The following is a 115,343-nucleotide window of genomic DNA, read 5'->3' on the forward strand; positions in this document are numbered from 1 at the left end:
CCTGGACCAGCTCTTCGCCGAGAAGGACGCCGAGACGACCACGGACGGGAGCGAGGAACAGGACGCTCCGGGGACGCCGATCGCCACGACGTCCGGCTCGCCGTCGCCGTCGGGTACGGGGTCGAGTACGACGTCGAATACGGCGTCGAATACGTCCTCCAGCAGCAGCACGAACACGCAGAGCACGACCACGACATCGAACCAGGGGCAAGGGCAGGGGCAGGGGCAGAATCAGGGGCAGGGCCAGAATCAGAGCCAGCGGACCGAGTCCGAGGCCTCGAACAAGACCGGGAACAACACGACCGGTCCCGTACAGCCGACGGGCCTCTCCACCGAGAGCGACACGCCCTCGGATACGAGCGGGAACGCGGACACGTCCACGGACACGTCCAAGACCGACGACGACACGAACGTCTCCGAGAAGCCACCCACCACCTCGGCCACGGACACGTCGTCGCCCTCGACCCCGCCGATCTCGCTCGTCTCCGAGACGCAGGCCGGGCCCGAGACGGTGAACCTCCCCGAGACGGGGCCCGAGACGGTCGTCACGGAGTCCGTCAACACGGAGTCCGTCGTCACGGAGTCGGTCAACACGGAGTCCGTGATCACGGAGTCCTTCGTCACCGAGACCGTCCTCACGGAGTCCCTCACCGAGACCGTCGTCAACGAGTCCGTCACCGAGACCGTCGTCACGGAAGGCGCACTGGCCCCCTCGCCCGACTCCCCCCTGTTCCCGCCGTCTCAGGCGGACGCGCCCCAGACGACGAACACCACGACCACGAACGACATCACCACCGCCGACATCACCACCACTGAGACCACCACCGACACCCTCACCCCCGCCTCCCCCGCGCAGCCCCCACCCCCGCCGCCGCCCCCGCCGCACCGCCACATCCGTGACTTCGGCGGGCCGAACCACACCGGGATCGGCGGAGTGCAGCTGTCCCCCTTCTCCGACACCGTGGTCACCGATCTGCACACCCAGGTGCTGGAGACCCTCGACATCCCGGAGAGCCGCCGCGGCGCGGTACGGGAGCAGTTGCGGAAGAGCCTCACCTCGCAGTCGCTCGTGGACAACCGGCACATGCTGATGAGCCCCGACGGCCACCGGGTGGCGGTGAACGACGGCGGGACCACGCGGACGCTCCAGCTGCGGCTGAGCCTCTCCGACCCCCGCGCCTCACTGATGTCCGACGTGCCGGGCGGGCTGCCGCCCCGTAACAACGAGCAGCGCCAGACGGCCACGTTCTCCCAGAGCCGGCAGTCCGGTACGTCCCGCTATCGCGGTATCTCCGTGCCCGTCTCGACCACGATCCCGGCCAAGCCCTCGGCCGTCGTCACCGGGTACCCCGTGGGCGGCACCCTGAGCCTCACCCGCCATCAGGTGACGACGAGCAGCACGCAGACGGTGAGCGTCAACAGCACGAGCCTGCACCGGAGTTCGGAGGCGACCCACCCGTACCACTACCAGGGTGTGTGGACGCTGAGGGAGTCGGACAGCGACAGCTGGTCCCACCCGGTGGACATGGGCACCGTCACGGCCTGGTTCCCCCACCACCTCGTCGCCGACCAGCCCGCCCCGGCGCGCGTCACTCCCTTCTGGCACGAGCAGAACACGCTGAACGACCACCTCGACGTGACGCCCGTGTGGGCGCTGGACTCGCTCTCCGACCCCGGCGGTCTGCTCCGCGGGGTGAAGGAGCGGTTCGACACCCGACTCGCCTCGCTGTCCCCGGAGTCGCTGACCGAGGTGGAGCAGTTCTTCGGGATCGAGCACCAGCTCGGCGCCCTGCCCCTCCACCGCGTCCGGGAGAGCGGCGACGCCTCCACCACCGGCACCCGCACCATCGACACCACCACCTCCGCCGGCACCTTCTCGCCGGTCCTGGTCGACACGGCGGGCAACGTGCTCGGCATGTTCCGGATCGTCGCCGACGTACGGCCTCCGGAGACGCGGGGGCGGGAGGTCTGGGTCTCCGACAGCTACAGCTTCGAGCGGTACGTGGAGCGCCAGACGAAGCAGGACACCCTGCGCAAGATCACGTCCGGTGCCGCCGTCGAGCTCTTCGGCGGTGTCGGCCTCAACTCCGACGCCACGCCGGAGAACAAGGCGCGCCGTGATCTCACCCCCGGCGGGCAGATCGTCTTCAAGGGCGGTCTGGGCTGGCAGAAGGACAACTCCCTGGGCACGGGTGCGGCGCACAGCACCAACCGCAACATGCGGGCGTCCGCGGCGCACGTCCTGTTCCCGGTCCAGGTGGTCCATCACGTGGAGTTCATCGCCGCGGACGGAAGCTCGGACGGGACCGTCGCCATGAACGCGGTGGACGGACGCCTGAGGGCCCTCGGCGAGCCCCCCGCCCCCGTCGGTGACGTGGCCCCGGAGAGCCTGCCCAACAACCTCAAGGAGCTGCGGGGCATCGGTTTCTCCGTCACACCGCTGCGCCTGCGCGGCGAGGGCCTGACGGCGGTGCTCGACCAGGCGCGGACCTGGCTCGGCGACAACGGCTTCCTCCCGAAGCCGGGGCTCACCACACCCGAGAACGCCCGCGCCCGCATGGACAACCTGCGCACCCTCCGCCTGCTCACGAGCGAGGCGGCGCTGCTGTCCTCCGTCGACGAACTGACGGACGGCGGGCTGCGACTGCCGTTCAACAGCGTCAGCGTCGACGGCCGGGTCCGGCAGGTCGATCTCGTCCTGCACCTGGAGCGGGCCGCCGACAGGCCCATCACCCACCACACCACCCTCTCGGACGTGTTCGTCTCCAACGGCGGCGGCCTCTCGGACACCAGCAGCAACCAGCGGACGAGCACGCTGTCCGGCAGTCTCGGGGTCAGCGGCGACCTGTCCGTGGGAATCCCCGCCCTCACGACCGCCGTCGGCGGGAAGGCGAGCCCGCAGATCGTCTGGACCGACAGCCCGACCACGGCGCTGGGCCACTCCCAGACCATCCGGACCGGCAACCACGACACGGAGGTCTTCCGCGTCCCGAGCCGGCTGAGGATGGAGTTCCTGGAGAACAACCAGGTGGTCGTGTCGTCACCCCAGCCTCCGCCCCTTGCACCGCCCCAGACGCAGGTCCAGACGCAGACGCAGGTCCAGCCCCAGACGCAGCCCCAGACGCACCCCCAGGTCCAGACCGAGACGCAGCCCCAGACCCACACCCAGGTCCAGACCCAGACCCAGACCCAGACCCAGACCACGGTCTCGATACCGCCCCAGACCCCCGCCGACCCCCTGGTGGATCTCGACCTCGCCGTTCCGCAGAGCCGGCTCGGGCGGCCGGACACCGTGCCGCCCGTCGGCGGGCCCCCGGTCGTACTCCCGGACGGCGCCCAGGTCGACGTACTCCTGGGCAGTGACGCCCTTCAGCGGGCACTGAACGAGTTCCTGGCCACCGACGGCCGCCCCGCCGATGATCCGAACCAGCTGTCGACGGCCCGCCCGCTGGGCCTCACGACCCAGCAGAGCGTGGGCCTGCCCCAGCACACGGGCGACCTCCGGCCCGCGCCGCCGTCCTCGCCGCTCGCCCGGCTCGCGGCGATGGCGACGACCACGCTCCGGCAGCTGGGTCTCACCGCGACCCCGGTCCCGCACGTCACCGCCCCCGCCACCGATCCGGCCCCGCCCGCCCCGTCCGTCTCCTCCGACCACAGCAGAAGCCTGAACCAGCAGATCAGCCCGTCCGCGCTGCTCGCCAGGGCCCACCAGATGAGCAAGGGCGTGTACGTGGTGGACGGCCTGTCCGTCCCCGGGGCGTTCATCGGCTCCGAAGCGGTCGTCGAAGTGCACATGGTGATCAGCAACCCCGTCAACCTGGGGGACGCCAAGCAGTTCGGCGAGACGGACCTCGCGGTCGGCGAGGGCGGCAGCAGGCAGAAGAGCACGGCGAAGCTGCCCTGGGAGCTGACCGCCGAGCTGGGCGGCAAGTTCGGTGCGAACCAGCCGCCCGAGGGCGGCGCGGCTCCGCTCCCCACCCCTCTGACCGGCGGTTTCGCGGTGAAGGGAGGCTACGGCCAGGGCACGGCCCGGACGACCACGGACACGTCCTCCGTACAGATCACCCGGGTCGCGGCCGAGAACAGCGCGCAGCACCGCATCCGGGCCGGCGTGGAGTTCCACGTGACCGTCCGCCGCGGCACGAACGGTGCCGGCCGCTTCGCCTCGGCCACCACGAACACGCTCCCGCCGATCCACGTCCCGGGGGGCATCGAGTTCATCGCCACCACCGAGCAGCTGCGCCGCGGCAACGGGGATCTGGCGCGTCTGGTCGGCCCGCCGACCACCCCTGTCGCGGCGCCGACCGTCCCGCTGCCCGCCCGTTTCGTACGGTACGGAGCGCTGGGCACGGACTCCGTACTCGCGGTGGTCCCGTTCACCCCCACCGCGCCGGCGACCACCCCGCCGACGGCGGGAGCGACACAGGCGACGAACGACGCCACGACCGCACCCGCGAACGACCAGGCGGTCACCCCGCCCAACACCACCACCACGACCACCACGACCACCACCGACCAGGCGATCACCGAGCCCGCCGCCACGCCGGACCCCGTCCCGCCCTCGACGTCCCGGGACGAGTACATCCGGCTCAACACCCTCCTGACCGAGCTGGTCGACCAGCACGCCCCCGGCGCCCTCGACCCCGGCGACTCCCGCCACGTCCCCGGACTCCAGCGCAAGATCGCCGAGTACACGACGACCGCCGCTCTCGCCGAACTCGTCGGCCGCGGCGCGAACCCGGGCACCCGGACGGGTACGGATGCGGAGGCGGAGGCGCGCCCCGGCTCGTCCTCACTGCCGCCGCTCCGCTTCCCGTACATGGGAGTGTTCGGGACCACCACGCTGACCCTCATCGTCCAGGGCCGGCCGAACCTGACCACCGCCGAGCTGGGCGCGACGCTCGGGCGTCCCGCCTCGTCGGCCACGGAGCTGGAGTTCTACTCCCAGCACCGTCCCCTGGACACCTCGGTGAGCACCGTCCGCACCACGAAGTGGTCCGCCGCCGTGGCCGGGAACCTGAGCGTCCCGACCCCGGGCACGCCCGTGAAGGCCTCGGTCACCCCCGGCGTCGCGGTCTCGCAGGCCACCACCGTCTCCTCGTCGACGGTCGCCGAGGACCGTGCCTGGCAGCGTACGAAGGGCGGCAACGAGTACGACCTGCCGTACCGCTTCACCGCCGTCCTCCAGGCCCCCGGCTTCGTGCCCGGCACGACCGTCACGCACGAGATCAGCGAGCCCGTCCACGCCACGGTCACCCTGCGGCTCGGTGGCGACCAGGCTCCCGCGAGCGATCAGCAGGTCGTGGACCAGCTTCCTCCGGAGGTCCACTCCTCCGAGCTGCCGCCGGCGATCCACGACCGGCTCTTCATCCAGCACCCGCCCCTGGGGTTCCAGGACACCACCGCCGTCACGGCCGTCACCAACGGCCCCCAGCTGCAACAGGCCGTCGACGAGGTCGCGCCCGGCCTGCTCGGCCCCGTCCGGCAGGACGGACCGGTCCCGGAGGCCCTCGCGACCCTCCTCACGGACGCCTTCCGCAAGGGCGTCTCCCGCATCGGCCCCACCGGAGCCGCCGCCACCCTCGGCGGTACGGTCACCGGCGGCCGGCAGCAGGTCGACGTCCGGCTCCGGATGAGCAATCCGCGCTTCGTCGACGACACCCGGGGCATGGTGATGGACCAGGCCCGTGTCACGGGCACGACCACCGCGACGTCCTCGTCGACCTCCCGTACCGTCTCCGCGCCGCTCGCCGTCTCCGGGCAGGCCAAACTGCGGAACCTCACGACCCCGGTCGACCTGGGCCTCGGCGTGACGGTGCCGACCGTGCACTACCAGTCGGTCCCCGGCGGGCAGGGCGGCGGAGTCGGTACGACGGCACGCCTCTGGACCAAGATCGGGACGGCCGGACTGCCGGGAGCGACCACCGGTCTGAAGACCCACGAGGTCGAGGTGGACACGCTCGTCACGGTGACCAACCCCGAGGGCGAGACCCGTCAGGTGACCGGTACGGCGATCGTCCGCGTACCCGAGCAGGCGCTGCTCGGACTCGGCATCCTGAACCAGGCCGACCTGACCGAAGGCGTCTGGGACATGTCCGCCCCCAACGACGAGCCGTTGATCACGCTGATCAGCGCATCGCTCCAGAATTCTGCGGTCGCCCCTCAGCTCTGGCTGCACCCGGACACGAGGCCGAACCCCGGGGAAACCCGCGCGGAGGCGAACGACCTGGCCCGGCGGATCGCCGTCGACCACCAGCGCACCGTGCACCTGGTCGTCCAGGAGGAGAACGGCCCGCAGGTGACGACGTACGACCCGGACGGCAACCGGGTGGTCCCGCCGGTGATCGCCCCGAACGAGCCGACGACGACCACGACCACGGTCCCGAACACGACCACGACCACGACCACGACCACGACCACCGATACGGCCCCGGCGACGACACCGCCCGTGAACACCTCCGCCGCCCCGACGGCCGAGAACACCACGGACACCGACGAGGCCGCCCCCCAGCCCCCTCCCCGCCAGAGGGGACAGCTGGTCGAGAACCCCGTACGCCTCGACGAGCTGCGTTCCTTCCACGGTACGAAGACCGCCGCGGTGCACACCGAGCGCTTCGACCCCAAGCTGCGCCAGCTCCAACCGCAGCCCGGCCGCCTCGACGGCTCCATGACGCTCATCCGCAACCATGTGCGCCGCGAGCAGCTCGCGGACGGCCGGACCGTGCGCCGCTTCTTCGTCACACTGCCCTTCAAGCTCACCGACGGCCTCACCGAGGCCGACCTCCGCGCCCACCAGGACCGGATGCAGAAGGTCCTGGACACCCACGTCAACCGCGGCTACCGACTGCCCGGTTCCGGCGACCAGTTGCACGTCACCGCCGAGTTCGTCCACACTCCCGCGCACGGCGAGGCCGTCACCCTCTCCCGTACGCAGTCACCGGGCCGTGCCGACCAACTCCACTGGGACGTACGGGACAACGACGCCACCGTCACCCATGAGCTGCTCCACTACCTGGGCCTGGCCGACGAGTACTCGGACGCCGGATCCCAGGACCCGCACCTCTTCCGCCGCGACGACCGGGCGAGCGGGGTACGGACCGAGGGCCTGATGGTCCGCACCCGCGAGGAGAACCTGCGGGAGCTGCCCGAGGACTACCTCGCGACGATCGAGCGGGTCAGCGACAACGCGGTCGTCCCGCTCCACACGACCACCGTCCCCACGCCCCGGGACGACAGCCGGCTCTCCCCCGACCAGCGGGTGGACGGGACGACGAACCAGGCCCCGGAGGACAGTACGGAGACGCCCGCCACGCAGCACACGGTGGACGAGTCCAAGGTCACGTACCTCAAGCAGCCGTACTACGCCTCCGGCGACCAGTTCGGCATCGCCGCCGCCCTCATCGCCGACGAGAACCTGCACGTGGTCCTCATCTACGGCAAGGAGGACGACACCACCCCGCTCACGCCCGAGGAGCAGGAGGAGGTCGGCAAGCAGAGGGCGACCGCGGAGAAGGTGAAGGCGTTCTACGACGCCTCGAACCTCAGGGGCCGTTCCGACGTCATGAGTGCCGCCGACGCGAAGACCCGGTTCGACAGCTTCATCAGGAACCAGAGTCTGACCGCCAGGACGAAGAAGGAACGCATTCTCGGCGTGGGCGATGCCACGCAGCGCATCGGCAGGTCCTTCAGCTCCGATCTCCGTACGAAGATCCTCAAGGCGTGGGACCTCACGCCGGAGAAGACACCGAACCCCGCCATCGAGAAGTGGCTCGCCGGGCACGACATCCGTCTGGACAAGGGGGACAAGGTCGCGGTCCTGTGGTCCCGCTTCAGCGGCAAGAAGGGCGAGGTGCACATCGAGCACGACACCAGCTATTTCGGTGTCGCGCAGATCATCGCGGGTCTCGGGGACATGAAGGCCGTCATCGTCGTGGGCGACTCCGGCTATCCGGCACCGGTGGAACGCGACGCTTCCGGCAAGCCCCTGCCGAAGCCGGTGGAACTCGACGAGTCCGGCCTGCCCAAGCCGAAGCCCCAGCCGAAGTACCAGGCGATAGCCGATTACTTCAACAAGGGTGAACTTCCGGGCCAGGACGGCACGGAGACGAACATCCGGGCCGAAGGGTTCACGGCCCAGGTCGCGGACCTCACGGAATTCTGGAACGACCCGAAGACGGCGGCGTGGAAGGGCAACACCCGTACGGGTCAGTTCCAGCTCTTCCATTACCTCCACCACCACGCCGAGACCCGCCACCTCGGTTTCCGCAGCGGAAACCTGGAGGCGATGGCGCTCATGGGCTTCAAGGTCCGCTACCTCGAAGAGCCCAACAGCGAGATGGGCGGCGACCGGATGACCGTCTGGCACGAGGTCCCGGGGCGGCCCACGCCGACATCGGTCGGCGGCGGTCTGCCGCCGGGTTACGAACGCCTCATCGTCACCCATTCCCCGACCCGCTCGGGCCAGTACCAGAAGGACCTGCCGCTGGACGTCCGGAAGGACGAGCAGAAGCACGCGGCATGGCACGAGGTCCCGCGGCACGAGGACCTGAAGAAGCTCACCGCGGAGGACGGCCGGGAGACCTCCCGGCCCAAGGGCTTCACCGACGAGGACCTGGCCAACATCGACGGGTACCTCCGGCACGGCGACCCCGGCCACGGCCTCAGCACCGAGCTGAGGAACGAGGTCACCGACATCGCCGACCGCGCGAAGCGGGCCCTGGACGAGATCAACCAGACGACGAAGGACCTCGCGTCCACCAACTCGAACATCGGCAAGAAGGGCCCGCTCCCTCAGCTCGTCAGGCGACGGGACGCCCTGACCACGACGCTGACCGAGGCGAACACGGCATTCGACACCGCCAGGCAGGACTTCGCCCGGCTCTTCGCCCAGGACTCCCCGCACGAGCCCCTCGCCGTCCTGCGGGCCCGCAACATCCACGCCCAGTACGTGGCCCACCTGCTCACACCTCCGACGGAACAGACGGAGGCCACGGGGCAGCCGGAGCAGCCGGAGCAGCCGGGGCGGTCAGAGCAGCCGGAGAGCTCGGAACACACCGAGTCCACGCAGCACACCGAGCCCACGGAACAGCCGAACGACGCCGACAACGCGAACGCCCGCCTGAGCCCGGACGAGCAGTTCCAGGGCGAGAGCAGCAAGGCCCCCAACACCCCGGCCACCCCACCCGCCCCACCGGCCACCACCATCTACGAGAACGGCCTCTTCACGGCTCTCACGACGAACATCGCCGCGAACGACCAGACGCTCACGCCCGACGCGTACCGTGCCCGCGTGAGCGAGAGCGTCGCGCGCGGGGACCGGATCTCCTACGTCGTGAACGCGATCGTCGATTATGGAACGATCACCAGTGGCACCCATCTCCGGGATTTCGTCGCCTCGGTGCACGAGAACCTCCCCGAGGACATGCGGAGCCGGGTCGCGATCGTCGTCGGAGTGAACGACCGGAGGTTCGACGGCGTCGATGCCGCCGAGATCGCGCGCATGAGGAGCACGATCGCCGAGCGTGTCGCGGCCATCCAGTCCCCGGTCGCACTCTCCGTGGTCGCCACGCCCCTGAGGCCGCGGGCGGAGAGTGCCGCCTTCCCCCACGGGGAGGCCCGTAACGCGACCCTGAGGAGCGCGGCCACCCGGGGCGCGATCGGCGGTCTGCTCGCGAACTCCACTCACCCGTATGTGTCGTTCATGGACTTCGACAACTATCCGCACACGACTCCCCGCGGCCGTCATGTCTTCGCCTACTTCGACGAACGGCTTGAGTTCCGGAATCCGGAGCCCCTCGACCAGCACGACGTCACCCCGCCCCTGCGTCCCTTGCTCATCGCCGGCGGATACCGCATTCCCGCCGAGGGAGACCCCCGCCGCGGCATTCTGGCCGCCGAGACGAGGAGCAGGTGGGAATCCCACAACAGAAAGGCCGAGGAGCAGGCGGCGCAGAAGTCGAAGGGCCGGAAGAAGAACGACCACCTCGGCCCGGTCCCGGCCGATGTCGATGCGACGGTGACCGCGTTCGAGGACGAAATCCAGCACGATATGCGGGTACGGGAAAGAATGGGCGACATGGCCACGTTCGTCCCCTATTCGCCCGAGCCGAATCTGTTCGTCGACGCCCTGGCGACACTGCTGATCCCCGAAGACGGCCGCCCCCGGGTGGAGTTCAGCGAACAGGGCCCGGAGTTCAACGGTCTCGCGGACAGTCTGATGAGCCTCGCGTCCTGGGAGATCACACAGGACGAGCGCGTCCCGCCGCCGGCATCTCCGCTTCCCCCGATGACCGCCGAGACGGCCGAGAAGGCCAGGGTCGCGGCCGAGGAACGCCTCGCGCTCGCCGCGGAGACCCTGCGCCCCGCCGTACGCGGAACGGCCTTCTTCACGGAGTACCAGCGGGCCGCCACCCAGACGGACCTGTCCCGCCTCTACTTCGGCATGCTCTCGTCCCGGCAGACCACCGCGGCCAAGAGCGGAATCACCGATCTGAGTCGGGTGCCCCGGCACGAACTCCGGGTACCCCAGAGCCACATCAACCCCACCCCGTACGGAAAGCTCTTCAACGAGACGGACAACAGGGCCAAGGGGGAGAAGTACGGGCACCTCGCTGACCTGCAGAACAACGGAAGCCTCCTCCACGCCGACTTCATGGCCACCGATCCGTGGGGAAGGGTTCCCCAGGACAGTCCCGTCCGCGACGCGAGGGCCCTCCTGAACTCCTTCACGTCGATGTCCCTCCTGAACAGGGTGTCGCACACGCCCGTCCCCGGCGGACCGGTCTTCGGCCTGCAGACGAACGACAACCAGACGTCCCTGCACGCCATGAACCTCCTGTACGCCACCGATCACGGCGTCATCCAGCGCACCTTCCACGAGATCGCGGAGACCTATCTCTCCCCGAGCGTCCATCCGGCCGGCCGCCAGCCGCTGACCGCCCGCCCGGGGTCGTTCTTCGCGGCACTCACCGAGGCGTTCACCGGGAGATCCACGTTCGATGCCCCGGCGACCCCGCCGAACCAGGTCCCGGTCGCCCCTCTTGTACGTCAGGTCCCGGTCGACCCTCTCGTACGGCAGATGCTCACCGTCCTCCACCGGAACAACCTCACCACCGCCGCTGCCCGGGAGCTCGTCGCGAACGCGGCGACGAACGGGCTGACCGTGACGAACCTCTCCACCCGCCTCTTCACCGGGCGCATCCACCCGATGTCCCACACCCTCGACGACTACCGGGGCACGACGCCCCCGGACCCCTTCGGCATCGACCCCTCCGCGCGGTTCCTGCTGGACCTCTACGCGGCCGGCTTCGGACTCACCCTGGAGGTCACGGCCCCCGACGGAACGCAGCGGCGTTTCGGCGAAGGCAACACCTCCGCCCCGCCCATTCAGGTCCGGTGGGTGGACGGCGAGGGCTGGCGCGGCGACGCGCTGCCGCCGGGCACACGCACCCTCGCCCCGCCGGCGCACGATCCGCACGCCCCCCTCAGCTCCTCGTCGCGCCCCCCTGCCCCGCCGACGGGCAACCAGACCCCGAGCACCCAGACGCCGAGGAACCAGGCCCCGAGGAACCAGGCCCCAAGCACTCAGACGCCGAGGAACCAGACTGCCCCGGGCAACCAGCCGCCGAAGAAGCAGACCCAGAGCGCGAACACCCCCCGGAACAACCCGCCCCGCACCACGCCGCCCCACACGGGCGGCAGCGGCAACCGTGGCGGTGGCAGCGGCAGTTCCAGCCTGGCCGACTCCGCCTTCAACCGGCTCTCCGGCAACGGCAGCAGCAACAATCGGCCGAACACCCCCAACAGGCGCCCGAACAACCCCAATAACCCCAACCCGAACCCCAACCCGAACAGGCCCAACAACTCCAACAGGCCCAACAACCCCGGTCAGTCCGACGGAGGGCGTTCCCGTCCGGGTAAGCCCTCATGATCGAATCGGGGCGACCGAACAGGGGAGGGCACGTGCGACAGGGTGACGACGACCGGGCGGAGAGAGCCTCGGACGGGGGCAGGTCCAGGCGGCTGCTACGGCGGTTCAGCCGCCACCGCGGCACCTCCGCACCGGCCGGTACGGCTCCGGCGACCGCCGCCGAAGCCGGCGCCCCGGTTCCGGCCGTGGCTCCGGCACCGCACACGGTCCGCGACGACTTCCCCCACCGCCACCTCCTGCGTTCCTCGGAGGCCCCGGACTCGCCCGTACGCGCCCTCGTGCAGGCGCTGCCCGCCGACCCCCGGCGGCCCGTCGTGGTGGTCGACGTACCGCAGTCCGCCGCGGGCAACCTCGGCGAGGAACTGGGTTCCCTGCTGGCCCGGTTGCGTGAGGACGAGCCGCTCTCTCTGCGTCTCGTGCTGTCCGGCGCCGCCGCCCCGGCCGGAGAGGACGGGCCGCTGGCCCAGCGCCTCGCCGATGCCTGGGACGTGACCCTGGAGGCCCCGGACGCCCCCGCCGTCCTCGCTCCCGGCGGCCTGCTCTACGTCACGGAACCCGCCACTCCCGGCGGCGGCTGGTGGCGCTTCGTACCGGGGGAGGCCCCCGAACCCCTCGGCACCCGGCTGCCCGCACCCCGCTGGCAGCGCGCCCTGACCCGGGTTCCGCTGGGCCCGGTCGGAGCCGGTGTCGTACGGGCCGTCCCGGCCGGGCTCGCGCTCGGCCCGGCGGACGCCGCCGCACCGCGCCCCGACGGACCGGCGTACGCCGTCGCCGTCGACCCCGAGCGGCCGGCCGTCCTGCTCGGTACCCCGCGCGCGGACCCGGTCGCGGCCGAGGACCTGGCGACGCTGCTCGCCTCGCTGCCCTCCGAGATCCGCCGCGCCCTGCGGCTCGTCCCGGCGGACGGGCGGGACGCGACCGCGCTGGCCGAGGAGGTGTGCGACCTCCTCGGCGCGGAACTGGAGGTGACCCTGGGCCTCCCGCTCACCGCCGAGACGGAGAGAACGGAAACGGAAGAGGGATCGGAAGCAGAAGCGGAGGGACAGGAGCCGGGTCGGACACCGGCCGAATCCGTACGACTGCTCTCCCCCGAGGGCGAGTTCACCTGGCCGGCACCGCTCGCCTCCCTCCTCTGCTCCCCGACCGGAGACGACGGCTCCCGCCCGTCGCCCCGCCCGACCGCCTGGAGCCTCCCGGCATCGGCGGGCACACCCGGCCCCGTACCGGCGACGCTCCAACTCCCCTCCGGCGGGTGGGCGGTGGCCGTGCGTTCGGGCCTCTGGATCGGTGCCACACACGTGCCGCCGTCCGCCGTACGGGACAGGGCGGGCGAACCGCGCGCCCTGCGGGTGGAGGTGGCGGCCGAATGCCTGGCCGAGGAACCGGTCCGCGAGGCGACCCTGCGGGACCTGTCGACCCTCCTCGCCACCCTCGGACCGGCGGCCCGCGCCCATGCCGAACTCGCCGTCTCCGAGGAGGCGGAACCGGAAGCGTCAGCGACCCTGCGCCGGTTCGCGGTCCGTATGGGCCTGCCCCTGGCGGCCACCCCCAGAACGACAACCGCTCCGAAAGCAGAACCGGAACCGGAACAAGAACCGGAAGCGGAACGGGATCCGGAACCCGTAGCCCCGGCGTCGGCCCCGACCCCGACCCCATCCCCATCCGCGTCCCCGGCGCGGCCCGCAGAACCCGAACCGACCCCCACGCCGCCCCCGCCGGCCCCGACCCCCTCTGCCCCGAAGCCCCCCACCCGGGCAACCCCCGCCCCGGCACTTCACCCTCCGGTGCCCCGTGCCCCGGTGCGCCGTGCTCCCGAAGGGTTCAGCGGGGAGGCGGACCGGCGGGCGTTCCGGGACCTGGCGGCGGCCGTCTGGGAGGAGCACAGCGGCCCCGTGGGGCAGGCGCTGATCAGGATGCCGGCGCTGCGCGGGTCGGGGGAGGACGCGGTGCGGGCCGACCTGATCGCCGTGAGGCTGTACCTCTCGTCGGCGCCCGAGGACCCGTTCGGTGCCCGCGCGCTCGCCGAGGGGGCGGAGGCGCTGCGCCCGTACGCGGCCTGCCTGGCCTCCGGGCTGCGGCGCCTGCCCGCGCTGCGGGGCACGCTGGTCCGCGCCGTGGCGGAGCCGTCCGTACCGGACGAGGTGGTGCCGGGTGCGGTGCTGGTATGCGACGCCCCGCTGGACGTGGTCCACCTGGAGACGCCGGACGCGCCCGTACCGCCCCTGACCCATGTCCGCTATGCCGTACGGCCGATGACCGCCCGGCGTACGGCGGTGCTGTCCCGTGACGGGAACGGCGCGCAGGCGCTCTTCGCCGCGGGGACGGCGTTCGCCGTCGTCGCCCGCCACGAGGCGGACGGCGAGCTGCCCGCCCGGGTGCTGCTCGCCGAACTCCCGGCGGACGCGGGCAGGTTCCGCGAGCCGTCCCCCGAAGCCCTGGAACGGCTGGACGCGGCGGCCCGCCGCTCCGGCACCGCGCCCTGGCCGGCCCGGTGCACCGGCCCGTTCCTCCACGTCCCGCAGGCGCTCTGAGTGGGTGCCCCGCAAGGCTCTTCCCCCGTCGAGAAAGGCAGACCAGCCATGGCCAGCAGAGACTCCACCCCAGCAGCGGAGAGCACCGGGGACTCTTCGGTGCGACGCGCGGCGGCGCTCGCCGTCCTGAGCGAGGAGCCGTCGTCCGGCCTGTTCCCGGCGACGCCGACGGCGACGGCGAGAGCGGTGTCCACCACGGCCACCACGGCAACGGCAACGGCAACGGCAACGGCAACGGCAACGGCGGAAGCCACCGCGACGGCACCCGCCCCGACCTCCGCGCCCAGCGCGCCGAAGGCGGAAGCGGAAGCAAAGCCAGAAGCAGAACCGGAACGGGAACCGGAACCCACCCCGGCACCCCCGGCAGCCACCGCCACCACCGCAGCCGCGACGACCGCCGCAACCGCCGCAGCCACGACCGCAACCTCCTCAGCCGCAGCCACGGCTGCCACCGCCACCACCGGAACCAGCACCGCTACGACCGCAACCGCCGCCACCCGGGCAACCCCCTCCACCCCGTCCTCCGGCACCGCCTCCGCCACTCCTCCCCTCGGCCGCCCCAACAAGCCGATGATCGCGGCTGCCGTCCTCGGCGGTCTGGTCCTGATCGGGGTGCCCTTCCTCGTCTCGGGCCCCGACGACGAGCCGCGCTCCTCGGCCGCCGGGGCACCTCCGGGCAGCTCGATGCACCCCGGGGGCCCCGGGCCCGGGATAGTCCCCAGCGAGCAGCAGCTCGCCGCTCCGGGCACGGACCGGGGCAAGGGCAAGAGCGGGGCGCCGGTGAAGGGTCCGGGGCCCGACGGCGGCACGGGCAAGGGGCTGGGCCCGATCGGCGGGATCCACGAGCCCGGCACGGGCGTGACGTACGGGACCGGCGGCTCGGGCACGTCCCAGGGCCCGCGGTCCCCGGGTACGGGCCGGCGGACGGCGCCTCCGGCCGCGGGCGGCGGCACCGGGGGGACCGCGCCCACCCAGGGCGGCGGCGGGACGAAGGCGACGACTCCGCCGGCGACGAAGGCGCCCCCGAAGAACCAGCCGGCGGCACCGCCGCCGGCGACGACCGCGCCCAAGCCGGTCACGTACGCGCATCTCATCGGCCTCGGCTGCGGGACACCGGGATTCGCGGTCGGGGACATGTACACCGACGGGAAGGAGGGCTGGCTGAAGAACTGGGGAAGCACGAAGTCCTACGGCTGCAACGGTCTCTTCTACAGCATGCCGATGTCGGGCAGCTCGCGCTCGGACGGCATCTGGGCGCAGTGGAAGTTCACGACCGGCTCGGTGACGAAGGGCACGTGCGCGGTGCAGGTGTTCATACCGAACGTGCGGGACATGGCGTACGTGGGCGGCACTCCGGCGCACTACACGGTCTACCGGGCCTTCACACAGAGCTCGACGAACACCATCGGGAGCTTCGAGATCAACCAGCCCTCGCACCTGGGCCAGTGGGTCTCGGCGGGCCGCTTCCCGGTCTCGAACAACAAGATCTCCGTCGTCCTGGACAACCGCGGCAGCGGAGCGGACAACCGCCACGCGGCAGCGGCCCAGGTCCGCGTCGACTGCACGGCCTCCTGACCGCCCCACCTACCCGCCCGGCCAGCGACCGCCCCCGCCGCTCCTCCACCCCGAGGAGCGGCGGGCCTCTGTGTACTACCTCACACCGAAGCCGCCTCCGAGCGCCCCACCCTGCCCCGGAAAACCGAAGAAGGCCGACACCGTCTTCACGGTGCCGACCTTCTCATCGGTACTACTGGAGCGATGCTCCTGGTGCGCGAGGGGGGAGTTGAACCCCCACGCCCTTTCGGGCACTGGAACCTGAATCCAGCGCGTCTGCCTATTCCGCCACCCGCGCATTGGGTGTGCTCCGGGCTCCCTCACCTTTTGGTGTGAGCGCCTGGCGACATCAGAAGATTAGCACGTCGCAGACCGTGGATTCACATCCGTTGTTTCGGCTCCGCTCGCGCAGAACAAGGTGAGGAGGGGGAGGGAGACGGACCTTCCCCGGAACCTCTCCGGACCGCCCGGACCGTCCCGGACCACACCCGACCGACCCCCGACCGATCCCGACCCACCCCCGACCGACTCCACGGACCCCACCTCTCTCCCGATCTCTCCAGCCGGGTGCGGGACACTGTCCACAGGCCACCTCTACGATCCGTGGGGAACGCCTGTGAGAGGTGACACTCGTCCACAGGGCAGAGAAGGGGAACCAGCCGATTTCCCGACGCGTGGATACGATCAGTAAGCAGTACCAGGACCACAACGACCGAGGAGGTGCCCCATGGGAGTCATGAAGCGTTTCGAGCAGCGTCTCGAAGGTCTGGTCAACGGCACCTTCGCCAAGGTCTTCAAGTCCGAGGTCCAGCCGGTCGAGATCGCCGGCGCGCTCCAGCGCGAGTGCGACAACAACGCGCAGATCTGGAACCGCGAGCGGACCGTCGTCCCGAACGACTTCATCGTCGAGCTGAGCGCACCGGACTACGAGCGCCTCAGCCCCTACTCGGGCCAGCTGGGCGACGAGCTCGCCGGCCTGGTCAGGGACTACGCGAAGCAGCAGCGGTACACCTTCATGGGCCCGATCAAGGTCCACCTGGAGAAGGCCGAGGACCTCGACACCGGCCTGTACCGCGTCCGCAGCCGCACGCTGGCGTCGAGTTCGTCACAGCCGCAGCCGCCCGCGGGCGGCCGGCAGCAGCCTGCCCAGCCCCACCAGCAGCAGGGCCCGGGACAGGGTCGCGGCGGTTACGGGTACCCCCCGGCCGGCGCCCCGCCCATGCCCGCGGCTCCGCCTCCCGGCGCCGCCGGCCACCGGCCGGCCGCAGGGGCCCCCGGCCCCGCCACACACGGCGGAGCGGGCACTCAGCCGCGCCGCTGGATCGAGATCAACGGCACCCGCCACCAGATCTCGCGCCCGACCCTGGTCCTCGGCCGCAGCACCGACGCGGACGTGAGGATCGACGATCCCGGCGTCTCCCGCCGGCACTGCGAGATCCGGACCGGAACGCCCTCGACGATCCAGGATCTGGGATCCACCAACGGCATCGTGGTGGACGGGCAGCACACCACCCGCGCTACGCTCCGCGACGGCTCGCGGATCGTCGTGGGCAGCACCACCATCGTTTACCGGCAAGCCGAAGGGTGAAGCGGGGGCAATGTCAGAGCTGACCCTGACGGTCATGCGGTTGGGTTTCCTGGCCGTTCTGTGGCTGTTCGTCATCGTGGCCGTCCAGGTCATCCGCAGCGACCTCTTCGGTACGCGGGTCACCCAGCGCGGTTCGCGGCGCCAGGAGGCGCGACCTCAGCAGCAGACGGCGCGGCAGACCACCGCGCCACCACAGCAGCGCGGCCAGCAGAGCGCGGGCGGCGGGCGGCAGCGCCGTGGCGCCCCGACCAAGCTGGTCGTCTCCGAGGGCACCCTCACCGGCACGACCGTCGCCCTCCAGGGGCAGACGATCACGCTGGGCCGGGCGCACGACTCGACGATCGTCCTCGACGACGACTACGCCTCCAGCAGGCACGCCAGGATCTACCCGGACCGGGACGGCCAGTGGATCGTCGAGGATCTCGGGTCCACCAACGGCACGTATCTCGACCGGACCCGCCTCACCACCGCGACACCGATTCCGCTGGGCGCGCCGATCCGCATCGGCAAGACCGTCATCGAGCTGCGGAAGTAGTGCTACATCATGAATAGGCACGAGCGGAGCGAGCGAGTCGGGACGGTCCCCGCGACAGGCCGTGCCGCGCTCCTGACCGGAGCGACTGAAGCGACCGGTGTGACCGGAGCGACCGGAGGGTGGGCAGTGTGGGTCGAGACCGGCCGTACCCCGATGCGGCGTCGACAGGGCAGGTGCGCATGACTCTGTCCCTGCGATTCGCCGCGGGCTCGCACAAGGGCATGATCCGCGAGGGCAACGAGGACTCGGGCTACGCCGGTCCCCGGCTGCTCGCCATCGCCGACGGCATGGGCGGCCAGGCCGCCGGTGAGGTCGCCTCCTCCGAGGTGATCTCCACCCTCGTCACGCTCGACGACGACGTCCCGGGCTCCGACATCCTCACCTCGCTCGGTACGGCGGTGCAGCGCGCCAACGACCAGCTCCGGATGATGGTCGAGGAGGACCCGCAGCTCGAAGGCATGGGCACCACGCTCACCGCCCTGCTGTGGACGGGCCAGCGGCTCGGTCTGGTGCACGTCGGGGACTCCCGCGCGTACCTGCTCCGTGACGGCGTCCTGACGCAGATCACACAGGACCACACCTGGGTGCAGCGCCTCGTCGACGAGGGCCGGATCACCGAGGAAGAGGCCACCACCCACCCGCAGCGTTCGCTCCTGATGCGCGCGCTCGGCAGCGGCGACCACGTCGAACCCGACCTCTCCATCCGCGAGGTCCGGGCCGGCGACCGCTATCTGATCTGCTCCGACGGACTGTCCGGCGTGGTCTCGCACCAGACGCTCGAGGACACCCTCGCCAGCTACCAGGGCCCGCAGGAGACCGTGCAGGAGCTGATCCAGCTCGCGCTGCGCGGCGGCGGCCCCGACAACATCACGGTGATCGTCGCCGACGTCCTCGACGTCGACGGCGGCGACACCCTCGCCGGCCACCTCAGCGACATCCCGGTCATCGTGGGCGCCGTCGCGGAGAACCAGGCCCAGCTGAACGACGGCGGGGCCATGCAGACCCCGGCCGGCCGCGCCTCCGGGCTCGGTCGTACGGCTCCGCACCAGCAGCCGCCCGCCGGGGGCTTCGGCCCGCCCGGCAGCGGTGACGGCCACGGCTACGGCGGCATGCCCCCGCAGGGCTCGTTCGAGTCCTACACGGACGACGACTTCGAGAAGCCGCGGACCGGCCGCAAGTGGCTCAAGCGCTCCTTCCTGCTCGTCCTCGTCCTCGCGGTCGCCGGCGGCGGGCTGTACGGCGGCTGGCGCTGGACGCAGAAGCAGTACTTCGTCGGCTCCAAGGACCAGCACGTGGCGCTCTACCAGGGCATCAGCCAGGACCTGGCGTGGATCTCGCTGTCGAAGGTCGAGAAGGACCACCCCGAGATCGAACTCAAGTACCTCCCCGCGTACCAGCGGAAGCAGGTCGAGGACACGATCACCGGCGGCAGCCTCGGAAAGGCCGAGACGAAGATCTCCGAGCTGGCCCTCCAGGCCTCGGCGTGCAAGAAGACCGAGCAGCGCCGTGCCGCCGCCGAGAAGGCCGCCGACCAGGCGAGCAAGCCGCCGGCCCAGAAGCCGGACGGCACCGCCACCCCTGACTCCAAGCCCACCACAGCCGCTCCGTCGCCGGGTCCCGCCCTCACCGCGGAGGAGCAGAAGCTGGCCTCGAACTGCGGCAAGCAGTAAGCACCCGTAGGGGGCCTTTCACCACCATGAGCGTTGTCACCAACACGACCACCATCGGCGCGATCGAGGCGCCGAGCCGCCGCAACACCGAGCTGGCGCTGCTCGCGTTCGCCGTCGTCATTCCGGTGTTCGCGTACCTCAACGTGGGCCTGGCGATCGACGGCAAGGTCCCGGCCGGCATGCTCGGGTACGGACTCGGCCTCGCCCTGCTCGCCGGTGTCGCCCACCTCGTGGTGCGCAAGTGGGCCCCGTACGCGGACCCGCTGCTGCTGCCCCTGGCGACCCTGCTCAACGGCATGGGCCTGGTGCTGATCTGGCGCCTTGACCAGTCGCCGCGGCTGATCGCGAAGTCCATCCGGGACTTCGGAAGTTTCAGCCCCGACGCCCCGAAGCAGATGCTGTACTCGGCGATCGGCATCGCCATGTTCGTGGGCGTGCTGCTGCTGCTGAAGGACCACCGCGTCCTCCAGCGCTACACGTACATCTCCATGGCCGCCGCCCTGGTCCTGCTGCTGCTGCCCCTGGTCCCCGGCCTCGGCACCCCCGTCTACGGCGCCAAGATCTGGATCAACGTCGCCGGTTTCTCCATCCAGCCCGGTGAGTTCGCGAAGATCGTGTTGGCGGTCTTCTTCTCCGGCTATCTGATGGTGAAACGGGATGCCCTGGCGCTGGCGAGCCGCCGGTTCATGGGGCTCTACCTGCCGCGTGGGCGTGACCTCGGCCCGATCCTGACGATCTGGGCGGTCAGCCTCCTCATCCTGGTCTTCGAGAACGACCTCGGTACCTCACTGCTGTTCTTCGGCATGTTCGTGATCATGCTGTACGTGGCGACCGAGCGGACCAGCTGGATCGTCATGGGTCTGCTGATGTCCGTCGCGGGCGCGGTGGGTGTGGCCTCCTTCGCGAGCCACGTCCAGGCCCGTGTGGACGCCTGGGCCGACCCGTTCGCCTGCGCGGACACGGTCCCGGCCTGTGACCAGATGACCCAGGTGCTGATGTCCTTCGGCTCTGGCGGCATCCTCGGCACCGGCCTCGGCCAGGGCAACTCCGACCTGATCGGCTTCGCCGCCAACTCCGACTTCATCTTCGCCACCGTCGGCGAGGAGCTCGGCCTCACCGGCGTGATGGTCTTCCTACTCCTCTACGGGCTGATCATCGAGCGCGGTGTCCGCACCTCCCTCGCCGCCCGTGACCCCTTCGGCAAGCTGCTCGCGATGGGCCTCTCCGGCGCCTTCGCGCTCCAGATCTTCGTCGTCGCCGGCGGTGTAATGGGTCTCATCCCGCTCACCGGTATGACCATGCCGTTCCTGGCGTACGGCGGTTCCTCCGTGATCGCCAACTGGGCCCTGGTCGGCATCCTGATCCGGATCAGCGACACCGCGCGCCGCCCCGCGCCCGCGCCCGCCCCGTCCCCCGACGCCGAGATGACCCAGGTGGTCCGTCCGTGAACAAGCCGCTGCGGCGGGTCGCGATCTTCTGCGGCCTGCTCGTCCTCGCCCTGCTCCTGCGCGACAACTGGCTCCAGTTCGTCCGCGCCGACGAGCTGAACGCCCACTCGCGCAACAAGCGGGTGCAGATCGAGCGGTACGCCAACGTCCGCGGCAACATCATCGTGGACGGCAAGCCCGTCACCGGCTCCGTCGACTCCCAGGACACGTTCTACAAGTACAAGCGCACTTACATCGACGGCCCCATGTGGGCCCCGGTCACCGGCTACGCCTCGCAGGCCTACGACGCCAACCAGATCGAGAAGATCGAGGACGGCATCCTCACCGGCAACGACGACCGGCTCTTCTTCGACCGCACCCTCGCCATGTTCACCGGTGAGAAGAAGAAGGGCGGCGACGTCGTCACCACCCTCAACGGGGCCGCGCAGAAGGCCGCCTTCGAGGGACTCGGCAGCAAGACCGGCGCCGTCGTCGCGATCGACCCGAAGACCGGCAAGATCCTCGCGATGGCCTCCACCCCCTCGTACGACCCCTCCTCCTTCGCCGGTTACTCCGGCAAGGACGAGAAGGCCTGGGTGGCCCTGGAGAACAACAAGAACAAGCCGAAGCTGAACCGCGCGATCCGCGAGATCTACCCGCCCGGTTCCGTCTTCAAGGTCGTCACGGCCGCCGCGGCCCTGGAGAGCGGCAAGGTCACCGACATCAACGCGGCGACCGACACCCCCGAGGGCTGGAAGATCCCGCTCTCCAGGGTGCCGATGGTCAACCACGCCAACGGCTGCGCCAACGCCAGCCTCACCAAGGCGCTGGAAGTCTCCTGCAACTCGGTGTTCGCAAAGCTCGGCGACGACGTCGGCCGCGACAAGATGGTGGAGACGGCCGAGAAGTTCGGTTTCAACGCCGAGCAGTTCACCCCGGTCCGCTCCGCGGCCTCGGTCTACGACAAGAAGTCCGACCGCGGCGGCAACGCGCTCTCGTCCATCGGCCAGTTCAACACCGCGACCACCCCGCTCCAGATGGCGATGGTCACGGCGGCGATCGCCAACGACGGCAAGCTCATGAAGCCGTACATGATCGACGAGCTGCGCGCGCCCAATGTCGACCTGATCAAGAAGACCGAGCCGGAGGAGATGAGCCGCCCGGTCTCGGAGAAGAACGCCCAGCTCCTCCAGCAGATGATGGAGAACGTCGTCTCCAAGGGCACCGGCGGCAAGGCCGAGCTGAACATGGACGGCGTGAAGGTCGGCGGCAAGACGGGTACGGCACAGCACGGCGAGAAGAACGCGAAGCGCCCGTACGCCTGGTTCATCTCGTACGCGAAGACCGCCGAGGGTTCCCCGGTGGCGGTCGCCGTCGTCGTGGAGGACTCGGCGGGCACGGACCGTGAGGACATCACCGGTGGCGGTCTCGCCGCCCCGATCGCCAAGGCCGTCATGAAGGCGGTACTGAAGACCCGCGGCTGACCTCGCCCATGTACCGGTCAGGTATCAGGTACCGGTCCCTGGCGGAACGTCTGCCCGGGGCCGGTACCGTATGCGCGAACAGCACACACCGCCGGACCACCCATGGGTGCGGTCGGGACAGACGGAGAGGGCTGGATTAGCTATGGAAGAGCCGCGTCGCCTCGGCGGCCGGTACGAGCTGGGCTCGGTGCTCGGCCGTGGTGGCATGGCCGAGGTCTACCTCGGACAGGACACCCGGCTCGGCCGCACCGTCGCCGTGAAGACGCTGCGGGTCGACCTGGCCCGCGATCCGTCCTTCCAGGCCCGGTTCCGCCGTGAGGCACAGTCCGCCGCCTCGCTGAACCACCCGGCGATCGTCGCGGTCTACGACACCGGTGAGGACTACGTCGACGGGGTCTCCATCCCGTACATCGTGATGGAGTACGTCGACGGGTCGACCCTGCGTGAGCTGCTGCACTCCGGGCGCAAGCTGCTGCCCGAGCGCACGCTCGAGATGACGGTCGGCATCCTCCAGGCGCTGGAGTACTCGCACCGCGCCGGCATCGTGCACCGTGACATCAAGCCGGCGAACGTCATGCTGACGCGCACCGGTCAGGTCAAGGTCATGGACTTCGGCATCGCCCGCGCCATGGGCGACTCCGGCATGACCATGACGCAGACCTCCGCGGTCATCGGCACGGCCCAGTACCTCTCCCCCGAGCAGGCCAAGGGCGAGCAGGTCGACGCCCGCTCCGACCTGTACTCCACGGGCTGCCTGCTGTACGAGCTGCTCACCGTCCGTCCGCCGTTCATCGGCGACTCCCCGGTCGCGGTCGCGTACCAGCACGTGCGCGAGGAGCCGCAGCCGCCGAGCAACTTCGACCCCGAGATCACTCCCGAGATGGACGCCATCGTCCTCAAGGCGCTGGTCAAGGACCCCGACTACCGCTACCAGTCCGCCGACGAGATGCGCGCGGACATCGAGGCCTGCCTCGACGGTCAGCCGGTCGCCGCCGCTGCCGCGATGGGCATGGGGATGGGCATGGCGGGCGCGCCCGCGTACGGCGGGGGCTACGGCTATCCGCCGGAGGACCAGCCGACGACGGCGCTGCGCCAGGCCGACCCGGGCGGCCAGACCACGATGCTGCCCCCGATCAACCACGACGACGGCGGCTACGGCTACGACGACCGCCCGGACCGGCGCCGCGGCGGCGGCCAGAAGAAGTCGAACACCTCGACGATCCTGCTGGTCGTCGCGGGCATCCTGGTGCTGGTCGGCGCGATCTTGATCGGCGTCTATGTGTTCCAGGAGAAGGACAGCCCCCGCAAGGTGCCCGTCCCGAACCTGGTCGGCCAGACCATGCAGGGGGCGACGGGGCTCGCCACCAACGCCGAGGTGAAGGTCCAGCAGGCCGGCACCGAGCGCTGCGACCAGCCCAAGGGCGCCATCTGCCGCCAGACCCCGGCCGCGGACGGCACCGCGACCATGGACCTCAACGGCACCGTCCAGGTGTTCCTCTCCGAGGGTGCGCCCCTCACCGAGGTGCCCGACGTGGTCGAGCAGTCCCAGGAGCGCGCCGAGGAGTCCCTCAAGAGCAAGGGCTTCAAGGTCAAGGTGGAGCAGGAGGAGTCCGGCGAGAACCCGGGTTCGGTCCTGCGTCAGAACCCCGACGGCGGCACCAAGGCGGAGAAGAACTCCGAGGTGACGATCACCGTCGCGAAGCAGAAGCAGAAGACCGTTCCCCCGGTGGTCGGCAACCAGCTGGCGCAGGCCGAGCAGCAGCTCAAGGAACTGGGCTTCGTCGTGATCACCGAGTACGTCGACAACGACCAGCCCAAGGACCAGGTCCTGGCGCAGACCCCGGACGGCAACGCGACGGCGGGCGAGGGCGCCGAGGTGAAGCTCCGGGTCTCCAAGGGTCCGCAGCAGCCCACGACGCAGCCGGTCCCGCCGATCACGGGCATGACCCTGGACGCGGCGCGTGCCGCGCTCGCCGCGATGGGCTACCAGCTCGGCAACGTGGACGGCCCCAACCGGGGTGACGCGAAGGTCACCGAGCAGGACGTGCCGCCGGGCACGCAGGGCCAGCCGAACCAGCCGGTCAACGTGAAGACGGAGAAGCAGGACGGCGGCGGCTGGTTCGGCTAGCCGAACGCCGTAGGCCGTACGCAAGGGGCGAGCCCCGGCACCCACCGGGTGCCGGGGCTCGCCCCTTGCTCACGTCCCAAGCCTTCGTCAGCGAAGCTCCGCCGGGGGCGTCCGCTCGCGGTCGACCTTCTCGGTGCGCTCCAGCTCGCCCCACACGATGTACCGGTAGTCGGAGGTGTACATGGGGGTGCAGGTGGTCAGCGTGATGTACCGGCCCGGCTTGTTCTTGCCGGACTCCTCGGGGACCGGCTGGAGGACGTCCACGTTGTACTTCGTGGTCTCCGGCAGGGTCTTGTAGACCTTGTAGACGTACCAGGTGTCCTTGGTCTCGAAGACGATCGGGTCACCGGTCTTCAACTTGTGGATGTTGTGGAACTTGGCGCCGTGGCCGTCCCGGTGGGCGGCCAGCGTGAAGTTGCCCTGCTTGTCCTGCGGGAGCGCGGACTTGATCGGGTCGGTGTAGTAGCCGGCGACACCGTGGTTGAGGACGTCGGTGCCGGTGCCCTGCTTCACCAGGACCTCGCCGTTCTTCATCGCCGGAACGTGGAGGAAGCCGATGCCGTCCTTCGTGTCGAGCGCCCCGGGGCTGTCGGCCCAGTGGTCGCGGACCTGGGCGCCGTCCTGGTCGGCGGCGCGGTCGGCGAGCACGTTGGTCCACCACAGCGAGTAGACGACGAAGAGGCCGAGCACCAGGCCCGCTGTGATGAGGAGTTCGCCGAGGAGACTGATCATCCCGGCGATCCGATTGCGCACGCGTGCCACTAGGTCGTCCCGTCGTCCCGTCCGGAGGTGTGGGGTCTCAGCCTACGAGCGCTTTCGGCTTTCCCTCGCTGCGCGGGCGTTCCTCGATCAGCTTGCCCCACACGATCATGCGGTAGGTGCTGGTGAACTCGGGTGTGCAGGTGGTCAGCGTGATGTACCGGCCGGGCCCGTCGAAGCCGGACTGCTTCGGCACGGGGTCGATCACGGAGACGTTCGAGGGCGAGGTCTGCGGCAGGATGCTCGCCATCTCGTAGGTGTAGTACGCGGTCTGCGTCTCGACGACGATCGGGTCGCCGGGCTTCAACTGGTTGATGTACCGGAACGGTTCGCCGTGGGTGTTGCGGTGGCCGGCGACGGCGAAGTTGCCCTTCTTGTCGGCGGGCATGGCGGTCTTGAGCTTGCCCTCGCCGTAGTGGCCGACCATGCCCTTGTCGAGGACCTGGCTTTTACTGATGCCCTCGGCGATGGGGACGACGACGTCCAGCTTGGGGATGTACATGATGGCGAAGCCCTGGCCGGGCTCGAAGGCGTCCGGCGCCGTGCCGGCGCCCTGGTCGCCCTTGGCCCAGGTGTCCTCGATCCGCGCCTTGGCGCGGTTGGTCTCCTGGCCGGCGAGGACGTTCGTCCACCACAGCTGGTAGGTGACGAAGAGCAGCATGACGACGCCGAAGGTGATGAAGAGTTCGCCGACGACCCGGCTGGCGACGACGCCGACGCTGTCCTTGGCGGCGCGGGCGGCGCGGCGGGCCTCGACGCGGGAGAGCGGGGCGGCGGGTACGGCGGGGGGCGTGCCGTCGGGGGAGCCGGTGGCGGGGCCTCTACGGCCTTTGGCACGGCCTCCCTTGGCGGCGCGGCGGCGTTCGGCACGGCCGGGTCCGGGAAGCGGCTCGGAGGAGGGCCCGGGAAGGGGCTCCACGGCCTCCAGGGGCATCGTCTCGCTCACGGAGGCCCGCGGGGACTCCTCCGCCTCGTACGGCTCGTACGGGGGCGCGTAGGGGCTTTCCTGGGCGACGGCCCCGTAGGACGGGGACTCACAGATCGACGGGGCGGGCGCGGGCGGCTCGTAGGCGTACGGCTCGGCCGGCGTCGCGTGGGGCTCCGCGGGGGCGTGCTGCGGTGCGTACGCCTCCGCGGGGGCGTGCTGCGGTGCGTACGCCTCCGCCGGCGCGTACTGCGGTGCGTACGGGTCCGCGGGCGCGTAGGGCTCCGCCGGTACGTACGGCTCGGCGGAGGCGTAAGGGTCGGCCGGTGCGTAGGGGTCCGCGGGTATCGGCTCGGGGCCCGGTTCGTTCGTCGGCCGGAACCACGGGGAGCCCGTCGTCACGCGACGGCCTTGCCCACCACCGGCGCGAGCCCCGCCGACCGTCCGACCGCCCCCTTGTCGCCGCACTGCTCAAGCCAGTTGGCGAGCATCAGGTGGCCGTGCTCGGTGAGGACGGACTCGGGGTGGAACTGCACGCCCTCGACCGGGAGTTCGCGGTGGCGGAGGCCCATGATGATGCCGTCCTCGGTCCGCGCGGTGACCTCGAGCTCGGCCGGCAGGGCGGCGGGCTCGGCGGCCAGCGAGTGGTAGCGGGTCGCGGTGAACGGCGAGGGCAGTCCGGCGAAGACGCCCAGGCCCTCGTGCGTGACCAGGGAGGTCTTGCCGTGCAGCAGCTCGGGCGCGCGGTCGACGACCCCGCCGTACGCGACGGCCATGGACTGCATGCCGAGGCAGACGCCGAAGACGGGCACGCCGGTGTCCGCGCAGTGCCGGACCATGTCGATGCAGACCCCGGCCTGTTCGGGCGCGCCGGGTCCGGGCGAGAGCAGGACGCCGTCGAAGCCGTCCTGGGCGTGGCTGAGCTCGACCTCGTCGTTGCGGCGGACCTCGCACTCGGCGCCGAGCTGGTAGAGGTACTGGACGAGGTTGAAGACGAAGCTGTCGTAGTTGTCGACGACGAGAATGCGCGCGCTCACTGGCCGTCCACCGTCACATCGTTGAACGGAAGCAGTGGCTCCGCCCAGGGGAACACGTACTGGAACAGGACGTAGACGATCGCGAGGACCAGCACGATCGAGAGCAGCGCCCGTACCCACGCGTTGCCCGGCAGATGCCGCCAGATCCAGCCGTACATGACGTCGACCGCCCCTTCCGTTCGTTACGACGACCAGAGTACGGGGCGAGGGGGCTCTGGGGGGTCAGCTGTCGAAAGCCTGTGGACGGCCGTCGGCGACCGGCCGGGTGGCGTCGAGGTGCGCCCAGACGACGAGCCGGTGGCTGCTGCCCCACTCGGGGTCACAGGTGGTGAGGGTGAGATAGCGGCCGGGCCCGTCGAAGCCCGACTTCCGGGGCAGCGGGTCGACGACCCCGACGTCGGTGGGGACGGTCCGGTAGGGGCCTCGGTCGATCCGGTACGTGAACCAGGTCGTCCCGTCGGTGAGGATCACCGCGTCGCCGGGGCGCAGCCGCGGGAAGTCCTTGAAGGGGTCCCCGTACGTGCGGCGGTGGCCGGCGACGGAGAAGTTGCCGGTGCCGCCGAGCCGGGTGGTGGCCGCGTAGTGCCCGAGGCCCTTCTTGAGGACGCCCGGCCCGGTGCCTTCGAGGACCGGCCACTTCCAGTCCTTGCCGAGCCGGGGGACGTACATGACGGCGATGCCCTTGCCGGGAGCGTAGCGACGCGCGCGCGTGGGGGCGGGTCCGGCGGTGGCGGGGACGTTCGTCCACTCCCGCTGGAGGGCGTCGATCTGGCCGGCGCTCGCGCTCTGGGCCTGGATCCCCGTCCAGTACAGGACGTACACGACGAAGAGGACGATCAGGGTGCCGACGGTGAGGCAGAGTTCACTGAAGGTCCGTACGACGAGCCGCAAGCGCCCCTCCCGGTGTCAGGTCACCGGTGGTCAGCTCACCGGCTTCGCCTGGTGGAGGTCCACTGTGCCCGAGTAGCCGGGAAGAGTCACCGTCTTGTGCTCGTCGACTTTCCAGCCGAGCCCGTAGGCCTTCACGTACAGCTGGTAGTTCTGGAGCGCCGGGGAGCCCGCGAGGGCCTTGTTCAGCTTCCCCCGGTCACCGACGGCGGTGATCTTGTACGGGGGCGAGTAGACGCGGCCCTGGAGGATCAGGGTGTTGCCGACGCAGCGGACGGCGCTGGTGGAGATGAGCCGCTGGTCCATGACGCGGATGCCCTCGGCGCCGCCCTGCCACAGGGCGTTGACGACGGCCTGCAGGTCCTGCTGGTGGATGACCAGGTCGTTGGCCTGCGGTTCGGGGTATCCGGGGGCGGCCTGGGCGTTCGGCGGGGCGTCGTTCAGAGTGACGGTGAGGCCGGATCCGGCGACCTCGCTGGTCCCGGCGGACGCTTCGAGCGCGGCGAGCTTCGCGTCCTCCGCGCGGGTGGAACCGTCGTCGCGGGCGGCGAGGGAGTCGACCTGGGAGCGGAGGGCGGCGGTGGTCTCGTCGAGGCCGGCGTTCTTGTGGCTGCGCTCCTCGATCAGGTCGGAGAGGCGCAGGAGCGAGGCGTCCGTGCGGATGTTGGTGCCCTTGGCGGTGTTGAAGCTCGTGACGAAGATCAGTCCGGCGAGGGCGAAAACGGCCAGCGTGAGGACCCGGACGGGGCGCCACCCGGTGGTGCGGCCCGGCCCTTCGGGAGTGCCGGCGGAATTGCTCAACGTACCCTGATCCCCTTCGGTGCCGTGGAACCACTACGCTAACGGACGCCTGGGGGACTCGGACGTCCTCCTTCGTCACATCCCGGCGCCAGCCACAGTTCCCTGCGCGGTCACGCAGCGCATCGACAGGAGAGTTCCTCGTGCCGAAGTCACGGATCCGCAAGAAGGCCGACTTCACGCCCCCGCCCGCGAAGCAGGCGACCAACATCAAGCTGACCAACCGCAGCTGGGTGGCGCCTGTGATGCTGGCGCTGTTCGCCATCGGTCTGGTGTGGATCGTGGTCTTCTACGTCACCGACGGTTCGATGCCGATCGAGTCGATCCGGAACTGGAACATCGTGGTGGGCTTCGGCTTCATCGCGGCCGGCTTCGGCGTCTCCACGCAGTGGAAGTAGCGGCGGTCTAGCCTCCTCGGGGGCTGCTCGTCAAGCTCTCCCCTGAACTTATCCACAGCGTTGTGCACAGCACTGGATAACTTACGAAGATCTGTGGATAACTCGCACCGCGTTGACGCCGGTATGACTGGAATCACCTCGGCATGAACGCCTCACACCCCTCGCCTCCCTGGAGAAATACCAGGTCAGAGGCGAGGGGCGTGATGTTTCCCCACCCGGCGGGGACAACCCGCCACACACTGTGGATAACTCTGGGGAAAGCTCCCAGAAAAGCTCGTCCACAGGCCTCTGCGCTCAGGTGAGCGCCGCCGTGCGGGCCACGACCATCCCCACGTCCACGAGCAGCAGCAGACCGACGGCCCCGTACTGCACGAGGTCCCGGCGGGCCCGGGGCGCGTGCACGAGCGCGTACGTCACCAGGACGCCCGCGACCAGACCGCCGACATGGGCCTCCCAGGAGATCCCCGGACGGGTGAATGTCATGAGCAGCGACAGGGCCACGAAGAGGATCACCGGCCGCATGTCGTGACGGCGTCGGCGGGCCAGCACCACCCAGGCCCCGACCAGTCCGTAGACGACGCCCGAGGCGCCCAGCGAGGGCTGGTTCGGCTCGGCCACGAGATAGACGAGCACGGATCCGGAGAGCCCGGAGAGCAGACAGAGGGCGGCGTACCGGATCCGCCCGAGCTCCGGTTCGACGATCCCGCCGATCACCCACAGGCCCAGCACGTTGAAGAGGATGTGCCAGACCTCCTGGTGGAGGACGGTCGCGGTCAGCAGCCGGTACCACTCGCCGTCCGCGACGCCGACGACCTCGCCGAGCGGCGGGCTGTAGGCGTACCCGATGAGCACCAGTTCGTCGACGAGCCGGTCGCCGACGATCAGCACCGCGAGGTAGACGGCGAGGTTGATCCCGATGAGGATCTTGGTGACGAAACGGCCGTCAGCCGTCACCCGGCCGCCGGCGAGCGTCCTCGGCTGGTTGGCGTCGGGGGCGTGGCCGGTCCCCGAGCCCTTGCGCACACAGTCGGGGCACTGGAAGCCGACGGAGGCGGAGACCATGCACCGGGTGCAGATCGGCTTGTCGCAGCGGGTGCAGCGGATGCCGGTCTCGGCCTCGGGGTGGCGGTAGCAGCGGGACGGACCGGACTGCGGGTCCGTGGAAGGTCGCGGGTCCATGGGAGGTTCCGGTTCCATCCGTCTCAGCGCTTCTCGATCACCACGGTGTCGACGACCACGTCCTGCACCGGCCGCTCGGTGTGCGGGTCGGTGGCGACGGCCGCGATGGCGTCGACGACCTTGCGGCTCTCCTTGTCCACGACCTCGCCGAAGATGGTGTGCTTGCGGTTCAGCCAGGTCGCGGGGGCGACGGTGACGAAGAACTGGGAGCCGTTGGTGCCCGGCCCGGCGTTGGCCATGGCGAGCAGATAGGGGCGGTCGAAGAACAGCTCCGGGTGGAACTCGTCGGCGAACGCGTAGCCGGGGTCGCCGGTGCCGTCCCCGAGAGGGTCGCCGCCCTGGATCATGAAGCCCTTGATGACCCGGTGGAAGACCGTGCCGTCGTACAGCGGGTCCGAGGAGACCTTGCCGGTCGCGGGGTGGGTCCACTCGCGCTCGCCGGCGGCGAGCTCGACGAGGTTCCGCACCGTCTTGGGGGCGTGGAACGGCATCAGCCGCACCTCGATGTCACCCAGGCTGGTCTTGAGGATCGCGTACAGCTGCTCGGCCACGGTCGCCTTCCGTCCACGTCATGTCGCGTCATGCCACGTCTGTCCCTGGCGTGTCCGATCCTCGCATGCCCCGGATGCCCGCCCCGCATGCCGGACTTCGCTCCGGCGGGCATGATTCCGAAAAGGATGGAAAGGTGAAAAACCGACATCGCCACCGAGGAGGAGGAATCCCGTGACCCGCTTGGACAGCGTGCGCGCCGCGACAGATTCGGCGAAGGAGAGCGTCCTGCACGCCGCGGACGTGGTGGCGCCGTACGCCGGCACGGCCAAGGACCAGGCCTCGCACTACGCGCACGAGGCGCGCGTGCTGATCGCGCCGAAGGTCTCGAAAGCCGCGCTGATGGCCCGGGAGCAGGCTCGTGCGCAGTACGACTCGTATGTCGCACCGCATGTTCCGCCGCGGGTCGACGCGGCCGCACACCGTGCGGCGGTCAAGACCCGCCGGGCCGCCCGTCAGGCGGCCGACTACACCGTTCCCCGGGTCGAGCAGGCGGTCGCCGCGACCGGGCCGGTCATCGAGGAGGCCGGGGCGCGATCCACCGCCGCCTGGGCCGCGCTGCGCGGTCAGGTGACACCGGAGGAGATCCAGAAGATCGTGAAGAGGCACGAGCGTCGGGCCAGGGCCGGACGCCTCGCCAAGGGCCTTTTGGTCCTGGGCATTCTCGCCGGCGGCGCGTTCGCCGCCTGGAAGTGGTGGGACAGTCAGGCCAATCCCGACTGGCTCGTCGAGCCGCCCGCTCCCACCGAGGTGGACGAGGAGACCGTCCCGCCGTCCGTCGACGACAGTGGCGCTTCCCTCGACCCGGAGGTGGAGGCCAAGAAGACCGAAGCCGAAGCCGCGGCCGAAGCGGCCGAACGCGACAAGCGCGGCTGACCGTTCCTACCGGGGTCCTGCTGGGGCTCTACGTGGTTCTGCCGGGGTGCGTGCCTGGGTCTTGCTGAGGCTCTGCGTGGTGCTGGCAGGTGCTGCCTGGGGCTCCACGAAGTCCGGTGTCCGGTGCGGGGAGACGCGTGTGTCCGTCTTCTCCCCGCGCTACGCCGCCGCGGCGAGCGCCAGCTCGGTCAGCGCGGCCGGCTCGTCGTGCTCGGCCACGGCGGTCACGCCGGCCGCGGAGCGGTTCCGGGCGGCGGGAGAGGAACCGTGGGCCTCGGCGGCGATGCGCTGCTTGATGGTCGGCGGCAGGGAGCGGTCCCCGGCGAGCGGCCACCGATGCGCCCGCTGTGCCGGTACGGAGGCGGGTGCGCGCTCCCCCACGACGGCGGCGGAAGCCACGGCGGACCCGGCGGCCGGCTCCTCCGGCTGCTGGACGGCGGGCTGCTGGGCCGCGGCGGCGGTGCCCGCCAGGCCGACGGAGGCGAGCAGGGCGAAGAGGACGGAGATGAAGGCGGTCCAGAACTGCTTGACCTTGGCGGTGGCCATGGCCCCTCACTTTCGTGACGTTCTCGGATGGTTCATTTCGGTTTGCGCGCTTTACGTACTTTCCTCATGATGTGGATGCGCGCCCGATTTCCCCGGAGCGCCGCCGTCGCTGCGCAGTTCTTCCGATGAACACCACCCGTCCGGCCCAGTGGGCCCCGGACGGACACCGCGTACGCCCGAAAGAGCCGGGCCCTGGTTGAAAGCGGTGGATCTCAGCCGGCCGCCAGGACCTCCACACCGCGCGCCGTGAGCTGTTCGACGACCGCGTGGGCGGGGTCCGCTTCGGTGATCAGTCCGCTGATCTCCTCCCAGGGCAGCACGCGGAACCGGGAGGCCGTGCCGATCTTCTCGGACGAGGCGAGGACGTACGTCTCCGCGGCCCGTGCCGCCAGGGCGCGCTTCATCGCGGCCTCCTCGGCGTCGCCGGTGGTCAGCCCCGCCTCGGGGTGGACGCCGGTGACGCCCAGGAAGCACAGGTCGGCCGAGACGTTCTGCGCGGCCTCCACCGCCGCCGCGCCGCAGGCGACCGCCGAGTGCTTGAAGAGGCGTCCGCCGAGCAGGAAGACCTCGGCCCGCGGATGGTCGAGCAGCGCGACCGCGACGGTAGGGCTGTGGGTGATCACGGTGCAGTCCAGGTCCGGCGCGAGGGCACGGGCCACCGCGAGCGCGGTGGTGCCGCCGTCCAGGATCACCGCGCCGCCCGGCCGGACGAGCGCGGCGGCCACCGCGGCGACCTTCTGCTTCCCGTCCGGGGCGACCGCTTTCCGGGTGTCGTAGTCCGCGAGCGCGGGGGAGACGGGCAGCGCCCCGCCGTACACCCGCTGACAGAGCCCCTCGGCCGCGAGGTCGCGCAGATCGCGCCGGACGCTGTCCTCGGAGATGCCCAGATCGGCGGCGACGTCCTTGGCGACGATCTTGCCCTCGCGGGCGAGAAGGGTCAGCAGGTGGTCGCGTCGTTCGGCAGCCAACATCCGCACTCTCTCCTGTTCTTGCACGTTTCTGCATGTATCGTAGCGCGCCATGACCGACAAGCCGATGCTCATCCTCATCGCCGGGCCCTACCGCTCCGGCACCGCAGGCGACCAGCAGGCCATGGCCGCGAACCTCGCCCGCCTCGAAGAGGCGGCCTGGCCGGTGTTCGCCGCCGGACACCTCCCCGTGATCGGGGAGTGGATCGCCCTGCCCGTCCTGCGCTCGGCCGGCGCCGGCCCCGCCGATCCCCTCGCGGACGAGGTCCTCTACCCGACCGCCGACCGCCTGCTCGCCCACTGCGACGCCGTGCTCCGGCTCCCCGGCGACTCCGCCGGCGCCGACCAGGACGTCGCCACCGCCCGCCGCCGCGGCCTGCCGGTCTTCCACCACGCGGACGAGATCCCGCGCCGCACCCCGCGGGAGACCGCGTGAACCCCCGCCCCGGCACCACCGACAGCCCCGGCAGCCCCGGCAGCCCCGGCACCCCCAACGTCTCCAGCCCCTCTGGCACCCCCGGCGTCGACACCCCCGACCACCGCGGCCGGACCGGCCTCGACCGCGCCGGCCGCGACCTGGACCGCAACCCCGGCGTCGTGGTCCGTGACGTCGAGCTCACCTCGCGGGGCTGGCACGTGCTGCGGCGCACCACCTTCGACTACCGGCGCCGCGACGGACGCTGGGAGACCCAGCAACGCGAGACGTACGACCGGGGCAACGGCGCCGTCGTCCTGCCGTACGACATCGCGCGCGGCGTCGTCCTGCTGACCCGCCAGTTCCGCTACCCGGCCTACGTCAACGACCACCCGGACGGCGTCCTCGTCGAGGCCGCCGCCGGACTGCTCGACGGCGACGACCCGGCCGCCGCCGTCCGCCGCGAGGCCGCCGAGGAACTGGGTGTCACGCTCGGCCCGCTCACCCACGTCCTCGACGCGTATATGAGCCCCGGCTCGGTCACCGAACGCCTGCACTTCTACGCGGCCCCCTACACGGCGGCGGACCGCACCGGGGACGGCGGCGGTCTCGAGGAGGAGGGCGAGGACATCGAGGTGCTGGAGCTGCCCTTCGCCGACGCCCTCGCGATGGTCCGCGACGGCCGCGTCACCGACGGCAAGACCGTCCTGCTCCTGCAGTGGGCCGCTCTGGACGGCCCCTTCGCCCCGCAGACGAAAACACCCCCTCCGACCGCGGTGACGCAGGTCGAAGGGGGTGTACGGGGTGGAGCCTAGGGGAGTCGAACCCCTGACATCTGCCATGCAAAGACAGCGCTCTACCAACTGAGCTAAGGCCCCGGAACGAGAACAGCGTACCGGGTCACCCCCCATGTCCGGCAAAAGGATTGGGACTCCCGGTCGGCAACCACTCTCCGTAAGATGCTGACCGAGGTTCGCAGTGGCGAACCTAAGGGATGGGGAGAAGTGATGGACGCAGCGCAGCAGGAAGCCACGGCTAGAGCCAGAGAGCTTCAGCGCAGTTGGTACGGGGAGCCGTTGGGGGCGCTCTTCCGTCGGCTGATCGACGATCTCGGGCTCAACCAGGCCAGGCTCGCGGCCGTGCTCGGGCTCTCCGCGCCCATGCTGTCCCAGCTGATGAGCGGCCAGCGGGCGAAGATCGGCAACCCCGCCGTCGTCCAGCGTGTCCAGGCCCTCCAGGAGCTCGCCGTCCAGGTCGCCGACGGCAGCGTCAGCGCCGCCGAGGCCGCCGACCGGATGGACGAGGTCAAGAAGTCGCAGGGCGGCTCCGTCCTCACCGGCACCGGTCAGACCACCACCGGCCCGGGCGCGCCGACCGTCCGCCGGGTGGTCCGCGAGATCCAGTCGCTGCTGCGCTCCGTAGCCGCGGCCGGCGACATCATCGACGCCGCCGACTCCCTCGCCCCGGCCCACCCGGAGCTGGCAGAGTTCCTCCGGGTGTACGGCGCGGGGCGCACGGCGGACGCGGTCGCCCACTACGAGTCGCACCAGAACTGACGCGGGCGGGCAGCCGGCCGGCACCGCCGAGAGACGAAGCAAACGGGGAGCGGGCGCAGCACGATGGGTGAGGTCTTCGCCGGGCGGTACGAGCTGGTCGACCCGATCGGACGGGGCGGGGCGGGCGCCGTGTGGCGCGCCTGGGACCACCGCCGCCGGCGCTATGTGGCGGCCAAGGTGCTTCTGCAGAGCGACGCCCACACGCTGCTCCGCTTCGTCCGCGAGCAGGCGATGCGGATCGACCATCCGCACGTCCTCGCCCCGGCCAGCTGGGCCGCCGACGACGACAAGGTCCTCTTCACCATGGACCTCGTCGCCGGCGGCTCCCTGGCCCATGTGATCGGCGACTACGGCCCGCTGCCGCCCCGCTTCGTCTGCGTCCTGCTCGACCAGCTGCTCTCCGGCCTCGCCACGGTGCACGCCGAGGGGGTCGTCCACCGGGACATCAAGCCCGCGAACATCCTCATGGACGTCACCGGCACGGGCCGGCCGCACCTGCGGCTCTCCGACTTCGGCATCTCCATGCGGAAGGGCGAGCCGCGCCTCACCGAGACCGACTACGTCGTGGGGACGCCCGGCTATTTCGCCCCCGAGCAACTCCTCGGCGCCGAGCCGGACTTCACCGCCGACCTGTTCGCCGTCGGCCTGGTCGCGCTCTATCTCCTCCAGGGCCGCAAGCCGGACTCGCAGGCCCTGGTCACCCACTTCGTCGAGTACGGCACCCCCAGCGCCCCCGAGGGCGTCCCGGAGCCCCTGTGGCAGGTGCTCGCGGGGCTGCTCCAGCCCGATCCGCAGGCCCGTTTCCGTACGGCCACGGGGGCGCGGAAGGCGCTGAGCGCGGCCGTCGAGATGCTGCCCGAGCCGGGCGCCGACGAGGAGCGTGAGGAACGGGTCGAGATCTTCGACCAGCTCGGCCCCCTGCCGACGGGCTTCGGCCCGGAGGGCCCCACGACCGCCACGTCCGCAGCAGCGGCCCCGGCCGCCACGTCCACCACGGCGGCCACCACCCCGCCGCCCCCGGCACCCCCCACGGACCTGCCGGGAACCACCGCCCCTGCGACCGGATCCACCGCCCCGACAGGCACCACGCCTCCCACGGCCCCCCTCCCCGCCCCGGCCCACCCGCCGATGCCCAGCCCCTCCGAGACGGGCAGCTTCCACCTGCCCCCGCCGGTCGCGCACCCGAACCCCGCCTTCGCGCAGACGCCCACCGTGGGAACCCCGTACGGACAGACCCCCGTTCACCCCTACGCCGCGCCGCCCGCGCCCTTCCCGGCGTACACCCCGCCCGCGCACCCGTCCCCGCAGGCCTCGTACGGCCCGTACGCCCCACACGCGCCACAGACCCCACAGGCCCCGCAGACCGCCCCCGTACGGCGACCGGGACCGCCCCCGAAGGTGACGGTCCCGGTGCTGCTGCTCGCGCTGGTCTGCTTCGCGGTCGGCTTCTGGGCCCTCTCCCAGACCTGAGCCGGGCCCGCGACAGGGACGCGGCTCCAGGGCGCCGCCTAGACCGCCCTCCGGCGCGCCGCCAGCGTCCATCCGCCGAGCCCGAGGAGCAGGGCCGTACCGCCGCCGATCCCGGCCACCGCGACCACCCGCATCGTGTCGCTCCGCTCCGCCGCCCGCTCCCCGCCGGCGCCGTTCGCCGCCGCCTCCTTGTCGTCGGCGGTCACGGCGAACTGCCCGGGGTCACCGTCGTAGCCGGGGCCGGGCTTCGCGGTCCCCCGTACGGAGACCCGCAGGGTCAGCGGCACCGTCCCGTCCCCGTACTCCTTGGCGATCGCCGGGCTGAGGGTGGCCGAGAGGTAGTACCAGCCGGCGAACCGCATACCGCTGGTGCCCTCGTCGTACGAGCCGCGGTTCTCGTGCGCCACCGGCCGCTGTGCGTCGAGGACCAGCGTCGACTGCTTCCCGTCGTAGCTGGCGGTCTTCTCGTCGACGTGTCCGAGCGCCGGGTTCTCCAGGGAGAGCACCAGGGCGTTGCCGATGTACTCGTCCCCGGCGGCGCTGCTGCCGAGTTCGGCGCTGGCGAAGAGCTGCTGCCCCCAGTCGACGGGCACCCGGTAGAAGAGCGTCTGCCCGGGCCGGATGTCGGACCGCCACTCGCCCTGCGTCAGCGAGGTGGCGTCGTGCACGCCGGCGCCGCCCTGGCGCGGCTTCGGGCCGCCGGCCGGGGGCCCGGGGGTGGCGGAGGGCCACACCTCCGGCAGCTCGGTCGGCCCGGCCTTCTTCAGGCCCGGCTCGGTGGTGTAGCGGATCTCCAGCTCCCAGTCGTCGGGGCTGGAGGTCGCCTTCGACTGCCGCTCGACGAGCACGTAGTACGCGCCCGCGTTCTGGCAGGTGGAGCTGTCGGCGTCGGCGATGCGCCGGGCGTACGCGGCGAGCGGCCGGGTGTACTCGGCCGAGGTGAAGTTCGTCCGCTGGTAGCCGCACTCGGTGCCCGAGCCGTCCTGCAGGCTGATCTTGACGCCGTCGCCGTACTCGACCCTGCCGCCGGTCTTCGGGACGGCGACCACGGAGACGTACGCGTTCCGCTTGTCGTCGAGGTCGACGCGGTAGTAGACCTTGCCGTCCTTCTTGAGCGTGTCGCGGTAGGTCTGACCGGTCTTCAGCTGCGCGGCGTCGGAGCTGGAGGCGGCTCCCGCGACCCGCTGCGCGCCGCTGTCGAAGGCGTACGGAGGAAGGGGAGCCGCCTCGGCCCGGAGCGGGGTCCCTGCGGCCCGGAGAGGGCTTCCCTCGGCCCGGAGAGGGGTTCCCGCCGCCCACGTCGGCCCCGTGCCGGCCGCCGCCCACACCGGCCCCGGCAGCGCCACCACCGCTCCCACCGCCGTGACTGCCGTGATCAGGGCCCCCGCCCTCCGGCCGAGGCCGGGCTGCGTCCTCACGCGCTTCTCCCCTTCACTTCACTTAAGCAAGTCGACAATTTGCTCAGGCAAAGCAAAGCCCCGGCCCGCTCACGCGCGGCCGGGGCTTCACCCACAGACGTTCTTCGTCTCACACACCCGAACCTGCGGGCACGGAGTCGGTCGCCTCCGTCCACAGATCCTGCTCGGCGCGATCCGCCTGGATCTGGCGGTACACGAGGAGCCCGCCGATGGCGGCCAGTGCGACCAGGAGAAGCTTCTTCACCGCGCGACCTCGTCTTTCGTTGACGTAGGAGACTTCTGACGCCCACTCTACACATCGACCGATACCGATCGGTGACCTGTACGGGGTTCAAACCTCCGGCCGTCCCCGAACAAACGAAACGACCCGGACGGAGGAACCGTCCGGGTCGATCGACACTGTGGGGCTAACAGGATTTGAACCTGTGGCCTCATCCTTATCAGGGATGCGCTCTAACCAACTGAGCTATAGCCCCGCCGCGCTCTGCGGAGTGTGTCCCGCGCGCTGACTCCTGAAGATTAGCGCACGTGGGGGCCAGTCCCAAAATCGGTTCTCGTCCGGCCCCCCACGCAGGTCACCCGCAGGTCACCCGACCGTCATTCGTCCTCGGCGAGCGTGAGTTCCACACCGCCGACGAAGCCGGCCGACAGGTTGTAGATGAACGCGCCCAGCGTCGCCAGCGCGGTCATCAGGACCACGTCGATCACGGCGATCACCGAGGTGAACATCAGCACCCGCGGCAGCGACAGGAACGACTGCAGATCGAAGCCGTTGGACTCGTTCGAGCCCGTGGCCTCGCTGATCGTGCCGCCGACCGTCGAGAAGACGCCCATGGCGTCCATGACCATCCACAGCACCGCCGCAGCGACGATCGTGCAGATGCCCAGTGCGATGGAGAGCAGGAAGCTCACCTTCATCACCGACCATGGATCGGCCTTGGCCACCCGCAGCCGCGCCTTGCGCGTACGGGGCGTCGTGCGTGCCCCCGTACGCGGCCGGCGCACGGCCCCGGTCTGGCCGCCGACCGTACCGCCGCCGGCCGGCGCCGCAGCGCCGTACGCCTGCGGCGGGTGGTACGGACCGCCCGGCTGCTGCGCACCCGCGCGTTCGCCGGGCAGCGGCCCGTTGTAGGTCTCGTACGGGGGCTGCTGCCCCCGAGTGTCCGTCACCGCAACCCCCTGGGAGTCCGTGGCGGGGCCACGGGCGCCGTTCGCTCCAGCACCAGCAGAAGCTCCGGCAGCCGCCGATCCGGCGCCCGTGGCTCCACTCACGCTCTTACTCCTCGTGCTCCCCGGCCGAGGGCTCCGTGCCCTCGACTGCCTCGGTCTCGACCACCACGGTCTCGACCACCGCGTTCCCGGACGCCTCCACGGCGCCCTCGGCGTCGATGACGTCGTCCGCTTCCTCGACGTCGTCCTCGCCACCGGCCTCTGCGTTCCGCGCGATGCCGACGACGGCATCCCGCTTGCCCAGGTTGATCAGCTGGACGCCCATCGTGTCACGGCCGGTCTCCCTGACTTCGTTGACTCGCGTACGAATCACACCACCGGACAGCGTGATGGCGAGGATCTCGTCCGTCTCCTCGACCACCAGCGCGCCCACGAGCGAGCCGCGGTCCTCCACGATCTTGGCGGCCTTGATACCCAGACCGCCACGACCCTGGACGCGGTACTCGTCGACGGGGGTGCGCTTCGCGTACCCGCCGTCGGTCGCGGTGAAGACGAACGTACCGGGCCGGACGACATTCATCGAGAGCAGCTCGTCGTCCTCGCGGAAACTCATCCCCTTGACGCCCGAAGTGGCACGTCCCATCGGACGCAGCGCGTCGTCCGTGGCGGTGAAGCGGATCGACTGCGCCTTCTTGCTGATGAGCAGCAGATCGTCCTCGGCGGAGACCAGTTCGGCGCCGATCAGCTCGTCGGCGACGCCTTCGGCGCCGTTGTCCGTCTCCCGGAGGTTGATCGCGATGACACCACCCGAACGCGGCGAGTCGTAGTCCTTCAGCGCGGTCTTCTTGACCAGACCGGCCTTGGTCGCGAGGACCAGGTACGGCGCGGCCTCGTAGTCGCGGATCGCCAGGATCTGGGCGATCTGCTCGTCCGGCTGGAAGGCCAGCAGGTTCGCGACGTGCTGGCCGCGCGCGTCCCGGCCGGCGTCGGGCAGCTCGTAGGCCTTCACGCGGTAGACCCGGCCCTTGTTCGTGAAGAACAGCAGCCAGTGGTGGGTCGTGGAGACGAAGAAGTGGTCGACGATGTCGTCCTGCTTCAGCTTCGTGCCGCGCACGCCCTTGCCGCCGCGCTTCTGCGAGCGGTAGTCCTCTGTCTTCGTCCGCTTCACGTAGCCACCGCGCGAGATGGTGACGACGATGTCCTCCTCGGCGATCAGGTCCTCGATGGACATGTCACCGTCGAAGGGCACCAGCTTGGAGCGGCGGTCGTCGCCGAACTTCTCGACGAGCGCGGCCAGCTCCTCGCTGACGATCGACCGCTGGCGCTCCGGGGAGGCCAGGATCGCGTTGTACTCGTTGATCTTCGCCTGGAGCTCGTCGTGCTCGGCGACGATCTTCTGGCGCTCCAGGGCGGCGAGCCGGCGGAGCTGCATCTCCAGGATGGCGTTCGCCTGGATCTCGTCGATCGAGAGCAGCTCCATCAGGCCGCCGCGGGCGACCTCGACCGTGTCGCTGCGCCGGATGAGGGCGATGACCTCGTCGATCGCGTCGAGGGCCTTGAGCAGACCGCGCAGGATGTGGGCGCGCTCCTCGGCCTTGCGCAGCCGGAACTTCGTCCGGCGGACGATGACCTCGATCTGGTGCGTCACCCAGTGGCGGATGAACGCGTCGAGCGAGAGGGTGCGCGGCACGCCGTCGACGAGCGCCAGCATGTTCGCGCCGAAGTTCGTCTGCAGGTCGGTGTGCTTGTACAGGTTGTTCAGGACGACCTTGGCGACGGCGTCGCGCTTGAGCACGATGACCAGGCGCTGGCCGGTCCGGGACGAGGTCTCGTCGCGGACGTCGGCGATGCCGCCGATCTTCCCGTCCTTGACCAGGTCGGCGATCTTCTGCGCGAGGTTGTCGGGGTTGGTCTGGTACGGCAGCTCCGTGACCACCAGGCACTGGCGGTTGTGGATCTCCTCGACCTCGACGACCGCGCGCATCGTGATCGAGCCACGGCCGGTGCGGTAGGCCTCCTCGATGCCCTTGCGGCCGACGACGAGCGCGCCGGTCGGGAAGTCGGGGCCCTTGATCCGCTCGATGAGCGCGTCGAGCAGCTCCTCGTGGCTGGCCTCGGGGTGCTCCAGGGCCCACTGGGCGCCTGCCGCGACCTCGCGGAGGTTGTGCGGCGGGATGTTGGTGGCCATACCGACGGCGATGCCGGCGGAGCCGTTGATCAGCAGGTTCGGGAACCGGGCCGGCAGGACCGTCGGCTCCTGGTTGCGGCCGTCGTAGTTGTCCTGGAAGTCGACGGTCTCCTCGTCGATGTCCCGGAGCATCTCCATCGACAGCGTCATGAGCTTGCACTCGGTGTACCGCATGGCGGCGGCCGGGTCGTTGCCAGGGGAACCGAAGTTGCCGTTGGAGTCGACGAGCGGCATGCGCATCGACCAGGGCTGGGCGAGGCGGACGAGCGCGTCGTAGATCGAGGAGTCGCCGTGCGGGTGGTACGTACCCATGACGTCACCGACGACACGGGCGCACTTGTAGAAGCCCTTCTCGGGCCGGTAGCCGCCGTCGTACATCGCGTACAGCACGCGGCGGTGCACGGGCTTGAGACCGTCCCGTACGTCGGGCAGCGCGCGGGAGACGATGACGGACATCGCGTAGTCGAGGTACGAGCGCTGCATCTCGGTCTCGAGCCCGACGGGCTCGATGCGCAGGACGGGCTCTTCTTCGGTGGTCCCGGTCGGGGTGTTTTCGTCGGCCATTGCTGGTCGTCAGTCCTTTCGTACGGTCAGCTGAGACCGACTCAGATGTCGAGGAAGCGAACGTCCTTGGCGTTCCGCTGGATGAACGAGCGGCGTGCCTCGACGTCCTCGCCCATCAGCACCGAGAACAGGTCGTCGGCCTGCGCGGCGTCGTCCAGGGTGACCTGGCCCAGCACGCGGTGCTCGATGTCCATGGTGGTGACGCGCAGCTCCTCGGCGTTCATCTCGCCGAGACCCTTGAAGCGCTGGATCGAGTCTTCCCTGATCCGCTTGCCGTTCTGCTTGCCCAGCTCGACGAGCGCGTCCCGCTCCCGGTCCGAGTACGCGTACTCGAAGTCGTCCCGGCCCCACTTGATCTTGTAGAGCGGCGGGCGGGAGAGGTAGACGTGACCGGCCTCGACCAGCGGGCGCATGAAGCGGAAGAGGAAGGTGAGCAGCAGGGTGTTGATGTGCTGACCGTCGACGTCGGCGTCCGCCATCAAGATGATCTTGTGATAGCGGAGCTTCTCGATGTCGAAGTCCTCGTGCACACCGGTGCCGAAGGCCGAGATCAGGGCCTGGACCTCGGTGTTCTGGAGGATCTTGTCGATCCGGGCCTTCTCGACGTTCAGGATCTTGCCGCGGATGGGCAGGATGGCCTGGTACATCGGGTTGCGGCCGGACTTGGCCGAGCCACCGGCGGAGTCACCCTCGACGATGAAGATCTCGCACTTGGCGGGGTCGTTCGACTGGCAGTCCGAGAGCTTGCCCGGCAGCGAGGCCGACTCCAGGAGGCCCTTGCGGCGGGTCAGGTCGCGCGCCTTGCGCGCGGCCACGCGCGCGGTGGCGGCCTGGATGCCCTTGCGGATGATGTCCGCGGCCTCGTTCGGGTTGCGGTCGAACCAGTCCGTCAGGTGCTCGTGGACGACCTTCTGCACGAAGGTCTTCGCCTCGGTGTTGCCGAGCTTCGTCTTGGTCTGGCCCTCGAACTGCGGCTCGCCGAGCTTGATCGAGATGATCGCGGTCAGACCCTCGCGGATGTCGTCGCCCGTGAGGTTGTCGTCCTTCTCGCGGAGCAGCTTCTTGTCGCGCGCGTACTTGTTGACCAGCGTGGTCAGCGCGGCGCGGAAGCCCTCCTCGTGGGTACCGCCCTCATGCGTGTGGATCGTGTTCGCGAAGGAGTACACGCCCTCGCTGTACGAGGAGTTCCACTGCATCGCGATCTCGACCGAGAGCAGACGCTCCTTGTCCTCGGCCTCGATGTCGATGATGGTCGGGTTGACCAGCTCGCCCTTGCGCGAGTTGAGGTACTTCACGAAGTCGACGATGCCGCCCTCGTAGTGGTACTTCACCGTGCGCGCGGTCGGCTCGGCGGCCGCCTCGGCGTCCGGGTCGTCGGCGCCGACGGTCGCCTTCGCGGACTCGCGCTCGTCGGTGAGCTCGATGGTCAGGCCCTTGTTGAGGAAGGCCATCTCCTGGAAGCGCCGCGAGAGCGTCTCGAAGGAGTACTCGGTGGTCTCGAAGATGTCCGGGTCGGACCAGAACGTGACCGAGGTGCCGGTCTCGTCGGTCGCCTCGTGCTGGGCGAGGGGCGCGGTCGGGACGCCCATCTTGTAGTCCTGCGTCCAGCGGTAGCCGTCCGTCCGGATCTCGACGGAGACCTTGGTGGACAGGGCGTTCACGACGGAGACGCCGACGCCGTGCAGACCGCCGGAGACGGCGTAGCCGCCGCCGCCGAACTTGCCGCCCGCGTGCAGCACGGTGAGCACGACCTCGACGGCCGGCTTGCCCTCGGAGGCCACGATGCCCACCGGGATGCCGCGGCCGTTGTCGACGACGCGGACGCCGCCGTCGGGGAGGATCGTCACGTCGATGGTGTCGGCATGGCCGGCCAGGGCTTCGTCGACCGAGTTGTCGACGACCTCCTGCACCATGTGGTGCAGGCCGCGCTCACCGGTCGAGCCGATGTACATGCCAGGGCGCTTGCGCACGGCATCCAGGCCTTCGAGGACCTGGATGTTGCTGGCGGTGTACTGGTTGTTCTCGTTGGGGTCGCCGGAATCGGCCACGAAGCGCCCTTTCTGGCACAGCACAGGCCGTTCTCCGGGCATACGGGAGCGGCTGCGTCGTTCGACATGTTCCGCAGGGTGGCGGGATTGTCTTCCAGTCTACCGGTAGCGCCGACAGTCATGGGGGTTTGCCGGTCCCTGAGTCCGCATGTGCCGCCCTGAGCGGGAGCAAGACGACTCCCCATATCCGGACAGGGTCTCCAGAGCCCCCTGACGGCCACCCAGCGCTTCGAGTCGTAGCGCGTTGTGGCAGCGCCGCCGCCGCGTTGCGGCCGGACTCGCCGCGACGCTGTGGGCAGCGCCGCCGCCACGTCGTGGGCAATCGTTCCGCGGGGCGTGGGGGTCCCCCGGCCGGAGTCTGGGGGAGGGTGGGCACGACACCACCTGCGCAGTGCCCTCTGCTTGGACCCGCACCCACAGGACCCGCTCCGAACGCCGGCGCCCTACCCGTACGTGTCCCCGGGCCCCACAGACCCCGGCGCCCGCAGCGGCCCATACCCCCGCCGCGGCGCCCCCGGACCCAACACCTTGATGACCCGCACGGTCCCGTGCCCAAGATCCTCGTTCAGCCGCGCGACCAGCCGCGGCGCGAGCAGCCGCAGCTGCGTCGCCCACGCCGTCGAGTCGCACTGAACCGTCAGTACCCGCGTATCCGGCTCGTCGTCGAACTTCACCGGCACGCAGTGCTTGGCCAGGTCCTCCCCGACGATCTGCGGCCACCGGCCCATCACCCCGCCGACGGCGGCCGGCGTCTCCCAGCCCCGCTCGGTGATCAGCCGGTTGATCGCCGCGCCGAGCGCCATGGGGTCGCGCCCGTCGGCGCGCGCGCCGGAGCGCAGGCCCCCTCCGCGCCGGGCCTGCTTCTTCTGCTGGGCGGCGGCCCCCTTGGCCTTGGCCTGTTCCTTGGCGGCGCGCAGCGCGACCCGCGCGAGATCGACCCCGGAGGGTTCGGGCACCGCGGCCTTTTCCACAGGCTGGGGACGGCTCTCCTCGCTCATACCCGCTCCACCGTCCCTCCGGCCACGACGTACCGCGTCCCCGCGAGGACCTCCGGCACGTCGTCGTCCACCGCGGCCGTGACCAGGACCTGCTCCCCGCCGGCCACCAGCTCCGCGAGCCGCTCGCGCCGCCGGGCGTCCAGCTCGGCGAAGACGTCGTCGAGGACGAGGACGGGCTCGTTGCCCTCGGACCGCAGCAGGTCGTACGAGGCGAGCCGCAGCGCCAGCGCGTACGACCAGGACTCGCCGTGGCTCGCGTACCCCTTGGCCGGCAGGTCGCCGAGCTTCAGCAGCAGCTCGTCGCGGTGCGGTCCGACGAGCGTGACACCCCGCTCGATCTCCTGTTTCCGCACCTCGGCGAGCGCGGCGAGCAGCTGTTCGGACAGCTCCTCGCGGGTGTGCCCGGCGCCGGGAGCGGAGGGCCGGTACTCCAGCAGAATCGGTCCGCCACCGGGCGCGAGCTGCTCGTACGCCTTGTCCGCGAGCGGCTGCAGTACGGAGATCAGGTCGAGCCGCTGGGCGAGCAGCTCGGCCCCGGCGTGGGCCAGGTGCTGGTCCCAGACGTCGAGGGTGGAGAGGTCCAGGCCGCGACCGCCGTGCCGCCGGGCCATCGCGGCCGACTTCAGGAGCGTGTTGCGTTGCTTGAGCACGCGCTCGTAGTCGGAGCGCACGCCCGCCATGCGCGGCGTGCGCGCCGTGATCAGCTCGTCGAGGAAGCGCCGGCGCTCGCCGGGGTCGCCCTTCACCAGGGCGAGGTCCTCGGGCGCGAACAGCACCGTCCGTACGATTCCCAGGACGTCACGCGGTCTGACCTGCGAGGACCTGTTGATACGGGCACGGTTGGCCCGGCCGGGATTGAGTTCCAGCTCGATCAGCTGGGAGCGCTCGCCCTGGGTGACGGCGGCGCGCACGACCGCGCGCTCCGCCCCCATCCGGACGAGCGGGGCGTCGGAGGCGACCCGGTGGCTGGAGAGGGTCGCGAGATAGCCGACCGCCTCGACCAGATTGGTCTTGCCCTGGCCGTTGGCGCCCACGAAAGCCGTGACGCCCGGGTCGAGCGGGACCTCGACCCGGGCGTACGAACGGAAGTCGGCCAGCGAGAGATGCGTGACGTGCATGGTGGTGCGCCGACCTTCTTCCCCCGGCTGCTGTGCACCGCTGGGCACACAGCCTGTGGATTACTTCTTCGTCTCGACCGCGTGGCCACCGAACTGGTTGCGCAGCGCGGCGATCATCTTCATCTGCGGGGAGTCGTCCTGCCGCGAGGCGAACCGCGCGAACAGCGACGCGGTGATCGCCGGCAGCGGTACGGCGTTGTCGATGGCGGCCTCGACGGTCCATCGGCCCTCGCCGGAGTCCGAGGCGTAGCCGCGGAGCTTGTCCAGGTGCTCGTCCTCGTCCAGCGCGTTCACCGCGAGGTCGAGCAGCCAGGAACGGATGACCGTACCCTCCTGCCAGGAGCGGAAGACCTCGCGCACATCGGTGACGGAGTCGACCTTCTCCAGGAGCTCCCAGCCCTCGGCGTAGGCCTGCATCATCGCGTACTCGATGCCGTTGTGGACCATCTTCGCGAAGTGGCCGGCGCCGACCTTGCCCGCGTGGACCGAGCCGAACTCGCCCTCGGGCTTGAGCGCGTCGAAGATCGGCTGGACCTTCGCCACGTCCTCGGCGGAGCCGCCGTACATCAGCGCGTAGCCGTTCTCCAGGCCCCAGACGCCGCCGGAGACGCCGCAGTCGACGAAGCCGATGCCCTTGGCCGCCAGCTCCTCGGCGTGCTTCTCGTCGTCCGTCCAGCGCGAGTTGCCGCCGTCCACGACGATGTCGCCGGGGGAGAGCAGCTCGGCCAGCTCGTCGATGGTGGACTGGGTCGCGGCACCGGCCGGGACCATCACCCACACGACGCGGGGCCCCTTGAGCTTGCCCACAAGCTCTTCGAGGCTGTGGACATCGGCGAGGTCCGGATTGCGGTCGTATCCGATGACGGTGTGGCCTGCGCGGCGGATGCGCTCGCGCATGTTGCCGCCCATCTTGCCGAGACCGACGAGACCGAGCTCCATCAGAGATTCCTTAAGCGTCGTGTGCGGTTTACCCGGGTCCGAGCCTACGCCGGGACCCGGGTGCACACCTGTGGGGTCAGCCGCTCAGGCGACGCCGCAGAAGAGCCGGATCAACCGGACAGCCGCACCGGCATGATCAGGTACTTGTAGGCCTCGTCCGCCTCGGCGTCCAGCGCGGGCTTGCCGCTCAGCAGCGCCGGCTTGGTAGAGGTCGTGAAGGAGAGCTGAGCGACCGGGGAGTCGATGGCGCTCAGGCCGTCGAGCAGGAAGGTCGGGTTGAAGGCGATCGAGATGTCGTCGCCCTCCAGCTGCGCGTCGACGCGCTCCACAGCCTGTGCGTCGTCGCTGGAGCCGGCCTCCAGGATCAGCACGCCCTGCTCGAAGCTCAGCCGGACCGGGGTGTTGCGCTCGGCCACCAGGGCCACGCGCTTGACGGCCTCGACGAACGGCGCGGTCTCGATCACCGCGACCGAGTTGAACTCGGTCGGGAAGAGCGTCCGGTACTTCGGCAGGTCGCCCTCGAGGAGGCGGGTGGTGGTGCGGCGGCCCGCGCCCTCGAAGCCGATGAGGCCCTCGCCCTTGCCGGAGCCGGAGAGCGCCAGGGTGACCGTGTCGCCGCTCGTGAGCGCCTTGGCGGTGTCCAGGAGGGTCTTCGCGGGCACCAGGGCGACCGCGGAGGCGTCCGGGGACTCCGGCTTCCACAGGAACTCGCGGACGGCGAAGCGGTAGCGGTCGGTGGAGGCCAGGGTGACGGTGTCGCCCTCGATCTCGATGCGCACACCGGTGAGGACGGGCAGCGTGTCGTCACGGCCGGCGGCGATGGCCACCTGCGCGGCGGCGGAGGCGAAGACCTCACCGGGGACGGTGCCGGTCGCGGTGGGCATCTCCGGCAGCGCCGGGTACTCCTCCACGGGCAGGGTGTGGAGGGTGAAGCGGGAGGAGCCGCAGACCACGGTCGCCCGTACACCGTCTGTGGAGATCTCCACGGGGCGGTTGGGGAGGGCGCGGCAGATGTCGGCGAGCAGTCGGCCGGAGACCAGGACGGTGCCGTCCTCCTCGACCTCGGCCTCGACGGAGACACGGGCCGAGACCTCGTAGTCGAAGCTCGAGAAGCTCAGCGCGCCGTCCTCGGCCTTCAGCAGAAGGCCTGCGAGAACGGGGGCCGGCGGACGGGCCGGGAGGCTGCGGGCCACCCAGGCCACCGCCTCGGCAAGTACGTCGCGCTCCACCCGGATCTTCACCGGAACCGCCTCCTGCTTGTTGCTGGCTCTTCGTCGACTGCGGGAACCAGTCTGACGTACGCCGCCGACACTCGGTGCTGCTCGGGGTCAAGTCGCGACGAGGGCGCGTCGGAGCTCCGGCGCCGAGTTGTGCACAGGCCCCACTTCGAAGCGGATTCCTAGCTAACTCTAAGTGGGAGTAGTAGTAGGGGCTGTGGAAACGGTGGATAACCCCGTTTTCGCAGGTCAGACCCAGTTTTTTGTCCACCGTGCCTGTGGGTGAAACCGGTGGACAACTCGGGGTCTCTGTGGACACCCGAAAGTTCTGCACACCCCATACACAGGCCATGGGGAGTTCTCCCCAGCGCTGTCCCCAGCTTTCCCCACGTTCCCCACAGCCCAAACGTCTCCCTTGGTGTGACCGCTTTCACTCGGCCCGGTGAGAGGGGGTGTTTTGTTGCCGAACAGTGGACAGGGGTGTGGAGAAGCTGTGGGCAACGTACCCGGCCCTGTGGGTTGCCGGTGGACAACCTTCGGCGCCCCCTGTGGACGAAAGTTTCATCCACAGCCTGTGGAAATCTTTTCTCAACAATTCCACAGGGGTCTGACCTGGAGTGATGGCCTGTCAGCAGGCAGGCCTGTGGACACAGTCCGGATAACTCGACAGTCCCCACCCTGTGGACGGGAGATCATCCCCCAATCTGTGGAGAACCCGCCACCGGAACGGCGTAATCGAACACCCGGGGCTGGTCCCCGACGCGCCGACGGCCCCCGGGAACGCCGAAGGGCGCCCCGGGAGGTGTCCCGGAGCGCCCTTCGGGGGTCGCTGAGGCGGTGCTGAGGTGGTGCCGAGGCGATGCCTGGACCGCGCGGGAGCCGTTCTGGAGCGGCGCCCGAGGCGGTGTCGGAGCCGCGCCCGAGGCGCGGTCCGTCAGCCGTTCTTGATGCGGTTGGTGAGTTCGGTGACCTGGTTGTAGATGGAGCGCCGCTCGGCCATCAGCGCGCGGATCTTCCGGTCCGCGTGCATCACCGTCGTATGGTCACGGCCGCCGAACTGCGCGCCGATCTTCGGCAGCGACAGATCCGTCAGCTCGCGGCACAGGTACATGGCGATCTGCCGGGCCGTCACCAGGACGCGGCTGCGCGACGATCCGCAGAGGTCCTCCACCGTCAGACCGAAGTAGTCCGCCGTGGCCGCCATGATCGCCGGTGCCGTGATCTCCGGCGAGGAGTCCTCGCCGCCCGGGATCAGGTCCTTGAGGACGATCTCGGTCAGCCCCAGGTCCACCGGCTGCCGGTTGAGGCTCGCGAAGGCCGTCACCCGGATCAGCGCGCCCTCCAGCTCACGGATGTTCCGCGAGATCCGCGAGGCGATGAACTCCAGGACCTCCGGCGGGGCGTTGAGCTGCTCCTGCACCGCCTTCTTGCGGAGGATCGCGATGCGCGTCTCCAGCTCGGGCGGCTGCACATCGGTGGTGAGACCCCACTCGAAGCGGTTGCGGAGCCGGTCCTCCAGGGTCACCAGCTGCTTGGGCGGCCGGTCCGAGGAGAGCACGATCTGCTTGTTCGCGTTGTGCAGGGTGTTGAAGGTGTGGAAGAACTCCTCCTGCGTCGACTCCTTGCTCGCGAGGAACTGGATGTCGTCGACGAGCAGGATGTCCACATCGCGGTAGCGCTTGCGGAAGGCGTCGCCCTTGCCGTCGCGGATCGAGTTGATGAACTCGTTCGTGAACTCCTCCGAGCTCACGTACCGCACGCGCGTCCCCGGGTAGAGGCTCCGCGCGTAGTGCCCGATCGCGTGCAGCAGGTGGGTCTTGCCGAGGCCCGACTCGCCGTAGATGAAGAGCGGGTTGTACGCCTTCGCCGGCGCCTCCGCGACCGCGACGGCGGCCGCGTGCGCGAAGCGGTTCGAGGAACCGATGACGAAGGTGTCGAAGAGGTACTTGGGGTTCAGCCTCGCGTGCTGCTCGCCGGGCGCGCCGGCACCCTGCCCGCCGGACGAGGAACCGTGACCGCCGCCCGGGCCGGGGACGGGACCGCCCGGCCGGGGACCGGGACGGGCGCCGTGGCTCTGCGGGTCGGGCAGTTCGGCGCGCTCGGGCCGCTGCGGCTCGTAGCCCCGGGGCGGCTCGTCGTAACGCGACTGCCGGGGCTGCTCCGGACCGGTGTACGGGGCCCGCTCCTGGTAGCCGCCGAGTCGCGGCTGCTGCCAGGACAGGTCCTCCTGGGTCCGCGGCCACGCGCCCGGGTCGGGGCGCTGCTGCGAGTAGTCCGGGTAGGCCGGGCGCGCGGTGGGCAGCCCGTCGTCGGGCATCGGCCGGTGCCCGTAGCCGCCGTCGTACTTGTCGTACTGATCGGACTGCCCGCGGTCGTCGTACCGGGACTGCTGGGGCTGCTGCACCGGGGGCGCGGGAGGCGTCGGCTCGCCGACGGAGTCGTCGACGGTGATCGCGATCCGGATCGGGCGGCCGCACTCACGGCTGAGGGTCTCGCTGATCAGCGGGGCGAGCCGGCCCTCGAGGACGCGCTTTCCCCACTCGTTGGGCACGGCGAGCAGCGCGGTGTCGGCGACCAGGGCGAGCGGCTGGCAGCGCTCGATCCACTGCTTGTCCTTGGGCTCGATCCCCTGCTGGCCCTCCGCGAGGAGTTGCTCCAGGACGCGTGGCCACACTGCGGCAAGATCGGCAGGTACGTCAGCCACAGGGCACGCTTTCTCGCAGGTCCCACGATGGTGTGGTTCTCGGGGGACGGTGGGTCGGTGTCCGTGAGGACGGGTCCGTGAGGACAGGAGAGGACAGAAGGGAAAAGAATGGAGTCCGTCCACGGTAGTCGTGGCGGCTGACGTGGTTCAAGTTGTTGTCCACAGCCTGTGCACAATGGGAGGTGGCGACAGGTCGGTTTGACCGGATGGCGTAGCCGCGCGTACCGTGACCAGGTCGAGTTGTCGATGGCTGCTGCCGCCTGCCTCCGATGGGCAAAGATCACGGTTTTGAACGTGTAGCGGTGCACTCGGGCGTATTGCGAGCTACTCGTGGGCGCACGGTGACAGCCAGGCGATGTCCCGCCATCTACGAATCATTTCTGGAGCCCCCGAGTGAGCAAGCGCACCTTCCAGCCGAACAACCGTCGTCGCGCCAAGACCCACGGCTTCCGCCTGCGGATGCGTACGCGTGCCGGCCGAGCCATCCTTGCGAACCGCCGTTCCAAGGGTCGCACTGAGCTGTCCGCCTGATCCGCTTAACAGGTCATGACGTGCTGCCTACCGAGAATCGGCTGAGGCGGCGCGAGGACTTCGCAATCGCAGTACGCCGAGGTCGCCGGGCCGGTCGCCCGCTCCTCGTCGTCCACCTACGCAGCGGTGCAACGGACCCGCACGCGCCTGGGGAGAGCGCTCCCCCGACGCGTGCGGGTTTCGTCGTGAGCAAAGCCGTGGGCGTTGCGGTCGTACGCAACCAGGTGAAGCGTCGCCTGCGCCATCTCGTGCGCGACCGCCTCACCGAGCTGCCCCCCGGTAGCCTGGTGGTCGTACGGGCGTTGCCCGGAGCCGGTGACGCCGACCACGCACAGCTGGCCCGAGACCTGGACGCCGCCCTCCAGCGGCTGCTGGGAGGGGGCGCGCGATGAAGTACCCGCTGCTGGCTCTCATCAAGCTGTACCAGTGGACGATCAGCCCTCTTCTGGGGCCCGTCTGCCGGTACTACCCGTCGTGTTCCCACTACGGATTCACGGCCATCGATCGGCATGGCGCCATCAAGGGCACGGCCCTGACCGCCTGGCGCATCCTGCGGTGCAATCCGTGGTCGCCCGGTGGTGTGGACCATGTCCCCGCGCGCAAGCGCCCCCGCTGGCACGAAATGCTGAGGAACGCGTTGCGTGGCGACAAGGGCGGGTCCACCGCCGAGACGAGCCCGGCCGCAGAGACCTCGCCCCAAGCTCAAGGAGCCTGATTAGTGGAAACGATTGCCAGTCTGTTCAGCTTCATCACCTGGCCCGTTTCCTGGGTCATCGTCCAGTTCCACTCGGTGTACGGGGCGATCTTCGGCCCTGACACGGGTTGGGCCTGGGGCTTGTCCATCGTGTCCCTCGTGGTCCTGATCCGCATCTGTCTGATCCCGCTGTTCGTCAAGCAGATCAAGTCGACGCGGAACATGCAGGCGCTCCAGCCGAAGATGAAGGCGATCCAGGAGCGCTACAAGAGCGACAAGCAGCGTCAGTCCGAAGAGATGATGAAGCTGTACAAGGAGACGGGTACCAACCCGCTCTCCTCGTGCCTTCCCATCCTGGCCCAGTCGCCGTTCTTCTTCGCGCTGTACCACGTGCTCTCCGCGATCGCCTCGGGCAAGGAGATCGGTGTCATCGACGGCCCGCTGCTCGCCAGCGCCCGTCAGGCCCACATCTTCGGCGCTCCGCTCGCCTCGAAGTTCACCGACACCGCCGCCGAGGTCGCGGCCCTCGACGCCTCGCTGACCTCGGTCCGCATCGTCACCGCGATCATGATCGTCATGATGTCGGCCTCGCAGTTCTTCACGCAGCGCCAGCTGATGATGAAGAACGTCGACCTCTCGGTGAAGACCCCGTACATGCAGCAGCAGAAGATGCTCATGTACATCTTCCCGGTGATCTTCGCCGTCATGGGCGTCAACTTCCCCGTCGGTGTCCTCGTCTACTGGCTGACCACCAACGTGTGGACCATGGGCCAGCAGATGTACGTGATCAACCAGAACCCGACCCCGGGCAGCAAGGCCCAGGACTCCTACCTCCAGCGCCTGCTGAAGAGCGTCTCGGAGCACGGTGAGGTCCGCGGTCGCCGCCGGAAGAACGTGGTCAAGGTGATCGTCGCCAAGGGCGGCGACCGCAACGAGAACGAGCGCCGCTTCTTCGTGGGCCTCTCCAAGGCCGGCTTCGCCGCCCAGGCGGACGGCACCGTGGTCAAGAGCGACACCGTCGTGGCCGACGCCGAGGGCGGTGCCGTCGCCAAGCGGCAGCAGCCCAAGCGCCAGACCAAGGCCCAGCGTCAGGCCGCCGCGGCCCAGCACCTGGTCAAGGACACCGAGGAATCCTCCGAGCCGGCCGCCGAAGAGGCGACCACCTCGCTCGAGAAGAAGCCCCAGGGTCAGGACAAGGCCGCCGCCGAGGACGAGCCCAAGGACGAGGCACAGGACAAGCCCGCGCGTCCGAGCCGTGCCAACTCCGGAGGCTCCCGTCAGGGCAAGTCCGGCCAGCGCAAGGGCCAGCAGCGGCCCAAGCACCCGTCCTCCAAGAAGTAAGCCGCCCCGAAGCAAGAAGGAGTCCGTCCGTGACGGAAGGCACCACCTCCGCCGCCGCCGAGGGTGGCGACACCCTGACCCGCCTCGAGCAGGAGGGTGAGATCGCGGCCGACTACCTCGAAGGTCTGCTCGACATCGCCGATCTCGACGGCGACATCGACATGGACGTCGAGGCGGACCGGGCCGCGGTCTCGATCATCAGCGACTCGGCTCGTGAGCTGCAGAAGCTCGTGGGCCGCGACGGTGAGGTCCTGGAGGCGCTCCAGGAGCTGACCCGGCTCGCCGTGCACCGGGAGACCGGTGACCGCAGCCGCCTGATGCTGGACATCGCCGGCTTCCGGGCCAAGAAGCGCACCGAGCTCGCCGAGCTGGGCGCCAAGGCCGCGAACGATGTGAAGACCAGCGGCCAGCCGGTCAAGCTGGACCCGATGACGCCGTTCGAGCGCAAGGTCGTGCATGACGCGATCGCCGCCGCCGGTCTGCGCAGCGAGTCCGAGGGCGAGGAGCCGCAGCGCTTCGTCGTCGTGCTCCCGGCCTGACCCCTCACGTAGTCTCGGCCCCGTCTGTTCGCAGGCGGGGCCGATCTTTGTCAGCCTGATAGTCAGCCACCACAGTGCGCTCGCACACGATGCGTGCGGTACGGAAGGACGGTTCCCGTGACGGAGGAAGCGGCGGAGCTCCCCGAGGCTCCGGAGCAGGCGCGGACAGTCTTCGGTGAGTACTTCCCGGAGGCCGTGCGCTACGCGGAGCTCCTCGCGGACGCGGGTGTGAAGCGCGGCCTGATCGGCCCGCGTGAGGTTCCGCGGCTGTGGGAGCGCCACCTGCTGAACTGCGCCGTTCTCTCGGAGGTCGTCCCCGAGGGCGTCACGGTCTGCGATGTGGGCTCGGGCGCCGGTCTTCCCGGTATCCCGCTGGCTCTGGTCCGGCCCGACCTGAAGATCACGCTCCTGGAGCCGCTCCTTCGCCGGACGAACTTCCTTCAGGAGGTCGTCGAGCTGCTGGGTCTCGACCATGTGACCGTGGTCAGGGGACGCGCCGAGGAGATGCTCGGCAAGATCACGCCCGTGCATGTGGTGACCGCTCGCGCGGTGGCTCCGCTGGACCGGCTGGCCGGCTGGGGTGTTCCCTTGCTGCGTCCGTACGGCGAGATGCTGGCGCTCAAGGGCGACACGGCGGAGGAGGAGATCAACGGTGCCCGCGCCGCGCTCTCCCGGCTCGGCGTGGTGGAGACCTCGGTGCTTCAGGTCGGCGAGGGGATCGTCGATCCGCTCTCCACCGTCGTGCGGGTGGAGGTCGGCGAGAGCCCCGGTGGTGTGCGGTTCGCGGCCAAGCGGGCCAAGGCCGCCCGGACGAGCAAGACCCGTCGGCGCCGCTGAGCGTCGCATACGCACCATTTCGGAGTGTCGAACGGTCCCGGCCGGGCAGCGGGGGCATGGTGTTTCACGTGAAACGTCGCTCACTGCTGCAGGGGATCATCAGCCGCGGTCGCGCGGCAGCCGTGCCCCGGGACCGTAGACCCCGCGTGAAACCACCCGCGAGGGTCATGGAGATGTCCACAGAGGTGGATTCACCCACAGAACCACCGACCTCGCTGGTTCGCGACCCCGAAAGCATGGCAGGCTCTCCTCATCGCGAGCCAGAAGCCGAGGAGAGTGAATCCTTGCGGTCCGACGCCAACATCGCGGGACCGATGACCGATCCGGTCCCCGGTCCCCGAACCGAATCGGTGGGGGAGGATGTTTCACGTGAAACACCGCCCCCGATGGACGACACCCCCATTGGTCGTGCTGCCCAGCTGGCAGTAGAGGCCCTGGGTCGTGCCGGTGAGGGACTTCCCCGCCCGGCCCGGACTCGCGTGATGGTGGTCGCCAATCAGAAGGGCGGCGTGGGCAAGACGACCACGACGGTCAACCTTGCCGCGTCCCTGGCACTGCACGGCGCCCGAGTGCTGGTCATCGACCTGGACCCGCAGGGCAATGCTTCCACGGCGCTCGGGATCGACCACCACGCCGAGGTCCCGTCGATCTACGACGTTCTCGTCGACAGCAGGCCGCTCTCCGAAGTGGTGCAGCCCGTCAAGGATGTCGAGGGTCTCTTCTGTGCCCCCGCCACCATCGATCTCGCCGGTGCGGAGATCGAACTGGTCTCGCTGGTGGCCCGTGAGAGCCGACTGCAGCGGGCGATCCAGGCTTACGAGCAGCCGCTCGACTACATCCTGATCGACTGCCCGCCCTCGCTCGGTCTCCTCACGGTCAACGCCATGGTGGCCGGAGCCGAGGTGCTGATCCCGATCCAGTGCGAGTACTACGCGCTGGAGGGGCTCGGACAGCTCCTGCGGAACGTCGACCTGGTGCGGGGGCACCTCAACCCCGCGCTGCATGTCTCGACGATCCTGCTCACCATGTACGACGGTCGGACGAGGCTCGCCTCGCAGGTCGCCGACGAGGTGCGCACCCACTTCGCCGAGGAGGTGCTGCGGACGAGCATCCCGAGGTCCGTCCGTATCTCGGAGGCGCCGAGCTACGGGCAGACGGTCCTCACCTACGACCCGGGCTCCAGCGGCGCCCTGTCGTACCTCGAAGCGGCTCGTGAGATCGCTCTGCGGGGGGTCGCCGTGCACTACGACCCGCAGCACGCCCAGCCAGGGCACCAGAACAACCAGCGCAGCATGTCGGAGGGGATCCAGTGAGCGAGCGACGTAGGGGACTGGGGCGTGGACTCGGTGCGCTGATTCCCGCTGCTCCCCAGGAACGTCAGACGCCGTCGGCCGGTGCGGGAACGGGTCAGGCTTCGCCCGGAACCGCCTCCGTCCTGACCTCGGGCCGTGGGGTGGCCGCCGCGAAGCTGGCTTCGCTGCCGCAGAGCGCAAGGTCCCCGGAGTCCACGCCTTCGTGGAACGAGCCCGAGACCCCGGCCCTGCCGGCGCCTCCGGCGGGGGCCTACTTCACCGAGCTTCCGCTCGACGCCATCGTTCCCAACCGGCACCAGCCGCGTGAGGTCTTCGACGAGGACGCCCTGGCGGAGCTCGTCGTCTCCATCAAGGAGGTCGGCCTCCTCCAGCCCGTGGTCGTGCGCAAGCTCGATGACGAGCGCTATGAACTGGTCATGGGCGAGCGTCGTCTGCGGGCGTCCAAGGAAGCGGGACTCGAGCGGATCCCCGCGATCGTCCGGGACACCGACGACGAGAAGATGCTCCTGGACGCGCTCCTGGAGAACCTCCACCGTGCCCAGCTGAACGCGATCGAAGAGGCGCACGCCTATGAGCAGCTGCTCAAGGACTTCGGCTGCACCCACGACCAGCTGGCCGAGCGGATCGGTCGCTCGCGCCCGCAGATCTCCAACACGCTCCGACTGCTGCGCCTCTCCGGGGCGGTGCAGCGCCGGGTCGCCGCCGGAGTGCTCTCCGCCGGCCACGCGCGGGCCCTGCTCGGCGTTGAGGACGCGGAGGCCCAGGACAAGCTGGCGTACCGGATCGTCTCCGAGGGCCTGTCGGTCCGTACCGTCGAGGAGATCGTGAGCCTCATGGGCTCCGAGGAGCCCGTCGGTGCGGTCAAGCCGAACAAGCCGCGAGCCGGTGCCCGCGTCGCGCCCGCCCTCACCGATCTCGCCTCCCGGCTCTCGGACCGCTTCGACACCCGAGTGAAGGTCGACCTGGGGCAGAAGAAGGGCAAGATCGTCGTCGAGTTCGCCTCGATGGAGGATCTGGAGCGCATCCTGTCGACCCTGGCTCCCGGAGAGGGACGGGTCATGGACCAGAAGAACAGCGAGAAGGGCGCGGAGGGCTGATCGCTCTCCCCGCGGTCTGAGGCCGCCGAGGGCGGGCCGCATACCGGTCTTCACCGGAACGCGGCCCGCCCTTTGCCTGTGAGCGGTGTCCTCCCGATCGGCCGCTCGATACGATTCCGAGAGGCGTATCCGTACTCGCTGGCGAGGGAAACGAGGAGCAGCCGTGGGGCGTCGGCTCGTACCGCTCACGCTGGACAACCTTCCGGACCTGCCCAAGCGATGTCGCTCCTGTGTGTTCTGGGAGCTCGATCCGGTCAGCGGCGAGGCGGCCGTGAGGGCGGGCCGGTCGGAGCCCGAGAAGGAGGCCTGGATCTCGGGCGTTCTCCTGGAGTGGGGTTCCTGCGGTCGGGTGGTCTACGTCGACGAGATACCGGTCGGCTATGTCCTCTACGCTCCCCCGGCCTATGTGCCGAGGGCGACCGCCTTCCCGACGAGCCCCGTGGCCGCCGACGCGGCGCAGCTGATGACCGCCTGGATCATGCCCGGGTACCAGGGACAGGGGCTGGGGCGGATGGTCGTGCAGACCGTGGCCAAGGATCTGCTGCAGCGGGGGTTCAAGGCCATCGAGGCGTTCGGTGACGCCCGATGGAAGGAGCCGGCCTGTGTGCTGCCGGCCGACCATCTGCTGGCGGTGGGCTTCAAGACCGTCCGGCCGCACCCTGCCTACCCGAGGCTGCGATTGGAGCTCAGGACGACGCTCTCCTGGAAGGAGGACGTCGAGATGGCGCTCGACCGGCTTCTCGGTGCCGTACAGAAGGAGCCGGCCCTGCGCCCGCTCTGACGCCGGGTACGAGAACGGCCCGCCCCCTGTCGGGGGCGGGCCGTTTCTGTTTCACGTGAAACGTCGCTCGTACATCATGTTTCACGTGAAACAGCGAGGCAGCATCAGGCCTTGGTCGGCTCGACGAAGTCCGCCAGGTCGCGGAGGATCGCGGCCTTCGGCTTGGCGCCGACGATGGTCTTCACGACCTCGCCGCCCTGGTAGACGTTGAGCGTCGGGATCGACATGACGCCGTACTTGGCAGCCGTGGCCGGGTTCTGGTCGATGTTGAGCTTCACGATCTCGATCTCGCCGTACTCGGCGGCGATGGCCTCCAGCGACGGGGCGATCTGACGGCACGGGCCGCACCACTCGGCCCAGAAGTCCACCAGGACGGGCTTGTCGCTCTTGAGGACGTCCTCGTCGAAGGAAGCGTCGGTTACAGACTTGAGGGCCACAGCGGCCTCCTTGATCTCGCGGGGTGTGGGGTGGGGAGAGTCGGGTCAGACCGCGGGGGTCTCGGCCAGCTTCTCGCTGTCGGCGAGGGCGGCCAGGAAGCGCTCGGCGTCCAGGGCGGCGGAGCAGCCGGTGCCGGCGGCCGTGATGGCCTGGCGGTAGGTGTGGTCGACGACATCGCCGGCGCCGAAGACACCGGTGAGGTTCGTGCGCGTCGACGGGGCGGAGACCTTGAGGTAGCCCTCCTCGTCGAGCTCCAGCTGACCCTTGAACAGCTCGGTCCGGGGGTCGTGGCCCACGGCGATGAAGAGGCCGGTGACGGCCAGCTCGCGGGTCTCACCGGTCTTCGTGTCGCGCAGGGTCAGGCTGCTGAGCTTCTGGTCGCCGTGGATCTCGGTGACCTCGCTGTCCCAGGCGAAGGAGATCTTCGGGTCGGCGAAGGCACGCTCCTGCATGGCCTTGGAGGCACGCAGGGTGTCGCGGCGGTGGACGATCGTCACGGACTTGGCGAAGCGGGAGAGGAAGGTGGCCTCTTCGATCGCGGTGTCGCCGCCGCCGACGACGGCGATGTCCTGGTCCTTGAAGAAGAAGCCGTCACAGGTGGCGCACCAGGAGACACCGCGGCCGGAGAGCGTGTCCTCGTTGGGGAGGCCGAGCTTGCGGTGCTGGGAGCCGGTGGTGACGATGACGGCCTTGGCGCGGTGCACGGTGCCGGCGGTGTCGGTGACGGTCTTGATGTCACCGGTCAGGTCCACGGCGATGACATCGTCCGGAATCAGCTCGGCGCCGAAGCGCTCGGCCTGGGCCCGCATGTTGTCCATCAGGTCCGGGCCCATGATGCCGTCACGGAAACCGGGAAAGTTCTCGACCTCGGTCGTGTTCATCAGTGCGCCACCGGCGGTGACGGCACCTTCGAAGACCAGGGGGTTCAGCGACGCTCGGGCGGTGTAGAGCGCAGCGGTGTAACCCGCGGGCCCGGAGCCGATAATGATCACGTTACGGACGTCGCTCACGGGTGTCTTCCTCGTCTCTGCAGACTGCCACTGCCTACGGGGGCGGTTGTCTCGGTCACTCTCACCCCACCCAACGGATACTAAGGGGCGTGCATTCCCGAGTCCGCCGCGCGGCACCGGGCCGGGCGGGAAGTGGGGTCAGGGACGGGCGTACGTCTGGCTGAAGAGGACGGTCGCGGCCGGGGTTCCGTTTCCTCCGGTGCGGTCGGCACACGAGGCGTCGAGAACGTAGGCCTGGACCCGGCTGCTGTCCGAGGGATCGGTCAGGACGAGCAGGTAGGCGGGTGTTCCCCGGTACTCGCCCCGCTCCTGTCCGAGCACCGCGTCGGAGCGGCCCGTGCCGGCCAGGACACAGCGGGGGATGACCGCGCCGTCCCTGTTCCGTCGGGGGGTCGCGCTGCCGGCTTCGGCGGACATCGACTCCGGCCCGATGCCCTGAGGTGTCATGGCGGCGCTGTCCTGATTCAGGAGGGCGTGCACCCGGTCCTCGACCGGCGTCCCCGAGAAGGGGGTCAGAGCCGCTCCTGCGGAGGTGTCGGACTTCCTGGCGCCCGTTGCCTGACCATCGGCGGTGACGTCGCCCGACTGGCTCAGATAGAGGCTCGTGCCGAGGATCACGGCGCCGAAGGCGGCACCGAGGGTGGAGAGCAGGGCGATCCGACGGCGGCGCGGCCGTCGGGCGCCGCCGGGCCCGGTCGACGCGGCGGGACGGCCTGCCGGGCGGTCGGCACGGGGGGAGGAGGGGGCGGGGACCCGCTCGGCCGGCGTGGGTGATGTTTCACGTGAAACGGGGGTGTCCTTCTCCGGCGTGCTGGTGCTGAGAAGCGCTTCGGCGGCGAGGGCGGCATCGATCCGGCCGGCGATCTCGGCAGGCATGCGGGGCGGACCCGGAAGGGTGCCCAGGAGGCCGCGGATCTCCTCCAGGGAGGTCCGGACGTCGGCGCAGAGGGAGCAGTCGTCCACATGACGGCGGACGGCTGCCGAGCGCGTCGGAGAGAGGAGCCCCTCGGTCAGATCGGAGATCTCAGAGACGTCCGGGTGCTGTGTGGTGTTGGCCTTGCCGGCCGTGGAAGTCACGTGCGCCCACCTCCGCCCTTCACAGCAGCTGGATCAGTCGGTCCGGTGTCCGTCGGCCCCGGCACCGGTGGGACGGATGTCCCCGGCGTCCGGTTCCTTCCCCCTTCGGGGGCCTCGTTACCCACCGTGTCGACGCGCAGATGAGTGACCATCGGAAGCAGGCGGGCCCGCCCGCGCGCGCAGCGGCTCTTCACGGTGCCGGTGGGAACGCCGAGGATGCGGGCAGCCTCCGCGACCGGGTATCCCTGCATGTCGACCAGGACGAGGGCGGCGCGCTGGTCGGCGGGGATCGTGGCGAGCGCGGCGAACAGCTGACGGTGGAGGTCCTGGCGCTCCACGGGTGCCTCGGCCGACTCATGGGGGTCGAGGAGCTGCTCGAAGCGGGTGTCGTCGTCGACGGGCGAGGTCCGGCGGGAGGCGGTCTTGCGTATGCGGTCCAGACAGGCGTTCACCGTGATGCGGTGGAGCCATGTCGTGACGGCCGACTGGCCGCGGAAGGTATGGGCGGCGCGGAAGGCCGAGATCAGGGCGTCCTGGACGGCGTCAGCGGCCTCCTCGCGGTCCCCCAGTGTCCGGAGGGCCACGGCCCAGAGCCGGTCGCGGTGGCGCCGTACGAGCTCACCGAAGGCTTCGGGGTCCCCGGCGACATGGCGGGCCAGGAGTTCGTCGTCCGCGGCGGTCCGGGGATCGTCAGCCGCAGGGGTCACGGTTCCCCTCCTCGCTCGGCAGCCGTGCAGGCATTCAATCCGGTCCGTGACCGGAAGTAAATGAGCGCCGAGCTGGGCTCGGCGCTCATCGTGGTGCACGGTCGGTGACTAGGGGGCGGTCCCCTGGAACGACACGTTCGTGATGGCCTGCTTGTAGCCCGCGCCGAAGTACTCGTCACGGTCGGAGTACGGCACGGAGGTCATCCAGAGCAGCACGTAGCGGGTCTTGACCGGTGTCTTGGTCTCCGGCTTCGCGGTCGAGTCCGAGGTCTCGACCGAGGCGATCTTCTTCATGGAGTCCGGCGTACCGGAGGGCGACAGCGAGTCCGCCGCATACAGCGTGACGGCGGTCTGCGGGCCGCCGAAACGCAGCGCTATCGAGGCGGACGAGACGTTCTGCTCGCTCCCGAGGTCGTAGACGATCCCGACACCCTGCTTGTACGGCGCCAGGACGGGGCCGCCGACGAAGGTCTTGGTACGCCAGTACGAGGAGCTGTCGCTGTCGTAGGTGTCGCCGACGCCGTCAGGGTTCTGCGGATTGCCGTCGGGGGCGAACTCCTCCGCGGAACGGATCACCAGCGGCTTGGGCGGCTCCGGCTTCTCGTCGTCGACCGTCGGGGCCGTGTTCGGCGTCTCGGTGACGTTGTCCTGGCCGAGGAGCCGGTCGGCGATCTGCCAGCTGCCGAGGCCCAGGGCGGCGATCAGCAGGGCCGAGACGGCCCACTTCAGCGCCCTGCCGGTACGGCTCTGCAGCGGGGGCGGCGGGACGATCACCGGCTGGGTGACCGCGGGACGCGGCTGGGGACGCCCGTAGGTGCCCTGCTGGTACGTCGTGCGCTGGTACTCGGGCGGTGCGGTGAACTCCGGCTCCGGCGGCCTCACACGGGGCATCGCCGCCACGGCCTTGGCCAGCTCGTCCGGGGTGGTGCAGGGCGGTTCCTGGCGCGAGGCGGTGGCCCCGTCGTTGGCCAGGGCGCGCATCGCGATCTCGGAGAGGCCCCGGTGGACGCCGGCCCGGACCTGGTCGGGCGGGAGCAGCCCGACGCCCTTGGGGAGCCCGGAGAGCCCGTACGCGTCGCTGTCGTACGGCCAGCGCTGGGTCAGCGCGGCGTACAGGAGTGCGCCGATGGCCTCGGTGTCGCTGCGCTGCGGACGTTCGGCGGTGATGCCGCGCAGGGCGGCGTTCACGGCCAGACCGCGGATCCGGTACTGGCCGGTGGAGCTGCGCAGGACCGCGCTCGGGGTGAGCCTGAGGTGGGCGAGGCCTTCCCGGTGCGCGGCGGCCATGGCCTGGGAGACCTGGCTGACGAGCTGGTAGGCGTCGTGGGGCTCCAGCGGACCGGCCGCGAGCAGCGCGGTCAGCTCGGTGGAGTCGGGCAGCCACTCGTGCACGACGTAGACGAGGTCGTTCTCCTCGACGGCGTCGAGGACCTGGACGAACCGGGGGTCGCCGAGGAGCGCCGAGGAGCGGGCCGCGGCCAGGACCGACCGGGCCCTGGGGTGGTCGGCGGGCAGCAGATGGACTCCGACCGCGCGCCGCAGTTTCTCGTCGACCGCACGCCAGCTGCTGAAGCCGTCCAGACGGGTGACGCACTCCTCCAGCCGGTAGCGTCTGGCCAGTTTGTGTCCGCTGTGCAGCTCGGGAGCCGTGAGGGAGGGCTGTTCGCCGCTCTGTCGATCGACCGCCTTCGTCTCTGTGGCCTCGGCGGTCTTCTCCGCCGTCTTCTGCTTGTCCGCCACCCCGTCGGTCGCGGCCGTGTCCGCCTTGGCGGTCAGCGGGTCGTCACCGCTGTTGTCGGCCACGTCGACGGCAGCCGTGCTACGTTCCGCCACCGTCGTTCCTGCCTCCCCATCCGTTGCACCGCATCCAACAGCCAAGCCAATTGTGCCCACAGTCGGCCGCAATGCACGACACGCGGCTCCCCCCGATGGTTGTGCGGGGCCGCGGGATCAGCGTCCCAGTCGTCCGCGCACCATGCCGACCAGGGTGTTCAGTTCCGTGATCCGCATGCGCTTGGCGGCGACGAAGAAGACACCGAGAAGTACCACTCCGCCGATGAGCAGGGCAACGAGCGAGCCCAGCGCACCGTCGCCCAGGAGCTTCAGCAGACCGAAGCCGACACCGCCCGCGATGATCGCGGCCGGCACGGAGGCCATGCAGAGGCGTGCGTAGGTCCGCAGCACCTGGGTGCCGTCCAGGTCGCCGCCCAGCCGGCTGCGGAGGCGGCGCCAGGCGATACCGACGCCGACGGCGTAGGCGAGCCCGTACGAGGCGGCCATGCCGACGACGGCCCACTGGGCGGGCAGGACGACGTAACAGACGGCCGAGGCCGCAGCGTTGACGGCGGCCACGATGACCGTGTTGTAGAAGGGCGTCCGGGTGTCCTCGTAGGCGTAGAAGCCGCGGAGCACGACGTACTGGACGGAGTAGGGGATCAGGCCGAGGCCGAAGGCCATCAGGATGAAGCCCATGCCCTGGGCGGCCTCGACGCCGCTGGAGGCGTACAGCAGGGTGCACATCGGGACGCCGAGCGCCAGGAAGGCGAAGGAGACGGGGACGATCGCGACGGCCGAGTTCCGCAGACCCTGCGAGATGTCGTCGCGGACGGCGCCGGGGTCGTCGTCGTGGGCGGCGCGGGAGATGCGGGGCAGCAGCGCGGCCATGACGGAGACCGTGATGATGGCCTGCGGCATGCCCCAGATCAGCTGGGCGTTCGAGTAGGCGAGGAAGCCGGCACCGTTCTTCCCGGACTCCTCACCGGCGGCCGTGGCGAGCTGGGTGACGACGAGGACGCCCGCCTGGTTCGCGAGGACGAAGAGCACGGTCCACTTGGCGAGCTTGACGGTCTTGCCGAGCCCGTGGCCCTTCCAGTCGAAGCGCGGCCGGAACCGGAAGCCGGTCTCACGGAGGTACGGGATCATCGCCAGGGCCTGGACGACGAGTCCGAGGAGGGTACCGACACCCAGCAGGCGGATGCCGTCGTCCGGGATGGTCCGCACACCCATGTGGGACTCGGCGGAGGTGCCGTAGACCCAGATGAACAGGCCGAAGGTGACGATCATGACGATGTTGTTGAGGACCGGCGTCCACATCATCGCGCCGAACTTGCCGCGGGCGTTGAGGATCTGGCCCATCACCACGTGCACACCCATGAAGAAGATCGTGGGCAGGCAGTACCGGGCGAAGGTCACGGCCACGCTGTTGGCCGCGGCGTCGTCGGCGATGGTGTTCGACATCAGCCGGATGAGCAGCGGTGCCGCGAAGACGGCGAGCGCCACGATCAGGCCCAGCGCCACCATGACCAGGGTGAGCAGACGGTTGGCGTAGGCTTCGCCGCCGTCCTCGTCGTTCTTCATCGAGCGGACGAGCTGCGGTACGAAGACCGAGTTGAGACCGCCGCCGACGGTGAGGATGTAGATCATCGTCGGCAGCGTGTAGGCGATGGTGAAGGTGTCGCCGAGCAGGGCCGCGCCGAGCGCGCCGGTGATCACCAGGCTGCGGACGAAGCCGGTGAGCCGGGAGACCAGGGTGCCGGCCGCCATCACCGCGCTCGACTTCAGCAGTCCGGAGGCCCGTCCGGACTTCTTGGGGGCGGGGGCGGGCATGGGGTCCGGCTCCGGCGCGGGCGGGGGCACCTGGCCGGGCGTCTGCTGGTCCCGGTAGAGGTGCGCGAAGGCGTCCGGTTCGGGAGCCTCCTCGCCGGCCCGGGTCACCAGGTCGTCGACGCCGGTGAACTGGACCGTGCGCGCGTCGTCGCCGTACGGCAGGTGCCGTGAGGTGCCATCGGGCTCCGGCGCCGGGGTCTGAGCCCACACCCGGGGGTCGGGTGCGTGCTGGGGCGCGACCGGCTGCTGGTAGAGCGGCTGGGGCTCCTGATAGGTGCCCGGCGGGGGCGGCGGGTGCGCGGCGCGGTCGTAGAGCGCCTCGGTCACCGGGTCCTGTGCGGACAGGTCCTGGGCCCGGTACGGGTCATGGGCGAGGGCGTCCTGGACGTAGGGGTCCTGGGCGTACGCGTTCGGGTCGTACTGGTTCTGGGCGTACGGGTTCTGCGCGTAGGCGTCCTGCGCGTAAGGGTTCTGTTCCTGCGGGGCCGGCACCGGAGGGTGGCCGGGACCGGAGGGGGCCGCGGGCGTCCCACCGGACGGCGCGGTGCCGCCCGCGCCCTGGCCGCGGTCACCGTCGTACGGCGCGTTCATGGTTACCCCACCTCATCGTCCCCGGCCGACCGGCCACGACATCGCTCAACGGTCCACTTTCTCACCCGGGCCCGACCGGTCGCCGCTTTCGGACCCGGTGTCCGGTGTCGGGTCACTCGGCTGCTCGGGTTCACCCCTGTCGGCCTCGTCCGTCACCGCCTCGGGATCCGTCCCGTCGTCAGTACCGGCGTCCGTGTCCTCCGCGGGGGCGTCGGCCTCCGGGTCCGCTGCCGCCTCCGCCGCTTCGGCCTCGGCGTTCCGGGCGGCCACCCGCTTGCGCTGGCTGTACATCCGTACGCCGGCCAGGACCAGGAGCAGCACTCCACCGGCGATCACGAGCATCACCGTGGCGGTGATCTCGGAGACCTTTACGGTGAACGTCATCGGCTGCCCGTACGGCGTGCCGTCCTCGGTGTAGAGCTGGGCGGTCATCGGCACCTGGCCGTTGACGCTGGCGGACGCGTTGAACTTCACGGACTGGCTGTGCCCGCCGTTGATCTTCACGGGGAGCTCGGCGTCCCGGTCGCCGTTCACCTGGAGCCGGTTCTTGTTGCCGGAGGTGAGCCGCAGCACGAGATGGACGTCCTGCAGCAGCTTGTTCTGGACGGTCACGGGGATCGTCGCACTGCGGCCGGAGAGCGTGAGATCGGACTTGTCGACCAGCTGGACCCCCTCGGTGAGGGTCTGCAGATACTCCAGGACGTTGATCCGGTAGAGCGCGGCTGCTCGGGCCTGCCCCCGCCACGAGGTCGACATCTCGCGGTTGATCGCGTTGCCGAACGGCGTCACGACACGGTCCTGCTGGGACAGGATCACCTTGAAGTCGTTCAGCTCGTCGCGGGTGGTCTTCATGTCGCGGAAGGCCTGGACGGGCAGTTCCCGGTCGCGCAGCTTCTTCGGATACCGGGAGCTGCTGGGCACCGTGGTGGAGGCGTCCGGGTCGGGCTTGGCCGCGGCGGCGGCGAGGAGGTCGCTCGGCTGGGTCCAGCGACGCCCGGAGAGACCCTTGAGGGCGGTCGCCATCGTCTGCGCCTGGGCGACGGTCGGCATCCGCTGCGGGGCGACCACGATGCTGCGCTGGTCCTCCGGCTGCTCCATGGTGATCGCCAGCGACTGGGCGAGGAACTTCTGAACCGCGAGCGTGGAGTTCTCCGTGCGGATCATGTCCCCCTCGAAGGCGGTGGACAGGAGCGCGTCGCTGACCACGGCCGTGGTGCTTCCGTTGCCGAAGGGGCGGGCCGCCGTCGGGGTGTAGGAGAGGTCGTCGCGGACGCTGTCGCTGCGGGCGATCACCTTGTCGGCGCCCGCGGAGGTCGCCACGGCCACGATGGAGGGGTCGACGGCTCCGTCGGCGGGCCATGCGAAGTCGGTGGCGGCCTGGGTGTGCAGGACGGTCTCGACCGTCATCCCGGCGAGGGCGGTCGCCGACTGGAGGTGTCCGAGGGAACCGGGGACGTCCTTGCCCCGGTGGGCCAGGGAGGCGAGGTCGGGGTCCGCGAAGGGGAGGGCGACGACCTTGTGCCCCTGAACCGCCTTCTCCAGCGCGTCCAGCCACCGCTCGGCGACGGCCTGGTTCTTGCCCGGGACGTGCAGAGTGCCGTCCTTGACGCGGTAGCCGTTCGCCATGGCGTCGACGGAGGCCAGCAGGTCCGGGTCGACCACCCAGGTGACCGGGAGGTCCCCTCCCAGCGAGACCAGCTGGTCGAGGCGTCCGCCCGGCTTCAGCTCGGCCGCCAGGACGTCGTCCTCGAAGACGGGGGTCTGCTGATCGTCCGTGGCCGTCTCGGCGGAGACATGGGCGGAGGAGATCAGCGGCCAGAGGTAGGTGAGCTGGGTCTTCTTCTCGGTGGCCTCGGGCTGGTACGGCAGGAACGTCCGCTCGATGCCGAGCACCCTGTCGTCACGCCGGTCCGAGGTCTGCCCGGTGAGGGAGACCCCCAGCTGGTACACACCGGCGTCGTCGAGTCCGAGATCGGAGACCGGGACGGAGAACGAGAAGTCCGCGCTGAGGCCGGCGCCCAGCCGGGGGATCTTGACGGTGGGGGCGTCGTCGAGGGGGGCGGGGTCGCTGTCGCTCCGGTAGCCCGTGCGGCCCGTCACCTGCTCGATCTCGCTGCGGCTCGTCATCCGGGGCCCGACGCGCAGATCCACGGTCGCGTCGGTAACGGTCTTCTTGCTCCGATTGGTGACCGTCCCGGTGACGGTGACCGTGTCTCCCTCGGTGGGCGCGGTCGGGGTCAGCGTGTCGAGCGACACATCGACCGTCTTCGAGACGGCGCTGCCCTCGGCGGCGGAGGCCGGGGAGGCGCCCGCAGGTGCCTGGAGCAGTCCCGCGAGGAGCGGCGCCCCGACGGCGACGGTGATCGTGCGCCGCAGCCATCGGCGGGCAGGTGAGGGACCGGTTCCCTGGATGTCTGCCGCCTCGGCCACGCGTTCGCCCGTCCTCGTCGTTGTCTCTGATGCCAGTGGTGGAGTGGTTCCCGGTTGCTGTGTCCAGGCATGGTAACGAGGCATGCTGGGAGCAAGTGCCGGGGACTGCTCCAGGCGATCTTCCACGGGGTCCGGGCCGGCCGGTCCTACCCCGGTGCCCGCCGGAAAACGAGGACGTCGCCGCGAGCCGGGGCACGTACCCTTTTCTGTTGTGCCGAACGCCAACGAAGACACCCCGACTGCACTGAGCCAGGTGCAACGCCGCGCGGTCAGTGAACTGCTGCGCGTGTCCCCCGTCGCCGACGACCTCGCCCGCCGATTCCAGGAGGCCGGGTTCAGCCTCGCGCTGGTCGGTGGCTCGGTACGCGACGCCCTGCTCGGCCGGCTCGGCAACGACCTGGACTTCACCACCGACGCCCGCCCCGAGGACGTACTGAAGATCGTCCGTCCGTGGGCCGACGCCGTGTGGGAGGTCGGCATCGCCTTCGGAACGGTCGGCTGCCAGAAGGACGCCCGCGTCGGAGACGTCGACCAGCGCTTCCAGGTCGAGGTCACCACGTACCGCTCGGAGGCGTACGACCGGACCTCGCGCAAGCCCGAGGTCTCCTACGGAGATTCCATCGACCAGGACCTCGTCCGCCGTGACTTCACCGTCAACGCGATGGCCGTGGCCCTTCCGGAGAAGGAGTTCGTCGACCCGTACGGCGGTCTGGAGGATCTCGCCTCCAGGGTGCTCCGTACGCCCGGGACGCCCGAGGAGTCCTTCTCCGACGACCCGCTGCGGATGATGAGGGCCGCGAGGTTCGCCGCGCAGCTGGACTTCGAGGTCGCTCCCGAGGTCGTCGCCGCGATGAACGAGATGTCCGGCCGGATCGAGATCGTATCCGCCGAGCGTGTCCGTGACGAGCTCAACAAGCTGCTGCTCTCCGCCCACCCGCGCAAGGGCCTCGGGCTGCTCGTCGAGACCGGACTCGCCGAGCACGTCATCCCCGAGTTGCCTGCGCTGCGCCTTGAGAGCGACGAGCACCACCGTCACAAGGATGTCTACGAGCACTCGCTGACCGTGCTCGACCAGGCGATCGACCTGGAGGAGGACGGGCCGGACCTGGTCCTTCGCCTTGCCGCGCTGCTCCATGACATCGGCAAGCCGCGGACCCGTCGCTTCGAGAAGGACGGCCGGGTCTCCTTCCACCACCACGAAGTGGTGGGCGCGAAGATGACCAAGAAGCGGATGACCGCGCTCAAGTACTCCAACGAGATGATCAAGGATGTCTCGCGCCTCGTGGAGCTGCACCTCCGCTTCCACGGCTACGGGACCGGCGAGTGGACCGACTCGGCCGTGCGGCGTTACGTCCGCGACGCCGGACCGATGCTCTCGCGCCTCCACAAGCTGACCCGGTCCGACTGCACCACGCGCAACAAGCGCAAGGCGACCGCGCTCTCCCGCGCTTACGACGGCCTGGAGGACCGCATCGGCCAGCTCCAGGAGCAGGAGGAGCTGGACGCGATCCGGCCCGACCTCGATGGCAACCAGATCCAGGAGATCCTGGGGATCGGCCCCGGGCCGGCCATCGGTCAGGCCTACAAGTTCCTGCTGGAGCTCCGGCTGGAGAACGGCCCGATGGAGCACGCGCAGGCCGTTGTCGCGCTCAAGGAGTGGTGGGCCGAGCAGAGCTGAGCCGGCTTGCGCCGAGCCGGCGGCCGGCGCGGCGCTGTTTCACGTGAAACGCGGTGTTTCACGTGAAACACCGGCGCCTGCGAGATGGCCCGAGGGGTGGTGTTTCACGTGAAACATCACCCCTCCGTGCGTTCGCCGCGCCGCAGGGTCAGGGCGATCCCGGCGTAGATCACGGCCACGAGCACGATCAGCAGGGTGGACCGGCCGTCGGGTGGCAGCATCAGGGCCGCCACGCCCGCCGCGCTCACGAAGGCGACGTTGAACAGCACGTCGTAGAGGGCGAAGACCCGTCCTCGGTAGGCGTCGTCCACCGAGGTCTGCACCACCGTGTCCGTCGCGATCTTCCCTCCCTGGGTGATGAGCCCGAGGACGAAGGCGGCGACGAGGAACGGCGTAGGTGCGAAGGTCAGCCCGAGCGCCGGTTCCAGCACGGCGGCCGTCGCGGCGCACACGGTCATCCACCCGAAGGGACCGAGCCGCCCCACGGCCCAGGGGGAGACGACGGCGGCGGCGAAGAACCCGGCTCCCGACGCGGCCACGGCGAGTCCCAGCAGCCCGAGCCCCTCGGACTCCGTGGAGCTCCAGGCGTAGCGGCAGAGCATGAGCACGGTGACGAACAGAGCGCCGTAGCAGAAGCGCATGAGGGTCACGGCGGCGAGAGCGCGGGCTGCGGGGCGCCGTTCGGAGAGATGCCGCAGTCCGGCGGCGAGCCCACGGGCCGTCGAGGCCAGGGCCGAGGTGAGGGGCCCCGGCTCGGGGTCCGGATCGGGCCCGAGGAGCTCCCGGGGCATCCGGAGCGAGGCGAGGGCGGCGGCCAGATAGAGCAGGGCGCCGGAGGCCACCACGGCCGCGTTGGAGTTGTCGGCGAGCAGTTGGATGCCGAAGGCGAGACCGCCGCCCAGGGTCGCGGCGAGGGTGCCGGCGGTGGGGGAGAGCGAGTTCGCCACGACGAGCCGCTCCTCGTCCACGACCCGTGGGAGCGAGGCGGAGAGTCCCGCGAGGACGAAGCGGTTGACGGCCGTGACGGAGAGCGCGGAGGCGTAGAAGAGCCAGTCGGGGACGGAGGCGAGGACGAGCACGGCGGTCCCGCAGGCCAGCAGGGCGCGCAGGAGATTGCCGTACAGGAAGACCTGGCGGCGCTGCCAGCGGTCGAGGAGCACTCCGGCGAAGGGCCCGACGAGCGAGTACGGGAGCAGCAGGATCGCCATCGCGGAGGCGATCGCCGCGGCGGAGGTCTGTTTCTCGGGGGAGAAGACGACGTACGTGGCAAGGGCCACCTGGTAGACGCCGTCGGCGCACTGGGAGAGCAGTCGGACGGCGAGCAGGCGGCGGAAGTTCGTCAGGCGCAGGAGTACGCGCAGATCACGTACGACGGACATGGCAGCAAGACTCACACACGAAGAGGGTCCCCGGGCGGTAAGCCCGGGGACCCTCGATCGACAAGCGTGGGCGCCTTAGCGCTCGACCTCACCCTTGATGAACTTCTCGACGTTGGCCAGGGCCTCGTCGTCGAAGTACTGCACCGGCGGGCTCTTCATGAAGTAGCTCGACGCGGAGAGGATGGGGCCACCGATGCCGCGGTCCTTGGCGATCTTCGCGGCGCGCAGGGCGTCGATGATGACACCCGCCGAGTTCGGGGAGTCCCACACCTCGAGCTTGTACTCGAGGTTCAGCGGAACGTCGCCGAAGGCGCGGCCCTCAAGGCGCACGTAGGCCCACTTGCGGTCGTCCAGCCAGGCCACGTAGTCCGACGGACCGATGTGGACGTTCTTCTCGCCCATCTCACGGTCGGGGATCTGCGAGGTGACGGCCTGGGTCTTGGAGATCTTCTTGGACTCCAGGCGGTCGCGCTCCAGCATGTTCTTGAAGTCCATGTTGCCGCCGACGTTGAGCTGCATGGTGCGCTCAAGACGGACACCGCGGTCCTCGAACAGCTTGGCCATCACGCGGTGCGTGATGGTCGCGCCGACCTGCGACTTGATGTCGTCGCCGACGATCGGGACGCCCGCCTCGGTGAACTTGTCGGCCCACTCCTTGGTGCCGGCGATGAAGACCGGAAGGGCGTTGACGAAGGCGACCTTGGCGTCGATGGCGCACTGCGCGTAGAACTTCGCAGCGGCCTCGGAACCCACCGGCAGGTAGCAGATGAGGACGTCGACCTGGCGGTCCTTGAGGATCTGGACGATGTCGACCGGCGCCTCGGCGGACTCCTCGATGGTCAGGCGGTAGTACTTGCCGAGACCGTCGAGCGTGTGACCGCGCTGGACCGTGACGCCCTTGTTCGGGACGTCGCAGATCTTGATGGTGTTGTTCTCGCTGGCGCCGATGGCGTCGGAGAGGTCGAGGCCGACCTTCTTCGCGTCGACGTCGAAGGCGGCCACGAACTCGATGTCACGGACGTGGTAGTCGCCGAACTGGACGTGCATCAGGCCGGGCACCTTGGCCGCCGGGTCGGCGTCCTTGTAGTACTCGACGCCCTGCACCAGCGAGGCGGCGCAGTTGCCCACGCCGACGATGGCTACGCGAACCGAACCCATTCCGGTTGCTCCCTGTGTGTCGTGGAAGCCCTGCTGTGCGCAGGGTTTCACTTGTTGGTGTCGTCGGACGGATCCGGCCGGGTACTGCCCCCGTGCCGGGGCAGGCCGCCCGTTTCTCCAGAATCGTTGTCGTGCAGAGCCGCGGCGTCGGGGCCGGATCGCTGATCCCGCCCCGCTCGCTCGCTCTCGATGAGCTCGTTCAGCCAGCGCACTTCGCGCTCCACGGATTCCATGCCGTGGCGCTGCAGCTCAAGCGTGTAGTCGTCGAGGCGCTCGCGGGTCCGGGCCAGAGAGGCGCGCATCTTCTCCAGACGCTCCTCCAGCCGGCTGCGGCGGCCCTCCAGGACGCGCATCCGCACCTCGCGCTCGGTCTGCCCGAAGAAGGCGAAGCGTGCGGCGAAGTGCTCGTCCTCCCAGGCGTCCGGGCCGGTGTGGGACAGGAGTTCCTCGAACTGATCCTTACCTGCCGGGGTCAACCGGTAGACGATCTTCGCTCGGCGCCCTGCGAGTGAGGCGGCGAGGGCCTCCTCGGGGGCACTGCCCGGTTCCTCGATCAACCAGCCGTTGGCGACCAGCGTCTTGAGGCAGGGGTACAGCGTCCCGTAGCTGAAGGCCCGGAAGACGCCCAGCGAGGTGTTGAGGCGCTTCCGCAGCTCGTACCCGTGCATCGGGGCCTCGCGCAGCAGGCCGAGAACGGCGAACTCGAGGATGCCGGAGCGTCTGCTCATTCGTCGCCTCCTCCTCCGCTTTCGGGACCCTTATGCCGTGCTGATGTATCGACTCGATACATCAGCACGATAGAACGGGCTGTCAGTCCCGACAAGTGGGACCGCCGTGACCGGCGTCACATCGTGAATTCACAGCGTTCGACTTGCCTGATTTGGGGTGAACTCCGGCCCAAGGTGGGTTTTGGCCGTGCGTAGTCTGTGCGGCATGCAGACCACCGGGAACCGAGAGATGCCGCGGGGCGTCAGTGCTGCGGGTGACCGGCTGCGGTACGGAGGGGCCTCCGATGGGGTTCCGGCCGTGCGCATTTCGGGGGGACCGGAACTCAACTGCCGCTTCCAGGCGTACGCGCCTGCCCGAGGAGTAGTCGTTCGATGAGCGAGCATCGTCGCAAAATGCCGCCGCAGCAGCCGCCGACGGGCGGTCGCGCGGAGGCACGGCGCGCTGCCCAGCAGCCGGTGGGCCGCAGGTCGGCCCCGGCCCATGACGTCGGTATGGGGGCCCCTTCGGCCTCGTACGGACCTTCCTCCCCCGCCGGGGAGGAGCCGCGCCCCTATGGGGGCCGCGCGGAGGCCCGCAGGGCCGCCCAGCGCGGCAGCCGCCGAAAGGGGGCTGACGCGGGCCCCGGGGGTCCCGGTGGCCCCGGAGGCGGACGCCGAGGTGGCGGCGGCGGAGGCGGCCGTGGCAGTGGTCCGGGGCGGGGCTCCGGCGGTCGTCCGCCGGGCAAGAAGCGGATGATCGACTACCCGCGTTACGGCAAGCACGGCTGGCGTCGCTGGATGCCGTCGTGGAAGCTCGTGACGGGTACGTTCCTGGTCTTCGTCGGGATCCTGATGGGCGGCGCGGTCTTCGCGTACTCCAACGTGGTCGTCCCGAAGGAGGACGCGACCGCGGTCTCGCAGAACAACATCTACTACTGGGCCGACGGCTCGCGCATGGTCGCGACCGGCAGTGGCACCAACCGCCAGATCGTCGGCATCGAGCAGATCCCGAAGGTCATGCAGGAGGCCGTGGTCTCGGCGGAGAACAAGACGTTCTGGGACGACTCGGGCATCGACCCGATGGGCATCGGCCGCGCCGTGTGGAACATGGCCAAGGGCGGCGAGACCCAGGGTGGTTCGACCATCACCCAGCAGTACGTGAAGAACAACCGGCTCAACGACCAGTCGCAGACCGTGACCCGGAAGGTGAAGGAACTCTTCATCTCCATGAAGGTCGGCAACGAGTACGAGAAGTCGACGATCATGGCCGGCTACCTGAACACCGCGTACTACGGGCGCGGTGCCTACGGGATCCAGGCCGCCGCGCGCGCGTACTTCGACAAGGACGCCAGGTACCTCAACGCCAGTGAGTCGGCGCTGCTCGCCGCGGTGCTGAAGGGCGCGACGTACTACGACCCGGGCGGCTACCCGGAGATCGACCCCGAGGCCACGCCCGAGAAGAACCTCGACCGCGCCACCAAGCGGTGGAAGTGGATCCTCGACGAGATGGTCAACGACAAGAAGATCACCGCCGAGGAGCGCGCCAAGTACACGACCTTCCCGAAGGTCCAGAAGCGCAAGCAGGACGCCCAGCTGACCGGCCAGATCGGCTATCTCGTCAGCACGGCCAAGGCGAACTTCATCAACAAGAACACCGACGGCATCGGTGCGAAGGAACTCGAGCGCGGTGGCTTCGAGATCCACACCACCTTCCAGAAGCCGAAGGTGCAGGCGCTGGAGAAGTCGGTCAACAAGATCCTCAAGGAGTACATCGACCCGAAGAAGCGGCCGAAGGAGGACACCAACGTCCAGTTCGGCGGTGCCTCGGTGAACGCGCAGACGGGCGCGATCGTCGCGATCTACGGCGGTGTCGACGCCACCAAGCACTTCACCAACAACGCCGACCCGACCGGTGCCCAGGTCGGCTCGACCTTCAAGCCCTTCGTCCTGGCCGCCGCCATGAAGTACGGCGTGCGGGACAGCAAGTTGGGGCCGGAGCAGGGCGAGTCCTCCCGCACGATCGTCGACCCGGACAAGAGCCGCTACTCCGGCAAGGACGGGCTGAAGATCCGCAGGTACGACGGCGAGATCTGGGAGAACGAGAAGGGCGAGGAGTGGCGCCAGACCAATGACGACGGCGCGAGCTACGGGAACATGACGCTCCGCGAGGCCATGATCCGCTCGGCGAACTCGCCGTTCGTGCAGCTGGGCATGGACATCGGCATCGACAAGGTCCGTGAGGCCGCCGTCTCCGCCGGTCTGCGCAAGGAGTCGCTCGTCCAGGGCGAGGTGCCCTCGTTCTCGCTCGGTATCTCCAGCCCGAGCGCGATCCGGATGGCGGGCGCGTACGCGACCTTCGCCAACAACGGTGAGCAGAACGAGCCGTTCTCGGTGACCAAGGTGGTCAAGGGCGGCAAGACGATCTACAAGCACGAGGCGGCGGGCAAGTCGGCCTTCTCGCCGGCCATCGCCAGCAACGTCACGGACGTCCTCCGCGACGTCGTGGAGAACCCGAAGGGAACCGGTCGCAAGGCCGCCATCCCGGGCCGTGACGTGGCCGGCAAGACCGGTACGACCGACGGCAACAAGTCGGCCTGGTTCGTGGGCTACACCGCGCAGCTGTCGACCGCCATCGACATGTACCGGTTCGACGACGACGAGACGAAGAAGAACCGCGAGTTCCAGGAGATGTACGGCACGGGTGCCCAGCCGCGCATCCACGGTTCCTCGTTCCCGTCGCGGATCTGGAAGGACTACATGACGACTGCCGTGGAAGGCATGCCGCTCGTGGAGTTCCCCAAGCCGCTCGACCTGGAGAACGCCGAGCCCGTCTTCGGTGGCGGCGCCACCAGCCCGACCCCGAGCCCGACGGCCACGCCGACTCCCACCGCGACCACGACGCCGCCGACGACTCCCCCGGCCACCGCGACGACCACTCCCCCGGCCTCGCGGACGCCGAAGCCGGGCAAGACGACCTGCGACATCTGGGACTGGAACTGCAACAACCCCGGCAACCCCGGCGGCAACACGGGGCAGCCCACCACCACGCCACCCGCGACCGACACACCGACGCCGACCGATACACCGACGGACGGCAACCCCGGAGGCGGGAACGGCAAACCCGGAGGCGGCGGGGCCTGGATTCCCTGATCCAGCCCGCCCGCGCACACCCCTGAGGGCCGCCGCGGCCGCTCCGTACCTTCCGTACGGAGCCGGCAGCGGCGGCCCTCGCCGTTTTCCCGGAGACGTACGGCAGGATGTCCCCCATGCCGAGCCTCCAGAAGACGAGCGCGCCGCAGGACCGGCCACAGGGCCGCTCGCAGACGGTCATCCCCACCCACCGGGACAAGGTGGCCGCCGCGGGCAGCGAACTGATCGGCGGGCCCTACGGCCGCCGGGCGTCGTTCGGCACCGGGCAGCTGACGCCGGTGCGGGTGATCGCCCTCGTGGCCATCGGCATGTTCGCCCTCGGGATGGTGCAGAAACTGCCCTGCTACAACTGGGCGTGGTTCGAGGGCATCACCTCCCAGTACACCCACGCCTGTTACTCGGACATCCCGCACCTCTACGAGGGCCGCGGCTTCGCGGCGGGCCTCGTGCCGTACTTCGACCGGCTGGGCGGCGACATACCGTTCCTGGAGTACCCCGTCCTCACCGGCCTCTTCATGGAGGTCGCGGCCTGGCTGACGCCGGGCGGCGGGGCCATGCGGGATCAGGAGCAGGCGTTCTGGCTGGCCAACGCGGGCATGCTGATGGCCTGCGCGGCCGTTCTCGCGGTCTGTGTGGCCCGTACGCACCGGCTGCGCCCGTGGGACGGGCTGCTCGTCGCCCTGGCGCCCTCGATCGCGCTCACGGCCACGATCAACTGGGACATACTGGCCGTCGCGCTGACCGCCGCCGCCATCCTGATGTGGTCGAGGGAACGGCCGCTGGCCTTCGGTGTCCTGCTGGGACTTGCCACCGCCGCCAAGTTCTACCCGATCCTGCTCCTCTGCCCGCTGCTGATGCTCTGCTGGCGGGCGGGGAAGTGGCGGGAGTTCGGGACCGCGGTGCTCGGCACGGCCGGCGCCTGGCTGGTGGTCAACCTGCCCGTGATGCTGATGGCCCCCGAGGGCTGGAAGCAGTTCTATCTCTTCAGCCGGGACCGGAACGTCGACTTCGGCTCGGTCTGGCTGCTGGTGAGCCAGCGGACGGGCGACGCGATCCCGCCGGACCGGGCCAACCTGTACGCGCTGCTGCTGATGCTGGTGGCCGTGGCGGGCCTCGCCTACCTGGCGTTCACGGCGCCCCGCAGGCCCCGCTTCGTCCAGCTGGCCTTCCTGATCGTCGCCGCGTTCGTCCTGACCAACAAGGTCTACTCACCGCAGTACGTCCTGTGGCTGGTCCCGCTGGCGGCGCTCGCCCGGCCGCGCTGGCGCGACTTCCTGGTCTGGCAGACGTGCGAGGTCATGTACTTCGTGGGCATCTGGATGTACCTGGCGTTCACGAACAGCGGCGCCGCCAAGCAGGGCCTGCCGGTGGACGGCTATCAGTTCGCGATCGTCCTGCACCTGCTCGGCACGCTGTACCTGTGCGTGATGGTCGTACGCGACATCCTGACGCCCGAGACGGACCCGGTCCGGCAGGACGGCGCCGATGACCCCTCGGGGGGCGTCCTGGACGGCGCGGAGGACGTGTTCGCCGCCGGCCGGGCAGCCCGTCCGGCCCGGCCCGCGGCCCCCGCCGAGGACGAGGGCCTGCTGGTGGAATGGGGAACCCCCGGGGAACGGATTCCCCGGGGGTGAGCGGTGCCGGGCGGCTCAGCGCTCGACGAGCCGGTCGAACTGCGTCGTGGTGTGGCGCAGATGCGCCACGAGCTCGTCGCCGACCCGCGGCTCCTGGGCGTCGGCCGGCACGAACAGGATCGACACCTGCATGTGCGGCGGCTCGGCGAACCAGCGCTGCTTCCCGGCCCAGACGAACGGCGACAGGTTCCGGTTGACGGTGGCGAGCCCCGCCCGTGCGACGCCCTTGGCGCGCGGCATGACGCCGTGCATCGCCTTGGGGGCCTCCAGGCCCACGCCGTGCGAGGTGCCGCCGGCGACGACGACCAGCCAGCCGTCCGACGCGGCCTTCTGCTGGCGGTAGCCGAACCGGTCGCCCTTGGCGACCCGGGTCACGTCGAGGACCGCGCCCCGGTACTCGGTGGCCTCGTGGTCGCCCAGCCACAGCCGGGTGCCGATCCGGGCCCGGAAGCGGGTCTGCGGGAACTGCTGCTGGAGCCGGGCCTGCTCCTGGGCCCGCAGATGGCTCACGAACATGGTGTGCAGCGGCAGCCGGGCGGCCCGCAGCCGGTCCATCCAGCCGATGACCTCCTCGACGGCGTCGGTGCCGTCCGGGCGGTCCAGCGGGAGGTGCAGCGCGAAGCCCTCCAGGCGTACGTCCTCGATGGCGGCGTGGAGCTGCTGGAGCTCCTCCTCGCGGACGCCGTGCCGCTTCATCGAGCTCATGCACTCGATGACGACCCGGGCGCCCACCAGGGCGTGGACGCCGTCCACCGACGACACGGAGCGGATCACCCGGTCGGGCAGCGGAACCGGTTCCTCACCGCGGCGGAAGGGGGTGAGGACCAGCAGGTCGCCGCCGAACCAGTCCTTGATCCGCGCGGCCTCGTACGTGGTGCCCACGGCGAGCATGTCGGCGCCGAACCGGGCAGCCTCGTCCGCGAGGCGTTCATGGCCGAAGCCGTACCCGTTGCCCTTGCAGACCGGGATCACACCGGGGAACTGGTCGATGACGGTCTTCTGGTGCGCGCGCCAGCGAGCGGTGTCGACGTAGAGGGAGAGCGCCATGGCCGGCCCGGAACCTTTCTGATGGCAGCGGTGTGTCAAAGGTATGTACGAGACTACGGAAACGTCAGCGGTACGCCATGGGGCGGCGGCGCGACGTCGTGGATCAGCGGCGCGACATGTAGATGTCCAGCGCCTTGTGCAGCAGCTTGTTCAGCGGGAAGTCCCACTCGCCGACGTACTCGACGGCCTCGCCGCCGGTGCCCACCTTGAACTGGATGAGCCCGAAGAGGTGGTCGGTCTCGTCGAGCGAGTCGGAGATGCCGCGCAGGTCGTAGACGGTCGCGCCCATCGCGTACGCGTCGCGCAGCATCCGCCACTGCATCGCGTTCGAGGGCCGGACCTCACGGCCGATGTTGTCGGAGGCGCCGTAGGAGTACCAGACGTGCCCGCCGACGACGAGCATCGTCGCCGCGGAGAGGTTCACGCCGTTGTGACGCGCGAAGTACAGCCGCATGCGGTTGGGGTCCTCGGAGTTGAGGACGGTCCACATGCGCTGGAAGTACGAGAGCGGGCGCGGCCGGAAGTGGTCACGGACGGCCGTGATCTCGTACAGCCGCTGCCACTCGGCCAGGTCCTCGTAGCCGCCCTGGACGACCTCGACACCGGCCTTCTCGGCCTTCTTGATGTTTCGGCGCCACAGCTGGTTGAAGCCCTTGAGGACGTCGTCGAGCGAACGGTTCGCCAGCGGCACCTGGAAGACGTAGCGGGGCTGTACGTCACCGAAGCCGGCGCCGCCGTCCTCGGCCTGCTGCCAGCCCATCTTCCGCAGCCGGTCGGCCACTTCGAAGGCGCGCGGCTCGATGTAGGTGGCCTCGACGTCCTTGAGGCGCTTGACGTCGGGGTCCTGGATGCCGGACTTGATGGCGGCCGAGTCCCAGCGGCGGATGACGACCGGCGGGCCCATCTTCACCGAGAAGGCGCCCTGCTGCTTGAGGTGCGCCAGCATCGGCTGCAGCCAGTCGTCGAGATTGGGCGCGTGCCAGTTGATGACCGGGCCCTCGGGCAGATAGGCGAGGTAGCGCTTGATCTTCGGGAGCTGGCGGTAGAGCACCAGACCGACACCGACGAGCTCGCCGGCCCTGTCGAACCAGCCGAGGTTCTCCGAGCGCCACTCCGTCTTCACATCAGCCCACGCCGGGACCTGGCAGTGGCTCGCCGCGGGCTGGCTCTGGATGAAACCCAGATGCTGCTCGCGGCTGATGGTCCTCAGGGTCAGGCTCATGCGGGGCGCTCCTCGGCAGGTGTGTCCCCATCGGTCAGGGGCTCCGGCTCTCGCGCCGAAGCCTACTGTGACCGGGGAGCGCCCCGAATGGGCACGTACGCCCTGACGTGCCGCCCGGCTCAGCTGATGACACCGCCGAAGAGCCCGCCGTGCGCCATGCCGAGGTAGAAGCCGAACGCCGAGGCGCCGAGTCCGAGGATCAGCAGGAAGCGCTCGCGTGTCGTCACGGAGATGAACTGTCCGTAGGCACCGGTCAGGATGCCGATGAGGCCCGTCCAGGAACTCAGCAGGTGCAGGTTGTGGAACTGCGCGGTGACGAAGGCGATCACACCGAGGACCAGGGTCACTCCGACCAGGGCGTCCTGGATGGGGTGCGGTTTGCCGTCGGTGGCGAAGAGGGAGTGGCCGGGGTCGGGTCGCATTGCCTGTGCCATGGGGCACCTCCTGGCGTAGCTGCCGGAAGGCGGCGCATCGTAGCGCCGCCGACATCCGTTGTGTACAGATTGCGTCCCCTCACCGGAGAATTTCAACCGCAGGCCGATGTGCAGGTACTCTGTACGGTCTGCACCGGTGTCTGCCCTGGTCCGTACTGGATCCCGGCGGTGTCCCTCGTTCACCGAGGGGGACTGTCCGCGGTGGCGGCTACCGTTGCTAACGCATCACGACCCTCCTGCCACGGAACGACCGTGGCCGCTGAGTCCAAAGGAGGTGGGTTCCACATGCGTCACTACGAAGTGATGGTCATCCTCGACCCCGATCTCGAGGAGCGCGCTGTCTCCCCGCTGATCGAGAACTTCCTTTCCGTCGTCCGTGAGGGCAACGGAAAGGTCGAGAAGGTCGACACCTGGGGCCGTCGTCGTCTCGCCTACGAGATCAAGAAGAAGCCCGAGGGCATCTACTCGGTCATCGACCTGCAGGCCGAGCCTGCGGTCGTCAAGGAGCTCGACCGACAGCTCAACCTGAACGAGTCGGTCCTCCGGACCAAGGTCCTCCGTCCCGAGACCCACTGAGCTTCTAGCTCAGTGGTCATCGGGTTCGAGTAGCAGCAAAGCAGCCAGAAGCAATCCCGCCGAGAGGTACCCCCATGGCAGGCGAGACCGTCATCACGGTCGTCGGCAATCTTGTCGACGACCCCGAGCTGCGCTTCACCCCGTCCGGTGCGGCGGTCGCGAAGTTCCGTATCGCGTCCACCCCCCGCACCTTCGACCGTCAGACCAATGAGTGGAAGGACGGCGAAAGCCTCTTCCTCACCTGCTCGGTCTGGCGTCAGGCGGCGGAGAACGTCGCCGAGTCGCTTCAGCGAGGCATGCGCGTCGTCGTGCAGGGCCGGCTGAAGCAGCGGTCCTACGAGGACCGTGAGGGCGTCAAGCGCACGGTCTACGAGCTGGACGTCGAGGAAGTCGGCCCCAGCCTCAAGAACGCCACGGCCAAGGTCACCAAGACCACCGGTCGAGGCGGCCAGGGCGGCTACGGCGGCGGTGGCGGCGGCCAGCAGGCCGGCGGCGGTGGCAGCTGGGGTGGAAACTCCGGCGGTGGCCAGCAGGGTGGTGGCGGTGCTCCCGCCGACGACCCGTGGGCGACCGGCGGTTCCTCCTCCGGCGGCGGCCAGCAGCAGGGCGGCGGAGGCGGCTGGGGTGGAAACTCCAGCGGCGGCGGCTACTCGGACGAGCCCCCCTTCTAGGGCGCGAGCCCTCGAAGCAGCTCGTATCCCCACTTCTTGATCACACAGGAGAAACACCATGGCGAAGCCGCCTGTGCGCAAGCCTAAGAAGAAGGTCTGCGCGTTCTGCAAGGACAAGACCGTGTACGTGGACTACAAGGACACGAACATGCTGCGGAAGTTCATTTCCGACCGCGGCAAGATCCGTGCCCGCCGCGTGACCGGCAACTGCACGCAGCACCAGCGTGACGTCGCCACGGCCGTCAAGAACAGCCGTGAGATGGCGCTGCTGCCCTACACGTCCACCGCGCGATAAGGAAAGGGTGACCGACCAATGAAGATCATCCTGACCCACGAGGTTTCTGGCCTCGGTGCCGCTGGCGACGTCGTCGACGTCAAGGACGGCTACGCTCGCAACTACCTGGTCCCGCGTGGTTTCGCGATCCGCTGGACCAAGGGTGGCGAGAAGGACGTGGCGCAGATCCGCCGCGCCCGCAAGATCCACGAGATCGCGACCATCGAGCAGGCCAACGAGATCAAGGCCCAGCTCGAGGGTACGAAGGTGCGCCTGGCCGTTCGCTCCGGCGACGCCGGCCGTCTCTTCGGCTCCGTGACTCCGGCCGACATCGCCTCGGCGATCAAGTCCGCGGGTGGCCCCGACGTCGACAAGCGTCGCGTCGAGCTCGGTTCGCCGATCAAGACCCTTGGCTCGCACCAGGTCTCCGTGCGTCTGCACGCCGACGTGGCCGCGAAGCTCGGCGTCGAGATCGTCGCCGCGTAACGCTGCCCCTGGCAGTCTGCGCTCAGCAGTGAGGAAGGGCCGCACCCCTCGGGGTGCGGCCCTTCCGCTGTTGTCCGCCCTGTCCCGGGCGGCGCTGTTTCACGTGAAACGCCCTGTTTCACGTGAAACAGTCAGCAGGTGGCGCCCGTGACGATCCAGCGGCCGGAGCGGGAGCGCAGCCAGAGAGTGGCCATCCGGACCGTCATCATCAGCGTCATCGCCCACCAGAGCGCGGTCAGCCCGCCGCCGAGCACCGGGACCAGGAGGGCGACCGGAGCGAACACCGCCAGGGTCAGCAGCATCGCCCAGGCCAGGTACGGGCCGTCGCCCGCACCCATCAGGACGCCGTCGAGGACGAAGACGACCCCGGAGATCGGCTGCGAGACCGCGACCACGAGCAGGGCCGGGAGCAGGGTGTCCTGAACGGTGGTGTCGCCGGTGAAGAGTGGGACGAACAACGGACGGGCGACGATGAGCAGTGCGCCGAGCACCACTCCCGAGATCACGCCCCACTGGACCATCCGGCGGCAGACCTGGCGCGCGCCGTCGGCGTCGTCGGCGCCGAGGTACCGCCCGATGATGGCCTGGCCCGCGATGGCGATCGCGTCGAGGGCGAAGGCCATCAGGCTCCACAGGGACAGGATGATCTGGTGGGCCGCGACCTCCGTGTCACCCATCCGGGCAGCGACGGCCGTGGCGATCATCAGGACCGCGCGGAGCGAGAGCGTACGGACGAGGAGCGGGACACCGGCCTGCGCGGAGGCGCGGATGCCGGCCAGGTCGGGGCGGAGCGAGGCTCCGTGGCGCCGGGCACCGCGTACGACCACGACGAGGTAGGCGGCGGCCATGCCGTACTGGGCGATGACCGTGCCCCAGGCGGAGCCGGCGATGCCGAGGCCCGCCCCGTAGACGAGTCCGATGTTGAGGGCGCCGTTGGCCGCGAAGCCGGCGATGGCCACGTAGAGCGGTGTACGGGTGTTCTGGAGGCCGCGCAGGACGCCGGTGGCGGCCAGGACCACCAGCATCGCGGGGATGCCGAGGCTGGAGATCCGGAGGTAGGCGACCGCATGGGGGGAAGCGGTGTCGGATGCCCCGAAGAGGTCGACCAGCCAGGGCGAGGTCGGCAGGGTCAGTGCGACGACGGCGGCGCCGAGGAGGAGCGCGAGCCAGATGCCGTCCATGCCCTGTCGGATGGCTGCGGGGAGATCGCCCGCGCCGACGCGCCGGGAGACGGCGGCGGTGGTGGCGTAGGCGAGGAAGACGAAGACGCTCACGGCGGTGGACAACAGGGCGGCGGCGATCGCGAGACCCGCGAGTTGCGGCGTGCCGAGGTGGCCGACGATGGCACTGTCGACCATGAGGAAGAGAGGCTCGGCGACGAGAGCACCGAACGCCGGCAGGGCGAGGGAGACGATCTCGCGGTCGTGCTGTCGGCGGGTGGCCTTGGAGGTCGCGGGGGCCTGGGTCATGGGGTCAATCTAATCTTCCACAGGTAAGAGATGCAATGCATGTGCAGCCCTTACTTGTGGAGGGTAAGGGGCTTCGGGTGTGGGCCGTTTGTTCTGATCTTGGGCCAGGGTGAAAAGTTTTTCTCCCCCACAGCCCGTGGATGGGAAAACTGCAGGTCAGGCCGGTGGGGGTGAGGGGTCTATGAGTTTGTCCACATGGCTGTCCCCCGCTCCGTGCACAGGTTCCGGCAAGTTCTCCACAGCATTGGGGCCTTCACCCACAGGGCCTGTGGATAACCAGATTGGCTGACGCCCCTCGCGGGCCTACCGTGGTCCGGCGCCCAACGCGCCAGAAGCGGTCGCGAAGCCACTCGTTGATCAAGGCGTGGCGTAAGAAAGAGTGGCACGGCGAGGTCCGCTGAGCGGACGGGAAGAGGTGCTTGGTGAGCGTTCCCGAGCCGATGGACGACCCCTGGGCCGATGGCGGTCCCAGCGACCGGCTGCCCACTCGTACCCGAGGTGAAGGGCGCGGCCGTGGCCGCGGGCGCGACGACCAGCACGAGCGGGGCGGAGACGGTCCCTGGGACGGCGGGCTCTCCGGCTTCGAGCGGGTCCCTCCGCAGGACCTGGACGCCGAGCAGTCCGTACTCGGCGGCATGCTGCTCTCCAAGGACGCCATCGCGGACGTCGTGGAGATCATCAAGGGCAACGACTTCTACAAGCCCGCGCACGAGACCGTCTACGCCGCGATCCTCGACCTCTATGCCAAGGGCGAGCCGGCCGACCCGATCACGGTCGGCGCCGAGCTCACCAAGCGCGGCGAGATCTCCCGTGTCGGCGGTGCCTCGTACCTCCATACGCTGGTCCAGTCGGTGCCGACCGCGGCCAACGCCTCGTACTACGCGGAGATCGTCCACGAGCGGGCCGTGCTGCGGCGCCTCGTGGAGGCCGGCACCAAGATCACGCAGATGGGATACGCGGCCGACGGAGACGTCGACGAGATCGTGAACTCGGCGCAGGCCGAGATCTACGCGGTCACCGAGCAGCGCACCACCGAGGACTATCTGCCGCTCGGCGACATCATGGAGGGGGCGCTCGACGAGATCGAGGCGATCGGCTCCCGCAGCGGTGAGATGACCGGTGTGCCCACCGGCTTCACCGACCTCGACTCCCTCACCAACGGTCTCCACCCCGGCCAGATGATCATCATCGCGGCCCGTCCCGCCATGGGTAAGTCGACGCTGGCCCTGGACTTCGCACGGGCGGCGTCCATCAAGCACAACCTGCCCAGCGTCATCTTCTCCCTCGAGATGGGCCGCAACGAGATCGCGATGCGCCTGCTCTCGGCCGAGGCGAGGGTCGCGCTGCACCACATGCGTTCCGGCACGATGACCGACGAGGACTGGACCCGCCTCGCCCGCCGGATGCCGGACGTCTCCCAGGCCCCGCTCTACATCGACGACTCCCCGAACCTGTCGATGATGGAGATCCGTGCGAAGTGCCGCCGGCTCAAGCAGCGCAACGGCCTCAAGCTCGTGATCATCGACTATCTGCAGCTGATGCAGTCGGGTGGCTCGAAGCGGCAGGAGAGCCGCCAGCAAGAGGTCTCCGACATGTCGCGAAACCTGAAGCTCCTCGCCAAGGAGCTGGAACTGCCGGTCATCGCGCTCTCCCAGCTGAACCGTGGTCCCGAACAGCGCACCGACAAGAAGCCGATGGTCTCCGACCTGCGTGAGTCCGGCTCGATCGAGCAGGACGCGGACATGGTCATCCTGCTGCACCGCGAGGACGCGTACGAGAAGGAGTCACCCCGCGCGGGCGAGGCCGACATCATCGTCGGCAAGCACCGAAACGGCCCGACGGCCACGATCACCGTCGCCTTCCAGGGCCACTACTCCCGCTTCGTGGACATGGCCCAGACCTGACGCGCGCGTGTGAGGCAGCGGGAAGCTGCTCAGCGTCTCGGCTCGTACCTGGTCAGGACCACGCCGCCGGCGAGCGTGCGCGTCTCCAGCAGGTTGAGGTTCACCCAGCTGTCCAGCGCGGTGAAGAACGGCGTGCCGCCGCCGACCAGGACCGGATGGGTGGCGATCACGTACTCGTCGATCAGCCCGGCGCGCATGGCCGCCCCGGCGAGCGTTGCGCCGCCGATGCTCATGGGGCCGCCGTCCTCGGCCTTGAGTCGGGTGATCTCGGCGATCGCGTCGCCGGTGACCAGGCGGGCGTTCCAGTCGACCTTGTCGAGCGTCGAGGAGAACACCACCTTGGGCGTGTCCCGCCAGTTCCGCGCGAACTCGATCTCCGCCGGGGTGGCGTCGGGCTGCTGGTCGCCGGTCGGCCAGTAGGAGCTCATCGTCTCCCACAGCTTGCGCCCGTACAGCGACAGGCCACTGGCCTTGTCGTGGTTCAGCCACCACTGGAACAGCTCGTCGCTCGGCGGTCCGCTCCAGCCGATGTCGTCGCCGGCCGCGGCGATGTAGCCGTCCAGGGTCAGGTTCATGCCGTAGATCAGTTTCCGCATGGCCCAGCTTTCCGTCCGTGGGTGTCCGCCGTAGAGACCAGCGTGGCGCGCGAAACTCATCGGCGCGCGATCTGGGCTCGCCGGTGAGATCGGCGTGTCGCGAGCGGCGAGACCTACGGGGCTCGTAGCGGTCTGCTGCCTCACTCGGTCCGGTGGGGCTTCCCGTGGGAAGTTTTGGGTGGGGGATCGCGTTGGATGTGGTTCATGACTGCATCTTTTGACGGGCTGTTGCCGGGTACCGAGCGGGCGTTGGCTCATCGGGTTGCTGTTGCTCAGGCCGAGGGACGGGCGCCTTCGTTCGTGGGGGCCGTTGTTCGCGACGGGGCGATGGTGTGGAGCGGGGCGCGTAGCTGTGTGGACGGGCATGCGCCCGATGCCGATACGCAGTTCAGGATCGGGTCCATCACCAAGGCGTTCACCGCCGTGCTGGTGATGCGCCTGCGGGACGAAGGTCTGCTCGGGCTCGACGATCCACTGGAGCGGCACCTCAAGGGCACCGGCGTCGGCGAGGTGACGATCGCCCAACTCCTCGGCCACAGCGGTGGTCTCGCGGCCGAGACGCCCGGCGCGTGGTGGGAGCGCTCCTCCGCCGAGCTGCGGCCGGAGCTCTCCGACGTACTGGGGGAGCGTCCCTTCCTGCGGACGCCGGGGCGGAGCCATCACTACTCCAACCCCGGCTACACGCTGCTCGGTTCGCTGATCGAGGCCGCGCGCGGGGTGTCGTGGGAGGAGGCTCTGCGGAGCGAGATCCTGGAGCCGCTGGGGATGGGCCGGACGACCGCTCAGCCGGTCGCCCCGCACGCCGGCGGCTGGGCGGTGCACCCCTGGGCCGATGTGATGCTTCCCGAGCCCTCGGAGGATCTGGGGCTGATGGCCCCGGCTGGGCAGCTCTGGTCGACGGCGGAGGATCTCGGGCGGTTCGCCGCGTTCCTGGCGGCGGGTGACGAGCGGGTGCTCGCGCTGGCCTCCGTCGAGGAGATGCGTGTTCCGGCGGCCCCGGACGGCGAGGGCGAATGGGAGGGGAGCTACGGGCTCGGCCTCCAGCTGGTGCGCAGGGGCGGCCGGACCCTGATCGGTCACACGGGTTCGCTCCCGGGCTTCGTCGCCGCCCTGTGGGTGAGCGTCGAGGACGGTCTGGCTGCGGTCGCCCTCTCCAACGCCACCTCGGGGCCGCTGACGGGGGTCGTGGCCGCCGATCTCGTGGGGATCGTGGCGGAGGCAGAGCCGAGGCTCCCGGAGCCCTGGCGACCGCTTCCGGAGGTCGAGGTCGACGAGGAGCTGCTGTCCTTGGCGGGGCCCTGGTACTGGGGCACGTACGCCTACGGGCTCCGGATCGGTGCCGAGCGGGGCGTGGTGCTCGAACCCCTGCGGGGCGCCGGGCGGCGGGCCCGATTCCGGGCACTGCCCGAGGGCGGCTGGGTCGGGCTGAACGGCTACTACGAGGGGGAGACGCTCCGGGCCGTACGGCGTGCCGACGGCAGCGTGAGCCATCTCGACCTGGGCTCGTTCGTGTTCACCAGGGAGCCGTACGCACCCGCGGACGCGGTGCCGGGCGGCGTGGACGAAGCCGGCTGGCGCGGGCTCTGAGCCTGTTGGGTGGGTGTTTCACGTGAAACACCCACCCAGCGGAGCGGTGTCTCAGAGGCTCTTCTTGAAGCCCACATGGGAGGCCTCGAAGCCGAGGCGCTCGTAGAACCGGTGGGCATCCGTGCGGCTGGCGTCCGAGGTCAGCTGGACGAGCCGGCACCCCTGGCGCTCGGATTCCTCGACGGCCCACTCGATGAGCCGGGTCCCGAGGCCGCTGCCGCGCTCGTCGGCGTGGATGCGGACGCCCTCGATGATCGAGCGGGTGGTGCCCCGGCGGGAGAGGCCCGGGATCACGGTCAGCTGGAGGGTGCCGACGACCCGGCCCTCGCGGGCGGCCACGACGAGGTGCTGGTGGGGGTCGTTCGCGAGACGGTCGAAGGCCGTGAGGTACGGCGCGAGGTCGTCCGGGGATTCGCGCTGCGCGCCCAGGGGGTCGTCGGCGAGCATCGTGACGATGGCTGCGAGGTCCTCCGCGGTGGCGGGGCGTATCTCAAGATCACTCATGCCCCGCAGCGTACGCGCGGCCGGTGGCCGTCACACGGTGACGGGCTCGCCCTCCACGACGCGGACCAGCGGGGCCAGCTCCGGGTTCTTCGCGGCCTCGTCGAGGGCTTCGCGCAGCGCGCTGTCATTGGTGGGGCGGGCCTCGGCCAGGAGCTTCAGGCCGGCCTCGGTGACATCCGTGTAGATGCCGCGCCGGTCGGTGTCGCAGAGGTACCGGGTGAGCAGGCCCCGGTCTTCGAGCCGGGTGACGAGCCGGGTGGTGGCGCTCTGGCTGAGCACGACCGCGTCGGCGACCTGCTTCATCTGGAGGTGACCGCCCGGTCCGCTGTGCTGGCGGCTGAGGACGTCGAGGAGCGAGTACTCCCGCACGCTCAGACCGTGCCCGGTCTCCAGGGCGCGTTCGAGGTGCGCCTCGATCCTGCCGTGCAGCAGGCTGAGGGCGCACCAGCGCTGGGAGAGCGCGGTGAGTGCGGGGTCCGTCGCGGTCATGGTCTCTCCTCGGTCTCCCGTCGGCGCCGGAGTGGCTTCCTGGCCCAGGATAGACGATCTGGCGCAATAATGCGCGTCTGCAAGTAATTGTTCAGTGGAGGTGCTGCTCCGGCGCCGCCCCGGGTCAGCCGGCCGCGACCGTCAGCGGTGCGAAGCGGCGGACCCAGTCGCCCGGGAGGTCCGGGAGGGAGCGGATCATCACCGAGTTGAAGACGATCGACTCGACGCCGTTCTCCTTCAGCCAGCTCAGCAGCTCCGTGTGGCGCACGTCGATGTCCGTACGCAGCGGTCGGTCGCTCGCGGTCGCCAGCGAGGCGATCAGCGCCTGCGCGGTGGCCGGGTCGCGGGCGATCAGGGGCCCGATGACGTGGGTGTCCATGTTGGGCCAGGCCGCCGCGAAGCCGGTGATCTCGCCGTTCTCCTCCGCCACCCGCAGGTGGTCCGCGAACGCGGGGAGCCGGGTGATGACATGGGTGCGGTCGAGGCCGAAGACCTCGTGGTCGAGGCGCAGGATCGCCTGGATGTCCTCCGCCGTCGCCGCGCGGACCGGAACGGCCGGTGCGGGCGTGGCGAAGGTGAACCGGCCGCGCACCATCTCCGCCCGGCCGATCTGGGAGAAGCCGAGCTGTTCGTAGAGCGGCTGCCCGTTCGGCGTGGCGTGCAGGGTGAGCGGGGTGTCCCCGGCTTCCGCCAGGACGTGCTGCATGAGCCGGCGTCCCAGCCCTTGGCGTGCGTGGCGTTCGGCGACGAGCACCATGCCGATCGCCGCGAGGTCGGGGCCGTACGACGTGACGATGCAGGAGGCGGCCAGTCCCTGGCCGTCCGGGTCGTCGATGCCGTACCCGGTCCCCGCGGTGAGCAACAGTCCCCACTTGTGCTCCTCGCGCAGCCAGCCCCGGTTCTCGGAGAGGTCGGAGCAGGCGAGGAGGTCGTCCGAGGTGAGGCGCCGGACGGGGAGGTGCACGAGCGAAGAGGGGGAAGTCGGCATGGTTGCAGGCTGTCCGACGCGGTGATCATCCGTCCACCGCTTTACCGGATCTGGCCGATACCGGAGGGGCGTTGATTCCGCCCCATGGCATGGAGACGATGTTTCACGTGAAACCTCGAACGCGACGACTCCACCTCTTCGACCTCGACGGCACCCTGATCCGAGGATCGGCGGCCGCCGTGGAGATCTCCCGGCAGCTGGGTCTCGTCGATGAGATCGCCGCCCTGGAGGAGGGCTTCCTGCGCGGGCTCACCCCGGACGAGTTCGCCGTCCGGGCTCGCGCGCTCTGGGCGGAGCTCACCGTGGAGCAGGTCGCGGCGGCCTTCGAAGGGGCGCCGTGGCTGACCGGCATCCGTGAGGTCTGGGCCGATATCCGGGAGCGGGGCGACCGCTGTGCGGTCATCTCCCTCTCGCCCCACTTCTTCGTCGAGCGGCTGCTCGACTGGGGCGCGGACGCGGCGCACGGCTCGCGTTGGCCGGCCGTCCCCTTCACCGAGAAGATCCACCGCCCCTCCATCCTCGATGCGAGGGCGAAGGTGCGGATCGCGCGCGGGCTCTGCGAGGAGTACGGGGTCGACCCGGTCGACTGCGTCGCCTACGGGGACTCGATGTCCGACGCGGAACTCTTCGCGATCGTGCCGGAGACCGTGGCCGTGAACGCGGACCACCATCTCGCCGGGCTCTCCCTGCACAGCTACACCGGGGGCGATCTGCGCGAGGCCTACGCCCTCGTCCAAAACCGCGCAGCTTAACCAGAATCCCTGCCGTTTGGCCCGAGAACGCCGCTTTCCGTCCGAACCGGGGGCCGGAGGCCCCATGCTGCGACCACGGAAGTCGGCCAGCGCGAGGGCGAGGCACATGATGGACGCTCCGACCACCACGAGGGCAGCGGGGGCCGCGGACGGCCGCGAGCCCGGGTCGACGCACACGTACGAGCCTGGGGTGCCGGACGGGCAGACGACCCCGACGGACTGGCCGGCGTCCCCGGAGACCACGAACGAACCCCGGATATCCGGGGCGGCGCCCGCCACGACCGGTGGAGCGCCCGCCATCACCGGGCCGGCGTCCGCCACCACCAGCGCGGCGTCCGCCACCACCGCTGGACCGTCAGCCGATGCCGTGCTCGTCCGACGGACCCTGGAGGAGATCGCGCCGGTCGCCGACCGGGTGACCTCGTACTTCTACGCCCTGCTCTTCATCCGGAACCCCGAGCTGCGCGAGATGTTCCCCGTCGCCATGGACACCCAGCGGGACCGGCTTCTGAGTGCCCTCCTGACGGCGGCGGAGCATCTGGACGACGCCCCGGTGCTCGCCGCGTACCTGGAGAACCTCGGCCGGGGGCACCGTAAGTACGGCACCCGCTCCACCCACTACCCGGCCGTCGGCGAGGCCCTCATCGGGGCGCTCGTCCGCTACGCGTCGACGACCTGGGACCAGGAGACCGAGGCGGCCTGGGTGCGGACGTACACGAAGATCTCGCAGATCATGATCGACGCGGCGGCGGAGGACGAGCGGTCGGCGCCCGCCTGGTGGCACGCCGAGGTCGTCTCCCACGACCTGCGCACCTCCGACGTCGCCGTCGTCACGCTCCGCACCGACCAGCCGTATCCCTTCCTCGCGGGGCAGTACACGACGCTGGAGACCCCGTGGTGGCCGCGGATCTGGCGGCACTACTCCTTCGCCTCGGCGCCCCGGCCCGACGGGCTGCTCTCCCTCCATGTGAAGGCGGTTCCGGCCGGGTGGGTGTCCAACGCGCTGGTCCACCGAGCACGTCCGGGTGACGTGCTGCGGCTGGGCCCGCCGGCCGGCTCCATGACGGTCGACCACGCCACGGACACCGGGCTGCTCTGCGTGGGCGGCGGCACCGGGATAGCGCCGATCAAGGCGCTGGTCGAGGACGTCGCCGAGCACGGGGACCGGCGCCCCGTCGACGTGTTCTACGGGGCGCGCAGCGGCCATGACCTCTACGACATGGACACCATGCTGCGGCTGCAGAGGACCTTCCCGTGGCTCTCGGTCCATCCGGTCACCGAGGAGCAGGGCCGGCTTCCGGAGGCGGTGTGCAGCCTGGGCCCCTGGGACGAACGCGACGCCTATCTGTCGGGGCCGCTCGGCATGGTCCGCCGTGGTGTGGACGCGCTGCGGGGAGCGGGGGTCCCCGTGGAGCGCATCCGGCACGACTTCCTCGCGGAGCTCACCCCGGCCGATCAGCCCAGGTCGGGGGCGTGCATCGCCCGGACGCCCTCGATGTTGCCGTCGAGGTAGTGGCGCAGGGAGAGGGGGACGAGGTGCACGGCCGCGATACCGATCCGGCTGAACGGGATCCGGACGATCTCGTACTCGCCGACCGGTTCCTCCATCTCGGGTCCGTGGCGCAGCGAGGTGTCCATGGAGTCGAGCCGGCACACGAAGAAGTGCTGGACCTTCACCCCGGAGACCCCGCCGTCGACGATGTGCTCGACGGTGTCGACGAAGCAGGGCACCACATCGGTGATCTTGGCGCCGAGCTCCTCGTGCACCTCGCGGTGCAGGGCCTCGACGACGGTGCTGTCGGAGGGTTCCACGCCGCCGCCGGGCGTGAGCCAGTAGGGATCCATCCCCGGCTTGGTGCGTTTGATGAGGACGAGGTCGTCGCCGTCGAGGAGGATGGCGCGTGCGGTGCGCTTGATCACGGGCCGTTCGTTCATGGGAAGAAAATGGCCCGTTCAGGGTGTCCTGAAACTCACCAGTCCCCGGCGGCCCGCAGGAGGCGCTCATGAGCCTTCGCGAGGAGCGACAGCGCGAGCGTCCCCGTCCGCGCGACCAGGAAGTACGTCCGCAGCGGAGGGACCGGAGGGTCGAGCAGCGCCACGAGCCGCCCCTGTGCCAGGGCCTCCTCGCAGAGGTAACGGGGCAGCACGGCGAGCCCGGCGCCCGAGGCGGCGGACTCGCGTACGGCCCGCAGGTCAGGAGCTATGACGGTGGCGGACACCGCCGGCTTGGTCTCGAAGACGCTCGCCCAGTAGCGGGCGACGAACGGCAGCGACTCGTGCACCTCGACCACCGGAAGCTGTTCGAGGACCACCGCGCCCTTGTCGAGGAGCACGTCGGGGGTGAGGCGGGCCGCCCAGCGGGGGGCGGCGACCAGGACGTACTCCTCGTCGCAGAGCGGGGTGGCGACGAGCAGACCGCCGCGCGGGCGGGCGGTGGCGACGGCCAGGTCGTGGTGGCCGGCGGCGAGACCGTCGAGGATCTCCGCCGTGTTCCCGAGGAAGGACGCCCGTACGGCGAGACCCTGCTCGACCAGCGGGGTCAGGGCGGGCAGCACGCGGAGCGCGGTGAACTCCGGAGGCCCGGCGACGTGGAGGGTACGGACGCCGCTCTCCCCGTCGAGGCCGGTGTCGGCGATCTCGACGAGGGCGTCCAGGTGGGGAGCGGCCCGATGGGCGAGCTCGTCGCCGACGGTGGTCGGTGTGACCCCGCGGGCCTGTCTGAGGAAGAGCGGCCGGCCGAGCTGCCGTTCCAGGGTCCTGATCTGGCTGGTGACGGCCGGCTGGGAGAGCCCGAGGAGCGCGGCGGCGCGGGTGAAGGAGCCGGCCCGGTGCACCGTGACGAACGTGCGCAGCAGGGCCAGATCCATGTCCGCCCCCTCCCGGCCGTGCGGCCGTTCGACTCAGGCGGTCGGCTGACTGCGCCTCAGGACCGTCCAACTATAAATAAGTCGATAGGTCTCTGTCGCTACCGTGATTGGACACTGACGCACAGTCAACTAGCCTTGCTCAGGCGGTCTCCGCGCGTGGGAACGAGGGCGTTCCGAGCCACGAGGGGGGAGGCTCGGAGCGCCCCGTTCCGTGCGCCCGACGGGCGGCGGGGTGCCGTCTCAGGCGGCTCCCCCGGCCTCGTCGAGCGCCCCCAGCACATCGGCGATCAGGTCCTCAGGGTCCTCGGCGCCCACCGAGAAGCGGATGAAACCCTCCGCGACCGCGTCACCGCCCCAGCGCCCGCGCCGCTCCGCCGTGGAACGCACACCGCCGAAACTGGTGGCCTCGTCCACGAGCCGCAGCGCGTCGAGGAACCGCTCCGCCCGCTCACGGCCGGCCAGTTCGAAGGAGACCACCGGCCCGAAGCGCCGCATCTGCCGGGCGGCCACCGCGTGCGAGGGATCGTCGGGCAGTCCCGGGTATCGCAGCCCGGTCACGTCCGCGCGCCCGGCGAGCGTCCGCGCGAGCGCGAGCGCCGTGGAGCACTGCCGGTCGATCCGCAGCTGGAGCGTGGCGAGCGAACGGTGCGCGAGCCAGGCCTCCATGGGTCCGGGGATGGCGCCGACGACCTTGCGCCACCGCCGTACCTCCGCCGCGCGCTCGGGATCACGGCAGCTGACGTGACCGAGCAGGATGTCCCCGTGCCCGGTCATGCCCTTGGTGTCGCTGGCGACGGAGAAGTCCGCGCCCAGATCGAGCGGTCGCTGTCCGAGCGGGGTGGCGAGGGTGTTGTCGACGGCCACGAGCGCCCCCGCGGCACGGGCCTCGGCCACCAGCCGGCGGATGTCGCAGACGTCGAGCCCGGGGTTGGACGGGGTCTCGATCCACAGCAGCTTGGCCCCGGCGAGCACGGCGAGCTGGCCGTCGCCACCGGTCGGCGCGGTGCGGACCCCGATGCCGTACGCCCGCAGTTGCTCGTGCAGCAGCGACAGGGCCTGGTAGCCGTCGGAGGGCAGTACCACCGCGTCGCCCGCCCTCAGCTGGGAGAAGAGGACGGCGGAGATCGCGGCCATGCCGGAGGCGAAGACCAGCGTCTCGACGCCCTGCTCCCCCGGCGCCTCCAGCTCGCCGATCGCCCGCTCCAGGTGGGTCCAGGTCGGGTTCTCGTCGCGGCCGTAGGTGTACGGCCCGGTCGGCTCGCCCGGCAGGTGGAAGTGCGCGGCGAAGACCGGCCCCGGCAGGGTCGGCTCGTACTTCACCGGCTCGGGAAGTCCGGCCCGCACGGCACGCGTGCCGTCGCCGATGTCCATGTCGCTCACGGTGTCCGGTCCTCCAGTTCCAGGCGTACGGCCGCGAGCAGTCCTCCGCTCGCGGCTTCCACCATGTCGAGGCACTCCTCGAAGCCCCGGCGGTCCCCGTAGTACGGGTCCGGGACGTCGAGCGCGTCCCCGGCGGCGGGGTCGTAGGAGCGCAGCAGTCGTATCCGCGCCGCTTCCTCGGGGGTGCGGGCGAGCGCGCGGAGTTCCCGCAGGTGCCCTTCGTCCAGCGCGATCACCAGGTCCAGGTCCGGGAACCAGGAGGCCCGGAACCGGCGTGCGGTGTGCGCGGAGGTATAGCCGTTCTCGTCGAGGACGGAGACGGTACGGGGGTCGGCGGCGTCGCCCTCGTGCCAGCCGCCGGTGCCGGCGCTGTCGACCTCCACCACATCGCCGAGGCCGGCGTCCTCCACATGTCTGCGGAACACGTGCTCGGCCATCGGCGAGCGGCAGATGTTGCCCGTGCAGACGAAACAGACGCGATAGGTCACCGGCCGCACTCAGTCACTGTCGGGGAGCACGACGTTCAGTGCCCAGGACACCACGGAGATGATCAGGCCGCCGAGGACGGCGGTCCAGAAGCCCTCCACGTGGAAGCTGAGGTTGAACTGCTCGGCCAGCCACGAGGTGAGCAACAGCATCAGGGCGTTGACCACCAGGGTGATCAGGCCGAGGGTCAGAATGAAGAGAGGAAGTGTCAGAAGCTTGACGACCGGCTTGACCAGGACGTTCACGAGCCCGAAGACCAGGGCGACGAGAATGAGGGTCAGGGCCTTCTTGCCGGTGCTTTCACCGGTCAGAGTGATGTCCTCGAGGAGCCAGATGGCGACCCCGAGGGCGCCCGCGTTGGCGAGAGTCTTGACTAGAAAATTCATCATGTGTCTGATCGTGACAGACACGATCGGGCCGACGGCAGGGGCTGACAGGCGATGAAGGCATTCCGACTGGACGAACTGGAAGCGGAACGTGCCGCGAACCAGGGCGCGTACCTCCAGTTCCTGCGTGAGCGGAACATGTCGGTGGGCCTGTACGCGCTGGACGCCGGGGAGCTCGACCCGCAGCAGCCGCACCGCCAGGACGAGGTGTACTTCGTGGTGAGCGGCCGGGCGGCGATCACAGTGGGGACGGAGACGACGCAGGTGGCGCGGGGCAGCGTGGTCTATGTGCCGGCGGGGGAGGAGCACAGATTCCACCACATCAGCGAGGACCTGCGGGTGATGGTGGTCTTCTCGCCGCCGGAGGCGTGAGGCTCCGGGGAGGTCCACGAATCCTGACGCCCCGGGCGGGCCCCTGAGGCCCGATGCTCCGGGAGGTCCTGAGCCCCTAGGGGTCGGATCAGGGGAGAGCGGGGGCCGCAGGGCCCCCATGGGTCACGTCCGGACCCTAGGCTTGGAGGTGTTCGACGCGGAGTGCGTGGAACGGATCTTCGAGAGCGAGGCAGGACGATGGCCGTACAGCAGATTCTCGCGGGGCTGCCCTGGTGGGTGAAGTGGGTCGCCATACCGGCCCTCGCCCTGCTCGTCTTCGGCGGACTGATCACCAGCGTCCTGGCTTTCGTGGTCGGGCTGCTCTTCAAGGTGCTGCTGTTCGTGGCCCTCGTCGCCGGACTGGTCTACGTCGTAAGGAAGTTCAGCTCCTCGGACCACTCGCGAGAGGACTGGTAGCACAAGCTACTGATCGGTATGAAGCCGACGGAGGGGATTAGCCCGGCCGGGGGAACGCGCTGGTCGAATCAGAGCATCGGCCCAGGGGCTGCCACTAGAGTGGAATCTCTCCGCCGTGTTGGGGACTACAGACGTAGACCTCCCTACTGACCAGCGGTTTCCCAGGCCCGGCGGGCGCGCGGGGGCGGCCCCCGCGGGCGGGTGCGATGCATCCGTCGTCACGCCTGGGGGTGACCTTTGGCCACGGCTACGCAGACGGCTGCGCCAACCCTGATCGGCTCGGTGCAGCGTGCGCTGAGACTTCTGGAGGCCGTGGCCTCCCATCCGGAAGGCGCCCCGGCCAAACAGCTCGCCCGTGAGACGGGCCTTCCGCTGCCCACCACGTACCACCTGCTCCGCACCCTGACGCACGAGGGCTATCTGCGCCGCGAGAAGGGCGTGTTCGTGCTGGGTGAGGCCGCCGTCCGACTGGCCGGCGGCGAAGCTGTGCAGAATCGTCGCATCAAGATCGAAGACTCCCTTGCCCGTTGGCGGGACGAGATCGGTGTGCCGGTCTACTTCGCCCTCTACCGCGAGGGCGAGATCGAGCTCGTCGCCGTCGCCGACACCCCTTCCGCCCCCGCAGTGGAGGAATGGGCCGACTTCCGCGAGACCGGGCACGCCCATGCGATCGGGCAATGTCTGCTGAGTCAACTCGATCTGAAATCTCGTCAAGACCACCTCGACCGGCATCCGGTCGAAGCCATCACCCCGTATACGGTGCGTAACCGCCATGTCCTTTTGGATCGTTTGGGCGGTTTGGGGCGAATGGAGCCCCTGGTGGAGCGTCAGGAATATGCGCTCGGCACGGTCTGCGCCGCGATCCCCATCACCGCGGGCTCCGTGGCGGCCGCAATGGCGATTTCCCTCCCTCTTCACCAGGAAGAACGGTTGCTCCCAGCAGTTGAGCGGCTACGTACGGAGATCGGAAGGCTCTTCGGGTCGTTCGCGTTCTCTATCAGTATCTGAAAAATCACTCCTTGTGATCTGCTAGCGCTTACAGCACGATTGCGTCAAGAGGGCCACGGGGGATCATTCCTGGCCGTTTCGGTCACAGCTTTCAGCAGCTGTGTTTACACAACTGCTTCATCTACTGCGGGGTACATGATGCGAGAGTCGGTTCAGGCCGAGGTCCTGATGAGCTTCCTCGTCTCCGAGGAGCTCTCCTTCAAGATCCCTGTCGAGCTGCGATATGAGACCCGGGATCCCTACGCGGTGCGGATGACCTTCCACCTCCCCGGGGACGCGCCGGTGACCTGGGCGTTCGGCAGGGAACTGCTGCTCGACGGGATCAACAGGCCGAGCGGGGACGGCGATGTGCACATCGCCCCGACGGAGCCCGAGGGGCTCTCGGACGTCTCCATCCGGCTCCAGGTCGGCGGCGACCGCGCCCTGTTCCGGGCCAGCGCACCGCCGCTCGTCGCCTTCCTCGACCGAACGGACAAGCTCGTTCCGCTCGGTCAGGAACGGACACTCGGCGACTTCGAAGATCACCTGGAGGCTGCGCTGGGCCGGATTCTGGCCGAGGAGAACGCCGGGCCGGCCGCCTGACGCCGCCCGTCCCGGCTGCGTGCCCCGGCCGCCTGACGCTGCCGACCCGGCGGCTCGTCACTTGGCGCGACGGCGACGTCCGCCCCGTACCCCGGCAGGCCTGGGGCCTCCCGGTCGGCCGATCGTTCCCGCACGGCCGCCCGCTCCCGGGTCGGCCCCGGGGGCCGTCCGGTCGGCGGAGACGACCAGGGCCGCGAGCACCGTGGTGACCGGTACGGAGGCGACCAGACCGATCGACCCGACGAGCGTCCGGACGATCTCCTCGGCGACCAACTCGCTGTTGGCCACCGTCCCCGTGCTGCTCTGCGCGATCGAGAAGAGCAGCAGCAGCGGGAGGGCGGCGCCCGCGTACGCCAGCACGAGCGTGTTCACGACCGAGGCGATGTGGTCGCGGCCGATCCGGATACCGGCCCGGTACAGGGCGCGCGGCCCCATGGCCGGATCGGCCTGGTGCAGCTCCCAGACCGCCGAGGTCTGGGTGACCGTCACGTCGTCGAGCACACCGAGCGAACCGATGATGATGCCGGCGAGCAGCAGGCCGGACATGTCGATCTCCGGGTACAGGCCGTGGATCAGGCCGGTGTAGTCGTCGGTGTTGCCGGTGAGCGAGGCCCAGCCGATGAAGAGTGAGCCGAGCAGACCGATGAGCAGCAGGGAGATCAGCGTGCCCAGCACCGCGACCGAGGTGCGGGCCGAGGGGCCGTGGCACATGTAGAGCGCGATCAGCATGATCGCGCTCGACCCGACCACCGCCACGACCAGCGGATTCGATCCCTCCAGGATCGCCGGCAGGATGAAGAACGTCAGGATCAGGAAGCTCACGACGAGCGCGACGAGCGCCATCACGCCACGCATCCGGCCGACGAGCACCACCGCGAGGGCGAAGATGCCGGCGAGGATGGCCATCGGGACCTTGCGGTTCACGTCCGTCACCGAGAACTGCAGGTCGCGGGGGGCGTCGGGGGCGTACGCCACCACCACGCCCTGCCCCTCGTGCAGTTGGCGCGTCGCGTCGGGCCGGATGATCTCGGTGAACTTCCGGCCCTTCTCAGGGCCGGTGGTGACCTCGATCGTCGCTTTCTCGCACTGGTCCTGCCGGGCGTCGGCCGCCTTGCGTCCCTCCGGGGCCGAGGTGTCCCCGGTCGGGCCCTGCCCGGCGTTCACGGAGGCGCAGTCGACCTGTTCCACGGAGACGACCTCGCCCTGTTCCGTCTGCCGGTCGAAGCCGACGCCGGTGCGTTCGTGGGCCGGGGCGCCGCCGGGCCACAGGACCGCGAGCCCGACCACGACGGCCGTCGCGAACGGGATGAGGATCGCGGCGATGACCCTGCGCAGATGACGGGAGACGGGGGCGGCGGGGCCGTGGCTGTGGCTGTGTCCGTGCCCGTGGGAGGGACCGCCGCCGTGGCCGCCGCCAGGGCCGGGACCGTGGCCCCCGCCGTGGCCGGGACCCTGGTCCGGACCGTGGTGGTGGCCGTGCGGCTCGGGAGTCTGCTGGGGGAGAGTCACCGACCGATCATCGCAAGAACGTCGGGGGCCCACTGTTCAGCACGCCAGGGATGCCGCTAGCGTGGTGGCACCTTTGCACACGCGGGAGCTCGGAGCACCGGGCTGAGAGGGCGCTGATCACCGTACGCGCGTACTGATGTACGTACGGGAGGAGGCTGCGCCGACCGCCGAACCTGTTACCGGGTAATGCCGGCGTAGGGAGATCGGTCTCATGACCATTCAGGATGCACGCACGCCTGCCTCCGGCCAGAACGTGGCCGACGAGCGGGAACGCACGCCGGGCTGGCACAAGGGGTATGTCCAGGGCTCGCGCCCGGACCTGCGGGTGCCGGTCCGTCAGGTGCACCTCACCAACGGCAAGGACGTCACGCTGTACGACACGTCCGGCCCTTACACCGACCCCACGGTCGACACCGACGTCCGGCGGGGCCTTCCGCCGCTGCGCGAGAACTGGATCATCGCGCGCGGCGACACCGAGGAGTACGCGGGCCGACCGGCCCGCCCCGAGGACGACGGCATCAAGCACACCTCGCCGCGCGGTGGCGGGCTGAAGAACCTCGACGCGGTCTTCCCCGGCCGCCCGCGCCTGCCCCGCCGGGGCCGCGACGGAGGGGCCGTGACCCAGCTCGCGTACGCCCGCCGGGGCGAGATCACCCCGGAGATGGAGTACGTGGCGATCCGGGAGAACGTCTCCCCCGAGGTCGTACGGGAGGAGATCGCGGCCGGGCGTGCCGTGCTCCCGGCGAACGTCAACCACCCGGAGATCGAGCCGATGATCATCGGCAAGCGGTTCCTGGTGAAGGTCAACGCCAACATCGGCAACTCCGCCGTCACCTCCTCCATCGAGGAGGAGGTGGAGAAGATGACCTGGGCGACCAAGTGGGGCGCCGACACGGTCATGGACCTGTCCACCGGCCGCAACATCCACACCACCCGCGAGTGGGTCCTGCGCAACTCCCCCGTCCCGATCGGCACCGTGCCGCTCTACCAGGCCCTGGAGAAGGTCGACGGCCGGGCCGAGGACCTGACCTGGGAGATCTACAAGGACACGGTCATCGAGCAGGCCGAGCAGGGCGTGGACTACATGACCGTGCACGCCGGCGTACTCCTGCCGTACGTGCCGCTCACCGCGCGCCGCAAGACCGGCATCGTCTCGCGCGGCGGCTCGATCATGGCCGCCTGGTGCCTCGCGCACCACAAGGAGAACTTCCTCTACACGAACTTCGAGGAGCTCTGCGAGATCCTGGCGGCGTACGACGTCACGTACTCGCTCGGCGACGGCCTGCGGCCCGGGTCGATCGCGGACGCCAACGACGAGGCGCAGTTCGCGGAGCTGCGCACCCTCGGCGAGCTGAACACGATCGCCAAGCGCCACAACGTGCAGACGATGATCGAGGGCCCCGGGCACGTCCCGATGCACAAGATCAAGGAGAACATCGACCTCCAGCAGGAGATCTGCGAGGAGGCGCCGTTCTACACGCTCGGCCCGCTGACCACGGACGTGGCGCCCGCGTACGACCACATCACCTCGGGCATCGGCGCGGCGATGATCGCCTGGTGGGGCACGGCGATGCTCTGCTACGTCACGCCCAAGGAGCACCTGGGCCTGCCGAACAAGGACGACGTGAAGACCGGCGTCATCACGTACAAGATCGCGGCGCACGCGGCGGACCTCGCCAAGGGGCACCCGGGCGCGCAGGAGTGGGACGACGCGCTGTCGGACGCGCGCTTCGAGTTCCGCTGGGAGGACCAGTTCAACCTGGCGCTCGACCCGGACACGGCCCGCGAGTTCCACGACGAGACCCTGCCGGCGGAGCCCGCGAAGACCGCGCACTTCTGTTCCATGTGCGGTCCGAAGTTCTGCTCGATGAAGATCTCGCAGGACATCCGGCGGGAGCACGGCGGTGATCTGAAGGCGGACGAGATCGCGGCGGGCATGGCCGCGAAGTCGGCCGAGTTCGCGGCGACGGGCAATCGGGTGTACCTGCCGCTGGCGGAGTGACCGGGGGCACCCGGTAGCGCCGGCCCGCGACCCTGGGGGTGTCGTGGGCCGGTGCGGGTCAGGGGTCCGGTGGGGACGTGGCGGCGAGGACGTCGTGGAGGAAGGGCAGGATGCCGCGCTCCAGGAGGGCCAGGCGCCAGGCCTCGCGGGCGCGGGACAGCTCGTCGTCCGGGGCCGCCCCGAGCGGGCCGCCCACCTCCGTCGGGCTGTTGCGCAGGGCCGTCACGAGGAGTCCGGCGGCTGCGAAGAGCAGCCCGGCGGCGGCCACCACGCCGAAGACCAGGCCCGCCGTGAGCAGGGTCGCGCCGAAGACCACGGTGGGGGCGAGGGCGTGCAGGACCGCGCCGACCAGCAGGAATATGACGGCGGCGGCGCCCGCGAGGACGGGTACCAGGACGGTGAGGACCGCGATGACGCCCGCGCCGGGGCCCGGCGGGTCGGAGGGCGTCGGCGTACGGGTCCCGAGGGCCGCGCGATGCTGTTCGCGGACCTTCACGTAGTGGTCGTACTCGCTCGCCGCCGCGCTGGTGACGAGGGTGGTCGCGTTCAGCGTGAGGGCACGCAATTGCGCCAGGCTGAGCCGGGTTCCGGCCCCGGCGAGATCCGGACGTGCGTGGGCGGTGCTCAGTGCGTCGTCGAGGACCCGCTCGTACTCGGCGCGGTCCTCGGTCAGCAGGTGCGGAGCCACGTTCATGTGCATCCCCCGATGCTCCGTAGGCCCGGATCAGCCGTGGGAAACGGTCGGTTGGGCGGAAACGGAGGAGAGCCTGCTACGGATGGACCCGATGGTATTGCGGTGATGCCACAGGCTGACAGGGTGTTTCCGGAATTCGACTTCCCCGGATGCGCAGGGTTATGCCTCAGCCGTTCAGCGGGAGTTGGACGACCAGCAGCTTTCCGGCCATGGTCACTCCGCCGTCCATGGCGATCGCCAGACCGTCCGCGTACACGTGCGGTCCGTCGACGACCGGGCCCGCGTCGCTCTCGCCGTCCTCCGTACCGACCTGGCCGAGGAGGTACGGGATCGGGCTGTGGCCGTGGACGATCCGGTGGCCGCCGTAGGTGGAGAGCAGCTCCTGAACGGCCTGCGGGCCGCCCTCGTCGCGGAAGGCGAAGCGCTTGGTGAACTTCCGGAAGACGTCCCAGACCTCGTCGGCGTCGTTCCGGTTGAGGATCTCGTGGACCGTGTCGTTGACGTCCTCGATGGTCTGGCCGTACTCGAGGTACGCGGTGGTGTCGGAGTGCAGGAGGAGGTGGTCGTCCTCGCTCACCACGGCGTCGAGCCGGGACATCCACTGGAGGTGGACGTCCTGGAGCCGGTCCATGTCGTGCTTCTGTCCGCCGTTGAGCAGCCAGGCGGCCTGGAAGGTGGCGGTGCCCGCGCCGGAGTTCACCGGGGTGTCGCCGAAGCGCTTGGCGCCGATGAGCAGCAGCTCGTGGTTGCCCATGAGGGCCTTGCAGTAGCCGCCGGCGGCGGCGGCCTCGGCGGAGAGGCGCATGACCAGGTCGATGACGCCGATGCCGTCGGGGCCGCGGTCGGTGAAGTCGCCGAGGAACCAGAGGCGGGCGTTACCGGCGGACCAGTTGCCGTTCTCGTCGATGAGGCCCTGGGCGTGGAGGGCGGAGACGAGTTCGTCGAGGTAGCCGTGGACGTCGCCGACGACGAAGAGCGGGCCGGGTCCCTCGCCGTTCCCGGGGGCGGGCTCGGTGGCGGGGGCGGGCTCGGGGGTGACCGGGACCTGGACGGTGTCGCCGCGGTTGATGATCGGGAGGTCGCGCTCGGTCGGGGTGTACCCCTCGGGGAGGTCGCCCTCCGGGAAGGGGTTGCCGGGGTGACCGGTGGCGACGGAGACGATGGAGGAGCCTGCCGCGACGGCGTACGCGGGCGTGGTGCGGCGCCCGAGGAGCAGGGTCGGCTCGGCGGGCAGCGGCGCGGTGGGGGCGGGCGCGGGTGCGGTCGGGGGTGCCGACACAGGCATCGGCGCGGTCGCCGGAGGACTCGCGGGTGCGGGTGCCGCTGCGGTCGCGGGAGGGCTCGCCGCTGCGGTCGCGTACGCCGCGGCGGGGTGCGGCTGCGCCGGGTGCGGGGCGTGCTCGGGGTGCGGCGGGTGTGCGGCGGGTGGGGTCTCGGCCGGTGGCGGGACCGGCAGTGGCTCCGTGGACGTCGGATCGGTGGCGTGGCCCTGTACGGGCACACGGGCGTACGGCGGTACACGGAAGTCACGCAATGTCGCCGTGCGCGCCACGGGCTCCTGCCCGGCCCCCTGAGTCATGGACCCCTCCACCACCGTCGCGATGCCCTGCACATCGCGGACCGGCCTGGTGGGGGTGGCCCGCGATGTCGTGCGCCCATCATAGGAATGAGGGTCCTCCTGTGTGACGCACCAGGGGTGGTGAATCCGGGTCCACTCCGGGTTCACCGGTTGTTTCGCCCGAATTGAGAAGGTCCAGTCCAGGGTTGGGGCCGGTGTGCCGGCTGGTTTCGCCGTCCCGGCCCACGGGCAGGGGCGGGACGGCGGTGGGGTGACGACCCGTCGGAGAGTTCAGTCCTTCGAGGGTTGGCGCGGTGGACTGACCGTCGTTCGGGGTGAACGGCGCTGCGAGGAGGTGCGGACGATGAGTTCGGTCGGTATCACCTGCTCGACCGGTCCGTCGGTGTCGATCCCCTCGATGGCGTCGATGAGGAGCTGGACGACGGCCGTGCCGATCCGGCGTGGTTTGAGCGAGAGCGTCGTGATGGGCGGTTCGGTGGTTGCGTAGACGGTCGACTCGCTGCAGCACACCAGCAGCAGGTCGTCCGGGACGCGGAGTCCGTAGCGGCGCGCGGCCGCGAGGAGGTCGGTTCCGTTGGGGTCGAAGAGGCCGTACACGGCGTCGGGCCGGTCCGGTCGGGCGAGCAGCCGGTCGGCCGCGACGGCGCCCGCGCACGGGTCGTGCGCCGGGTAGGCCTCGTAGACGGGGTCCTGGCCCACCCGTGCGCACCAGTTCAGGTACGCGGTGGTGGACAGGCGGGTGTACGTGTCGGTGGTGGTTCCGGTGAGGAGGCCGATGCGGCGGGCGCCGGCGTCGGCGAGGTGGTCGAGCAGATCGAGGACGGCGGCTTCGTGGTCGTTGTCGACCCAGGCGGTGACCGGAAGGGTGCCGGCGGGGCGTCCGTCGGAGACGACGGGCAGGCCCTGGCGGACCAGTTCGGTCACGACCGGGTCGTGGTCGGAGGGGTCGATGACGACGGTGCCGTCGAGGGCGACGTTCGACCAGACGTCATGTCGGGAGGTGGCGGGGAGGATGACCAGGGCGTAGCCCCGGGCGAGTGCGGCCGATGTGGCGGCTCTGGCCATCTCCGCGAAGTACGCGAATTCGGTGAAGGTGAAAGGTTCATCCCCGTACGTGGTCACGGTCAGGCCGATGAGTCCCGACTTACCGGTGCGGAGCGTGCGGGCCGCCGCGGACGGGCGGTAGCCCAGCCGGTCGGCGACTTCGCGGACGTGGCGCCGGGTGGCGTCGGGGAGTCGGCCCTTGCCGTTGAGCGCGTCGGAGACAGTCGTGATGGAGACTCCGGCGGCGGCGGCCACGTCCCGGATGCCTGCCCGGCCCTGCCGGTTTCCCCGGGTCTGTGCCCGGCTCACCTGGTGCTTCCCTGCTGCTGTCATGGCGAGCCGATAGTAGGGCGACGAGGGGCGGTTGAGCCGGTCGCATATGCAGGCAGTGGCAGGCACGTTTCTGCATGATCGAAGAGTGCCAAGAGCCTCTGAACCCAAGGCAGTTAGGGTCATTACCGTGGGTTCCATGCTCGTCGAACGGTGTAGGCCTGGCGAGGGGGCGAGGTCTCGAAGAGGTCTCAACTCACCTCTACGGGGGATGCGCGCCACGGCGCCCGCCACCCGCGCGCGCCACCCAGTCGCGCGCCCCCCCTGCTTCGCAGCCGCGCCGGGCACTCCGTACGCACCCTGCCGGGGCCGTCGTTTCCACAGCGTGTCCCTCCTGTTGTCCACAGCCCATTCGCAGCGGGAGCGAATCCTCTTAAGGTGAGGAGCATTGGCGGTACGGACGGTCGAGGAGGCCACACTGTGAGCGAGACCAGCGGGACGAGCACGGGCAGCCCGAAGCTGCGCGCCGAGCTGGACGGCGTCCCCACCTACAAGCCGGGCAGGCCGGCGGCCTCGGGCGGCCCGGTGGCCTTCAAGCTGTCCTCCAACGAGAACCCCTACCCGCCGCTGCCGGGGGTCATGGAGAGCACGCTGGCCGCCGCCGCGAGCTTCAACCGTTACCCGGACATGGCCTGCGCGGGGCTCACCGAGGAGCTGGCCGACCGCTTCGGCGTGCCCGTCTCCCACATCGCGACGGGCACCGGCTCGGTCGGCGTCGCGCAGTCGCTCCTCCAGGCGACCTCGGGCCCCGGCGACGAGGTCATCTACGCCTGGCGCTCCTTCGAGGCGTATCCGATCATCACGCAGATCAGCGGTGCCACCTCGGTGCAGGTGCCGCTGACCGACGGCGAGGTGCACGACCTCGACGCGATGGCCGCGGCGATCACCGACCGGACCCGACTGATCTTCGTCTGCAATCCCAACAACCCCACGGGCACGGCCGTGCGCCGGGCCGAGCTGGAGCGCTTCCTCGACCGGGTGCCCTCCGACGTCCTCGTGGTGATCGACGAGGCGTACCGCGAGTTCGTCCGTTCCACCCCCGGTGAAGGAGGGGAGATCCCGGACGGCATCGAGCTCTACCGCGACCGGCCGAACGTCGCCGTGCTGCGCACCTTCTCCAAGGCGTACGGCCTGGCGGGGCTGCGGGTCGGCTTCGCGGTCGCCCATGAGCCGGTGGCGGCGGCGCTGCGCAAGACGGCGGTGCCGTTCGGTGTGAGCCAGCTGGCGCAGGACGCGGCGGTGGCCTCGCTGCGGGCCGAGGACGAACTGCTCGGGCGGGTCGGTTCCCTGGTGGCCGAGCGCGAGCGGGTCCACGCGGGGCTGGTGGCCCAGGGGTGGACCGTGGCGGACACCCAGGCCAACTTCGTCTGGCTGCGGCTGGGCGAGCGGACCATGGACTTCGCGGCGGAGTGCGAGCGCCACGGTGTGATGGTGCGGCCGTTCGCGGGTGAGGGCGTGCGCGTGACGATCGGCGAGACCGAGGCGAACGACCTGTTCCTGAAGGCGGCGGAGGGCTTCCGCAAGGAGAGCTGACCGGGCAGGCGGTCGGCCACCGCCCCCCCCGGCAGGCCCAGACCCCCGTGAGCGCCCCGCTCGTGGGGGTCTTCGCGTTCCCGGGGGACCCCGGGAACGCGGGAGGGGACCCCAGTAGAAGATACGGATTTCGTATGAGACATAATGCTTGTGAATGTGAACGCGTTCACAAGCGTGTCCTGGTTGCTCCCGTAATTTGTGGGATTAACAGGGCAAACTGCCGATGTGACCACGGCGATGTAAGGAGAAAACGACGTGGACCTCGCTCTGGCGCCAGAGACCCTGGCGCGCTGGCAGTTCGGCATCACCACCGTCTACCACTTCCTCTTCGTCCCCCTGACGATCTCCCTCGCCGCGCTCACCGCCGGACTCCAGACCGCCTGGGTGCGGACGGAGAAGGAGAAGTACCTCAGGGCGACGAAGTTCTGGGGCAAGCTCTTCCTGATCAACATCGCCATGGGTGTCGTCACCGGCATCGTCCAGGAGTTCCAGTTCGGTATGAACTGGTCCGACTACTCCCGGTTCGTGGGTGACATCTTCGGAGCGCCGCTCGCCTTCGAGGCGCTCATCGCCTTCTTCTTCGAGTCGACCTTCATCGGTCTGTGGATCTTCGGCTGGGACAAGCTCCCGAAGCGGATCCACCTCGCCTGCATCTGGATGGTGTCGATCGGCACCGTCCTCTCCGCGTACTTCATCCTCGCGGCCAACTCCTGGATGCAGCACCCGGTGGGCTACCGCATCAACGAGGAGCGCGGCCGGGCCGAGCTCACCGACTTCTGGCACGTGCTCACCCAGAACACCGCCCTCACCCAGTTCTTCCACACCATGACGGCGGCCTTCCTGGTCGGCGGCGCGTTCATGGTCGGCATCTCCGCCTTCCACCTGGCACGCAAGAAGCACATCCCGGTGATGCGGACCTCGCTGCGACTCGGCCTGATCACCCTGATCATCGCCGGCCTGGGCACCGCCATCAGCGGTGACCTGCTCGGCAAGGTCATGTTCAAGCAGCAGCCCATGAAGATGGCCGCCGCGGAGGCGCTCTGGGACGGCGAGGCGCCCGCACCCTTCTCGGTGTTCGCCTACGGCGACGTCGAGAAGGGCCACAACACGGTGGCCATCGAGATCCCCGGCCTGCTGTCCTTCCTCGCCAACGACGACTTCAGCTCGTACGTCCCGGGCATCAACGACGTCAACAAGGCCGAGCAGGAGAAGTTCGGGCCCGGCGACTACCGGCCCAACATCCCCGTCGCGTACTGGGGATTCCGCTGGATGATCGGCTTCGGCATGGCCTCGCTGGGCATCGGTGTGCTCGGCCTCTGGCTGACCCGCAAGAAGTTCATGCTGGCCCCCGGGATGAGGACCGGTGAGGACGAGGTGCCGAACCTGGTCCTGTTCAAGCGGAAGGCACTCAGCCCCCGCCTGGGCAAGTGGTACTGGATCATCGCCCTCTGGACCATGGCGTTCCCGCTCATCGCCAACTCCTGGGGCTGGATCTTCACCGAGATGGGCCGCCAGCCCTGGGTCGTCTACGGCGTGCTGCGCACCCGGGACGCGGTCTCCCCCGGTGTCTCCCAGGGCGAGGTGCTCACCTCGATGATCGTCTTCACGTCGCTGTACGCGATCCTCGCCGTGATCGAGGTCAAGCTCCTCGTGAAGTACATCAAGGCGGGCCCGCCGGAGCTCAGCGACGACGATCTCAACCCGCCCACCAAGATCGGCGGGGACTCTCGTGACCCCGACCGCCCGATGGCCTTCTCGTACTGAGGCTCAGGAGATCGAGGCATGGAACTCCACGACGTCTGGTTCGTACTCATCGCCGTCCTCTGGATCGGCTACTTCTTCCTGGAGGGATTCGACTTCGGGGTCGGCATCCTGACCAAGCTGCTCGCCCGCGACCGGGCCGAGAAGCGGGTCCTCATCAACACCATCGGGCCCGTCTGGGACGGCAACGAGGTCTGGCTGCTCACCGCCGGCGGCGCGACCTTCGCCGCCTTCCCCGAGTGGTACGCGACGCTCTTCTCCGGCTTCTACCTGCCGCTGCTGATCATCCTGGTCTGCCTGATCGTCCGGGGCGTCGCCTTCGAGTACCGGGCGAAGCGGGCCGAGGAGAAGTGGCAGCGCAACTGGGAACAGGCCATCTTCTGGACCTCGCTGATCCCCGCGCTCCTCTGGGGCGTGGCCTTCGGCAACATCGTCCGGGGCGTGAAGATCGACGGGGACATGGAGTACGTCGGCAACTTCTGGGACCTGCTCAACCCGTACGCGATCCTCGGCGGCCTGGTCACGCTCACCCTCTTCACCTTCCACGGCGCGGTCTTCGCCTCGCTCAAGACGGTCGGTGACATCCGGATGCGGGCACGGGCGCTCGCGCTCAAGCTGGGCCTGGTCACGGCGGTGCTCGCGCTCGGCTTCCTGATCTGGACCCAGGTCGACACGGGTGACAGCTGGAGCTTCGCGGCCATGCTGGTCGCCGTGGTGGCCCTGGTCGGGGCGATCGTCGCGATCAAGGCCGGGCGCGAGGGCTGGTCGTTCGCGCTCTCGGGCATCACCATCGCCTCCGCCGTGGCGATGCTCTTCCTCGCGCTGTTCCCGGACGTCATGCCGTCTTCGCTCAACCCCGAGTGGAGCCTCACCGTGACGAACGCGTCGTCGAGCCCGTACACGCTCAAGATCATGACTTGGTGCGCGGCGATCGCGACCCCGCTGGTGCTGCTCTACCAGAGCTGGACCTACTGGGTGTTCCGCAAGCGGATCGGTACCCAGCACATCGCCGAGTCCCACTAGGGCCTGTCCAGGGGAGCATGTTTCACGTGAAACCGATCGATCCGCGCCTGCTCCGGTACGCCAGGGCCACCCGCGTCTTCCTGATCGCGGTGGTCGCACTCGGCCTGGTCGGGGCGGTGCTGGTCATCGCCCAGGCGATGCTCGTCGCCGAGATCGTGGTGGGGTCCTTCCAGAACGACCAGTCGGCTTCCGCCCTGACCACCCCCCTGCTGCTGCTCGCCGGAGTGGCGGCGGCACGGGGGCTGGTCTCCTGGCTGACCGAGCTCGCCGCCCACCGGGCGAGTGCGGCGGTCAAGTCCGAACTGCGCGGCCGGCTGCTCGACCGGGCCGCCGGCCTCGGGCCGGGCTGGCTCAGCGGCCAGAAGGCCGGTTCGCTGATCGCCCTCGCGACGAGGGGCGTGGACGCCCTCGACGACTACTTCGCCCGCTATCTGCCGCAGCTCGGTCTCGCGGTGGTCGTGCCGGTCGCGGTGCTGGCCCGGATCGTCACCGAGGACTGGGTCTCGGCGGCGATCATCGTCGTCACCCTGCCGCTCATCCCGGTCTTCATGATCCTGATCGGCTGGTACACCCAGGCCCGGATGGACCGCCAGTGGAAGCTGTTGTCCCGGCTCTCCGGGCACTTCCTGGACGTGGTGGCCGGGCTTCCCACCCTGAAGATCTTCGGCCGGGCGAAGGCCCAGGCCGAGTCGATCCGCACGATCACCTCCGAGTACCGGCAGGCGACGATGCGCACCCTGCGGATCGCCTTCCTCTCCTCCTTCGCCCTGGAACTCCTCGCGACCCTGTCGGTCGCGCTGGTCGCCGTGACCATCGGCATGCGGCTCGTCCACGGCGAGCTGGACCTGTACACCGGGCTCGTCATCCTGATCCTGGCGCCGGAGGCCTATCTGCCGCTGCGGCAGGTGGGAGCCCAGTTCCACGCGGCGGCGGAGGGGCTCGCGGCGGCGGAGGAGATCTTCGACGTCCTGGAGCAGCCGGTACGGGAGAGCGGTACGGGCGCCGTCCCCGCGTCCGTACGCCTGGAGCTTGACGGGGTGGTGGTACGTCACGCCGGGCGCGTCGAACCCTCGCTCGACGCGACGACGCTGACGGTCGAGCCGGGCGAGACGGTGGCCCTGGTCGGGCCGAGCGGGGCCGGGAAGTCGACGCTGCTCGATGTCGTCCTCGGGTTCGCGGTGCCGGAGGAGGGCGGTTCCGTCCGCGTCGGCGGCCAGGACCTCGCCACGCTCGACCTGGAGGCCTGGCGGTCGCGGATCGCCTGGGTCCCGCAGCGGCCCTACCTCTTCGCGGGCACGATCGCCGAGAACGTCCGCCTCGCCCGCCCGGACGCCTCCGACGAGGCCGTACGGCAGGCGCTGCGGGACGCCGGTGCGGACGGGTTCGTCACCGGGCTTCCGCAGGGGCTCGACACCCCGCTCGGCGAGGACGGCGTCGGGCTCTCGGCCGGGCAGCGGCAGCGCCTCGCGCTCGCCCGGGCCTTCCTGGCGGACCGTCCCCTGCTGCTGCTCGACGAGCCGACGGCGGCGCTCGACGGCGAGACGGAGGCGGGCGTGGTCGACGCGGTCCGCCGCCTCGCCGCCGGCCGGACCGTGCTCCTGGTCGTCCACCGCCCGGCGCTGCTCGCGGTGGCGGACCGGGTGGTACGGGTGGACCCGGCGGGAGCTGCTTCTGAGGCCGGTGCTTCTGAGACCGGTGGTTTCGAGACCGGTGGCTCTGACGCGGGTGGTTCCGAAGCCGCTGCTTCCGGGGCCGCCGCTTCCGGGACTGTCGTCCCCGAGCCGGCCGACCCCGAGACCCCCGAGGCCGTCCCCGCCGTGAGCATCCCTGGCTCCGTGCTCGGCCGGGTCCGGGGCATGGCCGGGGAGCTCAAGGGGCGGATGGCACTCGCCCTGTTGCTCGGCAGCCTCGCCCTCGGCTCGGCCGTCGGACTCATGGCCGTCTCCGGCTGGCTCATCTCCCGCGCCTCCGAACAGCCGCCCGTGCTCTATCTGATGGTGGCCGTCACCGCCACCCGCGCCTTCGGCATCGGGCGGGCGGTCTTCCGGTACGCGGAGCGGATCGTCTCGCACGACGCCGTCCTGCGGATGCTCGCCGAACTCAGGGTCTCGGTCTTCCGGCGGCTGGAGCGGATCGCCCCGACCGGACTGCGCCGCACCCGGCGGGGCGACCTGCTCGCCCGGCTCGTCCAGGACGTCGACGCCCTCCAGGACTACTGGCTGCGCTGGCTGCTCCCGGCGGGCGCCGCGCTCGTGGTGGGCGTCGCCTCCGCCGGGTTCACCGCCTGGCTGCTGCCCGAGGCCGGTGCCGTCCTCGCCGTCGGCCTGCTGGTCGCGGGTGTCCTCGTACCGGCCGCCGCCGGAGCCCTCGCCCGGCGCGCCGAACGACGGCTCGCCCCCGCGCGCGGCGCCCTCGCGACCGCCGTGGCCGATCTGCTCCGCGGCTGCGCCGAGCTGACCGTGGCCGGTGCGCTGCGCGGCCGGATCGAGCGGGCGCGGGCCGCCGACCGGGCGCTCACCGGCATCGCCTCCCGGCAGGCCGCCGCCACCGCGCTCGGAGCCGGACTCTCGGCCCTGGTCTGCGGCCTGACCGTGGTGGCCGCCGCGCTCGTCGGCGTCCGGGCGGTGGCGGACGGCCGGCTCGACGGCGTCGCCCTCGCCGTGGTCGTCCTCACCCCGCTCGCCGCCTTCGAGGCCGTCACCGGACTTCCGCTCGCCGTCCAGTACCGCCAGCGCGTCAAGCACAGCGCCGAGCGGGTCTTCGAGGTGCTGGACGCGCCCGTGCCCGTACGGGAGCCGGTCCGGCCCGAGACTCCCCCGGCGAGCCCGTTCCCGCTGGTGCTCGACGGGCTCTCCGCCCGGCACGCCGGTCAGGAACGGGCCGCGCTCACCGACTTCCGGCTCACCCTGGAAGCCGGGCGCCGGGTCGCCGTCGTCGGTGCCTCCGGCTCCGGCAAGACCACGCTCGCCCAGGTGCTGCTGCGGTTCCTGGACGTGGAGCACGGCACGTACCGGATCGGCGGCGTGCCCGCCTGGGAGCTCGACGGCGACGCGGTCCGCCGCCTCGTCGGGCTCTGTGCCCAGGACGCGCACCTCTTCGACAGTTCCGTCCGCGAGAACCTGCGGCTCGCCCGCACCGGCGCGAGCGACGAGGAACTGCGCGAGGCGCTCCGCAGGGCCCGGCTGCTCGACTGGGTGGACGCGCTGCCCGCCGGGCTCGACACCCTCGTGGGCGAACACGGCTCCCAGCTCTCCGGCGGTCAGCGCCAGCGCCTCGCGCTCGCCCGCGCCCTCCTCGCCGACTTCCCCGTACTCGTCCTCGACGAGCCGGCCGAGCACCTGGACCTGGCCACCGCCGACGCCCTCACCGACGATCTGCTCCGGGCCACGGAAGGCCGTACGACCCTCCTCATCACCCACCGCCTGCACGGACTCGAAGCGGTCGACGAGGTCCTCGTCCTGGACGGGGGCCGGACCGTGCAGCACGGACCGTACGCGGAACTGGCCGCCGCGGAAGGCCCGCTGCGCCGGATGCTCGACCAGGAACGGGCGACCGACCTGCTCGTCGTCGGCCCGGAGACGTCCCTGCCCGCCCCCGGCGGTGACCGGCCGACTTTTCTCGCCAAATAGGACTTACTAGGCTCAAGCCATGACCGCCGAAGCGTCCGACGCCCCGGACCCCCTGGAAGCCGCCACTCAGGCCACCCGGAGCCTCCAGGGCCTGTCCACGGAACTCACCGCCCGCGTACCGCAGCTCCTGGAGGCCATGCGTTCGGTCGGTACCGGGCTCGAACTCCACTCCACCCTCGACCGCATCTGCGAGACCGCCGCCGAACTCGCCGACGCCCGCTACGCCGCGATCGGCGTCGTCGACGACGAGGGCAAGGGCCTGTCCGACTTCGTCACCTTCGGCGTCGACGAGGAGGTGGCCCGCCGCATCGGCCACCGGCCCGACGGCCACGCCGGGCTGCTCGGCGCGCTGATCCAGGACCCCCAGACGATCCGGCTCGCCGACCTCTCCACCGACCCGCGCTCGGCCGGCTTCCCACCGGGACACCCTCCGATGCGGACCTTCCTCGGCGTCCCCATCCGCGTCCAGGGCGAGATCTTCGGCAATCTGTACCTCGCGGAGAAGCGCGGCGGCGGCGAGTTCAACGACTACGACGTGCACATGGTCCGTGTGCTGGCCACCGAGGCGGGCATCGCCATCGGCAACGCCCGCCTGTACGAGGCCGCCCGGCAGCGCGAGCGGTGGATCGACGGCTCGGTCGCCGTCACCACCGCGCTGCTCTCCGGCGGCGACGCCGACGACGCCCTCGCCGTCGTCGCCGAACAGGCCCGGCGGCTCGCCGACGCGGACGCCGGCATCGTGCTGCTGCCCGCCGAGGACGGCGGCCTGGAGATCGTCGCCGTCTCCTCGCCCCGGCCCACGAAGTCGCTGGGTGTGGTGATCCCGCCCGAGAGCGCCGTGGTGGAACAGCTCCTGGACGGCGAGGCGGTCTTCATCGCGGACGCGTCGAAGGACCCGCGCATGATCAGCCGGCTGACCTCCCCGTACGGCCCGAGCATGATGCTGCCGCTGCAGAGCGGCGGGCGGGTGCTCGGCGCGCTCGCCACCCCCCGGGTGCGGGGCGCGCGCCAGTTCACCGAGGCGGAGCGGACGCTCGCGACCCAGTTCGCCTCGCAGGCGGCGCTCGCCCTGATGATGGCCGACGCGCAGCGGGACCGGGAGCGCCTCGCCGTCTACGAGGACCGCGACCGGATCGCCCGTGACCTGCACGATCTCGTGATCCAGCGGCTCTTCGCCACCGGCATGATGCTGGAGGGCGCCCAGCGCAGGTCGATCGTCCCGGCCGTGCGCGAGGGCGTCGGCAAGGCCGTGGACGAACTGGACGTGACCATCCAGGAGATCCGTACGGCGATCTTCGCGCTCCAGCAGGGCCCCGCCGAGGCCCCCTCGGGGCTGCGCACCCGCGTGCTGCGGGAGATCAACATGGCGGCGGTGCCGCTCGGCTTCAAGCCCGCGCACCGCTTCCTCGGCGCGATCGACACCATGGTCGGCGAACTCACCGGCAAGAACCTCATCGCCGCGCTGCGGGA

The 115,343-nt window shown here is 70.1% G+C and carries 92 protein-coding genes and 3 tRNA genes (2 of these 95 only partly in view); 45 read left to right on the forward strand and 50 right to left on the reverse strand.

Features of this window, described 5'->3' with window-relative positions:
• The 3 genes from ABT154_RS01535 to ABT154_RS01545 form a co-directional block, all read left to right on the forward strand.
• Positions 1-11,929, forward strand: partial view of a WXG100-like domain-containing protein gene (locus tag ABT154_RS01535; RefSeq protein WP_351851439.1) — the 3' portion only. The gene continues 1,685 nt to the left of window position 1, outside the view; 11,929 of the gene's 13,614 nt are visible here — the last part of the coding sequence; the start codon falls outside the window, past its left edge; its stop codon occupies positions 11,927-11,929.
• Positions 11,930-11,961: 32 nt separating this feature from the next.
• Positions 11,962-14,460, forward strand: coding sequence for a hypothetical protein (locus tag ABT154_RS01540; RefSeq protein ID WP_351851441.1), 2,499 nt, complete (start codon positions 11,962-11,964; stop codon positions 14,458-14,460).
• A 570-nt stretch (positions 14,461-15,030) separates the two neighbouring features.
• The gene (locus ABT154_RS01545; protein ID WP_351851444.1) at positions 15,031-16,035 is read left to right on the forward strand and encodes a hypothetical protein; all 1,005 of its coding nucleotides are present in this window, start codon (positions 15,031-15,033) and stop codon (positions 16,033-16,035) included.
• Positions 16,036-16,225: 190 nt separating this feature from the next.
• Here ABT154_RS01545 and ABT154_RS01550 read toward each other — a convergent pair.
• Positions 16,226-16,312 (reverse strand) — tRNA-Leu (locus ABT154_RS01550).
• A gap of 429 nt (positions 16,313-16,741) precedes the next feature.
• Here ABT154_RS01550 and ABT154_RS01555 point away from each other — a divergent pair.
• The 6 genes from ABT154_RS01555 (at position 16,742) to pknB (ending at position 24,846) form a co-directional block, all read left to right on the forward strand.
• The gene (locus ABT154_RS01555) at positions 16,742-17,602 is read left to right on the forward strand and encodes an FHA domain-containing protein (RefSeq protein ID WP_351851447.1); all 861 of its coding nucleotides are present in this window, start codon (positions 16,742-16,744) and stop codon (positions 17,600-17,602) included.
• A 10-nt stretch (positions 17,603-17,612) separates the two neighbouring features.
• Positions 17,613-18,137, forward strand: a complete 525-nt coding sequence (locus tag ABT154_RS01560) for an FHA domain-containing protein FhaB/FipA (protein ID WP_351851449.1) — start codon at positions 17,613-17,615, stop codon at positions 18,135-18,137.
• 179 nt (positions 18,138-18,316) lie between these two features.
• Positions 18,317-19,807 (forward strand): Stp1/IreP family PP2C-type Ser/Thr phosphatase, encoded by a 1,491-nt coding sequence (locus tag ABT154_RS01565; protein ID WP_351851451.1) that lies wholly within the window; start codon positions 18,317-18,319, stop codon positions 19,805-19,807.
• A 26-nt stretch (positions 19,808-19,833) separates the two neighbouring features.
• On the forward strand, positions 19,834-21,255 hold the full coding sequence (locus ABT154_RS01570) for an FtsW/RodA/SpoVE family cell cycle protein (protein ID WP_351851453.1): 1,422 nt from the start codon (positions 19,834-19,836) through the stop codon (positions 21,253-21,255).
• Positions 21,252-22,718, forward strand: coding sequence for a peptidoglycan D,D-transpeptidase FtsI family protein (locus ABT154_RS01575; protein ID WP_351851455.1), 1,467 nt, complete (start codon positions 21,252-21,254; stop codon positions 22,716-22,718). Before ABT154_RS01570 ends, ABT154_RS01575 begins: the two co-directional genes overlap by 4 nt.
• 142 nt (positions 22,719-22,860) lie before the next feature.
• On the forward strand, positions 22,861-24,846 hold the full coding sequence (gene pknB, locus ABT154_RS01580) for a Stk1 family PASTA domain-containing Ser/Thr kinase (RefSeq protein ID WP_351851458.1): 1,986 nt from the start codon (positions 22,861-22,863) through the stop codon (positions 24,844-24,846).
• Positions 24,847-24,933: 87 nt separating this feature from the next.
• On the opposite strand, the gene ABT154_RS01585 is transcribed toward pknB, so the two are convergent.
• The 6 genes from ABT154_RS01585 to ABT154_RS01610 form a co-directional block, all read right to left on the reverse strand.
• Positions 24,934-25,608, reverse strand: coding sequence for a class E sortase (locus ABT154_RS01585; RefSeq protein WP_351851460.1), 675 nt, complete (start codon positions 25,606-25,608; stop codon positions 24,934-24,936).
• 37 nt (positions 25,609-25,645) lie between these two features.
• A complete protein-coding gene (locus tag ABT154_RS01590) occupies positions 25,646-26,932 on the reverse strand; it encodes a class E sortase (protein ID WP_351851463.1) in 1,287 nt (428 codons plus the stop codon).
• Positions 26,929-27,567, reverse strand: coding sequence for an aminodeoxychorismate/anthranilate synthase component II (locus tag ABT154_RS01595; RefSeq protein WP_351851466.1), 639 nt, complete (start codon positions 27,565-27,567; stop codon positions 26,929-26,931). The genes ABT154_RS01590 and ABT154_RS01595 overlap by 4 nt, the downstream gene beginning before the upstream one ends.
• Positions 27,564-27,725: a hypothetical protein gene (locus ABT154_RS01600; protein ID WP_107103837.1), complete on the reverse strand. Its 162-nt coding sequence runs from the start codon at positions 27,723-27,725 to the stop codon at positions 27,564-27,566. The genes ABT154_RS01595 and ABT154_RS01600 overlap by 4 nt, the downstream gene beginning before the upstream one ends.
• 64 nt (positions 27,726-27,789) lie before the next feature.
• Positions 27,790-28,458 carry a class E sortase gene (locus tag ABT154_RS01605; protein WP_351851468.1) on the reverse strand — a complete coding sequence of 223 codons (669 nt, stop codon included), beginning with the start codon at positions 28,456-28,458 and terminating at the stop codon, positions 27,790-27,792.
• Between the two features lie 30 nt (positions 28,459-28,488).
• Entirely contained in the window at positions 28,489-29,256 is a 768-nt protein-coding gene (locus tag ABT154_RS01610; RefSeq protein ID WP_351851471.1) for a DUF881 domain-containing protein, read from the reverse strand.
• Positions 29,257-29,396: 140 nt separating this feature from the next.
• Here ABT154_RS01610 and crgA point away from each other — a divergent pair, with 140 nt between their 5' ends.
• On the forward strand, positions 29,397-29,651 hold the full coding sequence (gene crgA, locus ABT154_RS01615) for a cell division protein CrgA (protein WP_306329356.1): 255 nt from the start codon (positions 29,397-29,399) through the stop codon (positions 29,649-29,651).
• A 294-nt stretch (positions 29,652-29,945) separates the two neighbouring features.
• On the opposite strand, the gene ABT154_RS01620 is transcribed toward crgA, so the two are convergent.
• Positions 29,946-30,830 carry a rhomboid family intramembrane serine protease gene (locus ABT154_RS01620; protein ID WP_351851475.1) on the reverse strand — a complete coding sequence of 295 codons (885 nt, stop codon included), beginning with the start codon at positions 30,828-30,830 and terminating at the stop codon, positions 29,946-29,948.
• Between the two features lie 23 nt (positions 30,831-30,853).
• Positions 30,854-31,381: a peptidylprolyl isomerase gene (locus ABT154_RS01625; RefSeq protein WP_351851478.1), complete on the reverse strand. Its 528-nt coding sequence runs from the start codon at positions 31,379-31,381 to the stop codon at positions 30,854-30,856.
• 172 nt (positions 31,382-31,553) lie between these two features.
• Between ABT154_RS01625 and ABT154_RS01630 the strand changes: the two genes are divergently transcribed.
• A complete protein-coding gene (locus ABT154_RS01630) occupies positions 31,554-32,255 on the forward strand; it encodes a DUF5324 family protein (protein WP_351851481.1) in 702 nt (233 codons plus the stop codon).
• Positions 32,256-32,414: 159 nt separating this feature from the next.
• On the opposite strand, the gene ABT154_RS01635 is transcribed toward ABT154_RS01630, so the two are convergent.
• A complete protein-coding gene (locus ABT154_RS01635) occupies positions 32,415-32,801 on the reverse strand; it encodes a DUF6344 domain-containing protein (RefSeq protein ID WP_351851483.1) in 387 nt (128 codons plus the stop codon).
• A 212-nt stretch (positions 32,802-33,013) separates the two neighbouring features.
• A complete protein-coding gene (locus tag ABT154_RS01640) occupies positions 33,014-33,772 on the reverse strand; it encodes a DeoR/GlpR family DNA-binding transcription regulator (protein WP_351851486.1) in 759 nt (252 codons plus the stop codon).
• Positions 33,773-33,821: 49 nt separating this feature from the next.
• On the opposite strand from ABT154_RS01640, the gene ABT154_RS01645 reads away from it, so the two are divergent.
• Positions 33,822-34,205, forward strand: coding sequence for a DUF4406 domain-containing protein (locus tag ABT154_RS01645; RefSeq protein ID WP_351851489.1), 384 nt, complete (start codon positions 33,822-33,824; stop codon positions 34,203-34,205).
• Between the two features lie 140 nt (positions 34,206-34,345).
• Positions 34,346-34,999: an NUDIX domain-containing protein gene (locus ABT154_RS01650; protein ID WP_351852021.1), complete on the forward strand. Its 654-nt coding sequence runs from the start codon at positions 34,346-34,348 to the stop codon at positions 34,997-34,999.
• Here the strand turns inward: ABT154_RS01650 and ABT154_RS01655 are convergent.
• Positions 34,990-35,062, reverse strand: a tRNA-Ala gene (locus ABT154_RS01655). The two genes, ABT154_RS01650 and ABT154_RS01655, sit on opposite strands and share 10 nt — an antisense overlap.
• Positions 35,063-35,191: 129 nt before the next feature.
• On the opposite strand from ABT154_RS01655, the gene ABT154_RS01660 reads away from it, so the two are divergent.
• Both ABT154_RS01660 and ABT154_RS01665 read left to right on the forward strand, forming a co-directional pair.
• Positions 35,192-35,740, forward strand: coding sequence for a helix-turn-helix domain-containing protein (locus ABT154_RS01660; protein ID WP_351851491.1), 549 nt, complete (start codon positions 35,192-35,194; stop codon positions 35,738-35,740).
• Between the two features lie 63 nt (positions 35,741-35,803).
• Complete coding sequence (locus ABT154_RS01665) at positions 35,804-37,210, forward strand: serine/threonine-protein kinase (RefSeq protein WP_351851494.1); 1,407 nt, start codon at positions 35,804-35,806, stop codon at positions 37,208-37,210.
• A 38-nt stretch (positions 37,211-37,248) separates the two neighbouring features.
• Here ABT154_RS01665 and ABT154_RS01670 read toward each other — a convergent pair whose 3' ends face one another.
• The 11 genes from ABT154_RS01670 to dnaA form a co-directional block, all read right to left on the reverse strand.
• Positions 37,249-38,628 carry a hypothetical protein gene (locus ABT154_RS01670; RefSeq protein WP_351851496.1) on the reverse strand — a complete coding sequence of 460 codons (1,380 nt, stop codon included), beginning with the start codon at positions 38,626-38,628 and terminating at the stop codon, positions 37,249-37,251.
• 109 nt (positions 38,629-38,737) lie between these two features.
• On the reverse strand, positions 38,738-38,872 hold the full coding sequence (locus tag ABT154_RS01675; protein ID WP_003958712.1) for a DLW-39 family protein: 135 nt from the start codon (positions 38,870-38,872) through the stop codon (positions 38,738-38,740).
• 158 nt (positions 38,873-39,030) lie between these two features.
• Positions 39,031-39,104 (reverse strand) — tRNA-Ile (locus ABT154_RS01680).
• Positions 39,105-39,225: 121 nt separating this feature from the next.
• Positions 39,226-39,798 carry a DUF3566 domain-containing protein gene (locus tag ABT154_RS01685; protein WP_351851499.1) on the reverse strand — a complete coding sequence of 191 codons (573 nt, stop codon included), beginning with the start codon at positions 39,796-39,798 and terminating at the stop codon, positions 39,226-39,228.
• Positions 39,799-39,904: 106 nt separating this feature from the next.
• Positions 39,905-42,550, reverse strand: a complete 2,646-nt coding sequence (gyrA, locus tag ABT154_RS01690) for a DNA gyrase subunit A (protein ID WP_351851501.1) — start codon at positions 42,548-42,550, stop codon at positions 39,905-39,907.
• Positions 42,551-42,591: 41 nt separating this feature from the next.
• Positions 42,592-44,622 carry a DNA topoisomerase (ATP-hydrolyzing) subunit B gene (gene gyrB, locus ABT154_RS01695; protein ID WP_351851504.1) on the reverse strand — a complete coding sequence of 677 codons (2,031 nt, stop codon included), beginning with the start codon at positions 44,620-44,622 and terminating at the stop codon, positions 42,592-42,594.
• 419 nt (positions 44,623-45,041) lie between these two features.
• Entirely contained in the window at positions 45,042-45,596 is a 555-nt protein-coding gene (locus ABT154_RS01700) for a DciA family protein (protein WP_351851507.1), read from the reverse strand.
• Entirely contained in the window at positions 45,593-46,714 is a 1,122-nt protein-coding gene (gene recF / locus ABT154_RS01705) for a DNA replication/repair protein RecF (protein WP_351851510.1), read from the reverse strand. Before recF ends, ABT154_RS01700 begins: the two co-directional genes overlap by 4 nt.
• 60 nt (positions 46,715-46,774) lie before the next feature.
• Positions 46,775-47,653: a phosphogluconate dehydrogenase (NAD(+)-dependent, decarboxylating) gene (gene gnd / locus ABT154_RS01710; protein WP_056565173.1), complete on the reverse strand. Its 879-nt coding sequence runs from the start codon at positions 47,651-47,653 to the stop codon at positions 46,775-46,777.
• Positions 47,654-47,763: 110 nt separating this feature from the next.
• Positions 47,764-48,894 (reverse strand): DNA polymerase III subunit beta, encoded by a 1,131-nt coding sequence (dnaN, locus tag ABT154_RS01715; protein ID WP_015034855.1) that lies wholly within the window; start codon positions 48,892-48,894, stop codon positions 47,764-47,766.
• 910 nt (positions 48,895-49,804) lie between these two features.
• Positions 49,805-51,574 (reverse strand): chromosomal replication initiator protein DnaA, encoded by a 1,770-nt coding sequence (dnaA, locus tag ABT154_RS01720; protein ID WP_351851513.1) that lies wholly within the window; start codon positions 51,572-51,574, stop codon positions 49,805-49,807.
• Positions 51,575-51,967: 393 nt separating this feature from the next.
• On the opposite strand from dnaA, the gene rpmH reads away from it, so the two are divergent.
• From rpmH to ABT154_RS01765, 9 genes are all read left to right on the forward strand, one after another.
• Positions 51,968-52,105: a 50S ribosomal protein L34 gene (gene rpmH / locus ABT154_RS01725; RefSeq protein ID WP_079045023.1), complete on the forward strand. Its 138-nt coding sequence runs from the start codon at positions 51,968-51,970 to the stop codon at positions 52,103-52,105.
• Between the two features lie 20 nt (positions 52,106-52,125).
• Positions 52,126-52,497, forward strand: a complete 372-nt coding sequence (gene rnpA, locus ABT154_RS01730; RefSeq protein WP_351851515.1) for a ribonuclease P protein component — start codon at positions 52,126-52,128, stop codon at positions 52,495-52,497.
• Complete coding sequence (yidD, locus tag ABT154_RS01735; protein ID WP_351851518.1) at positions 52,494-52,820, forward strand: membrane protein insertion efficiency factor YidD; 327 nt, start codon at positions 52,494-52,496, stop codon at positions 52,818-52,820. The genes rnpA and yidD overlap by 4 nt, the downstream gene beginning before the upstream one ends.
• Positions 52,821-52,823: 3 nt before the next feature.
• Positions 52,824-54,140, forward strand: coding sequence for a membrane protein insertase YidC (yidC, locus tag ABT154_RS01740; RefSeq protein WP_351851521.1), 1,317 nt, complete (start codon positions 52,824-52,826; stop codon positions 54,138-54,140).
• A 29-nt stretch (positions 54,141-54,169) separates the two neighbouring features.
• Entirely contained in the window at positions 54,170-54,679 is a 510-nt protein-coding gene (locus tag ABT154_RS01745; protein WP_351851523.1) for a Jag family protein, read from the forward strand.
• A 117-nt stretch (positions 54,680-54,796) separates the two neighbouring features.
• Positions 54,797-55,516: a 16S rRNA (guanine(527)-N(7))-methyltransferase RsmG gene (rsmG, locus tag ABT154_RS01750; RefSeq protein ID WP_056565154.1), complete on the forward strand. Its 720-nt coding sequence runs from the start codon at positions 54,797-54,799 to the stop codon at positions 55,514-55,516.
• A gap of 236 nt (positions 55,517-55,752) precedes the next feature.
• Positions 55,753-56,829, forward strand: a complete 1,077-nt coding sequence (locus tag ABT154_RS01755; protein WP_351852023.1) for a ParA family protein — start codon at positions 55,753-55,755, stop codon at positions 56,827-56,829.
• Entirely contained in the window at positions 56,826-57,926 is a 1,101-nt protein-coding gene (locus ABT154_RS01760; protein WP_351851526.1) for a ParB/RepB/Spo0J family partition protein, read from the forward strand. The genes ABT154_RS01755 and ABT154_RS01760 overlap by 4 nt, the downstream gene beginning before the upstream one ends.
• A gap of 163 nt (positions 57,927-58,089) precedes the next feature.
• Entirely contained in the window at positions 58,090-58,707 is a 618-nt protein-coding gene (locus ABT154_RS01765) for a GNAT family N-acetyltransferase (protein WP_317873325.1), read from the forward strand.
• A gap of 104 nt (positions 58,708-58,811) precedes the next feature.
• On the opposite strand, the gene trxA is transcribed toward ABT154_RS01765, so the two are convergent.
• From trxA to ABT154_RS01800, 7 genes are all read right to left on the reverse strand, one after another.
• Positions 58,812-59,144, reverse strand: a complete 333-nt coding sequence (trxA, locus tag ABT154_RS01770; protein WP_351851529.1) for a thioredoxin — start codon at positions 59,142-59,144, stop codon at positions 58,812-58,814.
• Positions 59,145-59,189: 45 nt separating this feature from the next.
• The gene (gene trxB, locus ABT154_RS01775) at positions 59,190-60,155 is read right to left on the reverse strand and encodes a thioredoxin-disulfide reductase (protein WP_351851532.1); all 966 of its coding nucleotides are present in this window, start codon (positions 60,153-60,155) and stop codon (positions 59,190-59,192) included.
• A gap of 138 nt (positions 60,156-60,293) precedes the next feature.
• Positions 60,294-61,232, reverse strand: a complete 939-nt coding sequence (locus tag ABT154_RS01780) for an RsmA family anti-sigma factor (protein ID WP_351851534.1) — start codon at positions 61,230-61,232, stop codon at positions 60,294-60,296.
• Positions 61,229-61,939, reverse strand: coding sequence for an RNA polymerase sigma factor SigM (gene sigM / locus ABT154_RS01785; RefSeq protein ID WP_351851536.1), 711 nt, complete (start codon positions 61,937-61,939; stop codon positions 61,229-61,231). Before sigM ends, ABT154_RS01780 begins: the two co-directional genes overlap by 4 nt.
• Positions 61,940-62,047: 108 nt before the next feature.
• On the reverse strand, positions 62,048-63,772 hold the full coding sequence (locus ABT154_RS01790) for a protein kinase family protein (RefSeq protein ID WP_351851538.1): 1,725 nt from the start codon (positions 63,770-63,772) through the stop codon (positions 62,048-62,050).
• 117 nt (positions 63,773-63,889) lie between these two features.
• Positions 63,890-66,136 (reverse strand): murein biosynthesis integral membrane protein MurJ, encoded by a 2,247-nt coding sequence (gene murJ / locus ABT154_RS01795; RefSeq protein WP_351851540.1) that lies wholly within the window; start codon positions 66,134-66,136, stop codon positions 63,890-63,892.
• A gap of 45 nt (positions 66,137-66,181) precedes the next feature.
• Positions 66,182-68,566 (reverse strand): DUF6049 family protein, encoded by a 2,385-nt coding sequence (locus tag ABT154_RS01800; protein ID WP_351851543.1) that lies wholly within the window; start codon positions 68,564-68,566, stop codon positions 66,182-66,184.
• A gap of 211 nt (positions 68,567-68,777) precedes the next feature.
• On the opposite strand from ABT154_RS01800, the gene ABT154_RS01805 reads away from it, so the two are divergent.
• Positions 68,778-70,244, forward strand: a complete 1,467-nt coding sequence (locus ABT154_RS01805) for a CCA tRNA nucleotidyltransferase (RefSeq protein WP_351851546.1) — start codon at positions 68,778-68,780, stop codon at positions 70,242-70,244.
• Between the two features lie 116 nt (positions 70,245-70,360).
• Here the strand turns inward: ABT154_RS01805 and ABT154_RS01810 are convergent, their stop codons facing one another.
• The 3 genes from ABT154_RS01810 to ABT154_RS01820 all read right to left on the reverse strand — a co-directional run bounded on the left by ABT154_RS01810 (position 70,361) and on the right by ABT154_RS01820 (position 73,509).
• The gene (locus ABT154_RS01810; protein ID WP_351851548.1) at positions 70,361-71,623 is read right to left on the reverse strand and encodes an MFS transporter; all 1,263 of its coding nucleotides are present in this window, start codon (positions 71,621-71,623) and stop codon (positions 70,361-70,363) included.
• A gap of 75 nt (positions 71,624-71,698) precedes the next feature.
• The gene (locus ABT154_RS01815; RefSeq protein ID WP_351851551.1) at positions 71,699-72,781 is read right to left on the reverse strand and encodes an inositol-3-phosphate synthase; all 1,083 of its coding nucleotides are present in this window, start codon (positions 72,779-72,781) and stop codon (positions 71,699-71,701) included.
• 47 nt (positions 72,782-72,828) lie between these two features.
• On the reverse strand, positions 72,829-73,509 hold the full coding sequence (locus tag ABT154_RS01820) for a PadR family transcriptional regulator (protein ID WP_351851554.1): 681 nt from the start codon (positions 73,507-73,509) through the stop codon (positions 72,829-72,831).
• A gap of 372 nt (positions 73,510-73,881) precedes the next feature.
• Between ABT154_RS01820 and ABT154_RS01825 the strand changes: the two genes are divergently transcribed.
• Positions 73,882-76,638, forward strand: coding sequence for a transglycosylase domain-containing protein (locus ABT154_RS01825; RefSeq protein WP_351851556.1), 2,757 nt, complete (start codon positions 73,882-73,884; stop codon positions 76,636-76,638).
• Positions 76,639-76,754: 116 nt separating this feature from the next.
• Positions 76,755-78,272 carry a glycosyltransferase family 87 protein gene (locus ABT154_RS01830; protein ID WP_351851558.1) on the forward strand — a complete coding sequence of 506 codons (1,518 nt, stop codon included), beginning with the start codon at positions 76,755-76,757 and terminating at the stop codon, positions 78,270-78,272.
• A 15-nt stretch (positions 78,273-78,287) separates the two neighbouring features.
• On the opposite strand, the gene ABT154_RS01835 is transcribed toward ABT154_RS01830, so the two are convergent.
• From ABT154_RS01835 to ABT154_RS01845, 3 genes are all read right to left on the reverse strand, one after another.
• Positions 78,288-79,319: an alanine racemase gene (locus ABT154_RS01835; protein ID WP_317875335.1), complete on the reverse strand. Its 1,032-nt coding sequence runs from the start codon at positions 79,317-79,319 to the stop codon at positions 78,288-78,290.
• 103 nt (positions 79,320-79,422) lie between these two features.
• Positions 79,423-80,541 carry a lipid II:glycine glycyltransferase FemX gene (locus ABT154_RS01840; protein WP_351851562.1) on the reverse strand — a complete coding sequence of 373 codons (1,119 nt, stop codon included), beginning with the start codon at positions 80,539-80,541 and terminating at the stop codon, positions 79,423-79,425.
• 119 nt (positions 80,542-80,660) lie between these two features.
• Positions 80,661-80,975 carry a hypothetical protein gene (locus ABT154_RS01845; protein WP_073908773.1) on the reverse strand — a complete coding sequence of 105 codons (315 nt, stop codon included), beginning with the start codon at positions 80,973-80,975 and terminating at the stop codon, positions 80,661-80,663.
• A 285-nt stretch (positions 80,976-81,260) separates the two neighbouring features.
• Between ABT154_RS01845 and rpsF the strand changes: the two genes are divergently transcribed.
• The 4 genes from rpsF (at position 81,261) to rplI (ending at position 82,982) form a co-directional block, all read left to right on the forward strand.
• Positions 81,261-81,551 (forward strand): 30S ribosomal protein S6, encoded by a 291-nt coding sequence (rpsF, locus tag ABT154_RS01850; RefSeq protein ID WP_015034882.1) that lies wholly within the window; start codon positions 81,261-81,263, stop codon positions 81,549-81,551.
• Between the two features lie 74 nt (positions 81,552-81,625).
• On the forward strand, positions 81,626-82,222 hold the full coding sequence (locus ABT154_RS01855) for a single-stranded DNA-binding protein (RefSeq protein ID WP_351851565.1): 597 nt from the start codon (positions 81,626-81,628) through the stop codon (positions 82,220-82,222).
• Between the two features lie 58 nt (positions 82,223-82,280).
• Entirely contained in the window at positions 82,281-82,517 is a 237-nt protein-coding gene (gene rpsR / locus ABT154_RS01860; RefSeq protein WP_003956534.1) for a 30S ribosomal protein S18, read from the forward strand.
• An 18-nt stretch (positions 82,518-82,535) separates the two neighbouring features.
• Entirely contained in the window at positions 82,536-82,982 is a 447-nt protein-coding gene (gene rplI, locus ABT154_RS01865; RefSeq protein WP_056565090.1) for a 50S ribosomal protein L9, read from the forward strand.
• Between the two features lie 131 nt (positions 82,983-83,113).
• On the opposite strand, the gene ABT154_RS01870 is transcribed toward rplI, so the two are convergent.
• Positions 83,114-84,451: an MATE family efflux transporter gene (locus ABT154_RS01870; protein ID WP_351851568.1), complete on the reverse strand. Its 1,338-nt coding sequence runs from the start codon at positions 84,449-84,451 to the stop codon at positions 83,114-83,116.
• Between the two features lie 422 nt (positions 84,452-84,873).
• On the opposite strand from ABT154_RS01870, the gene dnaB reads away from it, so the two are divergent.
• Positions 84,874-86,355 (forward strand): replicative DNA helicase, encoded by a 1,482-nt coding sequence (gene dnaB, locus ABT154_RS01875; RefSeq protein ID WP_317875331.1) that lies wholly within the window; start codon positions 84,874-84,876, stop codon positions 86,353-86,355.
• A 29-nt stretch (positions 86,356-86,384) separates the two neighbouring features.
• On the opposite strand, the gene ABT154_RS01880 is transcribed toward dnaB, so the two are convergent.
• Positions 86,385-86,951: a dihydrofolate reductase family protein gene (locus tag ABT154_RS01880; protein ID WP_351851571.1), complete on the reverse strand. Its 567-nt coding sequence runs from the start codon at positions 86,949-86,951 to the stop codon at positions 86,385-86,387.
• A 204-nt stretch (positions 86,952-87,155) separates the two neighbouring features.
• On the opposite strand from ABT154_RS01880, the gene ABT154_RS01885 reads away from it, so the two are divergent.
• A complete protein-coding gene (locus ABT154_RS01885) occupies positions 87,156-88,538 on the forward strand; it encodes a serine hydrolase domain-containing protein (RefSeq protein WP_351851574.1) in 1,383 nt (460 codons plus the stop codon).
• 51 nt (positions 88,539-88,589) lie between these two features.
• Here the strand turns inward: ABT154_RS01885 and ABT154_RS01890 are convergent, their stop codons facing one another.
• From ABT154_RS01890 to ABT154_RS01900, 3 genes are all read right to left on the reverse strand, one after another.
• Positions 88,590-89,042, reverse strand: a complete 453-nt coding sequence (locus tag ABT154_RS01890) for a GNAT family N-acetyltransferase (RefSeq protein WP_351851576.1) — start codon at positions 89,040-89,042, stop codon at positions 88,590-88,592.
• A gap of 30 nt (positions 89,043-89,072) precedes the next feature.
• The gene (locus ABT154_RS01895) at positions 89,073-89,531 is read right to left on the reverse strand and encodes a MarR family winged helix-turn-helix transcriptional regulator (RefSeq protein WP_351851579.1); all 459 of its coding nucleotides are present in this window, start codon (positions 89,529-89,531) and stop codon (positions 89,073-89,075) included.
• A 124-nt stretch (positions 89,532-89,655) separates the two neighbouring features.
• On the reverse strand, positions 89,656-90,519 hold the full coding sequence (locus tag ABT154_RS01900; protein ID WP_351851582.1) for a GNAT family N-acetyltransferase: 864 nt from the start codon (positions 90,517-90,519) through the stop codon (positions 89,656-89,658).
• Positions 90,520-90,617: 98 nt separating this feature from the next.
• Here ABT154_RS01900 and ABT154_RS01905 point away from each other — a divergent pair, with 98 nt between their 5' ends.
• Both ABT154_RS01905 and ABT154_RS01910 read left to right on the forward strand, forming a co-directional pair.
• Positions 90,618-91,271: an HAD family hydrolase gene (locus ABT154_RS01905; RefSeq protein ID WP_351852026.1), complete on the forward strand. Its 654-nt coding sequence runs from the start codon at positions 90,618-90,620 to the stop codon at positions 91,269-91,271.
• Positions 91,272-91,377: 106 nt separating this feature from the next.
• The gene (locus tag ABT154_RS01910; protein ID WP_351851585.1) at positions 91,378-92,784 is read left to right on the forward strand and encodes a globin domain-containing protein; all 1,407 of its coding nucleotides are present in this window, start codon (positions 91,378-91,380) and stop codon (positions 92,782-92,784) included.
• On the opposite strand, the gene ABT154_RS01915 is transcribed toward ABT154_RS01910, so the two are convergent.
• The 5 genes from ABT154_RS01915 to ABT154_RS01935 form a co-directional block, all read right to left on the reverse strand.
• The gene (locus ABT154_RS01915) at positions 92,727-93,206 is read right to left on the reverse strand and encodes an NUDIX domain-containing protein (protein ID WP_351851587.1); all 480 of its coding nucleotides are present in this window, start codon (positions 93,204-93,206) and stop codon (positions 92,727-92,729) included. The two genes, ABT154_RS01910 and ABT154_RS01915, sit on opposite strands and share 58 nt — an antisense overlap.
• Positions 93,207-93,241: 35 nt before the next feature.
• Positions 93,242-94,138 carry a LysR family transcriptional regulator gene (locus ABT154_RS01920; protein WP_351851590.1) on the reverse strand — a complete coding sequence of 299 codons (897 nt, stop codon included), beginning with the start codon at positions 94,136-94,138 and terminating at the stop codon, positions 93,242-93,244.
• Between the two features lie 240 nt (positions 94,139-94,378).
• Positions 94,379-95,509 carry a cystathionine gamma-lyase gene (locus tag ABT154_RS01925; protein WP_502969426.1) on the reverse strand — a complete coding sequence of 377 codons (1,131 nt, stop codon included), beginning with the start codon at positions 95,507-95,509 and terminating at the stop codon, positions 94,379-94,381.
• Positions 95,510-95,514: 5 nt separating this feature from the next.
• Positions 95,515-96,006, reverse strand: a complete 492-nt coding sequence (locus tag ABT154_RS01930) for a low molecular weight protein-tyrosine-phosphatase (protein ID WP_351851595.1) — start codon at positions 96,004-96,006, stop codon at positions 95,515-95,517.
• 9 nt (positions 96,007-96,015) lie between these two features.
• Positions 96,016-96,393 carry a phage holin family protein gene (locus tag ABT154_RS01935; RefSeq protein WP_351851597.1) on the reverse strand — a complete coding sequence of 126 codons (378 nt, stop codon included), beginning with the start codon at positions 96,391-96,393 and terminating at the stop codon, positions 96,016-96,018.
• A gap of 51 nt (positions 96,394-96,444) precedes the next feature.
• Here ABT154_RS01935 and ABT154_RS01940 point away from each other — a divergent pair, with 51 nt between their 5' ends.
• From ABT154_RS01940 to ABT154_RS01955, 4 genes are all read left to right on the forward strand, one after another.
• A complete protein-coding gene (locus tag ABT154_RS01940) occupies positions 96,445-96,762 on the forward strand; it encodes a cupin domain-containing protein (RefSeq protein WP_317876319.1) in 318 nt (105 codons plus the stop codon).
• Positions 96,763-96,960: 198 nt separating this feature from the next.
• Positions 96,961-97,179: a DUF5326 family protein gene (locus tag ABT154_RS01945; RefSeq protein WP_351851599.1), complete on the forward strand. Its 219-nt coding sequence runs from the start codon at positions 96,961-96,963 to the stop codon at positions 97,177-97,179.
• A gap of 237 nt (positions 97,180-97,416) precedes the next feature.
• Complete coding sequence (locus tag ABT154_RS01950; RefSeq protein ID WP_351851602.1) at positions 97,417-98,187, forward strand: IclR family transcriptional regulator; 771 nt, start codon at positions 97,417-97,419, stop codon at positions 98,185-98,187.
• 138 nt (positions 98,188-98,325) lie between these two features.
• Positions 98,326-98,769, forward strand: a complete 444-nt coding sequence (locus tag ABT154_RS01955; protein ID WP_317876326.1) for an SsgA family sporulation/cell division regulator — start codon at positions 98,326-98,328, stop codon at positions 98,767-98,769.
• A 57-nt stretch (positions 98,770-98,826) separates the two neighbouring features.
• Here the strand turns inward: ABT154_RS01955 and ABT154_RS01960 are convergent, their stop codons facing one another.
• Complete coding sequence (locus tag ABT154_RS01960) at positions 98,827-100,278, reverse strand: YibE/F family protein (RefSeq protein WP_351851605.1); 1,452 nt, start codon at positions 100,276-100,278, stop codon at positions 98,827-98,829.
• A 211-nt stretch (positions 100,279-100,489) separates the two neighbouring features.
• Between ABT154_RS01960 and thiC the strand changes: the two genes are divergently transcribed.
• A complete protein-coding gene (gene thiC / locus ABT154_RS01965; protein WP_351851608.1) occupies positions 100,490-102,280 on the forward strand; it encodes a phosphomethylpyrimidine synthase ThiC in 1,791 nt (596 codons plus the stop codon).
• Positions 102,281-102,338: 58 nt separating this feature from the next.
• Here the strand turns inward: thiC and ABT154_RS01970 are convergent, their stop codons facing one another.
• The 3 genes from ABT154_RS01970 to ABT154_RS01980 form a co-directional block, all read right to left on the reverse strand.
• Positions 102,339-102,980 carry a hypothetical protein gene (locus ABT154_RS01970; RefSeq protein WP_351851611.1) on the reverse strand — a complete coding sequence of 214 codons (642 nt, stop codon included), beginning with the start codon at positions 102,978-102,980 and terminating at the stop codon, positions 102,339-102,341.
• A 160-nt stretch (positions 102,981-103,140) separates the two neighbouring features.
• On the reverse strand, positions 103,141-104,553 hold the full coding sequence (locus tag ABT154_RS01975) for a metallophosphoesterase (RefSeq protein WP_502969417.1): 1,413 nt from the start codon (positions 104,551-104,553) through the stop codon (positions 103,141-103,143).
• A gap of 270 nt (positions 104,554-104,823) precedes the next feature.
• A complete protein-coding gene (locus tag ABT154_RS01980) occupies positions 104,824-105,930 on the reverse strand; it encodes a LacI family DNA-binding transcriptional regulator (protein ID WP_351851614.1) in 1,107 nt (368 codons plus the stop codon).
• A 417-nt stretch (positions 105,931-106,347) separates the two neighbouring features.
• On the opposite strand from ABT154_RS01980, the gene hisC reads away from it, so the two are divergent.
• The 5 genes from hisC to ABT154_RS02005 form a co-directional block, all read left to right on the forward strand.
• Positions 106,348-107,460 (forward strand): histidinol-phosphate transaminase, encoded by a 1,113-nt coding sequence (gene hisC, locus ABT154_RS01985; RefSeq protein ID WP_351851617.1) that lies wholly within the window; start codon positions 106,348-106,350, stop codon positions 107,458-107,460.
• Between the two features lie 255 nt (positions 107,461-107,715).
• Positions 107,716-109,224, forward strand: coding sequence for a cytochrome ubiquinol oxidase subunit I (locus ABT154_RS01990; protein ID WP_351851619.1), 1,509 nt, complete (start codon positions 107,716-107,718; stop codon positions 109,222-109,224).
• Between the two features lie 18 nt (positions 109,225-109,242).
• Positions 109,243-110,244: a cytochrome d ubiquinol oxidase subunit II gene (gene cydB, locus ABT154_RS01995; RefSeq protein ID WP_351851621.1), complete on the forward strand. Its 1,002-nt coding sequence runs from the start codon at positions 109,243-109,245 to the stop codon at positions 110,242-110,244.
• Between the two features lie 17 nt (positions 110,245-110,261).
• Positions 110,262-113,873 (forward strand): thiol reductant ABC exporter subunit CydD, encoded by a 3,612-nt coding sequence (gene cydD, locus ABT154_RS02000; protein WP_351851624.1) that lies wholly within the window; start codon positions 110,262-110,264, stop codon positions 113,871-113,873.
• Between the two features lie 19 nt (positions 113,874-113,892).
• On the forward strand, positions 113,893-115,343 hold the 5' portion of the coding sequence (locus ABT154_RS02005) for a GAF domain-containing sensor histidine kinase (protein WP_351851626.1). The gene runs 262 nt beyond the window's last position; only the first 1,451 of its 1,713 coding nucleotides appear in the window; it begins with the start codon at positions 113,893-113,895; the stop codon falls past the right edge of the window.

It is taken from the genome of Streptomyces sp. NPDC001728 (assembly GCF_040297565.1).
Classification (GTDB): Bacteria; Actinomycetota; Actinomycetes; order Streptomycetales; family Streptomycetaceae; genus Streptomyces.

Excerpts from the sequence above, each read along its gene's own strand:
- ABT154_RS01955 (WP_317876326.1), top strand. The coding sequence starts at position 98,326 with ATGCGAGAGTCGGTTCAGGCCGAGGTCCTGATGAGCTTCCTCGTCTCC.
- ABT154_RS01635 (WP_351851483.1), bottom strand. The coding sequence starts at position 32,801 with ATGGCCACCGCCAAGGTCAAGCAGTTCTGGACCGCCTTCATCTCCGTC.
- rplI (WP_056565090.1), top strand. The coding sequence starts at position 82,536 with ATGAAGATCATCCTGACCCACGAGGTTTCTGGCCTCGGTGCCGCTGGC.
- ABT154_RS01815 (WP_351851551.1), bottom strand. The coding sequence starts at position 72,781 with ATGGGTTCGGTTCGCGTAGCCATCGTCGGCGTGGGCAACTGCGCCGCC.
- ABT154_RS01935 (WP_351851597.1), bottom strand. The coding sequence starts at position 96,393 with ATGATGAATTTTCTAGTCAAGACTCTCGCCAACGCGGGCGCCCTCGGG.
- ABT154_RS01620 (WP_351851475.1), bottom strand. The coding sequence starts at position 30,830 with ATGGACCCGCGACCTTCCACGGACCCGCAGTCCGGTCCGTCCCGCTGC.
- ABT154_RS01885 (WP_351851574.1), top strand. The coding sequence starts at position 87,156 with ATGACTGCATCTTTTGACGGGCTGTTGCCGGGTACCGAGCGGGCGTTG.
- ABT154_RS01660 (WP_351851491.1), top strand. The coding sequence starts at position 35,192 with ATGGACGCAGCGCAGCAGGAAGCCACGGCTAGAGCCAGAGAGCTTCAG.
- ABT154_RS01555 (WP_351851447.1), top strand. The coding sequence starts at position 16,742 with ATGGGAGTCATGAAGCGTTTCGAGCAGCGTCTCGAAGGTCTGGTCAAC.
- gyrA (WP_351851501.1), bottom strand. The coding sequence starts at position 42,550 with ATGGCCGACGAAAACACCCCGACCGGGACCACCGAAGAAGAGCCCGTC.
- ABT154_RS01755 (WP_351852023.1), top strand. The coding sequence starts at position 55,753 with ATGGCAGGCTCTCCTCATCGCGAGCCAGAAGCCGAGGAGAGTGAATCC.
- ABT154_RS01855 (WP_351851565.1), top strand. The coding sequence starts at position 81,626 with ATGGCAGGCGAGACCGTCATCACGGTCGTCGGCAATCTTGTCGACGAC.
- ABT154_RS01565 (WP_351851451.1), top strand. The coding sequence starts at position 18,317 with ATGACTCTGTCCCTGCGATTCGCCGCGGGCTCGCACAAGGGCATGATC.
- ABT154_RS01560 (WP_351851449.1), top strand. The coding sequence starts at position 17,613 with ATGTCAGAGCTGACCCTGACGGTCATGCGGTTGGGTTTCCTGGCCGTT.
- ABT154_RS01920 (WP_351851590.1), bottom strand. The coding sequence starts at position 94,138 with ATGGATCTGGCCCTGCTGCGCACGTTCGTCACGGTGCACCGGGCCGGC.
- ABT154_RS01895 (WP_351851579.1), bottom strand. The coding sequence starts at position 89,531 with ATGACCGCGACGGACCCCGCACTCACCGCGCTCTCCCAGCGCTGGTGC.
- ABT154_RS01835 (WP_317875335.1), bottom strand. The coding sequence starts at position 79,319 with ATGGCGCTCTCCCTCTACGTCGACACCGCTCGCTGGCGCGCGCACCAG.
- ABT154_RS01845 (WP_073908773.1), bottom strand. The coding sequence starts at position 80,975 with ATGGCACAGGCAATGCGACCCGACCCCGGCCACTCCCTCTTCGCCACC.
- ABT154_RS01940 (WP_317876319.1), top strand. The coding sequence starts at position 96,445 with ATGAAGGCATTCCGACTGGACGAACTGGAAGCGGAACGTGCCGCGAAC.
- ABT154_RS01975 (WP_502969417.1), bottom strand. The coding sequence starts at position 104,553 with ATGACTCAGGGGGCCGGGCAGGAGCCCGTGGCGCGCACGGCGACATTG.
- ABT154_RS01840 (WP_351851562.1), bottom strand. The coding sequence starts at position 80,541 with ATGAGCCTGACCCTGAGGACCATCAGCCGCGAGCAGCATCTGGGTTTC.
- ABT154_RS01600 (WP_107103837.1), bottom strand. The coding sequence starts at position 27,725 with ATGTACGGCTGGATCTGGCGGCATCTGCCGGGCAACGCGTGGGTACGG.
- ABT154_RS01980 (WP_351851614.1), bottom strand. The coding sequence starts at position 105,930 with ATGACAGCAGCAGGGAAGCACCAGGTGAGCCGGGCACAGACCCGGGGA.
- ABT154_RS01545 (WP_351851444.1), top strand. The coding sequence starts at position 15,031 with ATGATCGCGGCTGCCGTCCTCGGCGGTCTGGTCCTGATCGGGGTGCCC.
- ABT154_RS01820 (WP_351851554.1), bottom strand. The coding sequence starts at position 73,509 with ATGAGCAGACGCTCCGGCATCCTCGAGTTCGCCGTTCTCGGCCTGCTG.
- rpsF (WP_015034882.1), top strand. The coding sequence starts at position 81,261 with ATGCGTCACTACGAAGTGATGGTCATCCTCGACCCCGATCTCGAGGAG.
- yidD (WP_351851518.1), top strand. The coding sequence starts at position 52,494 with ATGAAGTACCCGCTGCTGGCTCTCATCAAGCTGTACCAGTGGACGATC.
- ABT154_RS01825 (WP_351851556.1), top strand. The coding sequence starts at position 73,882 with ATGAGCGAGCATCGTCGCAAAATGCCGCCGCAGCAGCCGCCGACGGGC.
- thiC (WP_351851608.1), top strand. The coding sequence starts at position 100,490 with ATGACCATTCAGGATGCACGCACGCCTGCCTCCGGCCAGAACGTGGCC.
- ABT154_RS01830 (WP_351851558.1), top strand. The coding sequence starts at position 76,755 with ATGCCGAGCCTCCAGAAGACGAGCGCGCCGCAGGACCGGCCACAGGGC.
- ABT154_RS01890 (WP_351851576.1), bottom strand. The coding sequence starts at position 89,042 with ATGAGTGATCTTGAGATACGCCCCGCCACCGCGGAGGACCTCGCAGCC.
- ABT154_RS01640 (WP_351851486.1), bottom strand. The coding sequence starts at position 33,772 with ATGTTGGCTGCCGAACGACGCGACCACCTGCTGACCCTTCTCGCCCGC.
- ABT154_RS01925 (WP_502969426.1), bottom strand. The coding sequence starts at position 95,509 with ATGGACATCGGCGACGGCACGCGTGCCGTGCGGGCCGGACTTCCCGAG.
- ABT154_RS01945 (WP_351851599.1), top strand. The coding sequence starts at position 96,961 with ATGGCCGTACAGCAGATTCTCGCGGGGCTGCCCTGGTGGGTGAAGTGG.
- ABT154_RS01970 (WP_351851611.1), bottom strand. The coding sequence starts at position 102,980 with ATGCACATGAACGTGGCTCCGCACCTGCTGACCGAGGACCGCGCCGAG.
- ABT154_RS01700 (WP_351851507.1), bottom strand. The coding sequence starts at position 45,596 with ATGAGCGAGGAGAGCCGTCCCCAGCCTGTGGAAAAGGCCGCGGTGCCC.
- ABT154_RS01870 (WP_351851568.1), bottom strand. The coding sequence starts at position 84,451 with ATGACCCAGGCCCCCGCGACCTCCAAGGCCACCCGCCGACAGCACGAC.
- ABT154_RS01645 (WP_351851489.1), top strand. The coding sequence starts at position 33,822 with ATGACCGACAAGCCGATGCTCATCCTCATCGCCGGGCCCTACCGCTCC.
- rpsR (WP_003956534.1), top strand. The coding sequence starts at position 82,281 with ATGGCGAAGCCGCCTGTGCGCAAGCCTAAGAAGAAGGTCTGCGCGTTC.
- ABT154_RS01910 (WP_351851585.1), top strand. The coding sequence starts at position 91,378 with ATGATGGACGCTCCGACCACCACGAGGGCAGCGGGGGCCGCGGACGGC.
- ABT154_RS01880 (WP_351851571.1), bottom strand. The coding sequence starts at position 86,951 with ATGCGGAAACTGATCTACGGCATGAACCTGACCCTGGACGGCTACATC.
- cydD (WP_351851624.1), top strand. The coding sequence starts at position 110,262 with ATGTTTCACGTGAAACCGATCGATCCGCGCCTGCTCCGGTACGCCAGG.
- ABT154_RS01810 (WP_351851548.1), bottom strand. The coding sequence starts at position 71,623 with ATGTCCGTCGTACGTGATCTGCGCGTACTCCTGCGCCTGACGAACTTC.
- pknB (WP_351851458.1), top strand. The coding sequence starts at position 22,861 with ATGGAAGAGCCGCGTCGCCTCGGCGGCCGGTACGAGCTGGGCTCGGTG.
- gnd (WP_056565173.1), bottom strand. The coding sequence starts at position 47,653 with ATGGAGCTCGGTCTCGTCGGTCTCGGCAAGATGGGCGGCAACATGCGC.
- ABT154_RS01905 (WP_351852026.1), top strand. The coding sequence starts at position 90,618 with ATGTTTCACGTGAAACCTCGAACGCGACGACTCCACCTCTTCGACCTC.
- murJ (WP_351851540.1), bottom strand. The coding sequence starts at position 66,136 with ATGAACGCGCCGTACGACGGTGACCGCGGCCAGGGCGCGGGCGGCACC.
- ABT154_RS01900 (WP_351851582.1), bottom strand. The coding sequence starts at position 90,519 with ATGCCGACTTCCCCCTCTTCGCTCGTGCACCTCCCCGTCCGGCGCCTC.
- ABT154_RS01570 (WP_351851453.1), top strand. The coding sequence starts at position 19,834 with ATGAGCGTTGTCACCAACACGACCACCATCGGCGCGATCGAGGCGCCG.
- ABT154_RS01665 (WP_351851494.1), top strand. The coding sequence starts at position 35,804 with ATGGGTGAGGTCTTCGCCGGGCGGTACGAGCTGGTCGACCCGATCGGA.
- recF (WP_351851510.1), bottom strand. The coding sequence starts at position 46,714 with ATGCACGTCACGCATCTCTCGCTGGCCGACTTCCGTTCGTACGCCCGG.
- ABT154_RS01915 (WP_351851587.1), bottom strand. The coding sequence starts at position 93,206 with ATGAACGAACGGCCCGTGATCAAGCGCACCGCACGCGCCATCCTCCTC.
- cydB (WP_351851621.1), top strand. The coding sequence starts at position 109,243 with ATGGAACTCCACGACGTCTGGTTCGTACTCATCGCCGTCCTCTGGATC.